The organism is Ornithinimicrobium sediminis (genome assembly GCF_021272345.1).
Taxonomy (GTDB): Bacteria; Actinomycetota; Actinomycetes; order Actinomycetales; family Dermatophilaceae; genus Ornithinicoccus; species Ornithinicoccus sediminis_B.
Genome location: NZ_JAJSDQ010000001.1, coordinates 741,978 through 855,684, shown reverse-complemented (window position 1 = coordinate 855,684; position 113,707 = coordinate 741,978). Strand labels below are relative to the sequence as shown.

Genomic DNA, 113,707 nt, shown 5'->3' with positions numbered 1-113,707 from the left:
GAGGGAGCCGCGTGGGACTTCCACCTGCTGCTCGTCCCGGTGCTGGCGGTGTTGGCTGCGGCGTGGGTGGTGGTGGCGCCTGTCCTGAACGTGAGCAGTGACGAGATCGTCCTCTTCGCGGTCATCTCCGTCCTCACTGCCCTGCGTCTCTTCCTCGCCGCTCCTTTCCGGTACGAACAACGATTCGGGACCGTGCTGGTGGCGCATCTCTGCTACGCAGCGGGCAGCGCGAGCGCGCTGCTCCTGGTGGCGCGCTTCGACTGGGTGCTGGCGCCGTTCCTGGTGGGGGAGGCGTGCGCTGTCCTCGTGCTGTCTGTCGCCCTGCTTGCCGGCGGTCGGCGGTTGCACTTCGGTGTCGAGGACCGGCGTCGCCTCTACAGGACGTCCACCAAGTACCTGTCACTCGCCTCCGTGGGTCTGCTGGCCAACGCGGTCGGATATCTGGACAGACTGATCATCTACCCTCTGCTGGGTGCAGGCGCGCTGGCCGTGTACTACGCCGCCAGCGTGCTCCCCAAGAGCCTGGCCCTTGTGGTCAACCCTGTCACAGGCCTCCTGCTGGCCAAGTTCGGCGCGATGGGCGACGAGCGTGGTGGTGAGATCCTTGAGCGACTGTACCGGGTGCTCCCCTGGGTGATCATCGTCCTCACCCTCGCGAGCTTGGCCATCGGACTGCTGGGACTTCAGGTTCTCTACCCGCAGTTCGCTGAGGAAGGGCGACCCATCGTGCTTCCGGTGAGCATCTCGGTGGGCCTGGCGTCCGCTGCCTACCTGATGCAGCCATATGTGCTGAGGTTCCGGCCCAGCGGCATAGCGCTGATGGCAAACATCCTTTATGCCGGCGTCTTCGTGGGCGCCGCAGTGGGGCTGAGCCTTCGCGTCGGACTGCACGGCTTCGCGTGGGCGACCGTGGCGGCGCACCTCGTCCTGCTCGGTTTCTACCTCGTCTTCGCGCGGCCACGCACGGAGCGGGCCTCGTCGTAGACGTCCAGCGTGCGACGGACCATCGCGGTGCTGGAGAAGTGGCTGATGGCATGGTCCGCGGCGGACGCGCCCATCGACTGCCGTTCCGCGGGCGAGAGCCCCAAGAACTTCTCGAGCGCGGCTGCCAGGGCGTGGGAGCTGCCGACGGGCACGATGTAGCCGTTCAGGCCGTCCAGCACCTGGACCTGCGCTCCTCCTGTCCGGGACCGGATCACCGGTGTGCCCATCATCATGGCCTCGAGCGGCACGAGAGGGAATCCCTCGAACCGACTCGGATGAACCAGCAGATCCAGTGCCGCGTAGAGCGGTCGCGGGTCCTGCTGGAACGGCATCTCGATCACCCATCGACGCATAGCGTGTGGCACGCTGACGGCTCCCTTGCCGGTGGCCGGCTGCCCCGCGACCAGTAGCCGGACGTGCGGTCCCAGGTAGGGCCGCACCGCGTCCAGCAGGACATCCATCCCTTTGGCAGATGTCAGCCGCCCCATGAACCCCAGCAGGACGACATCCTCATCGACCCCGAGCTGGGCCCGCTGGGAGGTCCTCTCCTGCTGGGTGGGCGGGCCGAACACCGCCTCGTCGACACCGTTGAGGACAGTGCGCACACGGCTGGGGTCGTACCCGTGCCGGGTCGTCAGCTCGATACGCAGATCTTCGCTGATGGCGATGGCCATGTCCCCACGTCGGCTCAGCGGATGACGGGGGATGCCCGTGGCATGGTGGGTCACCACGACGGGGGTCGGGGAGCGGATCTGGTGGATGCGGCCGACGAACGACGTGACCGGGTAGTGGACATGCACGATGTCGGGGTCGATCTGCGACAGCTCACCGAGTGCGACGGGAAGGGCGTGGGCGTACGAGGCCAGCTGCGCTGCTTTCCCTGTCGCCGAGAATTTCGGGTACAAGGGAAAAGGAACGGTGTGATGTATGAGTCCACTCTGGAGAGCCCGGGCCAACAGCGCCTCTGCCGCCTTGTCGTGGGGCGTGCCTGCCGAGACAAGATGGACCTCATGCCCGGCCCTCGTCAAGCCTGAGGCGAGGGTGTACATGTGGATGGTCGAGCCCTCGGCCGGTAGATATCTCGCCGAGAATGCTATGCGCATGCCAACTCCGGAAACGTGTCTGCTCTCTTGCGTGCGGAATGGCTGCGTCCCCGGACAGCTATGCCTTCGCACGCATGCACGGAGTTGCCACCGGCACGTTACCATTGCGTGAGCTGAGCCGGTGCTGACGATGAGGGCACGCGGCGGAGGAGCGACGCCACGACCCCTGGAGCCAGATGACCAGCATGAGCCCGCGCCGAGCGGAGACGCGGGCCGGCATGCCTGTGGTGCTGCTCTCCGCCCTCGTGGTCATGCTGGTGCCGCTGCTGAGCGCTCACCTGCTGGACGAGCCGGCGATCCTGGCGTGGGGCATACCCCTCGCGTCGGCGTGTGTGGCCGTCATCCTGGCGCTGTACCACGCCCGAAGATGGCATGCGCTGGGCCAGGTGGCCGTGCTCGTGGTCCTGACGATCGCGTGCGCGCAGCTCGTGCCGGTGTGGCTGAACGTGGTGCGCGGCGACGTGCTTCACGTGGGCGACCTTGTCAATGTTGTGGCCAAGCCTGTCAACTTCCTCGTGCTCGTGGCTCTGTTCCAGTACACGCGACCTTCGCCCCGGCAGATACGCACGCTGACCAGCGGGTTCGTGGTCATTGTGACCATTGTCGCTGTGTACGGACTTCTCACGGGGTTGGATAGCTTCTTTGGGCTGGGTATCGGAACATCGAGCTATGCCGTGAGCTACAGCTCTTTCCTGGCCAACCGCAACCAGTTCGGAATGTTGCTCTTCCTGGGATTCGGGGCGCTGTTGGTGACCCGAGCAGTGCGGGGTCACCGCAAGGGTGACCTCGTGGTGGGGGCCGTCCTCGTGGTCTCGGTCGCGCTGACGATGTCTCGCGGGTCGATTCTGGCCATGTTGATCGTGGCGGGTGTCATCCTGGCTTTCAAGAGGTTAGCGGTCCTGGTGGTCTTCCTGGTGCCTACAGCATTGCTCGGAGTCGTTCTTGTGTGGCTCCAACCCAGCGTGCGTGCCTACGTCCTGCACTTCTTCGTGCGGCCCGACGTCGGACTCACCGGGCGTGACGAGATCTGGGCGATCGGCCTTGGACTCTTCGCCGATCGACCTCTCTTCGGTTACGGTTTCTTCAACGCCGTCGCGAGGGCAGAAGAGAGCGGGATGTCCCAGGGACAGTTCCACAGCTTCTGGCTCGACCAGGTCCTGGACTGGGGGATCGTCGGGACTGTGCTCGTCGTGGTGATCGTGGCTAGGATCTGGGCCAGGGCGTATACATCGTCCCCGCGGGCCGTGGGCCAAGCGTTGGTCGCCGTGGGAGCGGGGGCGATGGCCCTGGGAACCGTGGAGAGCATCAGCCTCCTCTCCATCGGGTATGTGGACTTCATCTGGACCCTGTGTCTGATGACGTTCCCTGTCCTCGTCAGTCGGACGGACTGGAGCGGAGGCCCGCAGGATGACGACCGACTCGCGGTGGACGAGGACCTCGTGGTTCATGGGGGCCAGAGGAGACTGCCGGCGGCACCTCTTGAAAACGTGCATGTCTCATGAAGGGAAACGACGTGACATTCGCCGATCTGTGGCGCAGCTGGGTCCGCCAGTGGCGCCTGATCGTATCCATCTTCCTGCTGTTCGTGACGGTGAGCGCAGTCGTGACACTGCTGACCCCCAGAGAGTATTCCAGCCAGACCCAGTTCTTCGTGTCCACCGCGAACAGCGGGACGATCTCCGAGGTGGCGCAAGGAAGCTCTTTCACGCAGCAGCAGGTGGCTACGTACGCCGACCTCGTCACGGCGCCGATCGTTCTCAGTCCCGTGATCGACGACCTGGGACTTGACGAAAGTCCGCAGGAGCTGGGCGAGCGGATCAGCGTCAGTATCCCACCGAACACGGTCCTGATCGACGTCGTGGTGACGGACAACGATCCTGCGGCAGCCGCGCAGCTGGCGGACAGCGTGGGGACGGAGTTCGCAGAGTCTGTGCAGGAGCTGGAGCGTCTGGCTGACGGGGGGCCGAGCCCTGTGAAGGTGACGGTCGTGGAGCCGGCGACCACGGCGGCCCCCTCGTCGCCGAACCCGCCTCTGAATATTGCCTTGGGCGCGGTCCTCGGGGCACTGGTAGGTCTCGCGGTGGCAGTCGTGCGAGACCTCCTCAACACCCGCATCCGGGCTGAGGCAGACGTGGGCCGGGTGACCCAGCTTCCCACGGTGGGCGCCATCCCCTTCGACGCCGATGCGGAGAGGCACCCGCTCGTGGCGCACGACTCCCACGGGCCTCGGGCGGAAGCCTTCCGGACCGTTCGTACCAACGTGCAGTTCCTCAACGCCGACAAGAAGCCGCGCAGCCTCGTGCTCACATCGACGTTACCGGGAGAGGGGAAGAGCACGACGACCGCCAACCTAGCCCTCATCCTGGCCGAAGCGGGAGCGACGGTGTGCCTCATCGAAGGCGATCTTCGTCGGCCTCGTCTCCTGGACTACCTCGGTCTGGAGAACGCGGCCGGTCTGACGGACGTGCTCGTGGATCGGGCGGACCTGCTGGATGTGCTGCAGCCCTACAGGAACGGCTTGTCGGTCCTGGGCTGCGGCCCGATCCCCCCGAACCCGAGCGAGATGCTGGGTTCGGACGCCATGCGGGGCCTTCTGGAGCGGCTGGAGAAGGAGTACGACTTCGTCATCGTCGATGCTCCTCCCCTGTTGCCGGTCACGGACGCTGCGGTGTTGTCGACCCTGGTCGACGGCACCCTCCTTGTCGTCGGCGCGGGTCTGGTGAAGCGCGACCAGCTGCAGCGAGCACTTGCCAGTCTCGAGAAGGTGGGTGGCAACATCTTGGGGCTCGTCCTCAACCGGCTTCCTGTGAGCGGACCGGACTCCTACAGCTACTCGTACGAGACGTACCGACCGGAGACGGAGGAGGCACCGAACCGCCGCGCGAGGCACGACCGCGCGCGACAGGCCAGCCGAAGCACACGTCGCCTACCTGTCGCCGAACAGTGAGGTGCGTCTGCGGTCTGGGGCGGAGAACTGCGGCCTGAGCTCTCGGGCAGGCTGGTGTAGGCGCGGCTAAAACGCGCCCGCATCACCCAGGCGTTCGCCGCGCAGGGTCGCACGACGAGGTCGACCTCGCCAGGCAATTCGCCCAGCATCTGCGCTCGGCCTACAGGCAGACTGACAAGGGGGAAGGCCGCAAGATCGCCGAGCGCATCGTCGCCACCTTCCCCACCTGCCCGATCCCCGAGATCGCCCGCCTTGGCCGGACCGGACACCACGTACGTGGAAGGAGGCGTTCCTGGCCTACCTCACCACCGGCGCAACGAACGGCGGCACCAAGGCGATCAGCGGCCTGATCGAGCTGCACCGGCGCCTGGCCCGCGCGAGGCTTCGGGAATCGAGGCTACTACCGGCTGCGCATGCTCCTCGTCGGCGGAGGACTCGACCTGTGGACCCCACCGCAGCTGGGAAGAGCCCCAAATGCATCCTCGACGCCCTCGACATCACCGCTCGGCGACGTAACCCCGGTGGCACGTGTCGGGCCAGACAGCCCGACACCATCGAAACCTACCTGACCATCATGTTCACCGCCCTGGCCCTCTCCCGCGAGGCCCAGGCCGGCACCGGACTGTCCATCCGCCATCTCCGCCCGCTGCGCTCAGCGACCATCGCGATCAACGGCACCAGACCTTCGCCGGAATCCGGACGCCCACCAGGAGATCCTGGAGGCTCTACGCCGGAAACTCACGCACAAAGGAAAATGGACAAACTGAGGAGGAACCTCCACCTCCGGAAGACCTCGACATCTGCCCCGCGACCGACGCGCCAGCCCTGACTACACCTCATCTTTGAAGAGCCAGTTTAGTCTCAGCTATGCTGACACAATATGTACGCGCACCTGGCCCACCCGAGTGCGGCGTGGCGAGTCGTGGTGTCACCGTGTAACCACACCAGTAACGCGAGTGGTCACTCCAGCTCACGTCGTTAGGCGCAGCATTTCATCGTGGTGCAGGAGGACGGCGCGTAGGAACAGTAGGGCACCGATCATTTCTAACGCTTCTTCTACCGTTGTCACGAGATTGTACAAGAACGAGTCGGTGGATGAACTTCCTGTCGCCCACTGAAGCATGTCCAGGCCTATGGCGCCGGAGACAAACACGGCACCCGCAATGACGAAACGCCAAAGAGTGGCTCGCGGAAGGTTTCTGAGGAACGGTACGAGAGTGGCTAGCAGAACGATCATCGAGAGAGCGACGGGAATGGGCCATAGCGGCAAGCCGGAGAACCGTTCCACCGCACCATCGCCCATAACGACTCCACCCTCGATGTCTAGCAGGGAACGAGTCGGCCTGTCCAACCGCTCGTGCACAGAAGCGATCTCATCGATTGACAAGCCTACGAAGACCACGCCGAGCAGGATCCAACCATATGTTCGCTCAACGCCAGCGAGTTCCCGCTTCCATGTCAGCAGCAACCCACCGATCGCCGCAAGTTGCATGGAAGCGAACCATGTCGGAATGCTGTCCTCAACGTCCACGTCAAGGAGCGACAGGGAACTACTGAGTCCTTCATAGGGCTCACCGTCGTACACCGCGTAACGAACGATTTCTTGAAAGACACTTAGAGCCACTATAGCAAGAATCACAAACGCGAGTCTCTCGATAAGCACTGGAGTCTCGGGCAGTCGCACCCAATGAGCCCCTCGCCCTGTCTCTCGGCCTGCATTACCCATGGGCGAAGGCTACTTGGCCAGGCCCGCTATGTCCATCTGCTCTGAGACCCGAAATGAGGTTGACCCCATCGGGTGGACATCGGTGATACGGTTTCTGGGCCCGCGGTGATGGTCCGGAGCGCGAACCCTACTGGAGGGATCTGGGCGCAGGGCGCTGTGGCGCCGACGGCGGTTGTGGACGTTCTCGACCCAGAAGGTGATCGCGTGGGTCGCCCGGGTACGGGTGGCGAAGTGATGACGGTCGTAGGACTCGGTCTTCAGGGTCGAGCGAAAAGCTCTCGATCTGGGCGCTGTCCGAGCACGCGCGGGTGCGCCCGAGCGATCAGGAGCACGCCGACCTCGTCCAGGATACCCGCATCGTCCTTCTCACTTGACGTGCCCGGACAGCAATCGTGGCCCGTCCCGAGGTAGCCTAGTCGGGTCCCGCCCCTGGTGGTACCGTCTGGCCTGGTCGACTGACTGGATATCACATGAAGATCGTCTACCTTGCCCGCTTCCTGCCTGCCGAGGGGTCGACGGTTCACCTGTACGCCCTCGCGGAGGGGATGGTCCGAAGAGGGCATGAAGTGGTGGTTCTCTCTGCAGGCCCTGGCTTGGATGAAGCGGCCATCCAATTATTTCGAGATTCTGCGAAGTCCGGGGTGCAACACCGCCGGGTCAGATTCCCATTGGAGCCGTCATTTACGCGATGGGGAAAGGTCCGGCAACTTGGGGGATACCTACTCGCTCTGCCGCCCGCGCTTATTGCATTGCATCTGAGTCGGCCAGACGTCATTCATGTCCACTATCCGGTAACGTCCTTCATCGCGAAACTATACGGATGGCTTGCCAAAACACCCACCGTAGCGACCCATCACGTCACTGGTATTCCGCGCCACCCGCTCAATCGACGCGCACACATGGCGATCGCCATAAGTGAGGAGCTGCGCGACGAACTCGTTACTACATACGGTTATCGTCCGAACGCCGTCCGCTTGATCTTCAACGGCGTGGACGAAGCGCTATTCGCTCCCGCAACCAAGCGAGAGCGACAGGAAGCACGTGCAGCCCTGGGTGTAGATGATTCGGTTGTAGCAATAGCGCAGGTGGGTCGGTTAACGTATGTCAAGGGCCTGGACTTATTGCTCGACGCGGTGGAGCCACTGCTCTCCGACACGGTTCGTCTACTGATGGTCGGGGGATCGTCGGCGGAGGCGGAAGACGTATTGCAGCGGCTATCTCCCAATGCACGTCGTTTCGTCCTGCACAGCCCGTTCACGTCCGATGTCAGGCGTATTTATGCGGCGCTGGATGCTCTGGTTCTTGCCAGTCGTCGGGAGGGTTTTCCACTCGTGACTATCGAGGCGATGATGATGGGAATTCCTGTGATCAGGACCCGAACTGAGGGTGCCTCCGTTCAGGTGGAAGAGGAGCGTACAGGGATTCTTGTCCCAGTTGATGATGTACCGGCTCTGCGCGAGGCGCTAGGCCGATTTATCTCAATGGCCCCCGAGGAGCGACGAATGATGGGTCTTGCCGCAGCTGAACGTGCGTCTACGTTATTCTCCAGCGACCGGATGATCGAGCAGACCCTTGAAGTTTACCTGGAATTGATCGATCGAGGCCCTTGAGCGAATGCTAAGGATACGCCGAAAAAGGATAGGATGGGTGGCTGTCCTCGCCCAGGCGAAGCCGCTGATGCCGGAGGCGACGCTAAAGGCGAGTTCAGGGACAAGAAACGGGACGGCCTAGGCACCGTTCGCTAGTACGATATGCGAGGCTGGCCGGAAGCGGATGACAAAGGGCGGCAGGAGATATGTCGCCGACGCGGGGCCGTCCTGAGTTTGTTGGCTCTTCACAGATGAGGGTGTAGAGGTCGTCAGCGCGTCGGTCGCTGGGTAGGTGTCGAGGTCTTCCGATGATGGGAGTTCTCACACCGCCCACCTGGAAGACCTCGACGTGGCTGACGCTACCTTCACGCGCCCTGACCTGACGACCTTCACCGGTCTGGACGACCTCGGACTGGAGGTCACGGGCCAACGGCTCGAGCCCGACCGTGCCGTGCTGGCCTGCCGGGTTGTGGAGCCGGATGACTGGTGCCGGCGGTGCGGCTGCCAGGGCATCCCGCGGGACACGGGACCAGGTCGTTGGCGCACGAGCCGTTCGGGTGGCGACCCACGACGCTGCTGGTCACCGTGCGCCGCTACCGGTGTGTCGAGTGCTCGCACGTGTGGCGCCAGGACACCACCGCCGCGGCGCAGCCGCGGGCCAAGATCTCCCGCGCCGGCCTGCGGTGGGGCCTGGTCGGGATCGTCTGCCAGCACCTGTCCATGGCCCGCGTCGCCGAAGCCTTGGGCGTGGCGTGGAACACCGCTAACGACGCGGTCCTGGCCGAGGGACGACGGGTCCTGATCGCCGACCCGACCCGGCTGGACGGCGTGGCCGTGGTCGGGGTGGACGAGCACGTGTGGCGGCACACGCGGCGCGGTGACAAGTACGTCACCGTGATCATCGACCTCACCCCCGTCAGGGATGGCACCGGCCCGGCCCGCCTGTTGGACATGGTCGAAGGCCGCTCCAAGAAGGCGTTCAAGGCCTGGTTGGCGCAGCGCGACCAGGCCTGGCGCGAGGGGGTGCAGGTGGTGGCGATGGACGGGTTCTCCGGGTTCAAGACCGCGGCCACCGAGGAACTGCCCGAGGCGGTCACTGTGCTCGACCCGTTCCATGTGGTCCGCCTGGCCGGGGACGCCCTGGATGAGTGCCGGCGCCGTGTCCAGCAGGCCACCCGCGGGCATCGTGGTCACAAGGGCGATCCGCTGTACTCGGCCCGCAGGACATTGCACACCGGGTCCGACCTGCTCACCGACAAACAGCAGCACCGGTTGGACCGGCTGTTCGCGGTCGATGTCCACGTCGAGGTCGAGGTGACCTGGGGCGTGTACCAATCCATGGTGACCGCCTACCGGGAGCCCGACAGGTCCCGGGGCCGGCAGCTGATGCAGACCCTCATCGACTCGGTCGCCCACGACGTGCCGGACACGTTGACCGAGCTCATCACGTTGGGGCGGACCCTGACCCGACGAGCTGCCGACGTGCTGGCCTACTTCGACCGGTCCGGCACCAGCAACGGACCCACCGAAGCCATCAACGGCCGCCTCGAGCACCTACGCGGCTCAGCCCTCGGCTTCACCAACCTCACCAACTACATCGCCAGATCGCTCCTGGAGACCGGAGGGTTCAGGCCGCAACTACACCCTGCATTGTGAAGAGCCAGTTTGTTCAGTCTTCCGCCGACCGCCACGGACGTAGACCGCTGACCTGTGGGGACTCCTCAAACTCGGTACGATTTCTCGACTAACTAACCTCGATCTTTGATCGGGCTTGTGCGGCGGGTTGTGATGGTGGCCGTCGGGGGGTGGTGGTCTTGCCGTCCCGTACGGACCGTCTGCGGGAGTAGGCCCACACCGGCCGCCAGGACCGGTCGTGCACCGTGGGGTCCCATGCCGGTTCTGTCCGGACGTTGGTGTCGTTGCTGCTCCTGGCGCAGTCGGTGGCCACCCGTGGGGTGAGGGTGTCGATGACCTGCCCGTCGGTGAACGCCTCTCCGTGCCACCGGAAGTGCGAGGCCACGTGGGCCGCGCCTTGGTGACCCTTGAGCCGACGATGAACCGAAGACTGGCCTCGTGCAGCTCCTTGAGGTTGGACGCAGAGAGCATCCCGGCGTCGGCGACCACGACCATGTCGGCCAGGTTGTGCCGGGCCTGGAACGCCTTGATCGAAATGAGCGTGGCCGTCTCGGACTTGTTGCCCTCCCAGCAACCGATCTCAAGCGGGAACCCGGCTCGGTTCACCAGCAGTCCCACGACGATCTGCGATTCGACGCGGCGTTCCTTGGAGTAGCCGACCTTGCGCAACTCGTCCTCGTTCCCGGCCTCGAAGTACAGCGTGGTCACGTCGTACAGGCACAGCGAGACGTCTCCGCCGCTGCCGGCATGCGTGAAGCATGCGGTCGCGATCTGGTCGCGGTAGTCACCGGTCGCTGCGCGCTGCAGTGACCGGAACATGGTGCGCAACGAGGCATGTGCGACGCCGATCTCGGTCAGCACGCGGACCGAGTCGGCCTTGCTCGTCGGCGTGATGATCGGGGGCCAGTACCAGCAGCTCGAACGCCGCATCTTCCAGGGCCTCGACCCCAGCCGGGCGTATACGGTGCTCAGCACGTGCCACACCACTTGCGGACCGTTTCCCGGTGATCACCCCTAAGCGCGCCTGCTCCGGCACCCGTTGACCTCCAACCCCAGCGACTCCTGCCCCGGCCGCAACCGCCGACGGGCCTCGGGCCACCGCGTGCTCAGCCTCGGACCGCGCAGTCCCTACGTGCTCCAGGATGTGGCTACGTCCGCCGCGCCGCTCAGCGATCCGGACCTTCGTGGCGCCCCAACGGCCAGCCGACCTGCGGATGAACACCACGACCCGACCCTACCGCCGACCGGGGTACGTCAATCCGCTCACATCCACCACCCTGATCACCTCAGACTCCAACCGAAGCGACAATTAATCCTCGAGTGGCACGAGTGAGGTCAAGCCAGCCGTTGCTTCTGTCTGCATCCAGTCGACGAGGTCGCCCGGGTGTCTCCACACGGGCCCTGAGACCGCGTCCTCCGGCAGGGCGGGGACTTGCACCCGGGTGAGCAGCTCGTGCCCCGTGGCCTCGTGCACCTCGCTGTCGGTGAAGAGGTCCTCGGTGAGCTTCTCGCCCGGCCTCAAACCCGTGTAGACGATGTCCACGTCGGTTCTCCCTGACAGGTCGATCAGGGTCTGTGCCACGTCGGCGATCCTCACCGGCTGGCCCATGTCGAGCACCATGACGTCACCGTCGCTGCCCATGGCTGACGCCTGCAGCACGAGCTGGCAGGCTTCCGAGATGAGCATGAAGTAGCGCTCGACGTCCGGGTGGGTCACCGTCACCGGGCCACCGCGTCGGATCTGCTCCATGAAGCTCGGCACGACAGATCCGCGCGAGCCGAGCACGTTGCCGAAGCGCACCGACACATAGCGTCCGGGTTCGGTGTACGCGAATTGGGCGGTGAGACGCTCCGCGATGCGCTTGGAGTAGCCGAGGACCGACGTGGGGTTGGCCGCCTTGTCGGTCGAGATGTTGACGAATGCCCCCACCCCGCTCTCCGCTGCGGCGGTCAGGACGTTCAGCGTCCCGAGGATGTTGGTCTGCCAGGCTTCGAGTGGGTGCCTCTCCAGCAGCGAGAGGTGTTTGAGCGCGGCGGCGTGGAAGACGACGTCGGGTCGCGTGTCCCGGAAAAGGCGCCTCAGCGTCTCGCGATCGCGGATGTCGGCAAGCAGCAGGTCCTCGCCCTCGAGCAGACCTCGCCCGGTGAGCGAGAGCTGAGTGCTGTGCAGCGCGGACTCGTCGCGCTCCAGGAGCAGAAGACGAGCCGGCTGGAACCGCGCGATCTGACGGCAGAGCTCGGCGCCGATCGACCCACCGGCACCGGTCACGAGCACGACCTTGCCGGTGACCTGGTCGGCGATGGCGCCCTGGTCGAGCTCGACGGCGCGCCGGCCGAGCAGGTCCTCGAGGTTGATGTCGCGCAGGTCCTGCACCTGGGGGTTGCCGCTGAAGAGGTTGTTAAGCGTCGGCAGCACCTTGAGCTGCAGGCCGGCGACCTCGGAGATTTCCCGCATCTCGCGCATCATCCCGGCGTCGGCGTTGGGCAGCGCGACAATGAGGTGGGTGGCGGCGGTCCGGGCGGCGACGCGGGGAATGTCCTCGCGCGTGCCTGCCACCCGCACTCCTTCGACGCGCAGCTTGCGCTTGCTGCGGTCGTCGTCGACGAGAGCGACCGGTCGGAACGCCGACTCGTCGTCGTGGATCATGTTGTACACCAGGCGGCGGCCGGCCACACCTGCCCCGAAGACGATGACCTTCGCGTTCGTGGGCCGACTGGCGGCTCGCTGGATGCGCCAGGTCCGCACGACGAAGCGGCTGGCCAGCATGCCGATCAGGGCGACGGCTCCCGCCACGACCGGCAGCGAGCGCGGGACCTGCATGGAGGGATGGGCCAGGGCGACCCACGCGGTCAGGCCCAGCGCCATGATCAAGGCGGCCCGGGTGACGGCGACAACCTCTTCGAACGAGCCTCGGATATGGTTGACCAAGTAGGGGCCAAGTGCGCACCCCACGAAGACCTGACCGATAAGGGCTGTGGCGGCAATCACGATGACGTCGGGGTTAAGCGACTCGCTCAGGTCGTAGGAGTAGCGCACCCACGCGTAGACGAGGACTGCTCCAGCCCACCACAGGCCGTCAGAGAGAGCCCAGCCCGTGCGTACGGCCGCCTCGCGCATCGACGCGTGGCCACCTGCAGCATGCATAGCTCCTCGTTCCGACTTGCCCCTTCCCCCGATGACACATCAAGTGTGGAGTCATCGTAGGTGAGTCGCAAGTTGGGGAGGACAACATGCTCTTGACCAGATCTTTACTCTTTCTTCGCCAGGTCCTTCGGCATGTGGCCGGTCGACTTCTGGTAGACCCTCGCAGCCTGACGGTTGGCCAGCATCCGGGTGAGCCCGACGATGGCACCGGAGAGGAGGGCGAAGGCGACTGCTTCCTTCCACTCGATGTCCGGGTCCTCGGGGTTGGTGGGCGAGTCGCCCCCGGAGACGAACTTCCACGTGCCGTCGGTCAGCTTGCGGGCCACGATGCTCGCCCCGACCGCTGCGCCGGTCGCCATGACTTTCCAGACCAGGTTGCTCATGGACCCCAGCGTGTCACACCCGTCGGTGTGGTGGCGGCCGAGACGACACCCTAGGTGACCACCCCTGGCTGTTCGTCCTGCAGGGTGGGCGGTTCCGTCCTACGTTCGAGAGGAACCGTGTTTCCTGCACGAGATGAAGGAGTGAGCCATGAGCAAGATCATGCTGGCGGCGGCGGCCGCCGCGGGATATGTCTTCGGCACCAGGGCGGGTCGTGAGCGCTACGACCAGCTCAGCGAGAAGGCCCAGGGACTGTGGCAGAAGCCGTCGGTGCAGCGCGCCGCCGAGAAGGCCGGCCTTGCCTCACACGACACCGCTCAGTCGGACGAGACTCATCACGACACGACGGAGCAGCAGGACTTCGGCACCGACCCGCTGAGCGGCTCGGAGAGCGAGTTCACCCATGATCGGCCGGCCGAGGGGGAGTGGCGTGGCTGAGCGGGTCGACAACACCCGCACGGCCCCGCACCCCGACTCGGACACCAAACCCGACTCGCCCGGCGACGTCAGCGGGCCGTCGTGGAAGTACACCGCGCGCAAGACCTTCCGTGAGTTCCTCGACGACGAGTGCACCGACCTCGCGGCGGCGCTCACCTACTACGCGGTGCTCGCGGTCTTCCCGGCGATCATCGCCGTGCTCTCGCTGCTGGGGCTGGTCGGGCAGAGCGAGCAGGTCGTCGACGAGACGCTGGGCATCCTCGAGTCGGTCGTGGGCCCGTCGGTGGCGGACACCCTCGGGCCGGTGGTCGAGAGCCTCGCCGGGAGCACCGGCGCCGGGCTCGCGCTGGCCAGTGGTCTGCTCGTGGCGCTGTGGTCGGCCTCCGGCTACGTCACGGCGTTCGGGCGGGCGATGAACCGGGTCTACGAGATCCGCGAGGGCCGCCCGGTGTGGAAGCTGCGCCCGGTCATGGTGCTCATCACCCTGGTCGTGGTCGTGATGGCGGTCATCGCCGCGCTGATCCTCGTGCTCTCCGGGCCGGTCGCAGAGGCGATCGGCGAGAGCATCGGCCTGGGCTCCACCGCCCTGACCGTATGGAGCATCGCCAAGTGGCCCGTGCTGCTGGTCGTGGTCATCGCGATGGTGGCGATCCTCTACTACTTCACTCCCAACGTGAAGCAGTCGAAGTTCCGCTGGATCAGCATCGGGGCGACCTTCGCGATCGTGGTGTGGATCCTGGCGTCGGTGGCCTTCGGCTTCTACGTCGCCAACTTCTCCAACTACAACGCGACCTACGGCGCCCTCGCCGGTGTCGTGATCTTCCTGCTGTGGGTGTGGATCACCAACCTCGCGCTGCTCTTCGGTGCCGAGCTCGACGCCGAGCTCGAGCGTTCTCGGCAGCTGCAGGGTGGCATCGAGGCGGAGCGGGACATCCAGCTGCCTCCGCGCGACACCACCAAGATCGAGAAGACGGAGGCCAAGGAGGCCGAGGACGTCGAGCGCGGCAGGGAGTTGCGGATGAGCGGAGGACGACCCGAGGGCGACTGAGTCGCCGGTGTGTCTACGATGGGACCTCACGACAGGGGAGCGCTCACGCGCTGAGAGTGCGGCACACCAGGTGCCGCAGACCCTCGAACCTGACCCGGCTCGCACCGGCGGAGGAAGTCGGAGGACTCGACCATGCACCACATCCACAGCACGCGTCTCACCCGCAGCACACGTCTCGCCCTCACCGGGCTGCTGACCCTCGGCCTGGCCGGGTGCACGCTCACCGGCGGTGACGACGGTGACGACGCGGCCGTCACCACCGGACCGGCCGAGGTCGTGCTCGTCACGCACGACTCGTTCACCCTCCCCGAGGAGGTGCTGGCCTCCTTCACCGACGAGACCGGCTACGCCCTCGACGTCCGGCCCTCCGGCGACGCGGGGACGATGACCAACACCCTGGTGCTCACCGAGGGCAGCCCCGTGGGCGACGCGGTCTTCGGCATCGACACCACCTTCGCCTCCCGGGCGCTCGACGCCGAGGTGCTGGCACCGCACGGCGCCGAGCTGCCGGGGGGCGCCGAAGAGCACGCGCTGGAGGGGGAGGGTGCCGAGCGCCTAGCCCCGGTCAGCTACGGCGACGTCTGCGTCAACGTCGACGACACCTGGTTCGAGGCCGAGGGTCTCGCCCCGCCGCAGACGCTGGAGGACCTGACCGACCCGGCATACGAGGGCCTGTTCGTCACCCCCGGCGCGAGCACCTCCAGCCCGGGGCTGGCCTTCCTGCTGGCCACCGTCGGCCACTTCGGCGAGGACGGCTGGCAGGACTACTGGGCCGACCTCGTGGCCAACGACGTGCTGGTCACCAGCGGCTGGTCCGACGCCTACGGTGTCGACTTCACCGCCGGCGGCGGCGACGGTGACCGCCCGGTCGTGCTGTCCTACGCCTCCTCACCGCCCTTCACCATCCCCGAGGGCGAGGACGAGCCGACCACCAGCGCCCTGCTCGACACCTGCTTCCGCCAGGTCGAGTACGCCGGGGTGCTCGAGGGCGCAGCCAACCCCGAGGGGGCCGCGGCGCTGGTCGAGTTCCTGCTCAGCGAGGAGGTGCAGGCCGCGGTGCCCGACGCGATGTACGTCTACCCGGTGCGCAGCGACGTCGAGCTGCCGGAGGTGTGGGCGCAGTGGGCCGACGTGGCCGACGAGCCGGTCGAGATGGACCCGGCCGACATCGAGGAGCACCGTGAGGAGTGGGTGCGCGAGTGGGCGGACATCGCCACCGGGTGAGCCTGCTCGGACGGCGGGCCGCCCCCGGATGGGCGCTGGCGGCCCTGGCCGTCCTCCCGCTCGCGTTCCTCGCCGTCTTCTTCCTGCTGCCGCTGGGCGGGATGCTGGCGCGTGGCTTCCTGCCCGACGGCACCCTCGACCTGTCTGCGGTCGGGGAGGTGCTGGGACGCGCACGGACCGGCCGCGTGCTGGCCTTCACGGTCGGCATGGCCGCCGCCGGCACGGTGCTCACGCTGCTGCTCGGTATGCCGCTCGCCTACGTGCTCTACCGCCTCACCTTCCCGGGGCGGGCGCTCGTGCGGGCCGTCGTGGTCATGCCCTTCGTGCTGCCGACGGTCGTCGTCGGGGTGATGTTCCGCTCGCTGCTGGCCCCGACCGGGGCTCTCGGAGTGCTGGGCTGGGACGGCTCCTGGGTGGCGATCCTGCTCGCCTACGTCTTCTTCAACCTGGCGGTCGTCGTCCGCACCGTCGGCGGCACCTGGGAGGGGCTGGACTCGCGCGCCGAGGACTCGGCGCGGGCGCTGGGCGCCACGCCGTGGCAGGTCTTCCGCACGGTGACGCTGCCGGCGCTGACGCCGGCGATGGTCTCCGCGGCCACCCTGGTCTTCCTCTTCTGCTCCACGGCCTTCGGCGTCGTGCTCACCCTCGGTGGCCTGCGCTACGGCACGATCGAGACCGAGATCTACCTGCTCACCACGCAGTTCCTCGACCTGCAGGCCGCCGCGGTGCTCTCCGTGCTGCAGCTGGTCGCCGTGGTCGCGATGCTGGCGGTGGCTGCACGCACCCGGACCCGTCGCGAGCAGGCGCTGCGGCGCGGAGGTGCCCGGTCGGCGGCGCGCAGGCCGCGCTCGCACGACATACCCCTGCTGTCCCTGGCGGCGCTCGCCGTCGGCTTCGTGCTGCTGCCGGTGGGCTCGCTGGTGTGGCGCAGCCTGCACGACGGCGACGGGTGGACGCTGCGCTACTACCGGCTGCTCGGCGACCCGGGCGCCACCCCTGCCCTGCGGGTCAGCGTGACCGACGCGCTGGGCAACTCGCTGCGCACGGCCATCGACGCGACGGTGGTCGCCGTCGTGCTGGGGCTCATCGTGGCGGTGCTGGTGTCCCGGCGGCCGTCGACGCGCCGCGGACGGCGACTGGTGTCGGCGGTCGACGGGGCCTTCATGCTGCCGCTGGGCATCTCGGCGGTGACGATCGGCTTCGGCTTCCTCATCACGCTCGACCGCCCTCCGCTGGACCTGCGGTCCTCCGCGGTGCTGGTGCCGATCGCCCAGGCGATGGTGGCACTTCCCCTCGTGGTGCGGCTGGTCACCCCCGTGCTGCGGGGGGTCGACCCGCGGCTGCGGCAGGCGGCGTCGGCGCTGGGGGCCGGGCCGTTCCGTGCAGCATGGACCGTCGAGTCGCCGGTGCTCGTGCGGCCGCTGCTGGCCGCCACGGGCTTCGCCTTCGCCGTGTCGCTGGGCGAGTTCGGCGCCACGAGCTTCCTGGCCCGGCCCGACCGGCCGACCGTGCCGGTGCTGATCTTCGACCTCATCGGCCGGCCCGGTGCTGACAACCTGGGCATGGCCCTGGCAGCCTCGGTCGTGCTGAGCGTGGTGACGGTGGGCGTCATGGGAGTCGTCGAGCGGCTGCGGGTCGCCGGGGTAGGAGCGTTCTGAGGTGCTGACGGTCGAGGGTGTCTCGGTGCGCTTCGGCGACACGGTCGCGGTCGACGACGTGTCCTTCGAGCTGGCCCGCGGCGAGGTGCTCGCGGTGCTCGGGCCGTCGGGGTGCGGCAAGTCCACGCTGCTGCGGGCCGTCGCGGGCCTGGAGGAGCTCGCCTCCGGGTCGGTCCTCCTGGAGGGGCGCGACCTGGCCGACGTGCCGACGCACCGGCGCGGCTTCGCGCTGATGTTCCAGGACGGGCAGCTCTTCGCCCAGCAGAGCGTCGCCGAGAACGTGGGCTACGCGCTCCGGCTGCGCCGGATGCCGGCGGCGAAGGTGCGCGCCCGGGTGGCCGAGCTGCTCGAGCTTGTCGGGCTGCCGGCATACGGTGACCGCCGTCCGGGCACCCTCTCCGGTGGGGAGCAGCAGCGGGTGGCCCTGGCCCGGGCCCTCGCGGCCGAGCCACGGGTGCTGCTGCTCGACGAGCCGCTGTCGGCTCTCGACCGGTCGCTGCGCGAGCGCCTCGCGGGAGACCTGCGCGACATCCTCGTGCGCACCGGCACCACGGCGCTGCTGGTCACGCACGACCACGACGAGGCGTTCACCGTCGCCGACCGGATGGGGGTGATGTTCGACGGTCGCCTGGTCCAGCAGGGGCCGACCCTGCAGGTATGGCGTGAGCCGGCCGACGAGCGCACCGCACGGTTCCTGGGGTTCCACCATGTCGTCACGGGGGAGCCGGCGCGGCGTCTGCTGGAGGCCGGGGGCCGCGAGGCCGACGGCGTGGAGGGGTGTGCTGTCGCGGTGCGGCGCTCGGCCGTCTGGGTGACCGACGACGGGCCCCTGGCCGGCACGGTGCGCGACGCTGTGGCCGTGACGGACGCGGTGCGGCTGGAGCTGGACGTCGAGGGGGTCGGACCCCTGGAGGCCCTGGCGGCGCAGTCGGCGAGGCTGGAGCCGGGGGCGCGGGTGCGGTTGAAGGTCTACGGCACCGGGCTGGCGGTGGTGCCGAGGTGAGGTGTGACGGGGGGCTTGTGGGGTTCGAACATATGTACTAACATGGGGTCACGGCGAAGGCCGCCGGGGAGATGCCGAGGGGAGGCGCCATGTCGACGACCATGACGACCGACGGCGTGACCAAGGCGACCACCGGGAGCACTGCAGAGACGACGACAGAGACGATGAGGACGAACACCCGTACGGCCACGACGGGCACTCGGTGCACCGACAGGTCAGTGGCCTCTCCGGCGGACGCCGGTGAGTGGACGGGCCGTGACGTGGAAGACCGACGGGCCGGCGGTGACGTGGAGGAGGTCTGGGCTTCCGACTACTGGGCGGGGGACTGGGACCATCCGCACCTGACGGCCGACGACCTGATCGCCATCTCGCTGGAGGCCGCCGACCGGCAGGCGCTGGCGAAGGTCGAGCACGGACTGGCTCAGCTGCCCTTGCCCGACGGGGTCGCGCCGCAGATCATGGCCGTCCTGCGGTGTGCCGCCGCCCACGGGTCGTCCCCCGACGGGCTGGTCGCCGAGGACGAGGCGATCAGCAGCGACCAGCTGCTCGATGCGGCGCAGGCTGCTGCCGGTGTGCGGGGCTTCGTCGACGGAGTGCTCGTGGGTGCGACCCGCAGCCTGGCCGACCGCACGGGGCGCGAGCTGCTGGGCGCCAAGCAGGTCGCCTCGCCGGCTGAGCTCTCCGGCACCGAGCGGCAGCAGTGGGTCAAGAGGACCAAGTCGGCCGTGGCCCAGCAGCTGGCCGTCGTGACCGGTGACGGGGTGATGTCGTCGCACACGCGGGTCGGCTTCGCCCTGGCGCCTCGGGCCGCGGTCGCCGTGGCGGATGCGGCGCTGGCCACCGGTGCCACGGACTGGCGGGGCGTCGCCGACTTCTGGCAGAGCTGCCGGCGCATGCCCTACGAGCAGGCCGGTGACGTCGGTGACGCGGTGTTCCGACCGCTGCTGGACCGTGCAGGTCCCGAGGACGCCGCGGAGGGCGACTGCTCGGGGCGTCGCGAGACACGCACAGAGTTCCGCCGCAGGCTCGACCGGGAGGTCCGTCGCGTCGAGGGGGAGGATGCCAAGGCCGCCCGGGAGCGACGCCGGGAGGCGCTGCGGACGCGCAACGTGCAGGCCGAGATCTGCGACGACGGGTTGAGCCAGATCTCGGTCACCGGACCGACGGCGAGCGTGGTCGCGGCGATGGAACGGATCGAGTCGATCTCCCGCAAGGCCCGCAAGGCCGGTGACGAACGACCCCTTGGCCACATCCGCTCCGACACCACCCTTGCGCTGTTGGTCAACGGCGTCCTGCCCCTCCCGAGCGTGCCGCTGCATCAGCACGGTGAGCCTGCAGCAGCCGGCCACCCGGACTCGCATGACCGCCGCGAGCCGTCCCCCTTCTCGGGTGTGCGGTCCGCCGCAGGTCGGCCATCTGCCTCAGAGCATCCGTCGGCCTCGGGTCGGCCATCTGCATCAGAGTATCCGTCCGCCTCGGGTCGGCCATCCGCGTCGGGGCAGCCGACCCCGGTCGACCCCACCGAGCCGCTCATCGACACCTCGGAGGAGGTGTGGCGGATCATCACGGGCCAGCCCAAGGCCACCGTCGAGGTCATCGTGCCTCTCAGCGCACTGACCGGCTCGTCGCCCGGAGGAGGCTGCGGCTCGTGCGGCTGTCCTCCATCCGGCGCCTCTGGGGACACTCCTGGCACGCCGAGGGGCAGCACCTCCCCACCCGAAGTCTCACGCGAAGAAGCTGCCGTAGCGCATCAGGGTGCGGCCATCACCCCGTCCGGTCGACGGCGTGGGGCCGTGGCGGAGATCCCAGGGCACGGGTTCATCACGTCCGAGCATGCCCGCGAGATCGTGCTTTCGCCGGGCAGCACACTGCACCGCCTGGTGATGGACCCGGCCGACGGTCGGCTCGTCGAGCGTTCGGTCACCTCATACCGACCCGACGCCGAGATGGTGCGCCAGGTGCGGGCGGTCGACCGGTTCTGCCGAGCTCCCGGGTGCCTCACTCCGGCGCACCGGTGCGAGCTCGACCACGAAGAGCCCTACGGCAGTGGAGGTGTCACGTCGGAGACGAACCTCAACCTCAAGCATCCGCGCCATCATCAGCTCAAGACCGAGCGCCTGTGGTCGTCGTTCATGGGCGACACCCGGGACGTGACCTGGGCCACCCTCTTCGGTCGCGTCTACAGGACACGAAGCCACGACTACCGGCAGTACGGTCCCAGCCCACAGCACGGATCGAGCACAGAGACTGCCGGGCTCCTCGCAGGTTCCAACGAGCGCACCGCGAACGAACCGGCCGTGAACGCCCTGGGGGCGGCCGGCCGCACGGGCACAGCGGATCACCCAGGGACGGCGGACCACCCGGGGACAGCAGTCGACCCAGCCGTGGTGACTGATCCCGACCTGCGAGACCGTCTCGTCTACGCCGCGTTGTGCACCCGGGACGGACAGAACCGGTGGCTCGAGGGGCTTGACGACTACGACGACGGCGCCTGGGTCAAAGGGTACGACCCGCCGCTGGCGGTCTTCCATCGCAGCGGTGGCCGGCGACGTCAGGGGCCGCCTACGGGCCAGCCCACGCCTGACCAGCTGCTGCGGCCGGAGCAGCCCGCGCCAGCCGCGCAGGAGCAGCCCCCGTCAGCCGTGCAGCCCACCCCATCGGTGCGCGAGGCGGCAGCCGGCTCGCAGGACACCCACACCGCTCAGCGTGGCGGATGGGCGGACCCTCCCGCGGAGGCCGGCCTGTCGACGTGGCCCGACGAGCCGCCCTTCTGACGGTGACGCCCGGGTGCCGGACGCGGCCGACCCATGGCCGCGACAGGAGGGGCCCTGGGTGTGCCGATGTGTCGTCACGACGGCAGTCCCAGCCCGAAGCCGCACGCGAAGAGCGGGTCGTCGAAACCTGGCTGGTCCTCCGGATGGTCGCGCACGTCCTGCATCGACCGCGGGAGGTCGAAGGGCAGGACGCCCACCGGTGCGATGCGACCGGTGAGCGCGTCCACCAGTGCCGGAGCGCTCGTGCCGTAGCTGCCGACGACCACGGAGGCGAACTCCAGCAGCGGCGTCAGCACGGCAGGCCTGTCGAGGCTGACGTCGACCACCAGCGGGCAGTGGTCTGCGATCCTGCGCAGCCGGTGCACCAGCCCCGGCGGGAAGTCCAGGGAGCCCTGGTGGAACCACGCCTCGAGGAACAGGTCGGAGCGCGGCTCGAAGGGCGCACCCAGACGCACCAGGGCGACCTGCGCGTCCTCAGGGGAGTCGACGACCTCTCCCAGCTCCGCGAGCGCCTCAGCCGGCACCCCCTCGGCGTAGACACGTGCCCCCGGACGGAGCGGCAGCATGCCGTCCTCGCGGTGCAGGACGGTGACCGAGGCGGCCTGGGCCCGGTGCCCCTCGGCCACGAAGTCGGGGCGGCCGATGGTGGCCTCGGCGACGTCCTCGTCGACGTAGGGGTCGTCGAACAGGCCGAGCCGGAACTTCACCTCCAGCAGACGCCGCACCGACTCGTCGACCCGCGCCTCGCTGACCCGGCCGTGGGTGACCAGGTCGACGAGGACGTCGACGCACTCCTCACCGCCGAACTGGTCGGCACCCGCGGCCAGGATGAGCTCCATCCGCGCGTGCGCGTCGAGGTGCTCCACCCCCCACGCGCGGGCGGGCAGCACCTGGTCGCCGACATGGTTGTCCATGATCAGCTCCCAGTCGGTCAGGACGACGCCGTCGAACCCGAGGGTGCCGCGGAGCAGCCCCGTGACCACCTGCTTGTTGTAGCCGAAGCCGACCTCCTCGACCGGCTCCCCGTCGACGACCAGCCCGACGGGCATCGAGTAGTAGGGCATGACGGCCGACGTGCCCGCCTCGACCACGGCAGGGAAAGGCGCCAGGTGGTCCTCGAAACGCCCTGCCGGGTAGACCTGCTCCCGGCCGTAGGGGAAGTGCGCGTCCTCCCCGTCCTTCTGCGAGCCGCCACCCGGGAAGTGCTTGCTGGTGCAGGCGACGCTGTCGGGCCCGAGCTGCGCACCCTGGAACCCCAGGAGGTAGGCCACGCCGAGCTCGGTGACGAGCTTCGGGTCGTGCCCGAACGTGCCCGCCTGCCGTGCCCACCGCGGCTCGGTGGCCAGGTCGAGCGTGGGGTGCAGGGCCGCGCGGATACCGACCGCGACGTACTCCTGACGCGCGATGTCGGCGAACCTCCGCACCAGCTCGGGGTCGCGCAGGGCTGCGAGGCCCAGCGGCTCCGGCCACTGCGAGAAGGAGCCTGCCGAGAACGACACCCCGGCGTTCTCGACGAACCCGTGGCGTGGGTCGGTCGAGATCGTGACAGGTATGCCGTGCGGCGTGCGGGTGGCGAGCCACTGCAGGTCGTTGTACCAGCGCGCCGCCATCCGCGCCGAGCCGAGCTCGTGCACGTTGAAGTGGGACAGGTGCTTGCCGAGCACCACGTCGGAGGTGGGTGACTTGCTGATCTTGCCCGGACGCTCGAGCACCTTGCCGTCCGTGCCCGCCTCGATGACCGTGTGGAACATCAGGCCGGCCTTCTCGGGCAGGGACAGCCGGCCGAGCAGGTCCTCGACCCGCTCGGCCACCGAGCGCCGCGGGTCCTCGTAGGGGTCCAGGACCCCGTTGCCGTTGAGGTCGCGGAAGGTCATCCCGTCGGGGCCGGTCAGCCGGTCCGAGTCGAGCGCGGTCACGTGCCGGTCCCGGCGCCGAACTCCTCCATGCCGATGACCGGACGCAGCGCGGCCTCGACCTGTGGTGTGCTGAACGCCCGTTGCAGCACGTCGTCGGCCAGGACGTTGCCGAGGCTGCCCATGATCATCGCCTGGTCCAGGGACAGGTAGCGCTGGGCCTGGGTGTTGGAGATGACCGCGACCGCGTCGTAGAAGCCGCCGGGGCCGTAGGCACCCAGGTCGTCCTCGATGCGGGTGAGGTTGTCGTAGGCCGCGGCAGGGTCGTACATCATCGCCAGGAAGGCAGCGTGCGGCGTCACCACGCCGTCGCCGAACTCCGGGTCCGGGTTCGTCGCCTCGCGGCACTCGCCGAAGCCGACGTCGGGGTTGGTCCCCTCCCGGTCCGAGTGGTAGCCGTCGGGGTTCATCCCCAGCAGGTCCACGCCGTACTCCCGGTAGGCGTCGAACGGGTCGCTGGCCGGGGAGAAGCCCCAGTAGCCGTACTCCGCGTCGTCGAGCCCGTGCTCGATCTGGGCGCGCACGTGCAGCGGGTGGTTCTCCCCCCACGAGTTCGGACCCCATACCTCCTCCGGCACGAAGACGTTGGGCATGAGCTCCTCGAACATCGACCCGCCCCAGCCCGGGACGATCCGCATGCCGCGGTAGGTGTAGGCGCCCTCGTAGACCTCGATGCCGAGGTAGGTGCGGGTCTCGCCGACCGGCTGCATCTCGTGCCAGCTCCAGTCGCAGGTGGCCGGGAACGTGCGCCAGGCGGCGAAGTAGTGCTCAGGAGGCACCTGGCCGGTCATGATGCCCAGGTATGACGCGATGCGGCTCTCGGAGACGATCGTGTCGTAGTGGTGGGTGGTCAGCCAGACGTCGGGGGCGTCGATGTGCGAGCCGAGGTAGACGCCGCCCGGACGGTCGTGGTCGTCGAGGAAGAAGCCGCCGTGCATCAGCCCGCCGGGCCGGACGGAGGGATGGTCCGGGGCGTCGCCCGGGTTGTAGAACGCGTCCCACCGCATCCGGTCGAACAGCGCTCCTGCCCTCTTCGACGCGCTGGGCACAGAGTTCCTGACCACCCACAGGGCAGCACCGAGCCAGCCGTTGTCCACGCTGGAGATGAAGGGAGCGATCGGCTCGCCGGAGCCGGGGAACTCGCGCAGCAGCTCACCCGTGGCCTCGTCGTACCAGTTGGCGTACATCCCGCTCGGCTCGTGGTGCTCCATCGTCTCGAGCGTCTGCAGCGTCCGGGTGATCCGGCGCTGCGCCTCCCCGGGGGTGATCAGGCGCAGCTCGCGGGCCACGATGGCCGACCAGAGGTAGCCGCCGATGTTGGTCGGGGAGGTGTAGCCGCTGAGGGTGCCCAGGTCACCGGTGATGTTGTCGGCCGGCAGCCCGGTGTCCTCGGGCGTCATGGCCACCAGCGACTGCCAGGTGTCCTCGGCCCAGCGCAGGAGGGTGTCGCGGTCCACGCCCGCAGGGAGCGTGCCTGGCCTGCGCGGGCCGACGCCGCGGCCGTTGTCTTGGCCGAGGGCCGGGCCCGCGATGGCGACGCCGAGCGCGCCGGCCAGACCGCCGGTGAGCACCGAGCGGCGGGAGAGAGGTGTGCGTCGTGGGGTCATGAGATGTCCTTGTCGTGTGATGTCACTTCAGGCGGATGTCACTTCATGCCGGTCGTTGCGATGCCCTGGATGAAGCGGCGCTGGAAGACCATGAAGACGAGCAGCACCGGCAGCACCACGGTTGTGGCGCCCGCCAGGAGCAGGCCGTACTGGGTGGCGTTCTGCCCGGTGGAGTAGAGCGCGAGCGCCACCGGCAGGGTGTAGGTGTCCTCGGTCTGGGCCACCACCAGGGGCCACAGGAAGTTGTTCCAGCTGCCGAGGAAGGTGAGGATGCCGAGGGTGGCCAGGGCGGGCCCGCACAGCGGCAGGAACACCCGGAAGAAGATGCGGAGCTCGCCGGCGCCGTCCACCCGCGCGGCGTCGAGCAGGTCCTTCGGCAGGCCGATCATGAACTGCCGCATCAGGAAGACCCCGAACGGGGCGACCAGGAACGGCAGCATGAGCCCGGGCAGCGTGTTGACCAGCCCGGCGTTGGCGACGAGCACGAACAACGGCACGAAGGTGACCACGCCGGGGATCATGAGCGTGCCCATGATCAGCGCGAAGAGCACGTTCTTGCCGCGGAAGTCCAGCATCGCGAGGGCGTAGCCGACCATGGAGCAGAAGATGAGGTTGCCGGCCGTCACCACCACGGCCACGGCGGTGGAGTTGAAGAAGAACTGTCCGAAGTTGAGCCGGCTGAAGAGCTCGATGTAGTTGTTGAACGACGCCTCCTCCGGCCACCAGGTGGGCGGTGCCTGGCGCAGCTCGGCGTTGCTCTTGAAGCTGCCCAGCACCATCCAGATGAACGGCGCCATGACGGCAGCCAGGGCCGCGGTGAGCAGCCCGTACAGCCACCAGCGGCTGCGGACGGTGGGCTCCTGCTGGGTGAAGCTCATCAGTCCCTCTCCCTCAGCACGCGGAACTGGATCGCGGTCACGATGACGATCACGACGAAGATCAGGTAGCTCAGCGCGGCGGCATACCCGTAGTTGCCGAAGCTGAACTGCTGGAACGTGTACATCGACGCCGAGATCGTGCTGTTGAGCGGGCCGCCGTCGGTCATCACGAAGGGCTCCTCGAAGAACTGCAGGTAGCCGATGGCGGTGGTGACCGACACGAAGAGGATGGTGGGCTTGAGCAGCGGCAGCGTGATGTGCCGGAAGCGCTGCACCGCGTTGGCGCCGTCGATGGCGGCCGCCTCGTGCAGCGACCAGGGCACGGACTGCAGCCCGGCCAGGAAGATGATCATGGCGGTGCCGAAGTTGCGCCAGGAGGCCATCGCGATCAGCGAGGGCATCGCCCAGGTGGTCGACCCGAGCCAGTTGGGGCCGTCGACGCCCACCCAGCCGATGACGGTGTTCACCAGGCCCGCGTCGGGGTGCAGCAGGAAGCGCCAGACGACGGCGACCGCGACGATCGAGGTGACGACCGGGGTGTAGAAGCCGAGGCGGAAGAAGGAGCGGAACTTGCCGATCCCCTTGTCGAGCGCGAGGGCCGCGGCCAGCGCCATCGTCAGGGTGAGCGGCACCCCGACCAGGACGAAGTATGCGGTGTTGAAGGCGGCCTGCCTGAAGATCGGGTCGGCCAGTGCCTGGGAGAAGTTGTCCAGCCCGACGAAGTCGACCGCGAAGGGGGTGCGCAGGTCGCGCGCCTGCGTGTCGGTCAGGCTCATGAAGGTGGACTGGATGACCGGCCAGGCCGTGAAGGTCAGGAAGAGCACCAGGAAGGGCAGCGCCAGGATCCAGGCGGCACGCTCCTCCCGACGGCGGCCGACGGTGTGGCTCTTCCCACCCCGGCGCAGCCCGCGTCCCTTCTGCTCCGGGTCGCCCGTCTCCCCCCGGCGGCGGTCGGTGGACCGACGCCGGGGGGTGGTGGTGGCGGAGGCCATGGTTACTGTCCGGTCCCGATGGACTCGGCCTGCGCCTGCACGGCGTCGAGGGCCTCCTGCGGGTCCGCCTCGGCCTTGGCCACCTTCTCCATCTCGGTGTCGAAGGAGGTCACGACCTCCTCCCAGGTCGGGAAGGACGGCGGGGCCTGAGCGGTCTCGAGCTGGGTGCCGAAGGCCGTGAGCTTCTCGTCGGAGGCGAGGGCGTCGTCCTCCCACGCGGACTGCACGGACGGGAGGTTGGCGGTCTCCTCGAACCAGGTGACCTGGGTCTCGGGCTCGGTCAGCCACTCGACGAACGCCCAGGCGGTGTCACGGTTGTCGGTCTGCTGGAAGACCGCGAGGTTGGAGCCGCCGACGAAGGAGGACGACGTGCCGCCCTCCGGCACCGGGATCGGCGCGACGTCGTACTGCTCCGCGAAACCCTCGCCGCCCATGTCCTCGACGATGCCGCGCATCCACGGCCCGGAGATGAACATGGGGACGTCACCGCTGGTGAAGTCTGCCTCGGTCTGTCCCTCCGGCGGGGAGGGGTTGGCGATGCCGTCGGTGAAGAAGCTCTGGTAGTACTCCACCGCCTCGGCGACCTCGGGCGTGTCGAACTGGTAGGCGTCCTCGCCGGCGATCTCGGCGCCGTTGGTCCAGGCCAGGGGGAGCACCGTCTGCCAGGAGCCGACCCCGCCGGGCTGGAGGCTGATGCCCCACTCGGCGCCTCCCTTCTCCTGCATGTCGGCCGCCATCTGCCTGAAGCCCTCCCAGTCGGTCGGGACCTCGGTGTAGCCGGCCTCCTCGGCGATGTCCGTGCGGTAGTAGACCAGGCGCGTCTCGACATACCAGGGCACGCCGTATGCCGTGCCGTCGACCACCGCGGTCTCCTGGGCTCCCTCGAAGAACGCCGAGGAGTCGATCGACCCGGGTGCCGGGTCGAGGGCGTCGAGCCCGGCGAACTCACCCATCCAGGTGGTGCCCACCATCGCGACGTCGGGAGTGGTGCCGGCGGTGATGGAGGTCGTGAACTTGTCGTGCGCGGAGTCCCACGGGATGGCGGTCACGTTGACCGTGACCCCGTCGTGGGCATCCTCGAACTGCTCCGCGAGGTCGGGGAGCTTCTCGCCCTCCGCGCCCATGGCCCAGACGTCGATCTCGCCGGCGACGTCCTCCGTCGAGATCTCCTCGCCCGTCTCGGGGGCCGCGTCGGTGCCGGACCCTCCGTCGTCCCGGCCGCAACCGGTGAGGACCAGTGCGGTCCCCGCGGTCAGGGCCAACATCATGCGTGTGCTTCTCATGCCTTACTCCTTCGTGTCAGCTGCGGTGTGCTGCGCTTCCGTGCCCGCTGGGGGACACCCGCAGGACTGGCGGATCACCACGGTGGTGGGCAGGGTGTGCTGGTCGGGGTCGCCGGTGCTGCCGACGATGAGGTCGTGCATCCGGGCCGCTGCGCGGGCGCCCAGGTCGCGCACGGGCTGGGCGACGGTGGTCAGCCCGGGACGCACGTAGCGTGCTGTCATCACGTCGTCCCAGCCGACCACGGCGATGTCGCTGGGCACGTCGAGGCCGCGGTCGACGAGGCGGTCCATGACCGCCAGGGCGAGCTCGTCGTTGGCGCACATGAGCGCATCGGCCTCGACCTCGCCGGAGAGCACGAGGTCGGCGACCCGGCCGCCCTCGGTCTCCCGGAGGTCGGCCGGCAGCGGAGGCGCGACCGGGCGACCGTCGTGCGCCGCGACGAAGCCCTCGTAGCGTTCGCGGACGTCGATCGCGAGGTCGGGGCTGCCGACGAAGACCAGGCGACGGCGGCCGTGGTCGAGCAGGTGGCGGGTGAGCTCCTCGGCGCTGGACCGGTTCTCCGTCGCGAAGGACTCGAGGTCTGCGCGGTCGTTGCGGGTCAGCCCGAGGACGGGCACCCTCGCGCGCAGCGCCGTGAGAGTGCGTTCGGGCACGTCGGCGGCCCCCATGATGACGATGCCGTCCACCTTGCCGGCGAGCCGGCGCAGCGCGGCACCGACGTCGTCCTTGCCCTCGCTGAGGAGCAGCACGACGCTGTAGCCGGCAGCGGCGGCCACCGACTCGTAGCCCATGAGGAGCTCGGAGTAGTAGGGCCCGCTGAGCTCGGGCAGCACGAGCCCGTGGGCCTCGTGGCGGTGGTAGGCGAGGGAGCGGGCTGCCCCGTGCGGCACGTAGTCCAGCTCGTCGATCGCGACCAGCACCCGGGCGCGGGTGGCCTCCTTGACGCGGTGCGGCTCCTGCAGCACCCGGGAGACCGTGGCGACCGAGACGCCGGCCCGCTCGGCCACGGTGTAGACCGTCGCCCGCGGGCTGCGGGTGCCTGGCTCCGGCGCCATCGCTTCACGTCCGATCGTCGTCGACCAAAATGTATGCGCATACATTTGTGTGTTGAGTCACAACGTAGACCGTGGTCGGCCCATCGGCAAACCGAACGGGGTGTCGGACGGTCGCGGTGCAGGTGGCCGCGGTGTGTGCGGTCGAGGTTGTGGCGGGCCGGTGCTCTGGGCCTGCGCCGGCCCGGTGCTGTCAGGGCGTGTGCTGGTCCGGTGCCTCGGACGGCTCGGGTCAGCGGGTGCCGCTGTCCCCCGGGAGCGGGGGCTGCGGGCTGGCGCAGTAGGCGAAGTCCTTGCCCTCGGCGGCGTGGTAGCTCGCGAGGGTGTCGCCGACCTGGAGCACCAGCTGGTGGCCCGGGACGAGAGCCTGCGTGTACATCATGCCGGGTTGCGGGCAGCCGATGGCGCCGTCGGGCCAGGTCACGTCGGCGTAGCCCGCCACGGTGACCTCGTCGACCGTGACGTCCGCGCGTTCGGCCATGTCGGCGATGGCTGCCTGGACGGCAGGACGGGCCACCACCTGCTCGGGCACGGGGCCGAGGGGCAGACTGCCGGCCTCGGGTCCGACCGGCAGGGTCGTCGGCGACTCGTCGCCCGGGGTGGTCACCGTGGTCTCCTCGCTGTCGCTGCTGTCGCTGCTGTCGCTGCTGTCGCTGGTGCCGGCCGGTGTCGTCGTCTCGTCGACGGCGGAGCCGGGGGTCTGCTCGGCCGACCCGCACCCGCCCAGCATCAGGCCGGCCGCGAGGGCCAGTGCGGTGATCAGTCGTGCAGCGGGCATGGCACACCTTCCGTCGGGTGAGTCTAGGACGGCCCGAGCCGGGCGGCCGTTCCACAGGGCCGCTGCGCACTGGTGTCACACTGTTGGTATGGACACGCAGACCCAGCTGGGGAGCGAAGCGCCGACCCTGGCCGTGACCGATCTGACCATGGCCATGGTCGAGGTCGCCGAGGCGCTGTCGGAGGCGGCCGACCTCATGGCGTCGGCCCGGGTGGTCGCCGACGCCGCGGTGGCCCTCATCCCCGGCGTCGAGGAGGCGAGTGTCTCCCTCGCCAGGCGCGGGGTCGGCATCGACACCCTGGCCAGTGCCGGCTCGCTGCCGGACCTCGCCGACGCCGCTCAGGTGCAGTGCGGAGAGGGCCCGTGCATCCAGGCCGCCTGGCAGGACAAGATCGCCCGCCTGGACGACACCGAGACCGACCGGACGTGGCCGGAGTTCTCCCGCCGGGCCCGCGCCCTCGGCATCGGCAGCATGCTGTCGCTGCAGCTCAGCCTGCCGCGGCTGGACGAGGAGGACGACCGCATCGGCGCCATCAACACCTACGCCATGCGACCGCACGCGTTCGGGGCCGACTCCGCACGGGTCGGGCTCATCCTGGCCGTCCACGCCTCCGTCGGCGTCGGCAGCGCCGAGCGCGAGAGCCAGCTGCGCACCGCGCTCGACAGCCGCGACGTCATCGGCCAGGCCAAGGGCCTGATCATGGCTCAGCAGCAGGTGTCGGCCGACGAGGCCTTCTCGCTGCTGGTCCGTCAGGCCCGCGACACCAACACCCGCCTGCGCGACCTCGCCGCGACCCTGGTCGCGGGCCATCGACCCGGCTGAGGACGAGCGGCCGGAAACGAGGTAGCCCCCCGGTTGTTGACCTGCGGCGTCTGCCGCAGGCTCACCGTCCGGGCTGGGGGCGGACGGTCAGGACCTGGTGGGCATAGCCCACCGGCCCCTCGCTGTCGTGCAGCACGGTGGAGGTGACACCGAGCCCGGTCGCGCCCCAGGAGACCCGGCCGTCCATCCCCACCCACGGCAGGCGGGGAGCGCGGTGCAGGTGGATGGTCAGGTCGGTGTTCGGGAACATCCACTCCGTCGGCGGCCGGCGGACCCCGATGCCGTTGGCCGTGTCGACGAGGCCCACGTAGCGCGCCAGGTCGGTGCTCTCCTCGCCGTCGACGAGGCCGTAGGGGCTGCGCAGCCAGGCCCGCCCCCGGCCCGCGCGGGCGTCGTCGGCAGCCCGGAACTCCACCGAGGCGATGTAGCCGCCGGCCCAGATCCGCATGCCCTCCCACGGCGTCGTCTCCTCGGGCGACGGCAGCGGGGGGTCCTCGGTCGCCGCCACCGCGGAGGTGTCCTGCCGGCTGAGCCGCCAGGCGCTCGCCCGCACCACGTCGCGGTCACCGACGCTGAGCGTCGCCTCGATGAGCTCGATCGTGCGCCCGGGGCGCAGCGTGCGCGTGCGCACCGTGGACTCCTCCGCCGGGATCATCCCGAGGATGTCGAAGGTGATCCTGCCCAGCTGCAGGTCGTCGCGGGGCTCGTGCCGCTCGATCGCGTGGGTGAGCAGCCCGGAGACGGGCGCCATGTGCTGCTCGCGGTCCGACCACGCGCCCTGCACGTGGATCGTGGGCCGGTAGCGGTGCTCGCCGAGCGCGAGGTAGTAGTGGTCGGAGTCGGTCGGCAGGGTCACGCGGCCAGTGTAGGAAGGGGGCATGAGCCCCTCACCCCTGGTCCGCCGGCACGCCGCCGACTGGGCCGCGATCGCGCGCGAGGTCGTCCGCACGCCCTACCCCTACTCCTCCGGGCACCTGGCGACGGGGCCGGCGGACACCGACATCACGCCCCAGCGTCTCCACCCTGCCTTCCACGGGTCGCTCGACTGGCACTCCTGTGTGCACATGACCTGGAGCCTGCTCACGCTCATGGAGTCGTATGCCGGGGAGCTGGCGCAGGCGGGCGGGCTCGAGCCGTCGCGGGTGCTCGTGCAGGAGCGGCTGACGCCGGGTCACCTCGCCACGGAGGCGGCCTACCTGCGGGCCAGGCCGGCCTTCGAGCGGCCCTACGGCTGGGCGTGGGCGGCACAGCTCGGGGCCCTGCTGCGGCACAGCACCCTCGAGGGTGCCGACGTCTGGTGGGCGGCGGTGGAGCCGCTGTGCGACGTGGTCGCCGACCACGTGCTCGGCTGGCTGCCCCGCCAGGCCTACCCGGTGCGGCACGGCAAGCACCAGAACGACGCCTTCGCGTTCTCGCTGCTGCTCACGGCATACCGTCGCCTGGACCGCCCCGACGTCGTGCGGGCGCTGGAGCGGCGGGCCACGGAGTGGTTCGGCGACGACGAGGACTACCCGACCCGGTGGGAGCCCAGCGGCACGGACTTCCTGTCACCGGCGCTGAGCGAGGCCGAGCTGATGTCACGGGTGCTTGACTTCGACGAGCTCGGCGTCTGGCTCGAGCGGTTCCTCCCCGGCCTCGGCCAGGGCCGGCACCGGACGCTTCTCGATGTGCCGACCGTCCACGACGGCACCGACGGGCAGCTCGTGCACCTGCACGGCCTGGCGCTCTCCCGTGCCTGGCAGCTGCGCGCGGTCGGCCGGGCGCTGCCCCCCAAGCGCGCGGCGGTGCTCGAGGAGGCCGCGCGGCGCCAGGTCGCGTCCGTGCTGCCGCAGATCACCCGCGGTGGCTTCATGGCCACGCACTGGCTGGTCTCGTTCGCCCTGCTCGCCGAGTCGGCGCCCTGAGCGCACGACCCCCGCGTCTGTCAGTCGACCCAGTCCTGGTAGCCGAGGTTCAGCCGGGTCTCGACCCCCAGGCCCACCGCGGTCAGGCCGCCGAGGACGGCGACGTCGCCGGGTGAGAGCCGGTCCAGCTCGGCCAGCACCGCCGCAGGCAGGGCGTGCGGCCGGGTGAGCGTCATCGGGCCTCCCCGGTGGCCGGCGAGGGCGGACCCCGAGAGGGCGTCCGGCCAGTCGGCCCCGGAGGCGACGTAGGTCGCCGGCGCGTCGGCCGGGAACTGCTCGGAGACCGCGACGGCGGTCAGGTAGCGGTTGTCGCCGGATAGGCGCTCGTCGGCGCCGAGCGCGGTGAAGACGTCCTCGCTGACCGCGGACTCGCCGCCGATGACGACCACCTCGTCGGCATCCAGGTAGGTCAGCGCCGCCTGGGTCGAGCCCAGGACCCGGTCCGGCCGGGTGAGCAGCACCGGGGCGTCGAGGTGTCCGGCGAGCGCCCCGCCGGCGAGGGCGTCGGCGAAGGAGGCGTCGGCACCGCTGGCTACATACACCCGGTCGACGCCGGCGGGGTAGAGCAGGGCCATCAGCGCCGAGGTGCCGTAGCGGTTGCTGCCCCCGACCCGCACCACCTCGCCCCAGGACTCCAGGGCCGTCTCGACGCCCTCGCCGACGGCCAGCTCACCGCCCAGCAGCACGATGCGGCTCGGCTCGAGGGCGTCCAGTGCCGCGACGGTCGCAGCCGGCAGGGAGGCCGGCCGGGTCAGCAGCACCGGCGCGGGCGACCCGTCGGCGGCCGGCAGCGTGCTCGGCACCCGGCCGGCTGCGGCGGGTGCCGCGGCCGACAGCGCGTCGGCGAAGCTCGTGCCGCTGGCCACGTAGACCGTGTCGACGCCCTCGGGGTACTCCGCGGCGATGAGGGCTGCGGTCTCGTACCGGTCGCTGCCGCCCAGGCGGTCCACGGTCGGGGCGGTGGTGTCGACCGACACCAGCGTGCGGCCGAGGTCCTGCGTGCCCGCAGAGTAGTTGACCGCGCCGAGGTAGCGGCGCTCGGAGGCCAGCCCGGACCACTGGGCGGTGAGCTCGGTGGGCGCTCCGACGGTGACGTCGGCCTTGCCCGGGGTCACGTTCAGGTTGCCGGCGTCGGTGTCGGCCAGGCGGAAGCCGTGGACCGGCACGGCCACGTCCGACTCACCGGAGAAGAGGTCGATCCCGACCCGCCACGTCCCGGGAGCAGGGTCGTGGACGGTGAGCTCCTCGTCGGAGCCCTCATCGGCGCTGAGGTCGACGTTGGCCAGGTCGGGGTCGAAGAGGTAGAGGTCGACGTCCTGAGCCTCGACCTCGGTGGCGAAGGTCGCGAAGCGCAGCGTCGTGGTGCCCGGTGGCACCGACAGGGCGACGACGGCGTCGAGGCGGACCTCGCCGTCGTCCGGTAGCGGGGACACGGTGGGTGACTGGACCGTCGAGGCCACCAGGCCGTCGACGTCGGTCTCCAGGGTGCCGGTGAACCCGGGGACGACCTCGTAGGGCAGCACCCCGTCGACACCGACGACCCGCAGCTCGTCCTCGGCGGACACGCCCGTCGGCCGGACGGCGACGGGGCTGCGCACGGAGGTGTCACCGGCGGTCCAGGTCAGCGCACCGAAGGTGTAGGCGTCCAGGGGGGCGTCCACGACGTCGAGGTGCACGGTGAACGTCTCGCTGGCTCCCGGCGCGAGGGTGAGCTCGTCCGGGACCACCCTGACCTCCACGCCCGGCGGGTCCTCCACGGTGGCGGTGTAGGTCTGCTCGGTGTCAGCGACGTTGGTCACGGTGCGGGTGACGCTCTGCGAGCCGGTCAGGGCGCCGACGGAGATGCTCGGGTAGTTGAGGTCGCTGGGGTCCGTGGCGGTGTCCGGGCAGGGCCCGCCGACCAGCTGGTACTGACCCAGGGCGCAGGCGTAGGCCTCCCAGTCCGCCAGTGACGAGTCGTAGACCAGCCCCGGCTCGTAGGCCTGCCCGGGCGCGACCTCGCCGGATCCGTAGTCGAGCGGCGTCGCCTCGGCGCCCGCGCGGCGGATGGGCTCGTCGGCGCTGTTGTCGGTGCTGGCCGTCGTCATCATGGCCGACTTGACCGCCATGGGGCCCCAGCCCGGGTTGTCCTGCAGCATCAGCGCGGCCAGGCCGGCGACGTGCGGGGTCGACATGGACGTGCCGGAGAGGCTGTTGAACAGCTCCCCGCCGTCGGCGGGGGACACCGCGGCGACGACGTCCACCCCCGGTGCGGTGAGGTCGGGCTTGAGGAGGTCACCGTCCCCGGCCAGGGCGGGTCCGTAGGAGGAGAAGCCGGCCATCTCGGGCGCGATGACGGCGCCGCCCAGCGGCCCGGAGATCTCCGCCGTGGGGCTGTCGGCCGAGGCGACGTAGTCGCGGACGACGTCGCCGACCGCGCTGGAGACGTGGATGGTCGGCACGGAGTGGAAGTCGGCGGTGAGCGACTCCACCGGCAGCACGTTGGCGTGCACCATGCCCACGCCCCCGGCCAGCGCCACGGCCGCGCTCTTGTCGGTCCGGGCGGTCGACCCCCGGTCGCACACCACGACCTTGCCCTCGGCCTCGCCGGCGTCGATCGCGAGCTGGTCACCCGGGGCGCTGGGGTTGATGTCCAGGTGGCACTCCCGGGCCTGCCGGGCGCTGGCCCCCGGGGCGGGGATGTCCCCGGCGTAGACCAGGTCGGCGGGGCCCACCCCTGGGCCGACCCCGACCCCGTCGAGGACGGTGTCGTCCCCGAGCGTCAAGGTCTTGTTGACGTTGCGGTCGTGCGTGCTGGCGGCGACGGTGGTCGTCCACGGCGAGTTGTGGGCCACGCTGCCGGCGCCGACGGTGTCGCCCGTGTTGCCGGCCGAGGTCGCCACGAAGACCCCGGCCGTCGCGGCGTCGAGGAAGGCGATCTGGTCGGGCGAGACGACGAACGCGGTGCTGCCGGAGACCGAGTAGTTGATGACGTCGACCCCGTCGGCGACGGCGTCGTCGACGGCCGCGACCAGGGCCGACGTGAAGCCCGTCGCCGAGCCCTCGCCGTTGGCCCACATCGCCTTGTAGGCCGCGACGTGCGCCGCCGGAGCCATGCCGCTGCCCACCCCCAGGTCGATGTCGTTGACCGACATCTCGACCCCGGCGTTGCCGGCCGCGGTGCCGGCCGTGTGGCTGCCGTGCCCGTCGTAGTCACGCGGCGAGAGGAACTCGAAGGACAGGACGTCGGGGTGCGGGTAGTAGCGCGCGCCGATGAGCTTGTTGTTGCAGGTCACCGGCTCCTCGGTGCCCGCCTGGCAGACGCCCTGCCAGGTCTCCGGCACGCTCGCGCCGTCCATCTCCGCGAAGCTCGGCGACTCCGGCCAGATGCCCGAGTCGACGACCCCGACGACCATGCCGGCCCCGGCGTCGTCCTGGCCCCCGAAGCGGGTCTGCCAGACGCCGTCGGCCCCGGTCATGCCGAGGTAGTCGGGCGTGCTCACGGTATCGGTGGTGCGGACCTCGTCCTCCCAGACGTTCAGCACTCCCGGCGCCTTGCGCAGCGCGGCGGCCTGGGCGCCGTCCAGCTCGACGGCGAACCCGTTGAAGACCGTGGAGTAGCGCAGCGAGACGTCGTCCTCGGACAGCCCCACCGACTCCAGGACCGCGTCCTGCTCGGCGACCAGGTAGGACTCGTAGCGCTCGGCGGGCGCGGCGGTGGTGTCGAGCTTCTCACCCGCGTCGGGGCGCGTGCCGGGGATGCCGCGCACCCCACCGTCGTAGGTCGCCAGCGAGGGCTCCTCCAGCTGCACGATGTAGCCCCGCGTCTCGCCCGCGAGCGTGGGGTCCTCGCTCTCCCCGTCCTGGGCGGCCGCGGTGGGCAGCATCGCAAGCGGCACGACCAGCGCGGCCGTCGACGCAAGGGCCGAGAGGCGCACGGTGCGCCGACGGGGGTGGTGTCTCACGGTGGGTCCCTTCGGATGTCGGGACGGCACGTGCCCGACCCTGCCAGTGTCGACCGGCGGCGCCTCGCTGTCCAGGCTTCGCGGCCGTTCGTCGCGCCAATGGTTACGGTCGTGGTCATGGAGCTGCTACCCGGGGTGCTGATACTCGTGATGTCCGTGGCCTACCTGACGTCCGAGGTGGTGCTCCGCCGGCGCAGCAGCTGGGAGCGCGGCCCGCTGAACTGGGCCACGCGGCCGATCGCGCTGGTGCCGCTGGCGATCTACGCGCTGGCCGTGGCCGGGTTCGCCCAGGCGGACCTCGCGCTGTTCAACCTCACGAGCATCCTCATCGTCCTGCTGCTGCCCATCACGCTCGGCGCCTCCTACCGCGCCTTCCGGCCCGACGGCCCGGAGTGGGTGCCACCGACCCTCGCGGCTGCGCTCAGCCTGTTCGCGCTCTTCGCGATCTGGCTGGGTGCCCAGGGCTGAGGGCGCACGGCATACGTTGTGGTGGTGCTCGACCGACGCGGCCTGGTCACCGAGACGCTGCTCGTCCTCGGGGTGAGCCTCGGCGCGTCCGCGGTGTGGGCGATGCTCTCGATCACCCGCAAGGTCACCGCACCCGAGCCGCTGTCGGCGCAGACGACGGCGATGAACACCTCGGTGACGCCCGACCGGCCGTGGCTCGACCTGGCCTACCAGCTCGCCGACATCGGGCTCGCCCTGGTGCCGGTGCTGCTCGCCCTGCACCTGCTCGGACGGGAGGTGGGCGGGGGCCGGGCCGCCGCCCGGGGCATGGGACTGGACCTGACGCGCCCCGGCCCCGACCTGCTGCGCGGGGCGCTGCTCGCCGCAGCGATCGGCATCCCGGGGCTGGGGCTCTACCTCGTGGCGCGGGCGCTCGACCTCAACACGTCCGTGGCGGCGGCCAACCTGGCCGACGTCTGGTGGGCGGTGCCCGTGCTCGTGCTGGCTGCCGTGCAGAACGCCGTGCTCGAGGAGGTGCTCATGGTGGGCTACCTCTTCCGCCGCTGGGCCCAGGCGGGGTGGTCGACCTGGTCGGTCGTGGTCGTCTCCGCGCTGGTCCGGGGCACGTACCACCTCTACCAGGGCTTCGGTGGCTTCGTCGGCAACGTCGTGATGGGGCTGTTCCTCGGCTGGGTCTACACCCGGACCCGGCGGGTCATGCCGCTCGTGGTGGCGCACGCGCTGCTCGACGTCGTGGCCTTCGTCGGGTATGCCGTGCTCGCCCCCCGGGTGGGGTGGCTCTGAGCGCCCGCCCCGGATGCGAGGGCTCTCATCGGCCTCTCACGCGGGTGTCATGAGGGGTAACGTCGTCGCCGGAGACCGGGAGGACCAGTGCGCGGGCCTGTGAGCGCCGGCTGCCTCAGGTGCTGCGGTGGTCCGAGACCGACGTGGTCGCCGAGGACGGGACGGTGGTGGCACGGGTGCGCAAGCAGGTCTACGTCCGCAGACGGCGGCCGGTCTCTGACAGGGTGGGGTCATGACTGACGTGACAGTGGTCCACGACGCAGCGGCGTCCCGGTTCGAGGCGCAGGTCCACGGGGAGGTGGTCGGCCACGTCGACTACAGCACCCGGGGCAACACGGTCGAGCTCGTGCACACCGAGGTCGACGAGAAGCGCCGCGAGGAGGGTGTGGCGAGTGAGCTCGTGCAGGGCGTGCTCGACCAGATCCGCATCGAGAAGATGACCGTCATCCCGACGTGTCCGTTCGTCCGCTCCTTCCTGGACGACCACGAGGAGTACCAGGACCTGCTCGCCCCGCGCTGAGAGCGGCCCCTGCCGACGCTCAGCGGACAGGCTCCTCGCGGTGCACGGTGAGCGACTCGCCCTGGTAGGTCACGACCATGCCGGGGCGGATCTGCGTCCCGCGGCGCATGACGACCTTCCCGTCGACCGTCACCTCGCCGTTCTCGACGACCATGCGCGCCATGGCCCCGTCGGGCACCACGCCTGCCAGCTTGAGCAGCTGGCCGAGACGGATGGCCTCGTCACGGATGGGGACCTGCTGGATGTCGCTCACCCCTCCAGGGTAGGGCCCCTCTGACCGGTCCGGTCAGGAGCCGGCGGGGGCGAGCCGGTCGGCCGCCGAGGCCACCCCCAGCCAGCTGTACGGGTTGCCGTCCCAGCACCACCCCAGCTTGGGCGCCCGGCCGCTGATCCACAGTGCCGGCACCCGCCGGTCGCGGCGGCGCGAGCCGGACAGCATGAAGCAGTGGTTCTTCTCCAGGAGGTGCGGTGCCTGGGTCACCAGGGCGATCCCCTCGTCGATCGTGAGGGGCGAGCGACCGCGAGCGGTGACCACCGGCAGCGCCTCCTCCGGTGGGACGCCGCGGAGCTCCTCCCCGCGGTCGGGGTCCACCAGCAGGTATGCCGGGGAGCGGGGGACGGCCAGCATCTCCAGCGGGTGGTAGGTCGCGAGGTCGCCCGGCGCATGGTGGCGGTCGACCACGCCGGGCGGGTCGCTGCCGGGCAGGCGCAGCAGCGGGACGCTCTCGTAGGGGTCGACGAGGGCGCGGGTCACGACGAGGACGAAGGGAAGGGCCCCGTGCGTCTGCGCCGCGAGGGTGTCGGCCACCGGCGCCAGCGGGGCCAGCAGCGCGCGGAGCTGCTGCTCCGAGCGGCGGGCCAGCCGTGGGTAGCCGAGCTCGACGAGCCTGTCGACCTGCGTGGGGAAGTCCGGCACGGACGCCTCCTGGGGTGAGGGGCGAGGAACGCCGTGCTCCGCGGGCCTATTCCCCCGGGTAGCCTGGCGCCGACCGTGATGGGGCCGACGTCCGAGAGGGGCCGAGGTGCAGGTGCACACCGCCGGCGAGCTGACACCGGCAGAGGTCGAGCGGCTTACCCGCCGTGGTCTCCGGCTGGCCCAGCTCACCGTCGCGTACAACGTCGTCGAGGGCGGGGTGGCCGTCACCGTCGGGCTGATGGCCGGTCTGGTGTCGGTGGTGGGCTTCGGCATCGACTCCGGCATCGAGTCGGTCGCCGCCGTGCTGGTGGCCCTGCGCCTGGCCGCCCGGCTGCGCCACGGGGACACCGACGAGCGCCGGGAGCGGCTCGCGCTGCGGCTCGTGGCCGGCACCTTCTTCCTCCTGGCGGTCTACGTCACCGTGGAGGCCGGGCGCAGCCTCACCTCCGGCGAGGCCCCTGAAGGATCTGCCGTGGCTGTGGGCCTGCTGGTGGCCTCCGTGGTGGTGATGCCCGTGCTGGCCGCCCTGAAGCGGCGGGTGGGCCTGCGCCTGGGCGACAACCTGGTCCTGGCCGACGCCGCGCAGACCCGGATCTGCGTGCTGCTGAGCATCTCCACCCTCGCCGGTCTGCTGCTCTTCACACTGACCGGAGCGGCGTGGGTGGACCCGGTCGCCGCGCTCGTCATCGCGGCCTTCGCGGTCCGCGAAGGTCTGGAGGCGTGGGAGGGCGAGCTCGTCGAGGACGACGCGTAGGTGAGCAGCCGCGAGGTGAGGGGTTACGACGGTGGCGAGGTGAGCTGGCCGATGAGCGCCTCGACACGGCCGCGGATGTCGTCGCGGATGGGTCGGACCGCATCCAGGCCCTGACCGGCCGGGTCGTCGAGCTGCCAGTCCTCGTAGCGCTTGCCGGGGTAGACCGGGCAGACGTCGCCGCAGCCCATCGTGACGACGACGTCGGACTCGCGCACCGCCGCGTCGCTCAGCAGCGTCGGCTGCTCGCCGTGGATGTCGATGCCCTCCTCGGCCATGGCGGCCACCGCGGCGGGGTTCACCTGGTCGGCGGGGGCGGACCCCGCCGACAGCACCCGCACGCGGTCGCCGGCGAGGTGCTGCAGGTAGGCGGCCGCCATCTGCGAGCGACCGGCGTTGTGCACGCACACGAACAGGACGGTGGGCCGGCTGCCGGCACCGGTGTCGGACTGGCTCATGGCACCAGTATCCCGACCGGCACGGGGCTGCTCGGCACGGTGGGTCCGCCGCAGCACCCGCCTGCGTCGGCCCCCGCGTCGTCGAAGAGGCCGGCGCCACCGCACACCCCGGTGTCCGGCAGCGTGAGCTCGACCGCTGCCGCGGACGCGAGGTCGCCGGCCAGCGCCGCGGCGATGGAGCGCACCTGCTCGTAGCCGGTCTGGGCCAGGAAGGTCGGGGCCCGGCCGTAGGACTTGAGGCCGGCGAGGTAGAGGCCCCCCTCCGGCATCTCCAGCACGTCGTGGCCGTGGGGTGCGACCGAGCCGCACGAGTGCAGGTTGGGGTCGATGCTGCCGGCCAGGCCGCGTGGTGACTGCAGCCGCTCGTCGAGGTCGAGGCGCACCTCGGACAGGAAGGACAGGTCGGGGCGGAAGCCGGTGGTGGCCACCACCTCGTCGATCCCCTCGACCGTCCGGCCGTCCGTGGCGACCAGACGCAGGCCGTCCGGCTGCTGCTCGACGGCGGCGGTCCGGAAGCCGGTGACGACCTCGACCAGACCGGCGTCGACGGCGGCCCGGACGTGCTGTCCGAGGGCGCCCCGGGCGGCGAGCTCGTCGGCAGCGCCGCCGCCGAGCGCCTTCGCGACCCCCGGCCGGCGCAGCACCCACACCACACGGGAGGTCCCGGTGTGCACGGGCTCGCGGGTCAGCGCGAGCAGCGCGGTCAGGGCGGAGGCGCCGGACCCGACGACGGCGGTGGCCCGTCCGGCATACCGTGCCCGGTCCGTGCCCCGGTCGGGCATCGCGTAGCGGATGTGCTCGGCGAGCTCGCGCTCCCCGGGCACGGGGTAGCCCTCGGAGCCGAGCGGGTTGGGTCGGTCCAGCGTGCCGGAGGCGTCCACCACGGCCCGGGCGAGGATGCGCTCGAGGCCACGGGGGCCCTCGACGTGCACGGCGAAGGGCTGGTCCGGCCGGCCGGAGTCGACCAGGAGGTCACGGTCCTGCCGGGCGACCCCGACGACCCGGTGGCCCGTGCGGACCCGACGGCCCAGCACGGCAGCCAGCGGCGCGAGGTAGTCGTGCGCCCACTGGGCGCCGGTGGGGTAGGTGCCCGAGGGTGGCTGCTGCCAGCCGGTGGGGGCCAGCAGGGCCGCGGCCGCCGGGGAGACGAGCTGCTCCCACGGGGAGAAGAGGCGGACGTGGCCCCAGCGCTGCACGGCGTCGGCGGGGGTGGGCCCTGCCTCGAGCACGAGCACGTCCTGGTCGCGTCGGACCAGCTCGGCGGCTGCGGCCAGGCCGACCGGGCCGGCACCGATGACGACCACGGGGAGGGTGGGGGACATGGAAGGCTCCTTGCTTCGATGAACGTCGATGTAATGATGTTGCATAAGACATCGATATTTGTCAATATATTCCTGTGTCCACGATCCCAGCTCCTGCCGGCGTCGAGACCTGCACCCCGGCCGCCGGGCTGTCGTCCGAGGAGGCGGAGCGGGTCGCCTCCCTGCTGAAGGCGCTCGCCGACCCGGTGCGGCTGCGGCTCTACTCCCGCATCGCCGCCAGCGGCCGGGAGTCGTGCGTGTGCGAGATCGAGGACCTGGGCGTCTCCCAGCCCACCGTGTCCCACCACCTGCGCAAGCTGCGCGAGGCCGGCCTGGTCGAGTCCGAGCGCCGCGGCACCTGGGTCTACTACCGCGCCCTTCCGGAGGCGCTGGCGCCGGTGCGTGCACTCGGCATACCGCTGGGCTGACCCTGGCTCAGAAGCGCTGCGGCACGAACGTCTGCTCGTGCATCGGCGGCCGCACGTAGGGCACCTTCTGCATGACCGGCAGGGTGACCGGCTCGGGGGCCACGTCGACGTAGTCGAACTGGCTCAGCAGGTGGCTGATGCAGTTGATACGCGCGACGCGCTTGTCGTCCGAGGGCACGACGTACCACGGGGCCTGCTTGATGTCGGTGTACTGGAACGTCGTGTCCTTGGCCATGGAGTACTTCACGTAGAGCTCGTGCTCGGCCAGGTCCATGTCCGAGAGCTTCCAGCGCTTCAGGGGCTCGGCGTTGCGCGCCTCGAAGCGACGCCGCTGCTCCTCGTAGGACACGGAGAACCAGTACTTCAGCACGACGATCCCGGAGCGCACCAGGGTCCGCTCGACCTCGGGGCAGCTGCGCAGGAACTCCTGGTGCTCCTCCGGGGTGCAGTAGCCCATGACCCACTCGACGTTGCTGCGGTTGTACCAGCTGCGGTCGAACAGCACCATCTCGCCGGCGGCCGGCAGGTGCTCGACGTAGCGCTGGAAGTACCACTGGGTCTTCTGCCGCTCCGTGGGCTTGGGCAGCGCCACCACCCGCACGGTCCGGGGGCTGGTGCGCTCCGTGATGCGCTTGATCACCCCGCCCTTGCCGGCCGAGCCCCGGCCCTCGAAGATCACGAGGACCTTCAGCCCCTGGGTCTGGATCCAGTACTGCAGGAGCACCAGCTGCTCCTGTAGACGCTCCATCTCCTCCTCGTACACGGACGACCGCAGGCGGCCCTTCTTCGTGTAGAGCTCGGGGTTGCGACGGTCGGGGTCGAGCATGACGTCGTCGGCGCCCTCGGGCACGGTGCTCAGGTTCATGGCAGCCCTCTCTGTGGCCTGTCGGCCCTGGTCATGCTGCCTCGCCGACCGGCCCGAGGCAAGAGGTGCTGCGAGGATGGGTGGCATGGGTCCGGTGGTGGTGGTCGGTGGTGGCATCTCCGGGGTGGCGTGCGCACGCACCCTGGCGGACGCGGGCGTCGACGTCGAGCTGCTCGACCGGGGCCACCGGCTCGGGGGGCGGATGGCGGCGCGCTCGGTGCAGGGCCGGGTCGTCGACACCGGGGCGTCCTACTTCACCGTCGGTGACCACGCCTTCGCCGCGGTGGTGGAGGACTGGGCCACGAGAGGGCTGGCCCGCCCGTGGACCGACACCTTCGAGGTCGTCGAGGACGGCCGCTGGGCCGGGCCCAAGCAGGGGGCGGACCGGTGGTCCGCACCCGGGGGGCTGCGGTCGCTGGTCGAGGACCTCGCCCGTGGCCTGCAGGTGCGACGGCATACGGTCGGCTCGGTCGTCCCGGCAGGCCCGGGACTCGCGGGGGCCCGGCTGCTCGTCGACGACCGGCCGGTCGCGGCCGTCGTCCTGGCGATGCCGGACCCGCAGGCCCGTCGGCTGCTGGACCCGGCCCTGGAGGCCGCCCGGGAGGCGCTGGACGACCCGTTCGCCCCGGTGCTGGCGCTGAGCGCGGGCTGGGAGCGACGGCACTGGGCGCCGGACCTGCACGGGGCCTTCGTCAACGGCGACGACGTCCTGACCTGGGTCGCCGACGACGGGAGCCGGCGCGGTGACGGCTCCGCGGTGCTGGTGGCGCACTCCGGCGCAGCGTTCGCCGGCCGTCACCTGCAGGCGCCGGAGGCTGCCGAGGAGCCGATGACGCAGGCGCTCATGCGCGTCATGGGGATCGCGCACCCGCCGGCCTGGACCCACCTGCACCGGTGGACCTTCGCCCACCCCGCCGGCACCCGGGAGCGCACCCACCACCTCGACGACGACGGCGTCGGCCTGTGCGGCGACGGGTGGTCGGCCAGGCCGCGCGTCGAGGGGGCGTACCTCTCCGGTGTCGCCCTGGGGTCAGCCCTGGTCAGCCGCCTCGCCGGCTGACAGGACGCCGACGAACACCGTGCGCCCCGGCCGGTCCTCGTCGGTCTGCCCCACCAGGGCGCTCGCCTCGAAGCCGGCCCCGGTGAGCCAGCCGAGCCACTGCTGCTGCCCGAACAGCCCGCACCGGTGGGTCTCCGCGCTCGAGGCGACCCTCCCGTCGGCCGTGCGCACGAGGTAGGCGAACTGCGTCACCACCGAGTCGTCGTCGGGGTCGGGGTCGTAGGTCCACGCGAGGTAGCGGATGCCGGAGCCGTCCGCGGCGTCGGTGCCACCGTGCTCGGTGTCCTCCTCGAAGGTCTCGCGCACGTGGTCGGGCACGAGCACGAGCACACCACCGGGGCGCAGGTGCGCCACCGCGGTGGCCAGCAACGCGGCGACGTCCTCCGCGGTGAGCAGGTAGTCCAGCGCGTCGTGCACGAGGACGGCGTCGAAGGTCAGGCCCAGCCGCACCGTGCGCATGTCGCCCTCGACGTGCTCGGCACCGGGGTTCAGCCGCCGGGAGACCTCGAGCATGCCGGGGGAGAGGTCGACCAGCGTCATCTCGTAGGCGGTGCGCAGGTGCACCGCGTTGTGCCCGCCACCGCTGCCGAGCTCGAGCAGGGTCCGGGCTCCCGGCGCGGCCGCCCGGACCAGGCCCGCCACCATGGCCGCCTCCTCCGCGTAGTCCTCCGGAGGCGAGAGCAGGGGCCACCAGGGGGCCAGGTCGCCGTACATGCGCGGGGTGTCCAGGGAGTCCATGGGGCCATTGTCCCGAGGTGTCAGGGCCGCGTGCCACCATGCTGCGGTGCAGCGACCACGGCCCGCGATCCCCGGTGAGATCAAGGTCCTGGTCGCCGCGGCCTTCGTCATCGCGGTCGGCTTCGGCCTGGTCGCCCCGGTGCTGCCGGCCTACGCCCGCAGCTTCGACGTCGGGGTGGCCGCGGCCTCGGCCGTGGTCTCGGCGTTCGCGTTCTTCCGGCTGCTCTTCGCGCCGGTGGGCGGTGCGCTGGTCACCCGGTTGGGTGAGCGCCCCGTCTACCTCACCGGCCTGCTGGTCGTCGCCGCCTCCTCGCTGGCCACGGCCTTCGCCCAGTCCTACGGGCAGCTGCTGGTGCTGCGCGGGCTCGGCGGCATCGGGTCGACCATGTTCACGGTCTCGGCGATGGCGCTGCTGGTGCGGCTGGCGCCGCCGGCCATCCGGGGCCGGGTGTCCTCGGCCTACGCCAGCGCCTTCCTCATCGGAGGCATGCTCGGGCCGGTGTTCGGCGGCCTGCTGGCGCAGTTCGGCCTGCGCCTGCCTTTCGTCGTGTATGCCGTGGCGCTCGTGGTCGCCGCGCTGGTGGTGGCCCTGCGCCTGTCCGGCGCGGCGCTGCGCCCGGACCCTTCCGCGCCCACGGCGCCGCCCCTGGCGCTGCGCGTGGCACTGGGTGACTCGGCCTACCGTGCGGCGCTGGCCTCCGGCTTCGCCAACGGCTGGGCCAACTTCGGGGTGCGGGTGGCAGTGCTGCCGCAGTTCGCCATCGCGGTGCACCAGGGCCCCTGGGTGGCCGGGGTGGCGCTGGCCGTGGCGGCGGTCGGCACAGCCGGGGCGCTGCAGGTCTCCGGACGGCTCGCCGACCAGGTCGGCCGGCGTCCGCTGGTGCTCGTCGGGCTGGTCGTCACCGCAGGCGGCCTCGGTGTCATCGGCCTGAGCACCAGCCTGCTCGTGCTGCTCGTGCTCTCCCTGGTCTCCGGTGTCGGGGCCGGTCTGGTCAACCCCGCCCAGCAGGCCACCGTGGCCGACGTCGTCGGCACCGAGCGCAGTGGCGGCAGCGTGCTGGCGGCCTTCCAGATGGCGCAGGACCTCGGTGCCATCGTCGGCCCGATCCTCATCGGGGTCGTGGCCGACGTCTGGGGCTACGGCCCGGCCTTCGTGGCCACCGGTGCGGTGAGCCTGGTCGCCGTCGTCCCCTGGCTGCTGGCGCGCGAGACGCTGCGCCGGGAGCCCGACCCCGCCGATGACACACTCGGGACATGACAGGCCTGGCAGCGGTGACCGGAGCCGTCGTGGCCTCCGGCGCCACGGCATACCTGCTCAGCACCCGGCTGCGCCGCTGGGGCACCCGCGGCGACGAGGCCACCCGCCCGCTGCCCGGCGAGGAGCTCGTGCCCGGCCCGGCGGCCTCGCTCACGCAGGCGGTGGACATCGCGGCGCCCCCGGAGCAGGTCTGGCCGTGGGTCGCCCAGCTCGGCCAGGACAAGGGCGGCTTCTACAGCTACGCCTGGCTGGAGAACCTCGGCGGAGCCCGGGTCACCAACGCCGACCACCTCGACCCTGCCTGGCAGCAGACCCAGGAAGGCGACCGGCTGCGGCTGCACCCCCGCGCCGCCCTGGAGGTGCAGCGGGTCGTGCCCGGTCGCCTGCTGGTCGCCGGGCACCACGAGCTCCTCGCAGGGCTGGGCTTCCAGTGGGTCTTCCTGCTGACCCCCGACGGTCCCGGTCGCACCAGGCTGCTCGTGCGCGAGAGGTACGTCGTGCCGCTGTTGCTGCCGAGGGCGCTGGCCCACCTGGCCACCGTCGGCAGCGCCGTGATGTCGCACCGGATGCTCCGGGGCATCCGCGAGCGCGCCGAGCGTCAGCTCACCGCTGGTCCAGGCGTGCCAGCAGCCCCGCGGTGAAGCGGTCGAGCGCGGCGAGCTCGTCGTCGGTGAGCTCGCCGAAGAAGAGGTCCCGCACCGTGCGTGCGTGACCGGGGGCGACCTGCTCGATCAGCACACGCCCCTCGTCCGTCAGCACGGCATACGCGCCGCGCCCGTCCTCGGTGCACCCCTGCCGCTCCACCAGCCCGCGCTTCTCCATGCGGGTGAGGTGGTGGGACAGCCGGCTGCGCTCCCACTGCAGGGTGTCGGCCAGCTGCACGATGCGCACACGGCCCTCCGGGGATTCGCTGAGGTGCACGAGCACCTCGAAGTCCGCCAGCGACGTGCCGCTGTCCTGGCTGAGCTGGCGCGCGAGGGCGGCGGTGAGCCGGGCGTTGGACTGCAGCCACTGTCGCCAGACGCGCTGCTGCCGGTCGTCGAGCCAGGGGGAGGTGTCGCTGCGCATGGCACCAGTGTACCCAGTTAGTTGACACATCACCTAAACGTCCCCTAACGTTGGTGACACGTCAACAACTTGGCCTCCGGCCGAGCCCCGCCCCCCGCAAGGAGACCTCCATGAGCACCCAGACCCAGAGCACCGCCCTCACCGACCTGGCCGGCACCTACACCATCGACCCGACCCATAGCCGCATGGGCTTCACCGCCCGGCACGCGATGGTCTCGAAGGTCCGCGGCTCCTTCAAGGAGTTCGAGGGCAGTGTCACCGCCGGCGAGCAGCTCGCGGACACCGACATCGCGGTGACCATCCAGGTCGCCAGCATCGACACCAACAACACCGACCGTGACGGCCACCTGCGCACCAACGACTTCTTCGAGGCCGAGACCTACCCGACCATCACCTTCGCCTCCACCGAGGTCGTGCCGGTCGACGCCGAGACCCTGCGCGTCACGGGCGACCTGACGATCAAGGGCACCACCAAGCCCGTCACCATCGACTTCGAGTACGCCGGAGGTGCCACCGACCCGTTCGGCCTGCAGCGCGTCGGCTTCGAGGGCAGCACCACCGTCCTGCGCTCCGACTTCGGCATCACCTGGAACGCCGCGCTCGAGACCGGCGGCGTGCTGGTCTCCGACAAGATCACCCTCGAGATCGAGATCTCCGCGATCCGCAACGTCTGAGCCCTCTCCCTGGTCTGCCGTCCGCTCACCCCGAGCGGGCGGCAGACCTGTGTCTGCCTTCGGGGCTGCGCGCTACAGGCCGACCGAAACGGAGGAACGCCGGCAGGCCTCGCCACCTGCCACGGGGTGGGCGCCGCGGACGAGGTCATCCGGTGCCAGGACCAGCCGCTGGTTGAGGGCGAGCTCTCCCGGCGTCCGGCTGCTGAGTCCTGCAGGCCCTTCGCGGGTCAGTGCTCGGCGATGCTCAGGGTGACCTCGACCAGGTCACCGGCGGCCAGGCCCTCGGCGGCGCGGACCGCCTTCTTGACCGGCAGCACGTAGGCCCCTGCCTTCGTGTCCGGGAAGAGCGAGGTCTGCCAGGTCGTGCCGCCCACGGTGACCCGGACGCGGACCGAGCCGAAGCCGCGTGACACCCCGGCCGTGAGGTCCGCGATCTCGTCGCTCGTGTCGTCCGGGAGGGTGACGAAGTGCCAGGCTCCCTGGCCCGCGTGCTCCCACAGCCGTGTGGCGAACGTGAAGGCGCTCACCGCGAGCCCGGCTCGCCCAGGTGCTCCTGGATGCGCTCGACGGTCCACTTCGCCGTGCGGCCCACACCGATCAGGGTGGCCGACGCGGGGCCGGTCCAGTCGCCGTAGCCGACCAGGAACAGCCCGGGTGAGCCGGGCACGAGCGGGCCGCGCGTGGCGATGCGCCCGTCCGGCCCGCGCAGGCCCAGGGGTCGCAGGTGGCGCAGCGCCGGCCGGAAGCCGGTGCACCAGATGACGTCGTCGACCTGGAGCTCGGTGCCGTCGGGCCAGAGCACACCGTGCGGGGTGAACCGCGCGAACATGGGACGGGGGGACAGCAGCCCGGCCTCCCGGGCCTCCCGCACCGGGGGCACGGCCACGATGTCGCCCAGCGAGGCCACCCCGCCGGTCCCCTCGCCGCCCGAGGCCAGGGCCTTGACGTGCGCGGTGGCCGCGGCGAAGAGCGCGCGGCCGTCGACGTCGTCGGGCAGGTAGCGCGGCGGGCCGTGCAGGCACCAGGTGACCTCGGCCGTCCCGCTGAGGTCCGCGGCGACCTGGGCCCCGCTGTTGGCGCCGCCCACGACCACCACCCGGCGCCCGGCATACGGCTGCGGTCCGGCGTAGCGGGCGCTGTGGGTCTGCCGGCCGAGGAACTCCCGCTGGCCCGGCACGGTGGGCCAGTGCGGCTGCGACCAGCTGCCCGTGGCGCTCACGACCACCGGGGCCTGCCAGGTGCCGTGGTCGGTCTCCACCCGGTAGCCGCCGTCCGTCCGGCACACCGCCTCGACGTGCACCGGCCGGTGCACCGGCAGGTGGTAGCGCTGCTCGTAGCGGGCCAGGTAGCCGACCACATGCGCGGCGTCGGGGTTGTCGGGGCCCGTATGCGGCATCTGCCACCCGGGCAGCGAGGAGTAGGCAGCAGGGGAGAACAGCCGCAGCGAGGGCCAGGTGTGCCGCCACGCGCCCCCTGGCTCCGGCTGGTCGTCGAGCACCACGAAGTCGAGGCCGGCCCGGCGCAGGTAGAAGGCGGTCGCCAGCCCGGCCTGCCCGCCACCGACGACCACGACGTCGACCCCACCGGCACTCACCCCTCGACTGTAGGGGCCTACGCTGACCGACGTGACGGTGACCGTGCGCCCCGCCCGCCCCGAGGAGCTGCCCGCGGCCGGTGAGCTGGTGGTCACCGCCTACCTGGCCGACGGGGTGGTGCAGCCGGGCGACCCCTACCTGGAGGACCTGCGCGACGCCCCCGGCCGCGCGGCCGACTCCGTGGTGCTCGTCGCGGTGGACGGCGACACGCTGGTGGGCACGGTGACCTGGTGCCCGGCCGGGTCGTCGCACCGTGAGGTCGCCGGCGTCGACGAGGGGGAGTTCCGCAGCCTGGGCGTGGACCCGCAGGCGCGCGGGCGTGGGGTCGGGGAGCTGCTGGTGCGCGCCTGCCTGCAGCGTGCGGGGGAGGAGGGGTATGCCGCGGTGGCGCTGTCCAGCGCCGAGTGGATGGCGGCCGCCCACCGGCTCTACGTGCGGCTGGGCTTCGTGCGCACCCCGGAGCGGGACTGGCGGCCCCTGCCTCACGTGTCACTGCTCGCCTACCGGGTCGTGCTGACGGACGCCGGCGGCTGACCGTCGGTGCCACGGCCTACGCTCGGAGCATGAGCACGCTGTTGGTCGGAGCCCATGTCCGCGACGAGGACCCGCTGGAGGCGGCGCTGGAGGTGGGCGCCGAGACCGTGCAGCTCTTCCTGGCAGACCCCCAGGGGTGGAAGGAGCCGAAGCCCCGTGAGGACGTCGACCGCCTGAGGTCCGCCTGGGACGACCACGGCATCGCGGTCTACGTGCACGCCCCCTACGTGCTCAACGTGGCGACGAGCAACAACCGCATCCGCATCCCCTCGCGCAAGCTGCTCGCCCAGCACGCCCAGGCAGCGGCAGCCATCGGTGCCCGGGGGCTGGTCGTGCACGGCGGGCACGTGACCAAGGGCGAGGACGAGCAGGTCGGCTACGACAACTGGCGCAAGGTCTTCGAGCGCACCGAGGCCGAAGGCGGCTTCCCGCTGCCGGTCCTCATCGAGAACACCGCCGGCGGGGACGCGTCCATGGCCCGCCGCCTCGACTCGATCGCCCGGCTGTGGGAGGCCGTGGGTGACTTCGGTGCGGGCTTCTGCCTGGACACCTGCCACGCCCACGCGGGCGGCATCGAGCTGTCGAGCGCGGTCGAGCGGCTCCGGGGGGTCACCGGCCGGGTCGACCTCGTGCACTGCAACGACTCCCGGGACGAGTTCGACTCGGGGCGCGACCGGCACACGACGCTGGGCGAGGGACGGATCGGCCTCGACGAGATCGTCGACGTCGTCCGGCAGGCCGGGGCTCCCGTCGTCTGCGAGACGCCCTGGGAGCACATGGCCGACGACATCGCGCTGCTGCGGGAGCGGCTCGGCGGCTGAGCGCAGGTCGCACGCTCAGCCGCCGGCCCCCCGCTCCGCCCGCGGCCCGGTCGAGGGGCTCAGCCGTGGCAGAGCGCCCCGCCGTCGACGAGCACGGGGCTGCCCGTCATGAAGGACGCGCCGTCCGAGCACAGGAACACCACGACGTCGGCGACCTCGCGGGGCTGGCCCACGCGCCCGATCGGGTGCATCGACTCCATCGCGTCGGCCAGCGCGGGGTTCTCCGCCATGGCACGCGCGATCATCTGCGTCTCGATGGCGGCCGGGTGCACCGACAGGACACGGACGCCCTGGGTGGCGTACTCCAGCGCCGCGGCCTTGGTGAGGCCGGCGACGGCGTGCTTCGAGGCGACGTAGGGCCCCAGGTTGGCGTAGCCGCGCAGGCCCGCGGTGGAGGAGATGTTGACGATCGTCCCGCCACCGCGCTCGAGCAGGGCGGGCACCTCGTGCTTGATGCCGTGGAAGACGCCCATCAGGTTGACCTCGACGACCCGTCGGAACTCCTCGGCGCTCATCTCGTGGGTCGGCGCCTGGTGGCCCTCGATGCCGGCGTTGTTGCAGGCGTAGTCCAGCCCGCCGTAGGTCGACACCGCCGTCTCGACGGCGGCCTTCACCTGGGCCTCGTCGGTGACGTCACAGGTGACGAAGGTCGCCGAGCCACCGGCCTGCTCGATCCGGGCAGCCGTCTCCGGCCCGCCCGGGCCGTCCAGGTCGGCCAGCACCACGGCCGCGCCCTTGTCGGCGAAGGCCAGCGCCATCGCTGCGCCCAGGCCCGCGCCGGCGCCCGTCACCAGGGCCACCTTGCCCGTCATCTGACTCATATCTGCTCCGTCCGTAGGGGATGTGGTGGCCCCATCCTTCGCCGGTGTCAACACCATTGACCAGGGTCGAAGGTCCCACGGCATACCGTGAGGACATGCCTGAGTCCCCTGCCCCGCTCCAGCCCGTGCTGCCGCGGGCCGAGGTGCAGCTCGGCCTCGACACCTTCGGTGACGTCACGGTCGACGACTCCGGCGCCCCCCGCACCTACGGGCAGGTGCTGCGCGAGGTCGTCGAGCAGGGCGTGCTCGCCGACGAGGTCGGCGTCGACGCGTTCGGCATCGGCGAGCACCACCGTGACGACTACGCCGTCTCCTCACCCGAGCTCGTGCTCGCGGCCATCGCCTCCCGCACCCGGCGGATGCTGCTCGGCACCGCGGTGACGGTGCTGAGCTCGGACGACCCGGTGCGCGTCTACGAGAAGGCCGCGACCCTCGACGGGCTGTCCGGCGGACGGGCCGAGGTGACGCTGGGGCGCGGTTCGTTCACCGAGTCCTTCCCGCTCTTCGGGTTCCGGCTCGCCGACTACGAGCGGCTGTTCTCCGAGAAGCTCGGCCTCTTCGCGGCCCTGCGCTCCGAGGGGGCCGTCACCTGGCAGGGCAGCGTCCGCGGCCCGCTGCAGGGAGCCCACGTCTACCCCAAGACCGAGGCAGGCACGGTGCGCACGTGGGTCGGCGTCGGCGGCTCGCCGGAGTCCGTCGTGCGTGCGGCGCAGCACGGCATCCCGATGATGCTGGCGGTCATCGGTGGGGCAGCGGCCCGGTTCGCCCCCTACGCCGACCTGTACCGCCGGGCGCTCGCCGAGCTCGGGCTGCCCGAGCTGCCGGTCGGTGTGCACGCACCCGGCTTCGTCGCGGACACCGACGCCCAGGCGCGGGAGCTGATGTTCCCGCACTTCAAGGCCAACCGGGACCGTATCGGCGCTGAGCGCGGCTGGGGCCCCACCTCCCGGGCGCAGTTCGACGCCGAGGCCGACGAGGGGGCCGTGTTCGCAGGCTCCCCGGAGACCGTGGCGCGCAAGGTCGCCGACACCGTGCGGACGCTCGGGCTGAGCCGGTTCGACCTGAAGTACAGCAACGGGCCCATGCCGCACGGCCAGCTCATGCGCGCGGTCGAGCTCTACGGCACCCAGGTCGTCCCGCGGGTGCGTGAGCTCCTGGCCTAGGAGGTCCCCGGCCCGGACGGGGGGCCGGTGGCGACCACCCGCCCGCCCGCGTCGCCGGCTCCCGGGCCCAGCTCGACGACCCAGTCCGCGGTGGCCAGCGCCGCCGCGTCGTGCTCGGCGAGCACCACCGTGTGGCCGGCGTCGACCAGCGCGTGCAGCTGGCGGAGCAGCCGGTGCACGTCGGCGGGGTGCAGGCCCGAGGTGGGCTCGTCGAGCAGGTAGAGGGTGGGGGAGCGGCGCTCGGTCTGCAGCTCCGAGGCCAGCTTGATGCGCTGCGCCTCGCCGCCGGACAGCTCGGTGGCCGGCTGCCCGAGGGTCAGGTAGCCCAGGCCGAGCGCCGCCAGCGCGTCGAGGGCCCGGTGCACCGCCGGCTGCCCGGCGAAGACGTCGAGGGCCTGAGCGACGGTGAGGGCCAGGACGTCGGCGATGCTCAGCCCCTGCCAGGTGACCTCCAGGGTCTCCGGGTTGTAGCGCGCGCCGTGGCAGGTGGGGCAGGTCGACCACGTGCCCGGCAGGAAGAGCAGCTCGACGGACACCTGCCCCTCGCCCTGGCAGGTCTCGCAGCGGCCGGCGGCGACGTTGAAGCTGAACCGCCCGGCCTTGTAGTGCCGCTCGCGCGCCAGGTCCGTGCGCGCGTAGAGCGTGCGGACGTGGTCGAACAGCCCCGTGTAGGTCGCGAGGTTGGACCGCGGCGTCCGGCCGATGGGCTGCTGGGTGATGCGCACCAGCCGGGTGGGCACGACCTCACCGGTCGCCGAGGCCTCGCCGGGACGGGGCACCGACGTCTCGGCCGGGCCGGGCGGGGCGGCGCCGTCCCCGTCCTCCGCGGCGGCGTCGGGCTGGTCCTCGACCCGGGCCAGGCGGGCCCCCACCGTGTCGTGGACGGCGTCCAGCAGCGAGGTCTTGCCGGACCCCGAGATGCCGGTGACCACCGTCAGCACCCCGAGCGGCAGCGTCACGGCGACGTCGTGCAGGGTGTGCCGCTCGATGCCGGTGACCCGCAGCTCGCCCCGGCGCGGTCGCGGTGCGACGTATGCCGTCACGCCGGCCGGAGCGCCGGCCGAGGGCTCGGCGGGGCGGATCTCGGTGGCGTGCACCGGGTCGTGGAGGTAGCGCGCGGTCACGGACCCGGGCACGTCCTGGAAGCCGTCGAGCGGGCCGGACCACAGCACCCGGCCACCCTGGGAGCCGGCCCCCGGCCCGACGTCCACCACCCAGTCGCAGGCGGTGACGACGGCCATGTCATGCTCGACGACCAGCACCGAGTTGCCGGCGTCGACCAGCCCCCGCAGCGCCCGGAGCAACGCCTCGGTGTCCCGCGGGTGCAGCCCGGCCGACGGCTCGTCGAGCACGTAGACGACACCGAAGAGCCCCGAGCGCACCGCGGTGGCGACCCTCAGGCGCTGCAGCTCGCCGGCCGACACGGAGGTGCTCGGCCGCGCGAGGTCGAGGTGGCCGATGCCGAGGTCGACGAGCACCTGGAGCCGGCCGGTCAGATCCTGCAGCAGGAGCCGCTCGGCCTCGGCACGGGCGCTGGGCTCCTGCCCGGCCCCCTTCCCGGACCCCTCCCCGGAGCGTGAGCGCGGATGCTCCGCGTCGAGGACCGCCAGCCTCCCGGTGAGCACGGGCAGCAGGTCGGCGACCGGGAGCCGGCTCGCCTCGTCCACGGCCAGGCCCTGACAGGTGACGCGCAGCGCCTCCGGCCGCAGCCGCCGGCCCCCGCACGTCCGGCAGGGCGAGCTCACGACATACCGCAGCGCCCGTGCCCGCTGGGTGGCGCTGCGCGTCTCGCTCAGGGTGCGCATGAGGTAGCGCCGGGCACTGGCGAACCGGCCCTGGTACGGCCGCTGGATGCGGCCGGCCTCCCGCTCGGGCACGACGGTGACGACGGGCTCCTCCTCGGTGTGCAGGATCCAGTCTCGGGAGGCCTGCGGCAGCGCGCGCCACGGCACGTCGACGTCATGACCGAGGGTGGCGACGATGTCGCGGTAGTTCTTGCCCTGCCACGCTCCCGGCCAGGCGGCGACGGCGCCCTCGGCGATGCTGAGGCCCGGGTCGGGCACCATCGACGACTCGGTCGGCTCGTGGACGACCCCGAGCCCCGAGCACACCGGGCACGCGCCCACCGCGGTGTTGGGCGAGAAGTGGTCGGAGTCCATCGGTGCCACGTCGGCGGGGTAGTCGCCGCACCGGGAGAACAGCATGCGCAGGGTGTTGCCGGTCGTGGTCACCGTGCCCACCGTGGAGCGGCCGCTGCCCCCGGCCCGCCGCTGCTCCAGCGCGACCGCGGGCGGCAGCCCGGTGACGTCGCGCACCTGCGGGTCGAGCGCGGTGTGGATGAGCCGCCGCGCGAAGGGCGCCACCGAGTCGAAGTAGCGCCGCTGGGCCTCACCGTGGATGGTGCCGAAGGCCAGCGACGACTTGCCGGAGCCGGAGACCCCGGTGAGGGCCACCAGCCGGTTGCGCGGGATGCTCACGTCGACGTCACGGAGGTTGTGCAGCCGTGCGCCCAGGACGTGGATGCACTCCTGCGGACCGGGGCTTTCGCTCATCCGCCCACCCTACGAGCGCCGCCTTCTCGTGGATGGGCGCCGGCGCACAGCAGGACGCCCCCCGACCGTGTGGTCGGGGGGCGTCCTGGTGAGTCGAGGGTCGACAGCTCAGATCAGAGCGGGCGGACCTTCTCGGCCTGCGGGCCCTTGGGGCCCTGGGTCACGTCGAACTCGACCTTCTGGCCGTCGTTGAGCTCGCGGTAGCCGCTGCTGTCGATCGCCGAGTAGTGGACGAAGACGTCTGCGCCGCCACCGTCCTGCTCGATGAAACCGAAGCCCTTCTCGGCGTTGAACCACTTCACGGTGCCTGTAGCCACTGGTGCTGCCTCATTCTTGTCTAGCTGGAGGACGCCCCACCTTGTGGGGGGACGTGCTGGTTGCCGGAAAGCCCACGACGAACAGGGATTCTGCCTCGTAGAGAGGGGCTCGGTCGTGCCGAGCCACGATGCGAGGACTGGTACAGCAACCACCGGAGACGCTAGCACGGTTTGGCGCGAACGTTGTCCTCGAGGGCTGCGCGAGCAGTCAGCGCGTGTCGGGAACAGATCTCCAACCACCGTAGTTGAGCCTGATGAACTCAACTTCGATGAGTCCCGGTTTGACAAGGTCCGGGGAGCTGTCGCAGGTTGAGTCCTGACGCACCAACCCGGACCGGGTCGCCCACGGGCACCCATCCCACGACATACAGGAGTGAACACCACATGGGACGTGCAGTAGGCATCGACCTGGGCACCACCAACTCCGCCGTTGCCGTCCTCGACGGTGGCGAGCCGGAGATCATCGCCAACGCCGAGGGTGGACGCACCACCCCCTCCGTCGTCAGCTTCGCCAAGAACGGTGAGGTCCTGGTCGGCGAGATCGCCAAGCGTCAGGCGGTGACCAACGTCGACCGCACCATCCGCTCGGTCAAGCGCCACATGGGCACCGACTGGAGCTCGGAGATCGACGGCAAGAGCTTCACCGCGCAGGAGATCAGCGCGCGCATCCTGATGAAGCTCAAGCGCGACGCCGAGTCCTACCTCGGCGAGCCGGTGACCGACGCGGTCGTCACGGTCCCGGCCTACTTCGACGACGCCGAGCGCCAGGCCACCAAGGAGGCCGGCGAGATCGCGGGCCTGAAGGTCCTGCGCATCGTCAACGAGCCCACCGCCGCGGCGCTCGCCTACGGGCTGGACAAGGGCAAGGAGGACGAGCAGATCCTCGTCTTCGACCTCGGCGGCGGCACCTTCGACGTCTCCCTGCTGGAGGTCGGCAAGGACTCCGAGGACGGCTTCGCCACCATCCAGGTCCGGGCCACCCACGGTGACAACAAGCTGGGCGGTGACGACTGGGACGAGCGCATCGTCAAGCACCTGCTGACCACGGTGAAGAACACGACCGGCACCGACCTGTCCAACGACAAGATCGCGATGCAGCGGCTGCGCGACGCGGCCGAGCAGGCCAAGAAGGAGCTGTCCAGCTCCACCAGCACCGGCATCAACCTGCAGTACCTCTCGATGGGCGAGAACGGCCCGATCCACCTGGACGAGACGCTCTCCCGCGCCCAGTTCGAGCAGATGACGCAGGACCTGCTGGAGCGCACCAAGGCCCCCTTCGACCAGGTCATCAAGGACGCCGGCATCAACCTGGCCGACATCGACCACGTGGTGCTCGTCGGCGGCTCGACCCGTATGCCGGCCGTCGCCGAGCTGGTCAAGAAGATGACCGGCAAGGAGCCCAACAAGGGCGTCAACCCGGACGAGGTCGTCGCCGTCGGCGCCGCCCTGCAGGCCGGTGTGCTCAAGGGCGACCGCAAGGACGTGCTGCTCATCGACGTCACCCCGCTGAGCCTGGGCATCGAGACCCAGGGCGGGATCATGACCAAGCTCATCGAGCGCAACACGGCCATCCCGACCAAGCGCTCCGAGGTCTTCACCACGGCCAGCGACAACCAGCCCTCGGTCGGCATCCAGGTCTACCAGGGTGAGCGCGAGATCGCGCAGCACAACAAGCTGCTCGGCAACTTCGAGCTCACCGGCATCGCCCCGGCCCCCCGTGGCGTGCCGCAGATCGAGGTGACCTTCGACATCGACGCCAACGGCATCGTGCACGTCTCCGCCAAGGACCGCGGCACCGGCAAGGAGCAGTCGATGACGATCTCCGGTGGCTCCGCGCTGCCGAAGGAGGAGATCGAGCGCATGGTCAAGGACGCCGAGGCGCACGCCGAGGAGGACAAGAAGCGGCGCGAGGAGACCGAGACCCGCAACACCGCGGAGCAGCTGGTCTACTCCACCGAGAAGTTCCTGGCCGACTCCGGCGACAAGGTGCCGGACGAGGCCCGCGGCCCGGTCGACACCGCCCTGGCCGACCTCAAGTCGGCCCTGGCTCCCGAGTCGGGCGCGTCCAATGACGACATCAAGGCGAAGATGGAGACCCTCTCCACCGAGAGCCAGAAGATGGGCTCCGCCATGTATGCCGCGCAGGCCGAGTCCGAGCAGGCCCAGGCGGGCGCTGCCGGCGGTGCCGGTGCCACCGGCGCCGAGGGCGCGCAGCCGGGTGGCAGCGACGAGCAGGACGGCGATGTCGTCGACGCGGAGGTCGTCGACGACGAGGACACCAAGTGACCCAGCAGGGCCAGGGAGCCGGTGGGGCCGACCCTCAGCACGAGGACGGCCCCACCGGGCCCGTCGTCCGTGACAAGCGCAAGGTCGACCCGCAGACCGGCCAGGTCCGCGAGACGGTCGCCGAGGCCCAGGCCTCGCAGCAGAGCGACGCGCAGGCCGAGGCCTCGCCGGAGGCGGAGCACCCCGAGGTGTCGCACCCGGAGGGGTCGCAGCCCGACGGGCAGCAGCCCGAGGCCGGCGAGCCGGGGCAGGCGGCGCCCGCGGGCGAGGTCGGCGACACGGCATACCCCGAGCAGGGCGAGGAGCACCCCGACACGCTGGTGGCGGCGGAGCGCCTGGAGGACCTGCGCCGGCTGCAGGCGGAGTACGTCAACTACCGGCGTCGCGTGGACCGGGACCGGGCCCGCGACAAGGAGGTGGCGGTCGGCGGTGTCGTCGAGGCGCTGCTGCCGGTGCTGGACGACATCCACTCCGCGCGTGAGCACGGTGACCTCACCGACGGGCCGTTCGCGGCGATCGCCGACAAGCTCGCGGCGACGCTCGGGCGCTTCGGCGTGGAACAGTTCGGCGCACCGGGGGAGACGTTCGACCCCGCGCTGCACGAGGCGCTCATGCACCTGCCCGGGGCCGACCTGCCCGAGGGCGCGACCGAGACGACCGTCGTCCAGGTCATGCAGCCCGGCTTCAAGGTGGGTGACCGGGTGGTGCGGCCGGCCCGGGTGTCCGTCGCCGACCCGGCCTAGATCACTGTGCTCGGGGTTTCGCGCCCGCGAAACCCCGAGCACAGTGCCACATTGGGGTGCAGAACCCCGAGCAACGCGAACGAGGAGGAGGTGACCCGCAGATGGCGAGTCAGGACTGGTTCGACAAGGACTTCTACGCGATCCTGGGGGTCGCCCAGGACGCCGACGCGGCCGAGATCAAGAAGACCTACCGCAAGCTCGCGCGCCAGTGGCATCCCGACTCCAAGCCGGGGGACACCGTGGCGGAGCAGAAGTTCAAGGACATCGGCGAGGCGTATGCCGTGCTGTCCGACCCCGAGCAGCGCAAGCAGTACGACGCCGTCCGCGCCATGTCGCGCGGGGGTGCCCGGTTCACCGCCGGCGCCGGCGGCCCCGGCGCGGCCGGCGGCGCCGGCGGCTTCGAGGACGTCTTCGCGCAGATGTTCGGCGGGGGCGGCGGCGGAGGCCGTCAGAACGTGCACTTCAGCACCGCGGGCGGCGAGAGCATCAACCTGGAGGACCTGCTCGGCGGCTTCGCCGGTGCCGGGGCCCCCGGTGGGCGGGGCGGCCAGGGCCCGATGGGCTTCGGCGCACCGCGCGGGCCACGCCCCGGCCGCGACGTCGAGGCCCGCACGACCCTGACCTTCCGCCAGGCCGCGACCGGTGACACCGTCACCCTCGGCACCCCCGAGGGCGGACGCATCACCACCCGCATCCCGGCCGGGGTGAAGGACGGCCAGAAGATCCGGCTGCGCGGCAAGGGCCGCCCCGGGGACGCCGGCGGACCGGCGGGCGACCTGCTGCTGACCGTCCGGGTCGAGCCGCACCCGGTCTTCGGACGGGACGGCAACAACCTGACCGTCGACCTGCCCGTCACCTTCGCCGAGGCGGCCCTCGGCGCGACCGTGAGCGTGCCGACCCTGGACGGCCGGCCGGTCAAGGTCAAGGTCGCCGCAGGCACGCCCTCGGGCCGGGTCCTGCGCGTCAAGGGCCGCGGCATCGAGACCAAGCACGGCACGGGCGACCTGCTGGCCAAGGTGCAGATCGTCGTGCCGCAGCGGCTGTCCGACGCCGCCAAGGAGGCCGTCGAGGCGCTGCGGGCGGACGAGGCCGGGTTCGACCCACGGGCCGAGGTGTTCGCCCGGGCCGGCGCCGACTGAGCGGCACCCGAAGACGGCACGGCGAGCGCGTGAGGAGGTGAGGACATGGCACGGACCCGAGGCGACGTCGACGAGGACGCACCGGTCTTCGTCATCTCCATCGCGGCCGAGCTCGCCGGCATGCACGCCCAGACGCTGCGGCAGTACGACCGGCTCGGCCTGGTCACGCCACGGCGCACCCGAGGTGGCGGGCGCCGCTACTCCTCGCGCGACATCTACCGTCTCCGGGAGGTCCAGCGGCTCTCCCAGGAGGGCGTCAGCCTGGCCGGCATCCAGCGCATCATGGAGCTGGAGCACCAGGTCGAGGCCCTGCAGGCCAAGGTCACCGCGCTGACCGAGCGCAACGAGCTGCTCACCGACGCCCTCGGCGCGGGCGGCCGCATCTTCGCGGCCGGGCTCAGCGGCGAGGTCGTCGCGCTGCGTCCGGGCACCCGGCCGCGGCGGCGCAGCACGTCCACCGCCCTGGCCCTGTGGCGACCGCCGGGGGGCTGAGCGCCACCACGCCGGCCGCGACGGGGCGGGTCGCTCAGTCGATCCCGGGCGCGGCCTGGATGCTGCCCTCGGCGAGCTCGCCCACCAGCGGCACCACGTCGGCGATCGAGTCGCACACGCGGGTGGGCCGGTAGGGGTAGCGGTCGACCTGGTCGGCCCGGGTGGAGCCGCTGAGCACGAGCACCGTGCGCAGGCCCGCCTCCAGCCCCGAGACGATGTCGGTGTCCATCCGGTCGCCGACCATCACGGTGTGCTCCGAGTGCGCCTCGATCCGGTTGAGCGCGCTGCGCATCATCAGCGGGTTGGGCTTGCCCACGAAGTAGGGCTCGACCCCCACCGCCTTGGTGATCAGCGCCGCCACCGCGCCGGTCGCGGGCAGCGGGCCCTCCGAGGAGGGCCCGGTCGGGTCGGGGTTGGTCGCGATGAGCCGTGCGCCCGCCTCGACCAGCCGGATCGCCTTGGTGATGGCCTCGAAGGAGTAGGTGCGGGTCTCCCCGAGCACGACGTAGTCGGGGTCCCGGTCGGTGAGCACGTAGCCGACGTCGTGCAGCGCCGTGGTCAGCCCGGCCTCGCCGATGACGTAGGCCGAGCCGCCGTCCCGCTGGGAGCGCAGGAAGTCGGCGGTGGCCAGGGCCGAGGTCCAGATGGCGCTCTCGGGCACGTCGATGCCCCCGGCGGCCAGCCGCACCCGCAGGTCCCGCGGGGTGTAGATGGAGTTGTTGGTCAGCACCTGGAAGCGCATGGAGTGCTCGCGCAGGGCGGCGATGAAGTCGGCGGCGCCCGGCAGGGCCTGTTCCTCGTGCACGAGGACGCCGTCCATGTCGGTGAGCCAGCAGTCCACCGGGATGTGATGGGTCATGGCGCCCATCGTCGCCTACAGTCGGGAGCTGTGGACACCTCCGCCCAGCGCCCGGTCACCCCCACGCGCATCTGGACCCCCGACGAGCTCGGCGGGCTCGACCACGGCCTGTCCGAGGAGGACCTGGCGATGCGGGCCAGCGTGCGCGAGTTCCTGGCCGAGCACGCCCGCCCGCACATCGGGCAGTGGTATGTCGCGGGGGAGCTGCCGGTGCGCGAGCTGGCCCGTGAGCTCGGCCGGCTGGGCGTCCTGGGCATGCACCTGGAGGGTCACGGCTGCGCCGGCGCGAGCGCGACGGCATACGGCCTGGTGTGCACCGAGGTCGAGGCGGTCGACTCCGGCCTGCGCTCGCTGGTGAGCGTCCAGGGATCGCTGGCGATGCACGCGATCCACGCCTACGGCAGCACGGAGCAGCAGGAGCAGTGGCTGCCGGGGATGGCGCGGGGCGAGCTCGTCGGCTGCTTCGGGCTCACCGAGCCCGACCACGGCTCCGACCCGGGCAGCATGCGCACCCGGGCGCGGCGCGACGGGGGCGACTGGGTGCTCGACGGCACCAAGATGTGGATCACCAACGGCTCGGTGGCCGACGTCGCCGTGGTCTGGGCGCAGACCGACGAGGGAGTCCGGGGCTTCGTCGTGCCCACCGACACCGCCGGCTTCTCGGCGCCGCTGATGACCGGCAAGCTGTCCCTGCGTGCGTCGGTCACCAGCGAGCTCGTGCTCGACGGGGTGCGTCTGCCCGCCGCGGCGGTGCTGCCCGGCGCCGAGGGTCTGCGGGGGCCCCTGGGCTGCCTGACCGAGGCGCGCTTCGGCATCGTGTTCGGGGCGATGGGCGCGGCGCGGGACGCACTGGAGACGGCGATCTCGTATGCCGGCACGCGCCACCAGTTCGGGCGCCCCATCGCGGGCTTCCAGCTGACCCAGGCCAAGCTCGCCGACCTGACCGCCGACTACGTCACCGGCATGCTGCTGGCCCGCCAGCTGGGCCGGCTCAAGGACGCGGGCCTGCTGCGCCCGCAGCAGGTGAGCCTGGGCAAGCTCACCAACGCCCGGCGTGCCCTGGCGGTCGCCCGCGAGTGCCGCAGCGTGCTGGGGGCCAACGGCATCAGCGCCGACTACTCCCCGCTGCGGCACGCCGCCAACCTCGAGTCCGTGGTCACCTACGAGGGCACCACCGAGATGCACACCCTGGTCGTGGGCCAGGCGCTCACGGGGCAGCAGGCGTTCCGCTGACGGCATCCCAGGTCCTCCGGCTGAGGACGGCGCGCCGCGCGAGCGCATACACTCTGGCGCATGCCCGCTGCACCCTGCCCTGAGGAGCCTGACAGTCCGAGCTCGACCCGTGACGGTGACCCGTTGTGACCGAGTGGCTTCTCCTGGGCGCCGTGGTGCTCCTCATCACGTTCAACGCGCTCTTCGTGGCGGCCGAGTTCTCGCTGGTCACCGTCGACCGCACCACCGTCGAGCGGCACGCCGAGGAGGGTGACCGGCGCTCCCGCAGCGTCCTGGCGGCCCTGCGGTCCCTGTCCACCCAGCTCTCCGGAGCCCAGCTCGGCATCACCGTCACCTCCCTGGTGGTCGGCTTCATCGCCGAACCCTCGATCGCGACCATCCTGCGCGGTCCGGTGGGGCTGGCCGGGCTCTCCGACGGGGCCACGACCGCGGTGTCCTTCGCGATTGCCTTCGCCCTCGCGACGGGCACGCAGATGATCTTCGGCGAGCTCGTGCCCAAGAACTGGGCCATCGCTGAGCCGCTGCGTGTCGGTCGCGCGGTCGTGGGCTTCCAGCGGGGCTTCACCACGGTGACCCGCCCGCTGATCCGGGTGCTCAACGGCATGGCCAACAGGATCCTCAACGCCGTCGGCATCGAGCCGTCGGAGGAGCTGGCCTCGGCCCGGACGCCCGACGAGCTGGCCTCGCTGGCCTCGCGCTCGGCGGAGCACGGCACCCTGCAGGAGGGCACCGCCACCCTGCTGGCACGCTCGATCGAGTTCGGCGAGCGTCGGGCCGTCGACGTGATGACACCCCGCCCGCGGGTCACCTTCGTCGACGCCACCGACACCGCCGACACCGTCCTGGCGCTGGCCGTGGCGACCGGTCACGGACGCTTCCCGGTGCTGGGCGACGACGTGGACGACGTGCTCGGGATGGTGCACTTCAAGCACGCCGTCGCGGTGCCGCTCGCCGACCGGCACACGGTCACCGTGGGCCAGATCGTGCACGAGCTGCCGGCCGTCCCCTCCACGATGGAGCTCGACCCGCTGCTGGGTGTGCTGCGCCGCAGCGGCCCGCAGATGGCGCTGGTCGTCGACGAGTACGGCGGGACCGACGGCATCGTGACCCTGGAGGACCTCGTCGAGGAGATCGTCGGCGACATCCAGGACGAGCAGGACCGTCCGGTCGGCCGTGCCCGGATGTATGCCGGGGGGCGCTGGCTGCTCTCCGGGCTGCTGCGACCCGACGAGATCGAGGACCTCACCGAGCTCCAGCTGCCCGAGCCACAGGAGTCCGACACCGTCGGCGGCTACATCACCGAGCTGCTGGGCCGGCTGCCGGAGCGTGGTGACGAGGTGCAGGTCGAGGTCCGTGACCTGGCCGACCTCGACGAGGACGGGGTCGCCGTCACGACGACCGTCAGCCTCACCGTCTTCCGCACCGAGGGTCACCGGGTGGACCGGGTGGTCCTGCGCCGGGTGCCCGCAGACGAGGAGGGGAGCCAGGCATGAGCGACGGCATGGCGATCCTCATCGCGGTCCTGCTGCTGGCGGGCAACGCCTTCTTCGTGGGTGCCGAGTTCGCGCTCATCTCGGCGCGGCGCACCCAGATCGAGCCGCTCGCCCAGGGCGGCTCGCGCCTGGCCCGGATCACGCTGCGCGCCATGGAGCGTGTGTCGCTGATGATGGCCGGCGCCCAGCTCGGCATCACCATGTGCTCGCTGGGTCTGGGCGCCATCGGCGAGCCGGCGGTGGCCCATCTCATGGAGCCGGCCTTCGAGGCCCTCGGCGTCCCCGACGCGCTCGTGCACCCCATCGCGTTCGCCATCGCGCTGTCCATCGTGGTGACCCTGCACATGGTGGTCGGCGAGATGGTGCCCAAGAACTTCGCGCTGGCCACTCCCGAGCGCGCCGCGCTGGCGCTGGGCCCCCCGCTGTATGCCGTGGTGTGGATCCTGCGCCCGGTGATCTGGCTGCTCAACGGCATCGCCAACGTCGTGCTCCGGCTGCTCAAGGTGGACCCCAAGGACGAGGTGGCCTCGGCCTTCACGGCCCAGGAGGTCGCGGGCTTCATCGCGCACTCCCGGCGCGAGGGCCTGCTCGACGAGGCCGAGACCGAGCTGCTCACCGGTGCGCTCAGCTTCACCGAGGGCACCGTCGAGAAGGTGCTCCTGCCGCTCGACACCCTGGTCACGGTGCCGCCGCACACCACGGTCGAGGCGCTGGAGGAGCTGTGCGCGCAGACCGGGTTCTCGCGTTTCCCGGTGCTGGGCACCGAGGGTGAGATGCGCGGCTACGTGCACCTCAAGGACGTCATCGGCACACCGGTGGGCGAGCGGGGTGCGGAGCTGCCGCGCAAGTTCGTGCGCAGCCTGGCCACGATCCCGACGGGCTCGACCCTGGAGGACGCGCTGGCCCTCATGCAGGCCCGCAACGCCCACCTCGGCCGGGTCGTCCAGGCCGACACCGGCACCGTGGTCGGCGTCGCGGCGCTCGAGGACGTCATCGAGGAGCTCGTCGGCGAGGTCGTGGACGCCCAGCACCACGCCTGAGGGGTCCTCCTCCCCGGGCATACGGGTCTGCAGACGTGGCCACGGGTGACCATCCCTGCAGACCTGGGCGGGGGCCGGCGGGCAGGTCGGCCCAGCGGGTCAGCGGCTGAGCGCGGCGGCGAACACCGTGTGCAGCGAGGCGCTGAAGAGCACGAAGCGGATGTGCTCCACCGGGCCGGCCGGTGTCTCGCGCAGGGTCTGCACGGCGGTCTCGGCGACGACCTCGGGCTCCCAGCCGTAGATGCCCGCACTGACCGCCGGGAAGGCCACGGAGCGGGCGCCGACCTCGCCGACGACCTCGAGGCTGCGCCGGAAGGCCGAGGCGAGCAGGGCCGGGTCGGTCTGGCCGCGGTGCCGGTTCGGCCCGACGGTGTGGACCACCCAGCGGGCCGGCAGGTCCCCGGCGCCGGTGGCGACGGCCTCGCCGACCGGGAGGCCGTCGTGCCAGCGCGCGGCCCGGACCCGGCGGCACTCCTGCAGCAGGGCAGGCCCCGCCGCTGCGTGGATCGCCCCGTCCACCCCGCCGCCGCCCATCAGCTGGGGGTTGGCGGCGTTGACGACCGCGTCGACCTCCTGCGTCGTGATGTCCCCGAGCACCGCTTCCCACCGCATGCGACCAGTATGTCGCCGGTCCGCCGAGGTCGCCGCCCGACCGAGAGTTGAGCGGAATAGACTCAACTCTGAGCAGGTTGCACAGACAGCGACCACGCGACTGCCGACGCGACACGAGAGGGGACGGCACGACATGGATCTGAGCTTCACGACCAAGGCCCAGGAGGCCGTCTCGACTGCGATGCGCGAGGCGGCCGCCGCCGGGCACGCCCAGATCGAGCCCGCGCACCTGCTGGCCGCCCTGGCCGAGCAGCACGACACGACCACCGGGCCGCTGCTGGACTCCGTGGGCTCCTCGGCCGCCAGCGCGCTGCAGGCCTCCCGGGCCGCCCTGGCAGACCTGCCGTCGGCGAGCGGGCCGAGCGTCGGCACCCCGCAGCCCTCGCGCCAGCTGCTGTCCGTGCTGACCCAGGCGCAGCAGTCGATGCGCGAGATGGGCGACAGCTTCATCTCCACCGACCACCTGCTGCTCGCCGTGGCGCGCACCGGCCGGTTCGGGCTCGACGCCGACGCGCTGGCCGAGCGCATCCCGGCCCTGCGCGGGGGCGCCAAGGTCGAGAGCGCCGACCCCGAGGCGACCTACGACGCCCTGGGAAAGTACGGCACCGACCTCACCGAGGCCGCCCGGGAGGGCCGGCTCGACCCGGTCATCGGCCGGGACAGCGAGATCCGGCGGGTGGTGCAGGTGCTCTCGCGCCGCACCAAGAACAACCCCGTCCTCATCGGCGAGCCGGGTGTGGGCAAGACCGCCGTGGTGGAGGGCCTGGCCCAGCGCATCGTGGCCGGCGACGTGCCGGAGTCGCTGCGCGACAAGCGGTTGATCGCGCTCGACCTCGGTGCCATGGTCGCCGGGGCGAAGTACCGCGGCGAGTTCGAGGAGCGGCTCAAGGCCGTGCTCGCCGAGATCAAGGGCAGCGACGGGCGCATCGTCACCTTCATCGACGAGCTGCACACCGTGGTGGGGGCCGGCGCCGCCGAAGGCTCGATGGACGCCGGCAACATGCTCAAGCCGCTGCTGGCACGCGGCGAGCTGCGGCTGGTCGGCGCGACGACGCTCGACGAGTACCGCGAGCACATCGAGAAGGACGCCGCCCTGGAGCGCCGCTTCCAGCAGGTGTATGTCGGTGAGCCGAGCGTCGAGGACACGGTCGCCATCCTGCGCGGGCTCAAGGAGCGCTACGAGGCGCACCACAAGGTGGCCATCGCCGACTCGGCCCTGGTCGCCGCGGCCTCGCTGTCCGACCGCTACATCACCGGACGCCAGCTGCCCGACAAGGCGATCGACCTGGTCGACGAGGCTGCCTCGCGGCTGCGCATGGAGATCGACTCCTCGCCGGTCGAGGTCGACGAGCTCCGCCGCGCGGTCGACCGGCTCACGATGGAGGAGCTGCACCTGCAGTCGGAGGAGGACGAGGCCTCCCGCGACCGGCTGGAGCGGCTGCGTGCCGACCTGGCCGACCGCCGGGAGCAGCTGGCCGCGCTCACCGCACGCTGGGAGCAGGAGAAGTCGGGCCTCAACCGGGTCGGTGAGCTGAAGCAGCGGCTCGACGAGCTGCGCACCCAGGCCGAGCGGCTGGAGCGCGACGGCGACTACGCCGGGGCCTCGCGGCTGCTCTACGGCGAGATCCCGGCCGCCGAGCGCGAGCTCACCGCGGCGCAGGAGGCGGAGTCCTCGACGGAGGCCGCCGACACGGGGGTGGCCCCGATGGTCAAGGAGGACGTCGGCGCCGACGACATCGCCGACGTGATCTCCAGCTGGACCGGCATCCCCGCCGGCCGGCTGCTGGAGGGCGAGACGGAGAAGCTCCTGCGCATGGAGGACGTGCTGGGCCGGCGGCTCATCGGCCAGCACGCCGCGGTGCGTGCGGTGAGCGACGCGGTGCGCCGCTCGCGGGCCGGCATCGCCGACCCCGACCGGCCGACCGGCTCCTTCCTCTTCCTCGGCCCGACCGGTGTCGGCAAGACCGAGCTGGCCAAGGCGCTCGCGGACTTCCTCTTCGACGACGAGCGGGCCATCGTGCGCATCGACATGAGCGAGTACTCCGAGCGTCACTCGGTGGCCCGCCTGGTCGGTGCCCCTCCCGGCTACGTCGGCTACGAGGAGGGCGGCCAGCTCACCGAGGCCGTGCGGCGCCGGCCCTACTCCGTCGTGCTCCTGGACGAGGTCGAGAAGGCCCACCCCGAGACCTTCGACATCCTGCTGCAGGTGCTCGACGACGGCCGGCTGACCGACGGCCAGGGCCGCACCGTCGACTTCCGCAACGTGATCCTGGTGATGACCTCCAACCTGGGCAGCCAGTTCCTGGTCGACCCGAGCACCGACGTCGCCACCAAGCGCGAGCAGGTGATGGCAACGGTGCGCGCGGCGTTCAAGCCCGAGTTCCTCAACCGGCTGGACGAGGTCGTGGTCTTCGACGCGCTGAGCCGTGAGGAGCTGGCGACGATCGTGGGCCTGCAGGTGGAGCTGCTCGGCCGGCGCCTGGCCGACCGGCGCATCGGCCTCGACGTCACCGACGACGCGCGGGCCTGGCTGGCGCAGCGCGGCTACGACCCGGCCTACGGTGCGCGTCCGCTGCGGCGGCTGGTGCAGACCCAGATCGGCGACCGGCTGGCCAGGGCGCTGCTCGCCGGCGAGGTCCGGGACGGGCAGACGGTCGTGGTGGACGTCGCCGACGGTGGCGAGGAGCTCACCCTGCGCTGACCGGGCTCCCCGGGTGGCGGGCGGGCCTGCGACCTGGGCGGACGGCATACTGTCCAGGGACAGCAGGCCGGCCACCCACGGGGAGAGGTATGCGGAGCAACCAGAGAAGGGGACGGGCGCGGCTGGCCGCGCTCGTCGCCGTGACCGGCCTGGCGCTCACCGGGTGCACCGGCGACGGGGCCGACGAGGCCGAGCAGACCACGGCCGCCCCGACGGCCCAGGACCGGCTCGACCAGGCCCACGACGTGCTCGCCGGCGCCGGGTCGGTCAGCCTGGTGATGGAGGGTGCCGACCTGCCGGAGGACCAGCCGGCCTACGTCATCGGCGCGATCGGGTCGGGCACCATCGAGCCCCCGGCCTTCGAGGGCGAGATCACCGCGCGCCTCTCCGGCATCCAGGCCGACGTGCCCACGGTGGCGGTCGACGGCCGTCTCTACGTGCAGCTGCCGTTCACCCCCGGGTTCACCGAGACCGACCCCGCCGACCTGGGCGTGCCCGACCCCGCCCGGCTGTTCAGCGCCGACGAGGGCCTGCCGGCACTGCTCCCGCAGACCGACGGCGCGGAGTTCGGCGAGCAGGTGCGTGCCGGGCAGGACGTCCTCCAGGAGGTCACCGGCACCCTGCCGGGCGAGCTGGTCGCCGACCTGCTCAACACCGGTGACCGGGAGGCCGACTACGACGTCACCTACGGGCTCGTCGAGGAGAGCTGGGAGGTCCGCACGGTGAGCATCACCGGGCCCCTCTACCCGCCGGCCGAGTCGACCTACACGCTGACCCTGGACGACTACGGCGTGCCCGTCGAGATCACCGCCCCCTGACGTCCGGGTGAGCACCCGCACCAGCACTCCGGCGAGTGCCCGCGCCCTGCTGGGGGTCGCGGCGCTGGCGGTGATGCTCGCCGCCGCCGACACGTATGTCGTGGTGCTGGCGCTGCCGGACATGATGGCCGGTGCCGGGCTGGGCATCGACGCCCTGCAGCAGGGCACGCCGATCATCTCGGGGTTCCTGCTGGGCTACATCGCCGTGCTGCCGCTCATCGGGCGGCTGGCCGACCTGGTCACCCGGCGCCGCATCCTCATCGCCTGCCTGCTCGTCTTCGTGGTCGGCTCGGCCGTCACCGCCGTGGCCGTGGAGCTGTCCGTCATGGTGGGCGGGCGCTTCCTGCAGGGTCTGGGTGGCGGGGGCCTGGTGCCGGCGACCCTGGCGCTGGTCGCCGACCTGTGGCCGCCAGGTCGGCGCGGCCTGCCGCTCGGCGTCGTCGGCGGCGTGCAGGAGCTCGGTGCGGTGCTCGGGCCGCTGCTCGGGGCGGCCGTGCTGCTGGTCACCGACTGGCGGGGCATCTTCTGGCTGAACGTCGTGCTCGGCGTGCTGTTCTGCGTGGGGGTGTGGGCCATCGGCCGTCCCCGCGGGCCCGGCTCCCGACCGGTGCCGAGCGTCCGGGGGGTGGTGACCGCCGTCGTGGCGCTGGTGGCCGCCGCGCTCAGCGTGCTCACCCTCTGGGCGCCGCCGGCACTGGTGACGTCGGTGGCCTACGGCGCGCCGTTCGTCCCCTTCGGGGACGCCTCCTCGCGGGTGCTCACCCCGGTCGGCGTGGCCGCGGCGCTGGCGCTGCTCACCCTCGCCGTGGTCACCGCGCCGCGCTGGCTGCCGCTGCTGCTCGAGGCCGACCTGCCGGGCGCCGTGCTCGTCGCCGTGGCCCTCGGGTCGCTGGTCCTCACGTTCTCCACGGCCGACCCGGAGGTGGAGGTGCTCGGCCCCTGGGGGCTGTGGCTGCTGCCGCTGGGGGCCCTGGCGGTCGCCGGCTTCGTCGTGCGGCAGCGCACCGCGCAGCGCCCGCTCATCGCCCCGGACGTGGTGCGCGCCCGGGTGTGGCCTGCCCTGGTCGTCAGCGTGCTCGTGGGTGCCGCCATCGTCGCCGTCGTCGTCGACGTGCCCCTGCTGGCGCGGCTGGACGGCGAGTCCACCCAGACCCAGGCCGCCTTCGTGCTCGTGCGCTTCCTGGTGGCCGTCCCCGCCGGCGCCGTGCTCGGCGGGCTGCTGCTGCGCAGGGTCGGTCCCGGGCTCGTCGCCGCCCCCGGCCTGGCCATGACGGCGGTCGCCCTGGCCGTCATGGCCACCTGGGGCCGCGGGTCGCTCGGCGACGTCCTGGCCACCACGGTGGTGCTCGGGGCCGCCGGCCTCGGCGTCGGCCTGGCCATCGCGCCGGTCAACGACGCCGCGCTGGCGGACGCGCGCGAGGACGCCCACGGCACGGTGAGCTCACTGGTCGTCGTCGCCCGCATGGTCGGCATGGTCGTGGGCCTGGCCCTGCTCACTGCGATCGGGCTGCGGCGCTTCTACGCCGCCGTCGCCGTGCTGCCGGACCCGACCGACTCCGACGCCCTCCTGCAGGCAGGGGTGGTGCAGGTGCAGACCGTCTTCGCCGGGGCGGCCCTCGCCGCGGGCCTGGCGGCCCTGGTGGCCCTGCGCCTGGGGACCGCCGCTGCGGACCGGCACCGGGGTTGATGCCAGGGTCTGAGCCGCACCCCGTGCCAGACTGGGCGGCATGACCACGAGCCTGCACCTGGTCGGCGAGCCCGAGGCCGACCGCCTGCTGACCGACAACCCGTTCGCCCTCCTCGTCGGCATGCTGCTCGACCAGCAGATCCCCATGGAGGTCGCCTTCGCCGGGCCGCGCAAGCTCGCCGAGCGGCTGGGCGAGGTCAGCCCGCAGCGCATCGCGGGCATGGACGCCGAGGAGTTCGTCGCGGTCTGCGCGCAGCCCCCGGCGGTGCACCGCTTCCCGGCGTCGATGGGCCGGCGGGTGCACGACCTCGCCGCGACGGTCGTGGAGCGCCACGACGGCGACACGGCTGCCCTGTGGACCTCCGGTGAGCCCGACGGCCGCGAGGTGCTGAAGCGCCTCAAGGCGCTGCCCGGCTTCGGCGACCAGAAGGCCCGCATCTTCCTGGCCCTGCTCGGCAAGCAGTGCGGCCTGCAGGCCCCGGGCTGGCGCGAGGCCGCCGGTGACTACGGCCGCGAGGACGCCCGCATGTCCATCGCCGACGTCGTCGACGACGAGACGATGGCCGCGGTGCGGGTCTGGAAGAAGGAGCAGAAGGCGGCCGCCAAGGCCGCCAAGGGCTGAGCCCTCCCCGCACCACCCACGCAGGCCACGCCACAGGCAACGACCGGCGGGCACACGACATCGGGCCCACGACCGACAGGAGGACGGCCATCTTCGCGGTCTGGCGGCTCCGGGGCATGCCCGCCCTGATCGGGATGACCATCACCGGCTTCGCCGGGTATGCCGCGCTGCTGCCGGTCGCCCCGCTGTGGGCCGTCGAGGGCGGTGCCGGCGAGGCCGGTGCCGGCCTGGTCAACGGCGTGCTGCTGCTCTTCACGGTGCTCACCCAGCTGTTCGTGCCCGGGGCGCTGCGCAGGTTCGGGTGGGGCCCGGTGATGAGCCTGGGGCTGCTGCTCATGGGTCTGCCGGCGGTGGCGCACATCGCCAGCGACGAGCTGGTGCCGATCCTGGCCCTGTCGGCGGTGCGCGGGGTGGGCTTCGGCATCCTCACGGTCACCGGCAGTGCCGCTGTCGCCGAGCTGGTCGACCCGGCCCGACGCGGCACCGCGATCGGGGCCTACGGCCTGGCCGTGGCGCTGCCCAACCTGGTGCTCCTGCCGCTCGGCCCCTTCGTCGCGCGGGAGGCCGGCTTCTGGGTGGTCTTCCTCGTGGCCGGGCTGCCGCTGGTGGGCATCGTGCCGGCCCTGGCCCTGGGCAGGATCCTGCACGACCCGCCGGCGCACTCACCCGCGGAGCAGGCGCTCGCCGGTGCCCGCGACATCCGTCGGCGCACGGCATACCGCCGCCTGCTCGTGCCCACCGGGCTGCTGCTGGGGGTGACCCTGGCCGGAGGTGCGCTGCTCACCTTCGCCCCGCAGATGGTCGACAGCACCGTCGCCTCCACCCTGGCGCTGTTCGGCATGGGGGCGACGGCCGCCCTGTCCCGGTGGGGGATGGGCATCCTCGCCGACCGCTACGGCGCGCACGCGTTCCTGTGGCCGCTCGTGGTGCTGACGGTGGCCGGCATGTCGCTGGTCGCGTGGACCGTCGGGGTGCCGGACGCCACCACCGGTGTCCTGGTCGCCTTCGTGCTCTCGGCGTGCCTGGTCGGCGTGAGCTACGGGGGCCTGCAGAACCTCACCCTCGTCGTGGCCTTCCAGCAGGTGCCGCGCCGGCACTACGGCTTGGCCAGCGCGGTGTGGAACGTCGGCTTCGACCTGGGCACCGGCGCCGGCTCCGTGCTGGTGGGCCTGGTCGCGGCCGGTTTCGGCTTCCGCGACGCGCTGCTGGTCACCGCCGCGATCAGCGCCATGACGCTGCCCCTGGCCCTGCGCCGGCAGCGCACCACGCCGGAGACCACCGTCCACGGGTGAGCAGAAGTGGCTCCCCGCAGCACCTTCTGCACACCCGTGCGAGGTGGCTGCTGCGACCTCAGGCCAGGTCCAGGATCACCGGCGCGTGGTCCGAGGCCCCCTTGCCCTTGCGCTCCTCGCGGTCGATGACGGCGTGCTCCACCCGGGCCGCCAGCGCCGGCGAGGCCAGCGCGAAGTCGATGCGCATGCCGCGCTTCTTGGGGAAGGCGAGCTGGGTGTAGTCCCAGTACGTGTAGGTGCCCGGGCCGGGGGTGTGCGGCCGCACCACGTCGCTGAACCCGGCCTCGACGACGGCGGCGAAGGCGGACCGCTCCGCCGGGCTGACGTGCGACTTGTCCTCGTAGTAGGTCATCGACCAGACGTCCTCGTCGTGCGGCGCGATGTTCCAGTCGCCCATGAGCGCGATCTGCGCCTGCGCGTCGTCGGCCAGCCACTGCGCCCCGGCGTCGCGCAGCCGGGCCAGCCAGTCGAGCTTGTAGGCCATGTGCGGGTCGTCCAGCGACCGGCCGTTGGGGACGTAGAGCGACCACACCCGCACGCCGTTGCACAGCGCCGAGACCGCCCGTGCCTCCGCCGCGACTGGGTCGCCCCAGCCGGGCATGCCGGGGAAGCCCACCTGCACGTCCTCCAGGCCGACCCGGGAGACGACGGCGACACCGTTCCACTGGTTGGTCCCGGCGTGCGCCACCTCGTACCCCGAGCCCTCGAAGGCGAGGTAGGGGAACTGGGCGTCGCGGCACTTGGTCTCCTGCACGGCGAGCACGTCGACGTCGTGCCGCTCCAGGAAGGCGGTCACCCGGTCCAGCCGGGCACGGATGCTGTTGACGTTCCAGGTCGCGATGCGCACGGCGCCCACTGTAGGCGTCGGCGGCGACAGCCGGGGCCGCACGTACCCTGGGGCACCATGGGTACTGCACTGGTCACCGGGGCCTCCGCCGGCCTCGGCCGCGCGTTCGCCGTCGAGCTCGCCGAGCGGGGCCACGACCTGGTCCTCGTGGCCCGGGACGCGCAGCGGCTGGCCGCCCTGGCCGAGGAGGTCGAGAGCAGGTATGGCGTGCACGCGGAGGCGCTCCCGGCCGACCTGGCCGACCGCGGCCAGCTGCAGCGGGTGGCCGAGCGGGTGGCCGACCCGGACCGCCCGGTCGACCTCGTGGTCAACAACGCCGGCTTCGGCCTGCGGCAGCGCTTCAGCACCGGGGAGGTCGCCGCGGAGGAGCAGGCGCTCGACGTCATGGCCCGCGCGGTGCTCGTCCTCACCCACGCGGCCGTCGGCCCGATGCGCGAGCGCGGGCACGGCGCGGTGCTCAACGTGTCCTCCGTCGCCGGCTTCGCCGTGATGGGCACCTACTCGGCCCTCAAGGCCTGGGTGACGGTCTTCTCCGAGGCGGTCGCCGCCGAGCTGGCCGGCACCGGGGTGCAGGTCACCGCGCTGTGCCCGGGCTTCGTGCGCACGGAGTTCCACGAGCGCGCGTCGATGAACATGTCGAAGGTCCCCGCGGCGCTGTGGCTCGAGGCCGACCGGGTGGTGCGGGACGCGCTCGACGACGTGGCCGCGGGCACGGTGGTCTCGGTGCCGTCGGTGCACTACGCGGCGCTGTCCGCGGCGCTGCGGGTGCTGCCGCGCTCGCAGGTGCGCCGGGTCTCCGGGGCCCTGGCCCGCCGCCGCCGTCGTCGCGGCTGACCGGGCGCGACGTGCGAGGGAGCCGTCGCACGCTGCTCGCCGGGACCCTCGTGGTGCTCGCGAGCGTGGGGGCACTGGTCTGGGACGGGCGGCACGCCGTCATCGCCCTGCACCAGGAGACCGCGGTGCGCGACGTCGACGGTGCGCTCGTGCCCCTGGGCACCGGGCGGTACGCCGCGCAGTCGGGCGTGCTGCTCGGCCCCGGGCGGGTGCTGCCCACCGGGGGTGGAGGGGGCGCCGGCGGAGGCGACGTCACCCTGGGCACCGCGACCGGCATGGCGGCCCGGGACGTCGGGTGGCTGGCCTCCGCAGAGGTGCCCGGCGACGGCACGGCATACGCCGACATGGCGCGGCGGGCCCTGCTGGACCTGCGCGTGCTGACCGCTCCCGCCGGGACGTCCCCCGGGGCGGTCCTGGCGGCGCCGTCGACCAACTGGCGCTACGTGTGGCCGCGCGACGCGGCCTTCGTGGCCGTCGCCTACGCCCGCACCGGCCGGCACGCCGAGGCCGTGGAGGTGCTCGGCTTCCTCCAGGCGCAGCAGGAGGACGACGGGTCGCTGCAGGCGCGCTACCTGCCCACGGGTGAGGCGGCCGTGCCGGACGACCGGGGCCTGCAGGAGGACGGCCCCGGCTGGGCGCTGTGGGCGGTCGCGGAGGTGCTGCGTGCCCAGACCGACCCGGTGGCGGCCGAGGCGACCGGCCAGGCGCTCACCCCCCTGGCCACCCGCTCGGCTGCCCGGCTGATAGCTCAGGTGGACGCGGTGACCGGGCTGCCGCAGCCGTCACCGGACTACTGGGAGGTCTCCGAGGACCGGCTGACCCTGGGCATCGCCGCGACCTCGATGGTCGGCCTGGAGTGGGCCGCCTGGCTGCGCCGCGAGGGCGTGGTCGCCGACGAGGCCTGGCGGTCCGCCGGGGTCGACCCCGACGGCCTGGAGCGGCAGGCGCGGGGGCTGCGGGAGGCACTGGTCGGCGCGTTCGGGCCCGACTTCCCCCGGCACGTCGGCGGCCGGCCGGACGCCGCGGTCACCTTCCTCCTGCCGCCCTTCACCGCGTGTGCCGTCCCGCGGGCCGAGGAGGCCCGCAGGGCCGCGGTGCCGCAGATGCGACGCCCCGCCGGTGGCGTGGCACCGGGCGCCGGCTGGCGCAGCGACGGCATCTCGTGGACCCCGCAGACCGGGCTGATGGCGCTCGCGGCGACGAGCGGGGGCCACGAGGCCGAGGCCGCGCAGTGGCTGGGCTGGCTCGACGCGCACCGCACGCGAGCAGGGTCGCTGCCGGAGAAGGTGCTGCACGACGGCCGGCCGGCCGCCGTCGCTCCGCTGGCGTGGACCTCCGCGCTCGTCGTGCTGGCGCTCACGCCGACCCCACCGTCCGGGGGGGCCTGCTGACCTGCGCCTAGGCTGGACGCATGGACGAGATCAGGTGGGGCTTCGTCGGGCCGGGGCGCATCGCCCGGCTCGTCGCGGCAGACATGCAGCACGTGCCGCACGCCAGGCTCAGCGCCGTGGCGTCCCGCTCGCCGCAGCGGGCGCAGGAGTTCGCCCGCGAGTTCGGCGCCGAGCGGGCCCACGGCAGCTACCGCGCGATCGTCGAGGACCCCGACGTCGACGCGCTCTACATCGCCACACCGCACCCCCAGCACCATGCCATCGCGCTCGCGGCGATCGAGGCGGGCAAGGCGCTGCTGGTCGAGAAGGCGTTCACCGCGACCGTCGCCGGGGCAGAGGAGGTCGTCGCCGCGGCCCGCGCGCGGGGCGTCTTCGTCATGGAGGCCATGTGGACCCGCTTCCAGCCCGCCGTCGTGCGGGCCCGTGAGCTCGTCGAGCAGGGGGCGCTGGGGCAGGTGCGCCTGGTGCAGGCCGACCTCGGGGTCGACAAGGCCTTCGACCCGGCCGACCGGCTGTTCGCCGCGGAGCTCGGCGGGGGAGCCATGCTCGACCTGGGGGTCTACGTCGTCTCCTTCGCCCAGCACTTCCTGGGGGTGCCCGACCGGCTGGAGGTCGTCGGCTCCCTCGCGCCGACCGGGGTGGACCTGGAGGCCGCGCTGCTCCTCGGCTACGACGACGGCCGCGCCGCGACCCTGCTCACCTCGCTGCGGCAGCCCTCGCCGGGGTCGGCGCGGGTCATCGGCACCGAGGGGGTCATCGAGGTGCCGCCGCGCTTCCACCACCCTCACGCGGTCACCCTGGTCCGCCGGGGAGGGGAGCCCGAGCTCATCGAGGCCCCGCCGCTGGGCGGTGGCTACAGCCACGAGCTCATCGAGGTCACCGAGTGCCTGCGGGCCGGGCGCCCCGAGTCGTCGGTCATGCCGCTGGAGGACACCCTGGCCGTGCAGCGACTCCTCAACGAGGCCTGCGAGAAGCTCGGGGTGCACCACCGCGAGGACGCCACCGTCGAGGTGTGAGCCCGTGCGGGGCGTCGGTGGACCTGCCTAGGGTGACGCCATGGACTCCGCCACCCTCGTCGCCGCCCTGCTCTCCGCCCGCACCTGGACGGCCTTCGACGTCGACGAGACGGGCCGGGTGCTGGCCGGGCACGACGACGCCGGGTCGCTGCAGCTCGTCGAGATCGCGCCGGAGGGCACGGTGCGATCGCTGACAGCGCTGCCGGGCCGGTGCTCCGGTCGCTACGTGCCCGGGCAGCGCCGCGTCGTCGTGCAGCACGACCAGGGAGGCGACGAGCGGATGCAGCTGTCCCTGCTGGACCTGGACGAGGGCCCGGGCCTGCCGGCGGGTCTGGACGACCTCACCCCGCTCGTGCACGACCCCGCGCACATGCACGACCTGCGCGACGTGACCTCGGGCAGCGTCGTCTACTCCACCAACCGGCGCAACGGCGTCGACATGGACGTCGTCAGCCACGACCTGGCGACCGGGCGGGAGCGGGTGGTCTACGACGGCGGGGGCTACGTCGCCGGTGCCGTGGCCGACCACGCCGGCCGCTCGGTCGCCGTGCTGCGCCTCAGCCTGCAGCCCGGCTCCACCGTCGTCGACGTGGCGGGCCCCGACGGCGTCGGGCCGGTGACCGACCCGAGCGAGCACGCCCTGCACGAGCTGCCGGCCTGGACGGCCGACGACGACGGGATGCTGCTGGCCAGCAACCACGACCGTGACCTGCTGGCCGTGCAGCGCCTCGGGCTCGACGGCGCGTGGCAGGTGCTCGTGGCCGACGACGAGCACGACCTGCACTGCTGGGTGGCGCCCGACGGCTCGGCGATGCTCGTCGGCACCCTGGTGGACGGGGCCTTCACGCTGGCCGTGCACGAGCAGGACGGCACCCGGCGCTGTGTCGTGGACGTGCCGGCCATGGCCGGTCTCGAGGCCCGCTGGTCGCCCGGCGCCGACCGCGTCGTGGTCTCGGGCACCAGCCCGCTCGAGCCGGGGGCCATCCACCTGGTGGACGCCGCGACCGGCCACGCCAGGCTCCTCGCCTCGGCGGCCTCGGACCTGTCCGAGGAGGTGCGCGACGCACTGACCGAGCCGAGCGTGCACCGCATACCCGCCCGGGACGGGGAGCAGGTCCCGTGCTTCCGGTATGCGGGGGCACCGGGTCGCGCGCCGGCCTCCGGGGCCAGCGTGGTGCACATCCACGGGGGGCCCGAGGGCTCGGCCGACCGGGTCTGGCACCCGGTCGTCCAGGCCCTGGCCGCCTCCGGGCTGACCGTGCTCGTGCCGAACGTGCGGGGGTCCACCGGCTACGGCAAGCGGTGGTACTCCCTGGACGACGTGGAGCTGCGGCTGGAGTCGGTGGCCGACCTCGCCGACCTGCACGCGTGGCTGCCGACGCAGGGCCTGGACCCTCAGCGCGCGGCCCTGTGGGGAGGCTCCTACGGCGGCTACATGGTGCTGGCCGGGCTGTCGATGCAGCCCGGGCTCTGGGCGGCAGGCGTCGACATCGTCGGCATGAGCTCGCTGGTCACCTTCCTGGAGAACACCTCGGCCTACCGCCGGGCGTTCCGCGAGCGGGAGTACGGCTCCCTCGAGCACCACCGCGAGCTGCTGGTGCGCGCCTCGCCGATCACCTACCTGGACGCCGTTCGGGCCCCGCTGTTCGTCATCCACGGCGCCAACGACCCGCGGGTGCCGCTCAGCGAGGCCGAGCAGATCGCCGCAGCGCTGACGGAGCGTGGGGTGCCCTGCGAGCTGCGGGTCTACCACGACGAGGGCCACGGCCTGGCCCAGCGGGCCAACAAGCTCGACGCCTACCCGGCCGCGATCGCCTTCCTGCACCGTCATCTCGGGCAGGGCGCCGACACCGGTGGCTAGGCTGTGACCCCGTGACGACTCCCCGCGACCAGCTCCTGCAGATCATCCGTGACCAGGCCGTCGTGCGCGGCCGGGTGACGCTCAGCTCGGGCCGGGAGGCCGACTACTACGTCGACCTGCGCAGGGTCACCCTCGACGGGGTAGGAGCCCCGCTCGTCGGGGAGGTCATGCTCGACCTCGTCGCCGACCTCGACGTGGACGCCGTGGGCGGCCTGACCATGGGTGCGGACCCGGTCGCGACGGCCATGCTGCACGCCGCGGCGGCCCGCGGGAGGCGGCTCGACGCCTTCGTCGTGCGCAAGGCGGAGAAGGCGCACGGGCTGCAGCGGCGCATCGAGGGGCCCTCCGTCGCCGGGCGCCGGGTGCTGGTCGTGGAGGACACGTCGACGACCGGGGGGTCACCCCTGACCGCCGTGGACGCGTGCCGTGAGGCAGGGGCGCAGGTCGTGGCGGTCGCCGTCATCGCCGACCGTGCCAGCGGCGCCGCGGAGCGGCTGCGTGAGCAGGGCCTGGAGTACCGCGCGGCCTACGGTCTGGACGACCTCGGCCTGGCCTGACCGTGTGGGTGCAGGCCAGGCCGCGCCTGGTAAGGGTGCCCGCTGGCCGCCGCGTCAGTGCGCCCGGCCGTAGCCGGTGACGCCGGAGAACATCTTGCGCTTCTGCACCGGCAGGCCCGCGCGGCCCGAGTCGTAGATGTAGCCGTCCCCGGCGTAGATCGCGACGTGCCAGGCCGGTGCACCCCAGAAGACCAGGTCGCCCGGCTGCGGGGTGCTGACCGGGGTGGCGAACTGCTGCTGCTGTGCCGCGGTGCGCGGCAGGTTGATGCCCAGCCGGCCGAAGACGTACTGGGTGTAGCCGGAGCAGTCGAAGCCCGAAGGGTCCTCGCCGCCCCAGACGTACATGATGCCGAAGTACTTCTCGCCCTCGGCCAGGATCGCGGCACCGGAGACGCTGCCGGCGCTCGCGCCGCCGCCGGGGATCCCGCCTGTGCTCGAGGAGGGGTCGGTGCTGCTGAGGATGGTCGAGGAGATGTAGCGGCCGCCCCCGAGGTTGAGCCAGCCGCTCGTCGTCAGGACGCCGTTGACCTGGGTGCCGCGCGGCAGGGTGCCGACGACGCGGTAGGAGGTGCCGGGGCCGGAGCGGACGTTGCCGGCAGTGGCGGTGACGTAGCGGGTGACCTCAGTGCCGGTGGACGGAGCCGTGGGGGACGTCGTCGTCCCCGGGGCGGTGCTGGTGAGGATGACCCCGGAGATGTAGCGGCCGCCCCCGAGGTTGAGCCAGCCGTTGGAGGTCAGCGTGCCGGTCACCTCGGTGCTGCGGGGCAGGGTGCCGACGACGCCGTAGGAGGTGCCGGGGCCGGAGCGGACGTTGCCGTTCGTCGCGGTGACGTAGCGGGTGACCTCGTTGCCGGTGCTGGGGCTGGTCGTGCTGGTGCCGGTGCCGCCGGGGGCGGTGGTGGTCAGGATGGAGGTGCCGATGTAGCGGCCGTCGGCCATCTTCAGCCAGCCGTTGCTGATGGTGCCCTTGACCTCGGTGCCGCGCGACAGGGTGCCCACGACGCGACGCGGTAGCCCATGCCGGGGCCGGAGCGGACGTTGCCGTTCGTCGCGGTGACGTAGCGGGTGACCTCGTTGCCGGTGCTGGGGCTGGTCGTGCTGGTGCTCGTGCCGCCGGGGGCGCTGGTGGTGAGGATGGAGGTGCCGATGTAGCGGCCGTCGGCCATCTTCAGCCAGCCGTTGCTGATGGTGCCCTTGACCTCGGTGCCGCGGGACAGGGTGCCCACGACGCGGTAGCCCATGCCGGGGCCGGAGCGGACGTTGCCGTTCGTCGCGGTGACGTAGCGGGTGACCTCGTTGCCGGTGCTGGGGCTGGTCGTGCTGGTGCCGGTGCCGCCGGGGGCGGTGGTGGTCAGGATCGACAGACCCATGTAGCGGCCGTCGGCCATCTTCAGCCAGCCGTTGGAGGTGAGCGTGCCGGTCACCCGCGTGCCCTTGGTGAGGCTGGCGACGACGGCATAGCTCATGCCGGGGCCGGAGCGGACGTTGCCCAGGGGGACGTCGACGTAGCGGGTCACGGTGGTCGGCGCGGTCGGGAGCGTGACCGGCGCCGTCGGGAGCGAGCTGAGCCCGCGGGCCGTCGGCAGCAGCGTGCGCTGGGTGTCCAGGGGGGCGGTCTGCACGGGAGCGGCCTGGGCCGGCATGGCCGACCCCAGCGGCAGGGCAGCCACGGCCAGGACCATCGCGGCTCGCTTGGCGTCGCAGCGTGACGGGGCAGCGCGGTGGCGCTCAGGGCTGATGGCAGGACGATGCTCGACTGTCATGATCCGATCCAGGAAGAGAGGGGCGCGGCAGGCACAGGGCTGAGTGAACCTGACAACATGCGTCCGTGCAACCCCTTGTTTCACGCCAGTCACAGGTTCACGCCAGCGGACACGCCGCCTCTTTGTGTGAGTTGTGTCACAACATCGTTGTAGTTCTGCAGGTCACGCGAGCGGGTCGCGCTCTGTGAGCTCTGGGGCCACTGTGATCGTGTGAACGGCCGATCTGAGGGTGCACGAGGGCCCCACCGGCAGTGCCGACGGGGCCCTCGTGGACGGGGACGCCTGGGTCGCTCAGCGCCGCTTGCGGTCCCAGTGGGCGAACCCGGCTGCCCGGGCTGCGTCCTCGGACTCGAACCACACCTCGGCGCGGGTGCTGTCGTAGCCGGGGGAGTCCGGGGTGTGGAAGAGCATGGAGCCGGAGTTGCCCTTGACCTGCCAGCCGTGCGGGCCGGCGCCGTCCTCGTCGGGCATGGCCGACCCGGGGCCGTACGGACCCTCCACGATCTCGCTGCCCGTCGCAGCTCCGACGACCGGCGCCGCTGTTGTGCCGGTCGTGTCCGAAGCGGTGGTGTGGGTGGTCGTGTCGGTGGTCGTGTCGGTGAACCCGGCGGACGACGCGTCCTCCGGGACGTCGTCGTGGTGGTCGTCGTCCCAGGCCGTCTGCGCCGCGGCCGCACCGGAGCCGGCGACTCCGGCCGACTCCCTGGGGAACGCCGGCTGGCTCCCCGCCCCGGGGTGGCCCTGGTCGGTTTCGCCGGCGGTGGGGGCAGCGGCCGGGTGGTCGTCCACAACCGGCTCCGGCCCCGGTGAGTCCTGTCCGACCTCTCCGGGTGCGTAGGTGGCCTCGACCCCGACCTGGCTGGACGGGCCCGGGTGTCCGCTGTCGGTGTGCTCCGTAGCACCTTCCGCCGGGGCGGTGTCCGACCCGGCTGCGAACGACTGGGAGGGGCTGTGACCGCCCGGGTCGTTGTCGCCCTCGTGCGGGCCGGTGTGGTGGACGGGCGGCTCGTGTGCCTCCGCGACGGTGGCCCCTCCGGCTGGTGCCGTGTCGTCGGCGAACGTCGTGTCCGCGTGGTGCGTGTCGTCCACGTGCGTGTCCTGGACGTGCGTGTCATCCACGTGCGAGCTGTCCTCGACGTCGATCACGGGACGGTGGCCCAGGTCGTCGCCGACATCGCCTTGGCCTGCCGTGTCGGTCGTCTCCGCGGCCGGGCCGTGGTCCACGTCGTCGTGCACGGGCACGTCCTCCCCCGTGGCGGTGTCCGTGTAGGAGGCCTCCGCGTCCGTCGCCGCCGGTGCCGGCTCGTGCCCGACCGGGGCCGCCCCTGGGGCTGCCTCCTGGTCGAACACCTCGGCCCGCGGCGGGACCTCACGCTGACCGGGCCCCGCTGCCGCAGCTCCGCCGGCGACCTGCTCGCCGGAGCCGGGGCGGCCCACCTGGTCGTCCCGCACCGGTGCGCCTGTCGTGTCGGAGGCCTGCGATCCGGACGGCTTGCGCGTCAGCAGGAAGATGCCCGCACCGATCAGCAACACCAGCAGGATGATCAGGAACCACTGCATTCCACTCATGTCGTCATCCGTTCTCGTCGATTCACGCGACGTCGACCGTCGCGTGGGCGGCGCCGCACCACAGGCTCCGGCGCCTCTACCTGCCACCGTAGTGCCACGGGCGGACAGGAGCCACGCATGCACGGCGGAGTGGCACACTGTCCCGGGCGCCGCTCGGGTGTCAGCGACCGAGGGAGGCCTCCGTGCAGGACAGCGAGGACCCCACAGGCCCACGGCCCCAGGTGGGCGTCGACCCGCACCCGCACCCGTGGCCGAGCGACGCTGCCGGACAGCTGCCGGCCCACCTCGACCCTGAGCTCCTCGAGCACGGTGACCGCCGCAACGTCGTCGACCGCTACCGCTACTGGCGGCACGAGGCGATCGTGGCCGACCTGGACACGTCGCGGCACGAGATGCACGTCGCCGTCGAGAACTGGGGCCACGACTTCAACATCGGCTCGGTCATCCGCACGGCCAACGCCTTCAACGTGGCGGCCTTCCACATCGTGGGACGTCGGCGGTGGAACCGCCGGGGTGCGATGGTGACCGACCGCTACCAGCACGAGCACCACCATGCCGACGTCGCCGCCCTGGTGTCCTGGGCGGCGACGGACGGCACACCCATCATCGCGCTGGAGAACACTGCGGCCGCCGTGCCGCTGGAGACCACCGACCTGCCGCGCCGCTGTGTGCTGCTGTTCGGGCAGGAGGGGCCGGGGCTGACCGCCGAGGCGCTCGAGGCCGCCGACCAGGTGCTGTCCATCACCCAGTTCGGGTCCACGCGCTCCGTCAACGCGGGAGCGGCAGCCGCCGTCGCGATGCATGCCTGGGTGCGGCGGCACGTCTACGGACAGGTCCCCTGAGCGACCTTCCTTATTGCAAATAGTTTGCAGTAACGTGGGGCGCATGCACGTCCCCGACGGATTCCTGGACCTCGCCACCTCAGCCGCGACCGGTGCTGTCGCGGCAGGCGGCATCGCCCTCGCGCTGCGCGGGGCACGCCGCGAGCTGGACGACCGGACGGCACCCCTGGCCGGTCTGACGGCCGTCTTCGTCTTCGCCGGCCAGATGGTCAACTTCCCGGTCGGTGCCGGCACCTCCGGCCACCTCATGGGCGGTGCCCTCGCGGCCCTGCTGGTCGGCCCGTGGACCGCGACGCTGGTGGTCTCGGTGGTGCTCATCGTGCAGGCCCTGCTGTTCGGTGACGGCGGGCTCACCGCGCTCGGCACCAACATCACGCTCATCGCGCTGGTCGGCGTCTGGGCGGGATGGTGGACCTTCCGGGTGCTCTCGCGCGTGCTGCCCCGGCGCATCGGGCTGGTCCCACCGCTGGCGTTCGTCGCGGGCCTGGTGTCGGTGCCGGCCGCGGCCCTCGCCTTCGTCGGGCTGTATGCCGTGGGCGGCCAGGCTCCCGTCGAGCTCAGCACGCTGGTCACGGCCATGGTCGGGTGGCACACCGTGATCGGTGTCGGGGAGGGGGTCATCACGGCCCTCGTGGTGTCCTCCGTGCTGGCCGTGCGTCCCGACCTCGTGCTCGCCGCCGCGCCCTACCGCCAGGCCACCGAGCTGGAGATCCGTGAAGGAGCCACCGCATGAGCCCCTCGACCGCCACCGACCCCCACCCCACGACCTCGCCTCGCGGCCGGGTCTCCACCCGCGCCCTGGTGGTCGTCGGCCTGGTGGTGAGCCTGCTGGTCGCGGCGGTGGTGAGCTTCTACGCCTCCGCGCAGCCGGACGGCCTGGAGTACGTCGCCGAGCAGGTCGGCTTCATCGACCGGGCGGAGGACTCGGCCGTCGCCGGCTCCCCGCTGGCCGACTACGGCACCGCGGGGGTCGAGGACGAGCGGCTCTCCGTCGGCCTGGCCGGGCTGGTGGGAGTGGCCGTCACCGGCGCCGTCACCTTCGCCCTGGTGTGGCTGCTGCGCCGCCGCGGGGCGGACCGCGACTGAGGTGGGCGCCCCGCACGGGCACCTGCTGCACTACCACGGCCACTCCGTGGTCCACCGCACGCCGGCGCACCTGAAGATCGCGGCGCTGCTGGCCTTCGTGGTCGTCGTCGTGGCGACGCCGGGCACCGAGCTCTGGGCGTTCGGCGCCTACCTCGCCCTGCTGCTGGGTGTCGTCGCGCTCTCACACGTCCCTCCGGCCTACATCCTGCCCCGCATGGTCGTCGAGGTGCCGTTCCTGGTCTTCGCGCTGCTGCTGCCCTTCATCGCGACGGGGGAGCGGGTGGACGTCGGCCCGTTCAGCCTGTCCGAGCCGGGGCTGCTCGCCGCCTGGACCCTCGTGGCCAAGGGCACGCTGGGCGTGCTGGCGGCCCTGGTGCTCGCGACGACCACGGAGGGGCGTGACCTGGTGGCCGGTCTGCAGCGGCTGCGGATGCCGGCCCTCATGGTGCAGATCCTGTCGTTCATGCTGCGCTACCTCGAGGTCGTCGGGGCGGAGATGCATCGGATGCGCATCGCCCGTGAGTCCCGGGGATTCCACGGCCGCGGCCTGCGGGCCTGGCCGGTGCTGGCGAGCAGCGCGGGGTCCTTGTTCATCAGGTCCTACGAGCGCGGGGAGCGGGTGCACCTCGCGATGCTGTCGCGGGGGTATGCCGGGCGGCTGCCCCTGACGCAGTCCCAGCCGGCTGACGCGTCCCAGCTCGCCCGGGCGGCTGCCCTGCCGGGGGCCGCCCTGCTGGTCCTGCTCACGGCATACGTGTGGTGAGGTGACCCCATGAGCGAGCCGAGCCCCGCGCACCCTGCCACGGGGGAGCCGGTCCTGGAGGTGCGCGGCCTGGCCTACGCCTACCCGGACGGCCGCCAGGCGCTCTACGGGGTCGACCTGGCCCTGCGACCCGGCGAGCGGGTGGCCCTGCTGGGCCCCAACGGCGCCGGCAAGACCACCCTGGTGCTGCACCTGAACGGCATCCTCCTGGCCGGGGCCGGCTCGGTGCGGGTCGCCGGCCTGCCCGTCACGCAGGAGCACCTCGCGGAGGTCCGTCGCCGCGTCGGCATCGTCTTCCAGGACCCCGACGACCAGCTCTTCATGCCCACGGTGCACGACGACGTGGCCTTCGGCCCGGCCAACCTCGGGCTGGGCGGAGCGGCGCTGGAGGAGCGGGTGCACGAGGCGCTGGCTGCTGTCGGGATGCTCGACGTCGTGGACCGGCCACCGCACCACCTGTCCTTCGGGCAGCGCCGCCGGGTGGCCGTGGCCACGGTCCTGGCCATGCGGCCGGACATCCTGGTGCTGGACGAGCCGAGCTCGAACCTCGACCCCGCCTCACGCCGGGAGCTGGCCGAGATCCTGCGCTCCCTCGACATCACGGTGCTCATGGTCACCCACGACCTGCCGTATGCCGCAGAGCTGTGCGGGCGGTCGGTGGTCCTGTCCGGCGGGGTGGTCGTCGCCGACGGGCCGACCACGCAGGTCCTGGCCGACGAGGAGCTCCTGCGCGCGCACCGGCTGGAGCTGCCGCAGGGGTTCTCGCTGGCGCCACGTCAGGTGTGGAAGCATGGCGACTGAGCCGCACGCCGCACCCGGCTGCTAGCGCCGGGGCACCATCGAGGAGGACCCATGCCCATCGCCACCCCCGAGGTCTACGCCGACATGCTGGACCGGGCCAAGGCCGGTTCGTTCGCCTACCCGGCCATCAACGTCAGCTCCAGCCAGACCCTCAACGCCGCGATCCGCGGTTTCGCCGACGCCGGCAGCGACGGCATCATCCAGGTCTCCACCGGTGGGGCGGAGTACCTCTCGGGCCCGGCGGTCAAGAACATGGTGACCGGCTCGCTGGCCTTCGCGGCCTTTGCGCACGAGGTCGCCACGAAGTACGACGTCAACATCGCCCTGCACACCGACCACTGCCCCAAGGACAAGCTGGACGGCTTCGTGCGGCCGCTCCTCGCCGCGTCCACCGAGCGGGTGGCGTCCGGTGGGCTGCCCTACTTCCAGTCGCACATGTGGGACGGCTCGGCCGTGCCGCTGGAGGAGAACCTGCAGATCGCCGAGGAGCTGCTCGAGCTGAGCGCTGCGGCGCACATCATCCTCGAGGTCGAGATCGGCGTGGTCGGGGGCGAGGAGGACGGTGTCGCCAACGAGATCAACGAGCAGCTCTACACCACGCCCGAGGACGCCGTGGCGACCATCCGGGCCCTTGGGGCCGGTGAGAAGGGCCGCTACCTGACGGCGCTGACCTTCGGCAACGTGCACGGCGTCTACAAGCCGGGCAACGTCAAGCTGCGCCCGGAGATCCTGCGCGAGGCCCAGTCGGCCGCGGCCCGCGAGCTCGGCCTGGCCGAGGACAAGCGGCCCTTCGACCTCGTCTTCCACGGCGGGTCCGGCTCGACCGCCGAGGAGATCTCGGCCGCCGTCGACTACGGCGTCCTGAAGATGAACGTCGACACCGACACGCAGTACGCCTTCACCCGGCCGGTGGCGGGCTACATGCTGCGCAACTTCGACGGCGTGCTCAAGATCGACGGCGAGGTCGGCAACAAGAAGATGTACGACCCGCGCGCCTGGGGCAAGGAGGCCGAGGCCGGGATGTCCGCTCGCGTCGTCGAGGCCTGCGAGAACCTCCGCTCCGCCGGCACCCACCAGTGACCGGCGACCTGCTCGGCATCCCGAGCACCGAGCTGCCGGTGGACCCGGCCTCGGCCCGGCTCGAGGAGGGGGTGGACCCGCGCGACGTCGCCGTGGCCTACCCGGGCTCCAGCCTGGCCTGGGCGGTGCTGGCCGAGGGCGCCCTGGAGGACGGGCTGGACCTGGAGGGCTACGCCTTCGCCCGCACCGGCTACCACCGGGGGCTGGACGCCCTGCGTCGCGCCGGCTGGCGGGGTCAGGGCCCGGTCCCGTGGGCCCACGAGCCGAACCGCGGCTTCCTGCGTGCGCTGGCCGCCCTGGCCCGGGCGGCCCAGCGCATCGGCGAGGAGGAGGAGTGGCGTCGCTGCGCCGACTTCCTGCACGCGTCGTCGGCGGACGCGGCCCGCGAGCTGGGGGTCTGAGGGCCCCGGCTCCCGCACTCCGACCCCCGCACGTGCGGGAGCGGCGCCGGACCCTTGGGTCCAGCGCCGCTCCCACCCCCTGACATGCCAGGCCTCGCGTCCCCTGCGTACTACCCGGCGGGACCTATGCAAGCACACAACGACGCCTGATGGTGACCCGTGCATGCCAGTGGCAGTAAGTTGCCGTAGGTGAATGCTCAACCGTTCGGTGACCTACCGGAGGAGGCCCGCGCGCTCTACCGCAGGGTCCTGCGGTCGCTGCCCGCGCCCGTCGAGGAGCACGCCGAGGACCTCGGCTGGCCCGTTGACCACGCGCGCGCCACCCTCACCGTGCTGCGTGACCTGGGCCTGGTCCACGTCGACCCCGAGGGTCGGCCCCGTGCCGAGGACCCTCGCGCCGGGGTCGGCCGGCTGCTCTCCCGCGCCGAGGCCGACCTGGACGCCTGGCGGGAGCAGCTGCTGAGCCTGCGGGAGTCGCTCTCCGGCTTCGAGGCGGACTACCGCAAGGGTCTGGAGCTGAGCGGGCCCAGGGTGCCGATGTTCGAGGAGGTCACCTCGGCCCGGGTGCCGGAGGTGCTACAGGTGCTGGCCCGGACCTCGACCGGCACCATCGCCCAGGTGAACGCCGAGGTCGGCGCCGGGCCGGGTCTGGACCCCCTGGTGCGCAGTGAGCGCGAGGCGTCGCTGGCGGCCGGACGGGAGCACCGGTCGATCTTCGGGCTCGGCGTGCTCACCGACCCTGCGGGCGTGTCCTACCTCGAGGAGCGCGCCGCCTCGGGGGAGCGGCAGCGCTACCTGGAGCACGTCCCCGTGGAGTTCGCCGCCTTCGGTGACGCCGCGGTGGTCGTGAGCCACGGCGTGGTCCCGCTAGAGGACTTCCTGCTCGTGCGCTCGCCGGTGGTCGTGCAGGTCTTCCTGGCGCTCTTCGACGAGCTCTGGCGGCGTGCCGAGCCGGTCCACCACGCGGACACCACGGCGCAGACCAGGCGGATGCTGGAGCTGCTGGCGCTGGGGTTCAAGGACGAGGCCATCGCCCGCCAGCTGGGCCTGGGGCTGCGCACGGTCCGGCGCCGCGTGGCCGACCTGATGGACGACTACGGCGTGGACACCCGCTTCCAGCTCGGCCTCGCGCTGGGGCGGCTCGGGACGCTCGAGTAGGCCGGGTCCGGCGGGGGCGGGGAGGACGGCCCGGCACCGATAGTGTGGCCCCGACCGTTTCCGAGACAAGGGGTGTCGATCCATGCCGGCAATCGTGCTCGTCGGCGCCCAGTGGGGCGACGAAGGCAAGGGCAAGGCCACCGACCTGCTGGGCAGCAGCGTCGACTACGTGGTGAAGTTCAACGGCGGCAACAACGCCGGCCACACCGTCGTGATCGGTGACCAGAAGTACGCGCTGCACCTGCTCCCCAGCGGCATCCTGACGGCCGGGTGCACCCCGGTGATCGCCAACGGCGTGGTCGTCGACCTCGCCGTGCTCATCGAGGAGCTGGACGGACTGGAGGCCCGCGGGGTCGACACCTCCAAGCTGCTGATCAGCGCCAACGCGCACGTCATACCGCCCTACAACCGCGTGTTGGACAAGGTGACCGAGCGCTTCCTGGGCCAGCGCAGGCTGGGCACCACCGGCCGGGGGATCGGGCCGACCTACGCCGACAAGATGAACCGGGTCGGCATCCGGGTGCAGGACCTCTACGACGAGTCCATCCTGCGGCAGAAGGTCGAGGCGGCCCTGGAGGTCAAGAACCAGGTGCTGCTCAAGATCTACAACCGTCGTGCGGTGGCCGTCGAGGAGGTCATGGAGGAGCTGATGCGGCACGCCGAGCGCATCCGGCCGATGGTGACCGACACGGCGCTGGTGCTCAACACCGCGGTCGACCGCGGTGAGACGGTGCTCTTCGAGGCGGGCCAGGCCACCCTGCTCGACGTCGACCACGGCACCTACCCGTTCGTCACCTCCTCCAACGCCACCTCCGGTGGTGCGTGCACCGGGTCCGGTGTCGCGCCCACCCGCATCGACCGGGTCATCGCGATCCTCAAGGCCTACTCCACCCGGGTCGGCGAGGGGCCGTTCCCGACCGAGCTGCACGACGCCGACGGCGACTTCCTGCGGGAGACCGGCGCCGAGTTCGGCACCACCACCGGGCGGCCCCGCCGCTGCGGCTGGCTCGACGTGGTGGTCGGCCGCTACGCCACGCGCATCAACGGCGTCACCGACTTCGTGATCACCAAGCTCGACGTGCTGACCGGGCTGGAGACCATCCCCGTGTGCGTGGCCTACGACGTGCAGGGCACCCGGCACGACGAGATGCCGGTCAACCAGTCGGACTTCCACCACGCGCAGCCGGTCTACGAGGAGCTGCCCGGCTGGACCGAGGACATCTCCGGCTGCCGCACGTTCGATGACCTGCCGCCCAACGCCCAGCGCTACGTGCTGCGCGTCGAGGAGCTCGTCGGCGCCCGTGTGTCCGCGATCGGCGTGGGCCCCGGGCGCACCCAGACGATCCAGCGCCACAGCCTGCTCGGCGCCGACTGAGGCACGTCCGCGGGCGAGGTCACCCGCCTGGGGGGTCAGGCGCCCGCGTGAGCTGGTATGCCGGGGGCGCGGGTCGGCGCGGGAGGTCAGGTGTCCGCGTCAGCGGGTGTGCCAGGGCGGGTGCGGGCCGGTGGTGCCCCCAGCACTCCACGGGGCGGGGCGAAGCCGGAGTGCTGCTCGTGGCCCTTCAGGAAGTAGTCGACACCGGGGTCCCAGGTGTGTCCCTGCGCGCCGCGGAAGACGACGAAGCCGACGCCGTGGGTGCGGTAGACACTGCCGCCGGCGCTCACCACGGACCGGGCCAGGGCGGTGTCGAGCCCGTGCGCGACCGGCCGCCAGCCGCCGACCGAGCGGAGGGTCTCGGCGGCCAGCATCAGCGCGGCGCCGGGCACCTGCCCCACGAAGCGGTAGCCCTGCGCCCGCTGGCGGCGCACGGTCACGTCGACCTCCTCGAGGTAGACGAACTCGGCGCCGCAGCCGACGAGGTCGGCCCCTGAGTGCTCGGCGGCGTGCACGAGGTCGGTGAGGTGGTGGACGCCGTAGAAGTCGTCGTCGTCCATCTTGGCGATGTAGTGCCCCGTCGCCCTGGCGCTGAGCTCGTCGAGCACCTCGCCGAACATCCGCTCCGCGCCGACCGGGACCACGGCCAGGTCGCCCGTGAACGCCTGCTCGAAGCGCACGACCTCCGGATGGTCACGGTCGAAGCCGTGCAGGCCCAGCACGACCTCCACGTCGGGCCAGTCCTGGCCCGCCAGCTGCCGGCGGATCGCGGGCAGCTGGTGCGGGCGCTTGGTCGCCACGACCACCGAGACCCGAGGAGGCGCCAGCAGGCCGTGCCGGGTCGTCAGCCCGCTCCAGCGGGCCCGTGGCCCGTGCTGCTGCAGGGCGGTGCGGGTCAGCGCGGTGCAGTAGAGCTCACGCTCCAGCGGGTCCTCGAGGTCTCCGGCTGCCGTCGTGGACCGCAGCACGGCCGCGAGCTGCGGCCCGACGAGGGCCCGGGTCGAGAGGTCGGGCGGCTCCGCCGTGACGACGGGCAGACCGGCCGCGGCAGCGTCCACCAGGAAGGCCGCGTGCTCGACCGGGCCCCGGTGGGCTGCGGGGGCGTCGGTGACCAGGCGCAGGCCACGGACGGCCGCGACCACCCGCTCGTCCAGCCCCACGCGCTCGTCGACCCGCACCGGGCCGCGGTCACCCCGGGTGACGACCGTGCGCCCGGGGCCGGTCCGGACGACCTCGCCGACCCCGCCGTCCGCGTCCACCCGGAAGCCGGTGGGGTTCAGCACCCGGATGTCCACGGGGGGCAGGAGAGACGCCCCGTCCAGGTCGGCGAGCCACGCCTCCAGCTGTGACCGGCCCAGACCCAGCAGGTCGTCCCACGACGGGCGCGCAGCGCGCCCCTGCACCCGGACGGCGGCCGGCATCCGCAGGGGGAGAGGACCGTCCGTGACGACGACGTCGACGTCGGGCGACGGCACGGCAGCCTCGTCGTCGGGTGCCGCTCCGAGGTGGGTGGCGCCGGGGTCACCGCACGCCCAGGGCAGCAGGCCGTCGTCGGTGCCGGCCACGCCGACCCGCAGACCGCCCAGGGGCGGCCCCCCGGGGGCGATCCCACCCCCGAGCACGACGGCGACCAGGTCCCTGACCTTGACCGGGCTCGTCAGGAGCACCGTGACCTCCCGGCGCAGGGACGCGTCCTTGCCGAGCGTCCGGGTCTCGGCCCGCACGACCGCGGCACCGCGCACGTGGTGGCGGGGCAGCTGCAGCAGCTCGGGCGCGGCCCGCCCGGCCACCGCGACGACATAGCTGCGGGCCGCGCCCTGCACCAGGGCCAGCAGCGGGGAGGCGGCGCGCAGTGCCTTGGCCGACTCCGCCAGCACGGTCACGGTGCCGCTGCGGTCGGCCTCGACGGGCGCCTCCCGGCCCGGCAGGGTGAGCAGGTCGACGACCGTCCCCGACGCCGCCGCCGACCACCGGCGCAGCCGCTCGCCGTCGCCCACCGTCAGGACGAGGTGGGCAGCGCTGGTCGACGCAGGGTCGGGCCTGGAGGGTGCCACGAGGTCAGTGGTCGTCGCGCGCCGTGTGGACGAGCACCACGGGCCGCTCGTCGTCCCGGGTGTGCTGCGACAGGGTGGGGTGCTCGGCCGGCCAGGGGCGCCCGACGTCGTGCACGTCGGTGCGGGACGCCTCGACGACGAGGGTCGCCCCGTCCGCACACCGCTGGAGCAGCAGCGGCACCGCCGGGCCGTGGTCCGGCCCGCCGTCCTCGTCCCCGTGGCCGTCCTGGGGTGACAGGTCGAGGTGGAGCAGGCCGATGTCGTGCAGGTCGTCGAGGACGGCGGGGTCGTACCACCGGTGCGACGCGTCGCCGGTGCTCACCGCCCGCAGCGGGGAGACCCGCACCTCGGTCACGTCGGCGAGCCCCTCCTGCTGCAGCCGGGCGCGCACCCGGGCGGCCCGGGTCGGGTCGTGCTCCAGGGTGACCACGCGACCGGCGCGGGTGGCCTGCACCGCCAGTGCCAGGGCCACCGTGGACTCACTGCTGCCGCACTGGACCACAAGACGTGGCCGGGTGGTGCTGACCGCGTGCACCAGGGCGACCTGGGTGCGCAGCCTGTCGGCCGCACCGCTGTCACCCGGCATCCCGGGGCCCGCGGCCAGGGACCGGAGCCGAGCCTTTGTCTCGAGGTGCCGGTCCGCGGCTGCCACCCGCTCGTGCGCGGCACTGCTGACCAGCCGCTCCGCCGTCGCGTCGAGCCGCCTCTCCAGCGATGTGCGCACCGCCTCCACCTGCTCGGTGACGGGACCGGTCACACCGTCCAGCCGGCGGTCGGTCTCACGGTGCTCCTGGGCCAGTGACCTCAGCGCCGTGGCCGTGCTCCGCTGCCAGCGGCGCGCCAGGAGCTGCAGCAGCAGGGCGCCGAGGACGAGCGGGGTCAGCGCTGCCAGTGCCGCGCCGGGCAGGTCCAGCAGACCGAGCACGACGACCGCCGCGCCGAGTGCGAGCGCAGCGACGGCGACGGCCTGCTCACGACCCGGACGCACGGCGTCCTTCGCCCGTCGCCCGGCCGGTCGCCGCGTGCCGGGGCGTGACGTCGCGCGCCAGGGCGGCCTCGATGACCCCGGTGTGCGCCTCGCGCAGCGTGGAGGCGCCCAGCTCGAACGTGTCCTCCACGTGCATCGAGGTGCCGTCTGTCGTCCCCAGGCGCAGCACCGGCTGGCTGTGCTCCTCGCACAGCGCCTCGAAGGCCGCGACGTCCGGGTCCGGCACCGCGACGAGGGCGCGCGCACCCGACTCGCTGAAGAGGGCGGTGAAGGAGTCCACGCCGTCGCGGGAGCGCAGACCGGCCAGCGAGACCGTCGCCCCCACGTCGTGCCGCAGGACGCCCTCGGCCAGCGCGACCGCCAGGCCCCCCTCGGACAGGTCGTGTGCCGCGGCGACCAGGCCGCGGGCCGTGGCCTCGACCATGACGGTGGCGAGCCGCTGCTCGGCCGCCAGGTCGACCCGCGGGGGCCGGCCGCCGAGGTGGCCGTGGGCGACCTGCGCCCAGACGGAGCCGTCGAGCTCGTCGGCCGTCGTGCCGAGCAGCAGGAGCGTCAGCCCCTCGTCCTGCCAGCCCGACCGGTTGCGCCGGGAGACGTCGTCCATCGCGCCGAGCACGGCGACCACCGGGGTGGGGTGGATCGGGGTGTCACCGGTCTGGTTGTAGAACGAGACGTTGCCACCGGTGACCGGCACCCCGAGCTGTGCGCAGCCGTCGGCCAGGCCGGTGACGGCCTCGGCGAACTGCCACATCACGCCCGGGTCCTCCGGCGAGCCGAAGTTGAGGCAGTCGGAGACGGCCAGCGGCCGGGCACCGCTGACGGCGACGTTGCGGTAGGCCTCCGCCAGCGCGAGCTGCGCCCCGGCATACGGGTCGAGCTGGGCGAAGCGTCCGTTGCAGTCGGTCGCGACCGCGACCCCCTGCCCGGTCTCCTCGTCGACCCGCACGACGCCGGCGTCGTCCGGCATCGCCTGGGCAGTGTTGCCGCGCACGTAGCGGTCGTACTGCCGGGTGACCCACGCGGGGTCGCAGACGTTGGGCGAGGCGAGCACGTCGAGCAGCGTCCGGCCGAGGCCCTCGGTGGCCGGCCGGGGAAGCCCGGCCGTGGTGTCGGCCTGCAGGGCGTCGAGGTATGCCGGCCGCCCCAGCGGGCGGTGGTAGACCGGGCCGTCGTGGGCCACGGAGCGCGGGGGCACGTCGACGATGAGCTCCTCGCCCCAGAAGATCTCCAGGTGGCTGCCGTCGGTGACCTCGCCGAGCACGGTCGCCTCGACGTCCCAGCGCCGGGCGACGGCCATGAACTCCTCGAGCCGTGCGGGCTCGACGATCGCCATCATCCGCTCCTGCGACTCCGACATGAGGATCTCCTCCGGCGACAGGGAGGAGTCGCGCAGCGGCACCCGGTCCAGGTGCACCCGCATGCCCCCGTCGCCGTTGGAGGCGAGCTCGCTGGTCGCGCAGCTGAGCCCCGCGCCGCCCAGGTCCTGGATGCCGGCGACGACCCCGGCGGCATACAGGTCCAGGCAGCACTCGATGAGCACCTTCTCGGCGAACGGGTCGCCGACCTGCACTGCGGGCCGCTTGGTGGGGCCGGTGGAGTCGAAGGTCTCCGAGGCGAGCACGGAGACGCCGCCGATGCCGTCGCCGCCGGTCTTCGCCCCGAAGAGGACGACCAGGTTGCCGGTGCCGGAGGCGCTGGCCAGGTGGATGTCCTCCACCCGCATGGCGCCCACGCAGAGGGCGTTGACCAGCGGGTTGCCCTGGTAGCACGGGTCGAAGGCGATCTCGCCGCCGATGTTGGGCAGGCCCAGGCAGTTGCCGTAGCCGCCGACGCCGGCCACGACCCCGGGCAGCACGCGCGCGGTGTCGGGGTGGTCGAGGGCGCCGAAGCGCAGCGGGTCCATCACCGCCAGCGGCCGGGCACCCATGCTCATGATGTCGCGCACGATGCCGCCGACCCCGGTCGCGGCGCCCTGGTAGGGCTCGATGTAGCTGGGGTGGTTGTGGCTCTCGATCTTGAAGGTGACCGCCCAGCCGTGGCCGATGTCGACGACGCCGGCGTTCTCGCCGATGCCGACGAGGAGGTGCTCGCGCATCGCGGCGGTCGTCTTCTCGCCGAACTGGCGCAGGTGCACCTTGGAGGACTTGTAGGAGCAGTGCTCGGACCACATCACGGAGTACATCGCCAGCTCGGCGCTGGTGGGCCGGCGGCCGAGGATCTCGCGGATGCGGGCGTACTCGTCCTCCTTGAGGCCCAGCTCGGCCCAGGGCTGCGTGGTGTCCGGGGTCTGCGCGGCGCGCTCGACGTGGTCGACCTGGTATGCCGTGGGCCCGCTCATGCGTCGACCACCGCCCGCAGCACGGAGGTGAAGAAGGGCAGGCCGTCCAGCCCGGGGCCGTAGCCCTCCTCGACGCAGTGCTCGGGGTGCGGCATGAGGCCCACGATGTTGCCCCGCTCGTTGCTGATGCCGGCGATGGCCCGGCGCGACCCGTTGGGGTTGGGGCCGAGGTAGCGGGCGACGACCCGGCCCTCGCCCTCCAGCGCGTCGAGGGTGTGCTCGTCGGCCATGAAGGCACCCTCACCGTTCTTCAGCACGATGGTGACCTCTTCGTCCTGGGCGAAGTCCCCGGTCCAGGCGGTGTCGACGCGCTCGATGCGCAGCCGCTGGTCGACGCAGGCGAACTGCTGGTGGTCGTTGCGCACCAGGGCCCCGGGCAGCAGGTGCGACTCGCACAGCACCTGGAAGCCGTTGCAGATGCCGAGCACGGGCAGCCCGCCGCGGGCCGCCGGCACCAGCACGTCCATCACCGGTGCGAAGCGGGCGATGGCACCGCAGCGCAGGTAGTCGCCGTAGGAGAACCCGCCGGGCAGGACGACGGCGTCGACGCCGCCGAGGTCGGTGTCGCCGTGCCACAGCGGCACGGCCTCACCCCCCGCCAGCTCGACGGCCCGCTGCGCGTCGTGGTCGTCCAGCGACCCGGGGAAGGTGACGACGCCCACCCTCACGAGGAGGCCACCTCGCCCTCGACGAGCTCGCGGACCGACACGACGTCCTCGATCACGGGGTTGCTCAGCAGTGTCTCGGCGGCCTCGCGGGCCGCCGCGAGCACCTCCTCGGTCACCTCGCCCTCCACCTGCAGCGTGAAGCGCTTGCCCTGGCGCACGTCGGAGAAGCGGCTCTGGCCCAGGCGCCGCAGCGCCCCGACCACGGCCTGGCCCTGGGGGTCCAGGATCTCCTGCTTGGGCATGACATCGACGACGACAGTTCCCATACGGGCCGCCACTCCTAGGTCGGGGGGAGAAGTCGTGCTCGAGTCTATCGACCCGTGCGGGTGCTCAAGGACGCTCGAAGCGCTCCCCGGTGAGGGTCTCGTAGGCCTCGACGTAGCGGGCGCGGGTCAGCTCGACGACATCGTCCGGCAGAGGAGGGGGCGGGCCGCCGGCGTGCCGGTCCCAGCCGCTGTCGGGGCCGGTGAGCCAGTCGCGCAGCACCTGCTTGTCGTAGGAGGTCTGGGGCCGGCCGGGCTCCCACTCCGCGGCCCGCCAGAAGCGGGAGGAGTCGGGGGTGAGCACCTCGTCGGCGAGCACCAGCTGCACCGCGTCGGGGTCGAGGGCCGGCCAGACGATGTCCTCCTCGCGCTCCAGCCCCAGGGCCACCGGGTCGACCCCGAACTCGACCTTGGTGTCGGCGATGAGGATGCCGCGCTCCTCGGCGACCGCGTTGCCGCGGCCCAGGATGGCGACGGTGAGGTCGCGCACCCGCGCGGCGAGCTCGGGGCCCAGCACGTCGACGACCTCCTCGAAGGTCATCGGCCGGTCGTGCTCGCCCTGCGGGGCCTTGGTCGACGGCGTGAAGACCGGCTCGGGCAGCCGCGACCCGTCGACCAGGCCCTCGGGCAGCCGGACGCCGCTGACGGCTCCGGTGGCGGTGTACTCCGCCAGGCCCCCGCCGGTCAGGTAGGCCCGCGCGACCGCCTCGACCGGCAGCATCCGCAGCCGTCGGACGTAGAGGCCGCGACCGGCTGCGGCCTGCGGCACGTCGGCGTCGATGACGTGGTGGGGCACCAGGTCCTCCAGGCGCTCGAACCACCACCGCGACAGCCGGGTCAGCACGACGCCCTTGTCGGGGACGGGGGTCTCGAGCACGTGGTCGTAGGCCGAGATGCGGTCGCTGGCCACCATGAGCAGCCGGTCGTCCTGCACCAGCCCGGTCTGCGGGTCCAGGGGGGCGTAGAGGTCGCGCACCTTGCCCGAGTGCACCGGCAGGTGGCCGGGTATGCCGTAGCTCTCGCCGAGGAAGGGCGCGTCCTGCCCGGAGGCCGGGCCCCGGGCGTGGTCCTCGCCCGCGGAGGGCACCTGTACCCGGCCCTCGGCGGCCCGGGCGGCGATGTCGGTGCGGTGCTGGGAGCCCTTCATCGCGACGAGGTCGACCCCGGCATACGCGCGCTCGCGGGCCTGGTGCAGGTCGTGCCCGAGGGCGACCACGGACAGCACCCGGCCGCCGGCGGCCCGCAGCACGCCCTCGTCGTCGACCCGGGTGCCGGCGTGCAGCACATGGGTGTCGGGCACCTGGTCCTCCACCAGCTCGGTGCCGTCCACCGCCGCCCCGAGCACGGGTGCCTCGGGGTAGCCCTGTGCCGCCAGCACGACGGTCACCGCGCTCTCCGGGCGCCACCGCAGCGGCGGCAGCTCGCCCAGGGTGCCGGTCGCGGCGGCCTGGAGCAGGCCGCCCAGCGGGGTCTGCAGCCGGGCGAGCACCGACTGGGTCTCGGGGTCGCCGAAGCGGGCGTTGAACTCCACCACCCGGGGGCCGGCCGAGGTGAGGGCCAGGCCGATGTAGAGCACCCCGGCGAACGGGGTGCCGCGGCGGCGCATCTCGGCCACCGTCGGCTGCGCGACCCGCGAGACGATGGTGCCGACCAGGTCGGGCACCTGCTCCTGCACCCAGGGCAGCGGGCTGTAGGCGCCCATGCCGCCGGTGTTGAGGCCGGCGTCGCCGTCGCCGATGCGCTTGAAGTCCTGCGCCGGCTCCAGGGGCACGACCGTCGTGCCGTCGCTGATGCAGAACAGCGAGACCTCCGGGCCGTCGAGGTAGTCCTCGACGACTACGCGTCCGTGCGGCTTGGCCAGGCAGGAGCGTCCGTGCTCCAGCGCTGCCGCGAGGTCGTCGGTGACGACGACGCCCTTGCCCGCGGCCAGCCCGTCCTCCTTGACGACATACGGGGCGCCGGTCGCGTCGAGCGCCTCCTGCACCTCCCCGACGGTGGTGCACACGTGCGCCCGGGCGGTGGGCACGTCCGCAGCGGCCATGACCTCCTTGGCGAAGGACTTGCTGCCCTCGAGCCGCGCGGCCTGCGCCGAGGGGCCGAAGCAGGCGAAGCCCGCGTCGCGGACCGCGTCGGCGACCCCGGCGACCAGGGGGGCCTCCGGGCCGATGACGACGAGGTCGACGGCCTGCTCCCGGGCGGCCGCCACCACCGCGCTCGCGTCGGTGGGGTCGCTCACCCCCGGCAGGCACGTGGCCACGGCGGCGATGCCGGGGTTGCCGGGGGCGGCGACCACCGCCTCCACCTCGGCGTCGAGCAGGAGGGCACGCACCAGGGCGTGCTCGCGGGCACCGGAACCTACCACCAGGATCTTCACACCGACGACCCTAGCGCCGGACATGAGTGTGGCCCTCCTGGGAGGCAGGGGGGGCTTTCCCCCAGGAGGGCCACAACGATGAGGCAGGGTCAGCCTGTCGGGAGGGGGGTCTCAACGGCGACTCGCACGATCCTCATCTCCGGCGCGAACGCCGGTATGAGCACTGTGGCACGACGAGCACCTCTGCGCCAAGATGTCAGGTGTCGGATCATCGTCAATGACGGCGATCCGTCATGATGGCGGCCTGAAGTGGCATGACGAGAGGGTGGGGCCAGCGATGGCAGCGGGCGCGGGGCAGCACGACACGGGGTCGCCGGACGACCTCGCCCGCCACGTCTACGTGTCCATGATCCGGCTCGGCCACCCCACGCTGGAGATGCTCGTGCAGATGGGCATCCCCGAGCGCAAGGTCCGCCTGGCGGCCGACCTGCTCGTCGCCCGCGGGCTGGTCTCGTCCGCGGGGCCGGACGCGTGGGAGGTGAACGCCCCCGAGCCCGCCCTGCAGCGCTGGGCCGACCGGATGGAGCAGGACGCACGCGAGATGCGTGCCAGCGCAGCCAACCTCTCGGCGATGTGGCAGCAGGCCACCCAGGAGGCCGGTCCTGCGGCCGACGAGGGCCTGGAGCTGCTGGGCTCCGCGGAGGCGGTGGCCCTGGCCACCCGGACGATGGTCGAGCGCTCCGAGCGTCGGCTGTGGTGGGTCGTGGGTGCCTCGGAGCCGGCGCGCCGGCTGCTGCAGCCGCCGGCGGAAGCGGGGGAGGTCGTGCTCCGGCCGGGGGTGCAGGTCGGGATCCTGGTCGACCGGCCGGTGCTGGAGGTGCCGGGGGTGCTGCCGGAGCTGGAGCGGCACCTCTCCCTCGGCAGGCAGGTGCGGGTCATCAACCGGCTCGCCTTCAGCGGCGTCCTCAGCGACGAGGAGGTCGTCGTGCTCGACCTGTGCGGCAGCGACCCGGACGGGGACGGCTCCTTCCAGGCCCGCCGGCCCAACATCGTGGCCGCCGTGCACGGCTGGGTCGGCATCGTGTGGGGCGAGGCCGTGCCGCTCACCTCGATCATGGACCGCAGCGGCCACCTGCACGCGCACTCGGTGGACGCCCGCGACCGTCGCATCCTGGCGCTGCTGGCCACCGGCCTGTCCGACCAGGTCATCGCCCGGGACTGCGGCATCTCGACCCGCACCGTGGAGCGTCGGGTGCGCGACCTGATGAACCGGCTGACGGCCACGACCCGCTTCCAGGCCGGGGTGCAGGCGGTGCGCCGGGGCTGGATCTGAGCCGGACGCACGGGGCCCTGCCACCAGCGGTCGGTGGCGCCTTCGGCGCTCGGTAGCATAGGGGGTTCTGTGTGCGCCGGCCCGTGACCGGCGGCCCACCGTCGGAGAGGATGGATGCTGGTGAGTGCCGAGGTGCGGGCTGCGGTGGCGGCCGAGATCGCCCACGAGCAGGCTCACGTCGACCGGGTCTACACCGAGCTGGCCAAGGCGGCCGCCCGGGTCGACCTGGTGCACGCGGAGGGGATGGCGCGTGGCCAGACGGAGCGCAAGGGCACCGGCGACCCGCGCGAGGAGGAGATGGCCGGCCTGTTCGAGCGCGACGCCCTGGTCTACAACGCGACCCGCCGCCGTGCCTCCCTGCAGGGCCAGCACGAGGGTCTCGTCTTCGGCCGTCTCGACCTCGACCACCCCGGGCCGGAGGCGGAGCGCGAGCTGCGCTACGTCGGGCGGCTGGGGGTCCGCGACGACGACTACGAGCCGCTGGTCGTCGACTGGCGCGCCCCCGCCGCGGCGCCGTTCTACCGCGCCACCCCGGTCGACCCCCAGGGCGTCGTCCGCCGGCGCGTCCTGCGCTGCCTCGGGGAGACCGTCGTCGGGGTCGAGGACGACCTGATGGTGGCCGAGGCCCCCGACGACATCGTGGTCGTCGGCGACGGCGCCCTCATGGCGGCCCTGACCCGCAGCCGCGGCCAGCGCATGCGCGACATCGTCGCGACGATCCAGCAGCACCAGGACGAGGCCATCCGCGCCCCTGCCCGCGGGGTCACCGAGATCACCGGCGGCCCGGGCACCGGCAAGACGGTGGTGGCCCTGCACCGGGCGGCCTACCTCCTCTACTCCGACCGGCGGCGCTTCGAGTCCGGAGGGGTCCTGGTGGTCGGCCCCTCGGCGGCCTACACCGCCTACATCGAGCGGGTGCTGCCCTCCCTGGGGGAGGAGAGCGTCACCCTGCGCTCGGTGGGTGACGTCGTCGGCGGCATCACCGCGACCCGCAACGACGCCCCGGCTGCGGCAGCCGTCAAGGGCTCGCTGCGGATGCGGCCGGTGCTGTCCCGCCTCGTGCGCGAGCCCGCCCCCGACGCACCCACCGTGCTGCGCTGCTTCGTGGCCGGCCACGCCGTGCGTCTGGAGGCCGACGAGCTCGAGCGCGTGCGCCGGCAGGTGCTGCGCCACCACCAGCGCAACAGCTCCCACGACGCGGCGGTGCGCGCCCTCGCCGAGCGCACCTGGCTGCAGGTGCGCCAGGGCGAGCGCGACGAGTTCATCGACCAGTTCACCGACTCCTCCGAGGTGGAGGCCTTCACCCGCGCGTGGTGGCGGCCCGTCGACCCCCGGGAGGTGCTGCTGTGGCTGGCCGACGAGACGACGGCGCGCCGGGTCGGGGCCCGTGACCTCACGCCCGAGGAGGCCGGGCTGGTGGCCGGGTCCCTGCAGGTCGCGCTGCGCACCGGGGAGTGGTCGGTGGCCGACATCGCGCTGGTGGACGAGCTCGCAGCCCGCCTCGGCCCGGTCGTCGACCTGCCGCAGGAGGAGCGGGGCTTCTACGAGATCGAGGAGCTCGACGACGTGGGACAGCACGGCGTCCCGGCGCTGCGCACCGGACGCATCGTGCCCGACGAGGGCGACTTCGCGCTGGACGCGGACGGGCAGCGCACGGCATACCAGCGGGTGTCGCACGACCCGCGCGAGCGGCTGCTGGCCTCGCGCGTCACGCCGGCCGACGAGTTCGCCCACGTGCTCGTCGACGAGGCGCAGGACCTGTCCCCCATGCAGTGGCGGATGCTGGCCCGGCGCGGGCGCTGGGCCTCCTGGACCGTCGTCGGCGACGCGGCGCAGGCCTCCTGGCCGGACCTGCCCGAGGCGAGCCGGGCCCGGGAGGAGGCCTTCGGCTCCGCACCCCGGCGCGCGTTCCACATGAGCACCAACTACCGCAACGCCCGCGAGATCTTCGACCTGGCGCAGGCGATGATCCGCGAGCACGTGCCGGACGCGGACATCCCCGACGCGGTCCGCGAGACCGGTCACCTGCCGGTCGAGCGGACGGTGACGGCGCAGGACCTCGTCCCTCAGGCCTCGCAGGCCGTCGCCGGGCTGCTGGAGGAGGTCGACGGCTCCATCGCGGTCATCAGCCCCCAGCGCTGGTGGAGCGTGGCGGCTCCCGTGGTGACGGCTCACGACGGGCGGGTCGTGCTGGTGGACCCGCTGTCGTCCAAGGGTCTGGAGTACGACGCGACGGTCGTGCTGGACCCCGACGAGATCGTGCGGGAGTCACCGGGCGGGGCGCGCGTGCTCTACGTCGTGCTGACCCGCGCGGCGCACCGGATGACGGTGCTGCGGGTGGGCTGAAGCCCTGACCTGGCGGCCTGTGGGTGACGGACGCCGGGGTCGGTGGCGGCGGTTAGGGTCGGTGTCGTGAGCACCGCGTTGTACCGCCGCTACCGGCCCGAGAGCTTCGCCGACGTCATCGGGCAGGAGCACGTCACCGAGCCGCTGATGCAGGCGCTGCGCACCGGCCGGGTCAACCACGCCTACCTGTTCAGCGGGCCGCGCGGCTGCGGCAAGACCACCAGCGCGCGCATCCTGGCGCGCTGTCTCAACTGCGCCCAGGGCCCCACGCCCGAGCCGTGCGGGGAGTGCGAGTCGTGCGTGGCGCTCGCCCGAGGGGGCGCGGGGTCGGTGGACGTCATCGAGATCGACGCTGCCAGCCACGGGGGTGTGGACGACGCCCGCGAGCTGCGCGAGCGCGCTGCCTTCGGGCCCGCCCAGGCGCGCTACAAGGTCTACATCATCGACGAGGCGCACATGGTGACCTCGCACGGCTTCAACGCCCTGCTCAAGGTCGTCGAGGAGCCACCGCCCCACGTGAAGTTCATCTTCGCCACGACCGAGCCCGAGAAGGTGCTGTCCACGATCCGGTCGCGCACCCACCACTACCCTTTCCACCTCGTGCCGCCGCAGCGGCTCACGACCTACCTCGAGCAGGTCTGCGCCACCGAGGGGGTGCAGCTGGAGCCGGGCGTGCTCTCCTTCGTGACCCGGGCCGGCGGTGGGTCGGTGCGTGACTCGCTCTCCGTGCTCGACCAGCTCATCTCCGGCGCCGGTGACGAGGGCCTGACCTACGAGCGCACGGCCGCGCTGCTGGGCTTCACCGACCTGGAGCTGCTCGACGCCGTCGTCGACGCCGTGGCCGCGCAGGACGCCGCCGGCGTGTTCCGGCAGGTGGACAAGGTCATGGAGTCGGGCCACGACCCGCGCCGGTTCGTGGAGGACCTGCTGGACCGCTACCGCGACCTCATCGTGGTCTCTGCGGTCGGTGAGCGCATCGGGGGCCTGCTGCCGGGCGTCCCGGAGGACCAGGTGGAGCGGATGCGGCACCAGGCCACGGCCTACGGCACGGCCTCGCTGACGCGGTGTGCCGACATCGTGAGCCGGGGGCTGGCCGAGATGACGGGGGCGGTGTCCTACCGGCTGCTCCTGGAGCTGGTGTGCGCCCGCCTGCTGCTGCCCGCGGCAGCGGGGGAGCAGGGGTATGCCGCACGCCTGGACCGCATCGAGCGCCGGCTGGCCGCCGGGGGTCCCGGCGGCTCCTCGCCGACGGCCGGTGCACCTGCGTCGCGCGCGGAGCCACGGGCGGGCGGAGGCCGGGACCGACCCGAGCAGGAGCATCCTCAGCAGGGCCGTCCCGTGCAGGCGCATCCTCACCAGGGGCGCCCCGAGCCGGCGCGCCCCGAGCAGATGCGACCCGAGCCGGAGCGTCCTCAGGAGCAGCCTGCCGCCGAGCCACCGCGCCCCGTGTCCCAGTCGGAGCAGGTCTCCCCCGAGGTCGTGCAGCCCCCGGCCGAGCCGGTGGCCACCCCGGAGGCCGCCCCCGGCCCGGGGCACCTCGACACCGACGCCGTGCGACGGCACTGGCCCGAGGTGCTCGACGCCGTCAAGGGCATCCGCCGGGTGACCTGGAGCTTCGTGTCCGTCAACACCCAGGTGGTCGACTACGACGGCGAGCGGCTGCTCCTGGAGATCGCGACACCCGGCCAGGCCGAGACCTTCCGGCGGGGCAACCACGCCGAGGTCGTGCGTCAGGCCCTCATCGAGGCCATCGGGCTGGACACGCGGGTCGACAGCAGGGTGAGCCCGGGCGCCGAGGCAGCACCCGACGCGCGGCGCGGTGGCCGCGGGACGGGGCCGCCTGTGTCCGGCGACGCCCGGACCGCGCCCGGACAGGGACAGCAGGCACCCCGGGGAGGCCGGACCCAGCCGTCGCAGGGAGGTCGGCCGTCCCAGCCGGCCCGGGGCGCCGAGGCGCCGGCCGGCGGCCAGGCACAGCAGGGCGGCAGCCGGGGCACCACGGGCCGTGGCGTCCCGCACGACGGGCCGCCACCGATGGAGGAGCCACCGCCGGCCGATCCGCCGGAGGAGGACTGGGAGCGGCGCGCCTCCGGCGACGCGCCTGCGTGGGCCGTCAGCGGGGCCGAGCCCGTGGCCGTCAGCGCCGCAGGCCCCGCCGCCCCGCGCCCTGCTGCGGCACCTGACACGCCGGAGGCCGACGACGAGGACCTGCAGACCTCGAGCGCGGTCGGTCAGCCGGTGATCGAGAGTGTCCTCGGCGGTACGGTGATCGCGGTCGACGACGACAGCGCACGCTGAGGAAGGACGAGATGCTCTACCGACTGCTGCACTTCACCGTGCGCCCGGCCGCCCTCGCCCTGTGGCGGCCCGAGGTCATCGGCGCCGAGAACGTGCCGCTCAGCGGCCCGGTGATCCTGGCGAGCAACCACCTCTCCTTCGCCGACAGCGTGGCCATCCCGCTGACCGCGCCCCGCCAGGTCGCCTTCCTGGCCAAGGCGGAGTACTTCACCGGCACCGGTCTCAACGGCTGGGTCAGCCGCACCTGGTTCACGGCCATCGGCTCCATCCCGGTCGAGCGGGACAGTGCCCGGGCGGCGCAGGAGTCCCTCGACCTCGCCCTGGCCCACCTGCGCGCCGGCGGGGCGTTCGGGATCTACCCGGAGGGCACCCGCTCGCGCGACGGGCGCCTCTACCGGTTCCGCACCGGGGTGGCGTGGCTGGCGCTGGAGACCGGGTGCCCCGTGGTGCCGGTGGCGCTCACGGGCACCGACACCCTCCAGCCGGTCGGCGCCCGGCTGCCGCGGGTCCGCAGGTTCCGGGTGGAGTTCGGCGCGCCGCTGACCTTCACGGAGCGGTACGCAGGGGTGCCGGCCGGTCAGGCCCGCCGCGCGGTCACCGACGAGATCCAGGCCGCGGTGCACGCCATGAGCGGCCAGGAGCTGGCCCCCGACTACAACCAGCGCCCGACCGAGACGCCGCTGTGAGAGACCGGCCCGGCCCCGGCGGGGTGGCGTTCGCCGAACGGCGACCCCGCCGCATACAGTCGTGGGTGTGTACGAAGGTGTGGTCCAGGACCTGATCGACGAGCTGGGGCGGTTGCCCGGGGTCGGTCCCAAGAGCGCCCAGCGCATCGCCTTCCACCTGCTGTCCGCCGACCCGGAGGACGTCACCCGGCTCGCCGAGGCCCTGCAGCAGATCAAGGAGCGGGTGCAGTTCTGCCAGACCTGCGGCAACGTCGCCGAGGCGACGCAGTGCCGCATCTGCCTGGACCCCCGTCGCGACCCGGCGCTCATCTGCGTCGTCGAGCAGTCGCAGGACGTCGTCGCGATCGAGCGCACCCGGGAGTTCCGTGGGCGCTACCACGTGCTCGGCGGGGCCATCAACCCGATCGGCGGGGTGGGCCCCGAGGACCTGCGGGTGAAGGAGCTCGTCACCAGGCTGGCCGACGGCGACGTCACCGAGGTCATCATCGCGACCGACCCCAACCTCGAGGGCGAGGCCACCGCGACCTATCTCGCGCGCCTGCTGCGCACCATGGGCGTGCGGATCAGCCGCCTGGCCTCGGGGCTGCCGGTGGGCGGCGATCTTGAATACGCTGACGAGGTGACGCTGGGCCGCGCCTTCGAAGGGCGCCGGCTGATCGAGGCCTGAACCAGGGCCGGGAAGGCACGGGCACATCATGGATGACACCGACGAGAGCGCGGAGAAGGCGCTGCGCCACGAGCTGTCCGGGCTCGCCGACGAGACGGCCGAGCAGGCACGCACCTACCTGCTGGCGGTGCGTGAGGTGTCCACCGGCCAGGCCCCCCAGGCGGTGCTGCCGCTGCTGCTGCTGGCGCTGTCCCAGGTGCAGCTGGCCGGGGCGCGCCTCGGCGCCATGGTCGACGTGGTGCCGGCCGAGCGCTTCGAGCCGGACCACGGCCCGGACCCCGACCTCGACCTGCTGCACGACGGGCTGGCGACCCTGCTGGCCGGTCTCGACGAGTATGCCGAGGTGCCCGACCCGGTGCTGCTCGGCCACGTCGTGAGCGGCAGCCTGTCCAACGACGTCGTGACGATCGCCTCCGACCTCTCGCACGGTCTGCGGCACTTCGAGTCCGGAGCGAGCACCGAGGCCCTGTGGTGGTGGCAGTTCAGCTATCTCTCCTCGTGGGGGGAGCGTGCCACCTCGGCGCTGCGGGTGCTGGTCGCGCTGCTGGCCCACGTGCGCCTCGACGCCGACGAGGAGGTCGTCATGGAGGCCGAGATGGCGGCCCTGCACGCCGAGCCCTGACCGGGGCCACATCATCGCGCCCTACCCGGCCCGGGAACCTGCCCTCGGTCAGGTCCCTCCGGCGCTCACGACCTGGGCGGGTCGGCGAGCTCGTTGGGGGAGGTGTCCGGGTCGATCCGGGCTCCGGACCGGTAGGCCGAGCGGCCCAGCGTGTTGCTGGCGACCGAGGAGACGATGATGAATCCGGTGATGGCGATCAGCACCTTGACCAGGTCGTAGAGGTCGAAGCCGGTGAGCTGGACGTCCTTGACGAACACGCCCGTCACGATCATCGGCAGGCCGAGCCCGGTCGCCGGGCTGAGCACGTTGACCCGGCTCAGGGCGTCGTCCACCCGCAGCATCGCCACGGCGCTCAGGAGCACGAGCCCCGCGCCGCCGATGGTCAGCACCCCGACCACGACCGTGATGAGCAGGTCCATCAGCGTCGCCCCCTGGTGAGGATGCGGGCCAGGGCGATGGTGGCCAGGATGCCCAGCAGCGACGCGATCGCCGCCACGTCGAAGATGACCGACAGCCCGAAGACCCACGCGACCAGCAGGAAGATGCCCACGGCGCAGAAGTAGACCAGGTCGGCGACCGCGGCCATGCTGGCCTCGTCCGGGGCCGTGACGAGCCGGACGAGGCCCACGACGGCCGCGAGGGAGAGGATGCCGACGCCGACCCAGGCGATGGCGATCATGAGGCATCCCCCCCGCGGGTGGCGCGCAGCAGGCGCCTCTCCATGTCGCGCAGCCCGGTCAGGACGTCCTCGCGGGTGCGGTTGTACATCGAGTGCACGAAGAGGGTGGCCGGGGAGCTGCCGTTGGCCGGGGTGATGCCCAGGGTGAGGGTGCCGGGGGTGATCGTGATGGAGGAGGCCATGAGCGTGATCTCCGCGTCGGTGGTGCACGCCATCGGGAACTCCACGATCATCGGGGTCGCGCCCTTGCGGGGGGTCAGGATGTCCCGTGCGACGTCGAAGGAGCCGGTGAGCACCTCCTTGGTGATGAAGAGGCCGTAGCGCAGCCCGTGCCAGGGGTGGATCATCCGAGCACCGCCTCGGCGTAGGGCGTCAGCTCGGTCAGGTTGGCCGAGGCGCGCAGGGCGAGCGGGATGAGCCACCCGGCGAGGAGGAACATCGCCAGCTGGGCCACCACGAGCACCGCACCGGGTGCGGCGATCACCCAGCCGATCCTGACGTCCTTGGGCAGGGGCACCCGCCGGCCGCGGCCCGTGCGCGGGCTGTCGGGTCGGTAGTTCTCCATCTGGGGCCCCCAGAAGACGCCGGACCAGAGCTTCTGCAGGGCGATGAGGCTGCCCAGGGCGGCCACGCTGATGATCGTGATGAAGGTCCACGCCTGCCAGGCACCGGCGGAGGCGGAGGCCTGCATCAGCCCGACCTTGCCGAAGAAGCCCGAGGAGGGCGGCAGGCCGACGATCGACAGCAGGGCCAGTGCGTAGGCCGCGGCCACCCACGGGTCGCGCCGGGCGAGCCCGGCCAGCCGTTCGTAGCGGCCGCTGCCGTAGGTCTGCTCGATGGCGCCCGAGGTGAGGATGAGGGCTCCCATCGTGATGATGTGGTGGATCATGTAGAAGATGCCGGCCGCCAGCCCGAGCTCGGTGAACAGGGCCAGCCCGAGCAGGATGTGCCCGACGCCGCTGACCATCTGCCAGGCCAGCGCCCGTCGCATGATGTGCTCGCCGAAGGTGCTGTAGGCACCGACCATGATGGTGACGCCCACGACGACCGCCAGCACCGGGGCCCAGGCGGCCTCGCCGTCGTGCGTCGTGGAGTAGATGCGGTAGATCGCGTAGAGCGCGACCTTGCTGTGGACCGCGGAGAACAGCGCCATCACGGCGGAGGAGGTGGCGGGGTAGGACCGGGTGAGCCACCCGTGCACCGGCACCACACCGGCCTTGACGCCGAGGGCCAGGAGCACCACGGAGATGGCCAGGGACACCCGCGGGTCCTCGCCGGCCACGCCCACCAGCTCGGCCAGGTTGACCGTGCCGGCCGTCGCGTAGACCAGGCCGACCCCCAGCAGCAGGATGGTGCTGGTCGTCAGGTTGACGACCACGAAGAGGCGGCCGATGCCCAGCCGCCGCCAGGTGCCGGTGACCGCGATGAGCGCGTAGGACGGCAGCAGCATGACCTCGATGAACACGAAGAGGTTGAAGAGGTCGCCGGTCAGGAAGGCGCCGTTGACGCCCCCGCTCATCATCAGGGCGAGTGCGGGCACGAACCGGAGACGGTCCTCCCCGGTCAGGGTGAGGTAGACGGCCGTGACCATCGTCGTGAACGAGGTCACCGTGATCATCAGGGCGGAGAAGGTGTCCGAGACGAACGGGATCGAGACACCGGCCGGGAAGGCACCCACGTTGTGCGCGATCACGGGGGTGCTCTGGTGCTCGACCAGCAGCAGCACGCCGGCCACCGTCACCAGCGCGGGGGTGCCGATGAGCAGGACCCGCTGCACGACGACGCCGCGCACCAGCACCGCGACGGCGGCGACGGTCAGCGGCAGGACCGCCAGGAGCGGGAGGAGGGGAGCGGTCATCGGTCGTGGAACTCCCCGGTCTCGGGCATGCGCTTGGTGTCGTCGTTGTGGCCGATGACGGCGAGCGCCAGCATGAAGACGGTGATCGCGAAGGCGATGACGATGGCGGTGAGCACGAACGCCTGGGGGAGCGGGTCCGCGGCCGTCTCGAGGTCGAGGCGGTCACCCAGAGGCTCGCCGCGCCAGGCGCTCACCCCGGCGCTGAGCAGGATGAGGTTCGCGGCGTGCGCCAGCAGCGCCAGGCCGAAGATGATGCGCACCATGCCGCGCTGCAGCATGAGGTAGACGGCGCCGGCGACGAGCACGCCGATGGTGATCGGGATGACCCAGGTCATCGGCGTCCGCCTCCTCTGAGGGGTGGGGTGTCGGAGGCCAGGAATGTGGTCCTGCGCCCCGGGCGCTCGCCGCGCACGGTGTCCATCGGCCCGGGCAGCTCGCCCTCCACCTGCTGGTCCGCGCGCTCCCGGGTGTGCTCCTTGCTGTCCTGTGCGGCGCCGAGCAGGTTGAACGCACAGATGACCAGCCCCAGCACGGCGAGGTAGACCCCGACGTCGAAGATGAGCGCGGTGCCCACGCCGTAGCCGAGGATGTAGCCGCTCTGCGGCTCCAGGAAGGAGCCCAGGAACGCCAGGCCGTAGAGCCCGGCCCCGATCGCCGTGAGCACGCCCCCGGCGATGAGGTAGACGGGCAGGCGCGGGGGCCCGACGGCGTGGTCCTTGGCCGCGGACAGGTAGACCAGGGCCACGATGGCCGAGCCGACGAGCGCGGCGATGAAGCCACCGCCGGGGGCGTTGTGCCCGCGCAGGAAGAGGATCGCGGAGATGAGGGCCAGCAGCGGGGTGACGGTGCGCACGAGCAGCTGCAGCGGCACGGCGTTGCTCCACGACTCGGTGATCGCGCGGTATGCGGTGGAGCCGGGCTCGCGCAGCGGCACCTCGGGCGCGGGCACGTAGCTGCGGTCGTCCTCCGGGGGCGGGTCGACGTCGGCGTCCCGGATGGTGGAGAGCACGGCGATGATGGCAACGCCGGCCATGCCGAGCACGGCGAGCTCGCCGAGGGTGTCCAGGGCGCGGAACTCCACCAGGATCGTGTTGACGATGTTGTCGCCACCGGTCTCGGCCGGGCCCTCGTTGAGGTAGTACTGCGCGACCGGGGTGCGCTCGCGCCGGCCGGTGAGCCCCCAGGTCAGCAGGCCGGCTGCCACACCGGTGACGATCGCGAGCCCCGCGGCGGCGGACTGGCCGTAGCGCGGGGCCCGCCCGAAGCGCAGCGGCAGCTTCTGCAGCACGAGCATGATCATCAGGATGGTGAGCGCCTCGACCAGCAGCTGGGTCAGGCCGACGTCGGGTGCCCCGAGGGAGAAGATCTGCACGGTGACGGCGACGCCGACGGCCGAGAGGCTGACGGTCGCGGCCAGCCGGGAGTCGGCCGTGACCATGCCGACCACGCCGCCCACGATGACCACCAGCATCATGAGGTCGATCGGCCGGCCCAGGTCGGGGGTGAGCGGAGCCAGGCCGACGGTGGCCATCACGGCGGGCAGGCCCGCCAGGGCGACCAGGCTGAGCATGACGAACTGGGGGGCGACGTGCCGGGTCGGGTGGTCGGCCCGGACCGTGCGCACCAGCACCCGGCCCAGGGTGCTGAAGGCCCGCACCATCCGCGTCATCACCCAGGCGCCGTCGACGTTGAGGGTGTCGTGCTCGGCCCAGGGCCGCAGCCTGGCGCGGTTCATGATGAGGACCACGCCGATCGCGATGATCGCCAGCGACAGCCACAGCTCGAGCACCAGCCCGTGCCAGAGCACGAAGTGCGGCTCGTGGTCGCTGTCCGGCAGGGCGGCCTGCACGGCATACCCCACAGGGTTGTCGAAGACCCCGGCGACCAAAGCGAGGGGGACACCGACGAGGATCGGCAGCGCCGCGGGCAGGAGCAGTGACGGCTGCGCCTCGTGGACCACCAGGTCGTCGCGGTCCCCGTCGACGAACGCGCCGAAGACGATCTTGGCGCAGTAGGAGAACGTCAGCACCGAGGCGCCCACGGCGCCGAAGAGCGCGACCCAGCCGACCCACTCCGGGCCGGGGGCCTCGCGCATCGCCGTGAAGACGGACTCCTTGGAGACGAACCCGAGCAGGGGTGGGATGCCCGCCATCGAGGCACAGCCGATGACGACGGTGGCGAAGGACCACGGCATCTGCTTGCGCAGGGCGGGCAGGCGCCGCATGTCACGCGTGTGGGCGGCGTGGTCGATGACACCGACCATCATGAACAGGCCCGACTTGAAGAGCGCGTGCGCGATGACGTGCAGTGTGGCCGCAGCGAGCGCGTATCCGGTGCCGACGCCGATGGTGGCCACGATGAGGCCGAGCTGGCTGACCGTGGAGTAGGCCATGAGCTTCTTGAGGTCGGTCTTCTGCAGCGCGAACCAGCCGGCCATGGCGCACGTGAACAGGCCGGTGAAGATGAGCGTGTAGTTCCAGACCGGCGTCTCGTGGAAGGCCGGCGTGAAGCGCATGAGCAGGAAGATGCCGGCCTTCACCACGGCGGCGGCGTGCAGGTAGGCGCTCACCGGCGTGGCCGCGGCCATGGCGTCGGGCAGCCACACGTGGAAGGGGAACTGCGCCGACTTGGTGAACGCGGCCAGCAGCACCAGCACCGCCATGACGGTCGTGAAGGTGGGGTCCTCGTCCCAGACGGGGTGGGCCAGGACCTCGGTGACCGAGGTCGTGCCGGTGCGGGCGATCATCGCCACGGCGGCTGCCAGCATCGTGAGGCCACCGACGAAGGTGATGATCATCGTGCGCAGCGAGGCCAGCTCGCCGCCGTAGCCGGAGCGGGCGATGAGCAGGAACGAGGCGAGCGACGTCAGCTCCCACGCCATGAAGAGCAGGATCAGGTCGTCCGCGAGCACCAGGCCGACCATGGACAGCGTGAAGGCCGCCATGACCAGGTAGAAGCTGAGGTGACGCCCGTCGTGCAGGTAGCGCGCCGAGTAGAAGAAGACGACCGCGCCGATGACCAGGGCGATCATGGTGAAGACGACCCCGATGCCGTCGGCCTGCAGGGCGAAGTTCACCCCCAGGTCGGGCACCCACGCGGCGGAGTAGGTGACCGGCTCCCCACGGAGGACGGCAGCGGCGGCGGGCAGGAACACCGCGGTGGCCACGAGGTAGATCACGCCCAGCGGATAGCCCGCGTCCCGGCCCAGGTAGCGCGTGCACGCGGGCGCCACCGCCACGGCGACCGCGACGACGAGCAGCGTCCACAGCAGCGCCATACGTCAGGTCTTCCGGGCTCGCGCGGCGCGCTGAGTCGTCGACGTGGGCCCGAACATGCGCCGTACTGTAGCAATCAGCACGTCAACGGTAGGAACTGTGAGAGGGCGCTCACTCCTCGTGCAGGCGGCCGCTGCTCAGATGCCAGCGCCGGGTGCTGCGCACGCCCTGCAGCATCCGGCGGTCGTGGGTCACCAGCAGCACCGTGCCGCCGAAGCAGTCCAGTGCCTGCTCCAGCTGCTCGATGGCCGGCAGGTCGAGGTGGTTGGTCGGCTCGTCGAGCACCAGCAGGTTGGTCTCGCGGGCCTGCAGCAGGGCCAGCGCGGCGCGGGTGCGCTCCCCGGGCGACAGCGACGCGGCGGGACGCGTGGCCCGGTCACCGCCGAGACCGAACTTCGCGAGCAGCGTGCGCACGTCGGCGTCGGCGAGGTCGGGCACCGCGTCGCCGAAGGCCCGCACCAGGGGCAGCGGGCCGAGGAAGAGACCCCTGGCCTGGTCGACCTCACCGACACGCACCCCCGCACCCAGGCCGGCCCGCCCCTCGTGGAGCGGCACCGTGCCCAGCAGGCTGCCGATGAGGGTGGTCTTGCCGGAGCCGTTGGCGCCCGTGACGACGACCCGGTCGGCCCAGTCGACCTGCGCGTCCACCGGGCCGAGCGTGAAGTCGCCGCGCTGCACGACGGCACCGCTCAGCGTCGCCACGACCGATCCGGAGCGGGGGGCGCTCGCGATGCTCATGCGCAGCTCCCACTCCTTGCGCGGCTCATCCACGACGTCGAGGCGCTCGATCATCCGCTCGGTCTGCCGTGCCTTGGCGGCCTGCTTCTCGCTGGAGTCGACCCGGAAGTTGCGGGTGACCTTGTCGTTGTCGGTGGCCTTGCGGCGGGCGTTGCGCACGCCGACCGTCATCCAGGCCCGCTGGGTGCGGGCCCGCTGTTCCAGCGACGAGCGGGTCTCGGCATACGTGTCGTAGGCCTCGCGGGCGTGCCGCCGCGCCACCTCGCGCTCGTCGAGGTAGCGGTCGTAGCCGCCGGAG

Annotated in this window: 101 protein-coding genes and 3 pseudogenes (2 of these 104 only partly in view); 58 read left to right on the top strand and 46 right to left on the bottom strand. The window is 72.1% G+C overall.

All coding sequences use genetic code 11. From position 1 onward, the window contains the following. A protein-coding gene (locus tag LVO85_RS03920; protein ID WP_232746075.1) for a lipopolysaccharide biosynthesis protein crosses the window boundary here: on the top strand, positions 1–984 show its 3' portion. It extends 234 nt beyond the left edge of the window; only the last 984 of its 1,218 coding nucleotides appear in the window; its start codon lies off the left edge, out of view; the stop codon is at positions 982–984. Here the strand turns inward: LVO85_RS03920 and LVO85_RS03915 are convergent. Continuing rightward, the gene (locus tag LVO85_RS03915; protein ID WP_269813006.1) at positions 939–2,087 is read right to left on the bottom strand and encodes a glycosyltransferase family 4 protein; all 1,149 of its coding nucleotides are present in this window, start codon (positions 2,085–2,087) and stop codon (positions 939–941) included. The genes LVO85_RS03920 and LVO85_RS03915 overlap by 46 nt on opposite strands. Before the next feature lie 218 nt (positions 2,088–2,305). Here LVO85_RS03915 and LVO85_RS03910 point away from each other — a divergent pair, with 218 nt between their 5' ends. The 3 genes and pseudogenes from LVO85_RS03910 to LVO85_RS17255 form a co-directional block, all read left to right on the top strand. Continuing rightward, positions 2,306–3,589 (top strand): O-antigen ligase family protein, encoded by a 1,284-nt coding sequence (locus LVO85_RS03910; protein ID WP_232746073.1) that lies wholly within the window; start codon positions 2,306–2,308, stop codon positions 3,587–3,589. Continuing rightward, positions 3,586–5,034, top strand: a complete 1,449-nt coding sequence (locus LVO85_RS03905; RefSeq protein ID WP_232746072.1) for a polysaccharide biosynthesis tyrosine autokinase — start codon at positions 3,586–3,588, stop codon at positions 5,032–5,034. Before LVO85_RS03910 ends, LVO85_RS03905 begins: the two co-directional genes overlap by 4 nt. A 547-nt stretch (positions 5,035–5,581) precedes the next feature. Continuing rightward, positions 5,582–5,801, top strand: a pseudogene (locus tag LVO85_RS17255) (IS1634 family transposase); the annotation flags it as partial. Positions 5,802–6,004: 203 nt separating this feature from the next. Here the strand turns inward: LVO85_RS17255 and LVO85_RS03900 are convergent. Further along, positions 6,005–6,760 carry a hypothetical protein gene (locus LVO85_RS03900; RefSeq protein WP_232746071.1) on the bottom strand — a complete coding sequence of 252 codons (756 nt, stop codon included), beginning with the start codon at positions 6,758–6,760 and terminating at the stop codon, positions 6,005–6,007. Between the two features lie 470 nt (positions 6,761–7,230). On the opposite strand from LVO85_RS03900, the gene LVO85_RS03895 reads away from it, so the two are divergent. Continuing rightward, complete coding sequence (locus LVO85_RS03895; RefSeq protein ID WP_232746070.1) at positions 7,231–8,370, top strand: glycosyltransferase family 4 protein; 1,140 nt, start codon at positions 7,231–7,233, stop codon at positions 8,368–8,370. 328 nt (positions 8,371–8,698) lie between these two features. Next, positions 8,699–10,005, top strand: a pseudogene (locus tag LVO85_RS03890) (ISL3 family transposase). Between the two features lie 148 nt (positions 10,006–10,153). Here LVO85_RS03890 and LVO85_RS03885 read toward each other — a convergent pair. The 3 genes and pseudogenes from LVO85_RS03885 to LVO85_RS03875 all read right to left on the bottom strand — a co-directional run. Further along, positions 10,154–11,209: pseudogene (locus LVO85_RS03885) on the bottom strand (IS1634 family transposase); the annotation flags it as partial. 84 nt (positions 11,210–11,293) lie between these two features. Beyond that, on the bottom strand, positions 11,294–13,129 hold the full coding sequence (locus tag LVO85_RS03880; RefSeq protein ID WP_232746069.1) for a polysaccharide biosynthesis protein: 1,836 nt from the start codon (positions 13,127–13,129) through the stop codon (positions 11,294–11,296). Between the two features lie 104 nt (positions 13,130–13,233). Then, entirely contained in the window at positions 13,234–13,512 is a 279-nt protein-coding gene (locus tag LVO85_RS03875) for a DUF4235 domain-containing protein (protein ID WP_232746068.1), read from the bottom strand. Between the two features lie 148 nt (positions 13,513–13,660). On the opposite strand from LVO85_RS03875, the gene LVO85_RS03870 reads away from it, so the two are divergent. The 5 genes from LVO85_RS03870 (at position 13,661) to LVO85_RS03850 (ending at position 18,881) form a co-directional block, all read left to right on the top strand. Continuing rightward, positions 13,661–13,948 carry a hypothetical protein gene (locus tag LVO85_RS03870; protein WP_232746067.1) on the top strand — a complete coding sequence of 96 codons (288 nt, stop codon included), beginning with the start codon at positions 13,661–13,663 and terminating at the stop codon, positions 13,946–13,948. Next, the gene (locus tag LVO85_RS03865) at positions 13,914–14,996 is read left to right on the top strand and encodes a YihY/virulence factor BrkB family protein (protein ID WP_408637667.1); all 1,083 of its coding nucleotides are present in this window, start codon (positions 13,914–13,916) and stop codon (positions 14,994–14,996) included. The genes LVO85_RS03870 and LVO85_RS03865 overlap by 35 nt, the downstream gene beginning before the upstream one ends. A 132-nt stretch (positions 14,997–15,128) precedes the next feature. Next, positions 15,129–16,220 carry a thiamine ABC transporter substrate-binding protein gene (locus tag LVO85_RS03860; protein ID WP_232746065.1) on the top strand — a complete coding sequence of 364 codons (1,092 nt, stop codon included), beginning with the start codon at positions 15,129–15,131 and terminating at the stop codon, positions 16,218–16,220. Further along, complete coding sequence (locus LVO85_RS03855) at positions 16,217–17,878, top strand: ABC transporter permease (RefSeq protein ID WP_232746064.1); 1,662 nt, start codon at positions 16,217–16,219, stop codon at positions 17,876–17,878. The genes LVO85_RS03860 and LVO85_RS03855 overlap by 4 nt, the downstream gene beginning before the upstream one ends. Position 17,879: 1 nt before the next feature. Next, entirely contained in the window at positions 17,880–18,881 is a 1,002-nt protein-coding gene (locus LVO85_RS03850) for an ABC transporter ATP-binding protein (protein WP_232746063.1), read from the top strand. Positions 18,882–18,918: 37 nt separating this feature from the next. Here the strand turns inward: LVO85_RS03850 and LVO85_RS03845 are convergent, their stop codons facing one another. Continuing rightward, positions 18,919–19,071: a hypothetical protein gene (locus LVO85_RS03845; RefSeq protein ID WP_232746062.1), complete on the bottom strand. Its 153-nt coding sequence runs from the start codon at positions 19,069–19,071 to the stop codon at positions 18,919–18,921. A gap of 70 nt (positions 19,072–19,141) precedes the next feature. On the opposite strand from LVO85_RS03845, the gene LVO85_RS03840 reads away from it, so the two are divergent. Then, complete coding sequence (locus LVO85_RS03840) at positions 19,142–21,655, top strand: HNH endonuclease signature motif containing protein (RefSeq protein ID WP_232746061.1); 2,514 nt, start codon at positions 19,142–19,144, stop codon at positions 21,653–21,655. 74 nt (positions 21,656–21,729) lie between these two features. Here the strand turns inward: LVO85_RS03840 and LVO85_RS03835 are convergent, their stop codons facing one another. The 7 genes from LVO85_RS03835 to LVO85_RS03805 form a co-directional block, all read right to left on the bottom strand. Beyond that, complete coding sequence (locus LVO85_RS03835) at positions 21,730–23,529, bottom strand: glycoside hydrolase family 3 protein (protein ID WP_232746192.1); 1,800 nt, start codon at positions 23,527–23,529, stop codon at positions 21,730–21,732. A 38-nt stretch (positions 23,530–23,567) separates the two neighbouring features. Next, a complete protein-coding gene (locus LVO85_RS03830) occupies positions 23,568–25,175 on the bottom strand; it encodes a glucoamylase family protein (protein WP_232746060.1) in 1,608 nt (535 codons plus the stop codon). 38 nt (positions 25,176–25,213) lie between these two features. Next, on the bottom strand, positions 25,214–26,053 hold the full coding sequence (locus LVO85_RS03825) for a carbohydrate ABC transporter permease (RefSeq protein WP_232746059.1): 840 nt from the start codon (positions 26,051–26,053) through the stop codon (positions 25,214–25,216). Continuing rightward, positions 26,053–27,045: a carbohydrate ABC transporter permease gene (locus LVO85_RS03820; RefSeq protein ID WP_232746058.1), complete on the bottom strand. Its 993-nt coding sequence runs from the start codon at positions 27,043–27,045 to the stop codon at positions 26,053–26,055. The genes LVO85_RS03825 and LVO85_RS03820 overlap by 1 nt, the downstream gene beginning before the upstream one ends. Positions 27,046–27,047: 2 nt before the next feature. Beyond that, positions 27,048–28,328 carry a sugar ABC transporter substrate-binding protein gene (locus LVO85_RS03815; RefSeq protein WP_232746057.1) on the bottom strand — a complete coding sequence of 427 codons (1,281 nt, stop codon included), beginning with the start codon at positions 28,326–28,328 and terminating at the stop codon, positions 27,048–27,050. 3 nt (positions 28,329–28,331) lie between these two features. Further along, positions 28,332–29,384 carry a LacI family DNA-binding transcriptional regulator gene (locus LVO85_RS03810; protein WP_232746056.1) on the bottom strand — a complete coding sequence of 351 codons (1,053 nt, stop codon included), beginning with the start codon at positions 29,382–29,384 and terminating at the stop codon, positions 28,332–28,334. Positions 29,385–29,613: 229 nt separating this feature from the next. Continuing rightward, positions 29,614–30,159 (bottom strand): hypothetical protein, encoded by a 546-nt coding sequence (locus LVO85_RS03805; protein ID WP_232746055.1) that lies wholly within the window; start codon positions 30,157–30,159, stop codon positions 29,614–29,616. Between the two features lie 88 nt (positions 30,160–30,247). Here LVO85_RS03805 and LVO85_RS03800 point away from each other — a divergent pair, with 88 nt between their 5' ends. After that, positions 30,248–30,982 (top strand): GAF and ANTAR domain-containing protein, encoded by a 735-nt coding sequence (locus LVO85_RS03800; RefSeq protein ID WP_232746054.1) that lies wholly within the window; start codon positions 30,248–30,250, stop codon positions 30,980–30,982. A gap of 61 nt (positions 30,983–31,043) precedes the next feature. On the opposite strand, the gene LVO85_RS03795 is transcribed toward LVO85_RS03800, so the two are convergent. Continuing rightward, positions 31,044–31,862 carry a thioesterase family protein gene (locus tag LVO85_RS03795; RefSeq protein WP_408637666.1) on the bottom strand — a complete coding sequence of 273 codons (819 nt, stop codon included), beginning with the start codon at positions 31,860–31,862 and terminating at the stop codon, positions 31,044–31,046. On the opposite strand from LVO85_RS03795, the gene LVO85_RS03790 reads away from it, so the two are divergent. Further along, positions 31,861–32,886 (top strand): DUF2891 family protein, encoded by a 1,026-nt coding sequence (locus LVO85_RS03790; protein ID WP_232746052.1) that lies wholly within the window; start codon positions 31,861–31,863, stop codon positions 32,884–32,886. The two genes, LVO85_RS03795 and LVO85_RS03790, sit on opposite strands and share 2 nt — an antisense overlap. Before the next feature lie 20 nt (positions 32,887–32,906). Here LVO85_RS03790 and LVO85_RS03785 read toward each other — a convergent pair whose 3' ends face one another. Continuing rightward, positions 32,907–36,830, bottom strand: a complete 3,924-nt coding sequence (locus LVO85_RS03785; RefSeq protein WP_232746051.1) for a cell wall-binding repeat-containing protein — start codon at positions 36,828–36,830, stop codon at positions 32,907–32,909. 117 nt (positions 36,831–36,947) lie between these two features. On the opposite strand from LVO85_RS03785, the gene LVO85_RS03780 reads away from it, so the two are divergent. The 3 genes from LVO85_RS03780 to LVO85_RS03770 all read left to right on the top strand — a co-directional run bounded on the left by LVO85_RS03780 (position 36,948) and on the right by LVO85_RS03770 (position 38,601). Further along, the gene (locus tag LVO85_RS03780) at positions 36,948–37,298 is read left to right on the top strand and encodes a hypothetical protein (protein ID WP_232746050.1); all 351 of its coding nucleotides are present in this window, start codon (positions 36,948–36,950) and stop codon (positions 37,296–37,298) included. Positions 37,299–37,322: 24 nt separating this feature from the next. Further along, entirely contained in the window at positions 37,323–38,081 is a 759-nt protein-coding gene (locus LVO85_RS03775) for a CPBP family intramembrane glutamic endopeptidase (protein WP_232746049.1), read from the top strand. A 232-nt stretch (positions 38,082–38,313) separates the two neighbouring features. Next, positions 38,314–38,601, top strand: a complete 288-nt coding sequence (locus LVO85_RS03770; protein WP_232746048.1) for a GNAT family N-acetyltransferase — start codon at positions 38,314–38,316, stop codon at positions 38,599–38,601. 19 nt (positions 38,602–38,620) lie between these two features. On the opposite strand, the gene LVO85_RS03765 is transcribed toward LVO85_RS03770, so the two are convergent. Beyond that, the gene (locus LVO85_RS03765) at positions 38,621–38,854 is read right to left on the bottom strand and encodes an RNA-binding S4 domain-containing protein (RefSeq protein ID WP_232746047.1); all 234 of its coding nucleotides are present in this window, start codon (positions 38,852–38,854) and stop codon (positions 38,621–38,623) included. 33 nt (positions 38,855–38,887) lie between these two features. After that, entirely contained in the window at positions 38,888–39,517 is a 630-nt protein-coding gene (locus tag LVO85_RS03760) for a DUF5701 family protein (RefSeq protein WP_232746046.1), read from the bottom strand. Positions 39,518–39,623: 106 nt separating this feature from the next. On the opposite strand from LVO85_RS03760, the gene LVO85_RS03755 reads away from it, so the two are divergent. Beyond that, the gene (locus tag LVO85_RS03755) at positions 39,624–40,271 is read left to right on the top strand and encodes a cation diffusion facilitator family transporter (protein WP_232746045.1); all 648 of its coding nucleotides are present in this window, start codon (positions 39,624–39,626) and stop codon (positions 40,269–40,271) included. Between the two features lie 23 nt (positions 40,272–40,294). Here the strand turns inward: LVO85_RS03755 and LVO85_RS03750 are convergent, their stop codons facing one another. Further along, a complete protein-coding gene (locus LVO85_RS03750; protein ID WP_232746044.1) occupies positions 40,295–40,726 on the bottom strand; it encodes an arsenate reductase ArsC in 432 nt (143 codons plus the stop codon). After that, on the bottom strand, positions 40,723–42,048 hold the full coding sequence (locus tag LVO85_RS03745; protein WP_232746043.1) for an FAD-dependent oxidoreductase: 1,326 nt from the start codon (positions 42,046–42,048) through the stop codon (positions 40,723–40,725). Before LVO85_RS03745 ends, LVO85_RS03750 begins: the two co-directional genes overlap by 4 nt. 74 nt (positions 42,049–42,122) lie before the next feature. Between LVO85_RS03745 and LVO85_RS03740 the strand changes: the two genes are divergently transcribed. Continuing rightward, entirely contained in the window at positions 42,123–42,455 is a 333-nt protein-coding gene (locus LVO85_RS03740) for an ArsR/SmtB family transcription factor (RefSeq protein ID WP_332875405.1), read from the top strand. 7 nt (positions 42,456–42,462) lie between these two features. Here LVO85_RS03740 and ppk2 read toward each other — a convergent pair whose 3' ends face one another. Then, positions 42,463–43,320 (bottom strand): polyphosphate kinase 2, encoded by an 858-nt coding sequence (gene ppk2 / locus LVO85_RS03735; protein WP_232746042.1) that lies wholly within the window; start codon positions 43,318–43,320, stop codon positions 42,463–42,465. A gap of 76 nt (positions 43,321–43,396) precedes the next feature. Here ppk2 and LVO85_RS03730 point away from each other — a divergent pair, with 76 nt between their 5' ends. Continuing rightward, a complete protein-coding gene (locus LVO85_RS03730; protein ID WP_232746041.1) occupies positions 43,397–44,380 on the top strand; it encodes an NAD(P)/FAD-dependent oxidoreductase in 984 nt (327 codons plus the stop codon). Here the strand turns inward: LVO85_RS03730 and LVO85_RS03725 are convergent. Then, positions 44,351–45,118: a class I SAM-dependent methyltransferase gene (locus tag LVO85_RS03725; RefSeq protein ID WP_232746040.1), complete on the bottom strand. Its 768-nt coding sequence runs from the start codon at positions 45,116–45,118 to the stop codon at positions 44,351–44,353. The two genes, LVO85_RS03730 and LVO85_RS03725, sit on opposite strands and share 30 nt — an antisense overlap. Between LVO85_RS03725 and LVO85_RS03720 the strand changes: the two genes are divergently transcribed. Together LVO85_RS03720 and LVO85_RS03715 are read left to right on the top strand one after the other, a co-directional pair. Next, positions 45,117–46,376 carry an MFS transporter gene (locus LVO85_RS03720; RefSeq protein ID WP_232746190.1) on the top strand — a complete coding sequence of 420 codons (1,260 nt, stop codon included), beginning with the start codon at positions 45,117–45,119 and terminating at the stop codon, positions 46,374–46,376. The genes LVO85_RS03725 and LVO85_RS03720 overlap by 2 nt on opposite strands. Further along, positions 46,373–47,017: an SRPBCC family protein gene (locus LVO85_RS03715; RefSeq protein ID WP_232746039.1), complete on the top strand. Its 645-nt coding sequence runs from the start codon at positions 46,373–46,375 to the stop codon at positions 47,015–47,017. Before LVO85_RS03720 ends, LVO85_RS03715 begins: the two co-directional genes overlap by 4 nt. Here the strand turns inward: LVO85_RS03715 and LVO85_RS03710 are convergent. After that, positions 46,980–47,444 (bottom strand): MarR family winged helix-turn-helix transcriptional regulator, encoded by a 465-nt coding sequence (locus LVO85_RS03710; protein WP_232746038.1) that lies wholly within the window; start codon positions 47,442–47,444, stop codon positions 46,980–46,982. The two genes, LVO85_RS03715 and LVO85_RS03710, sit on opposite strands and share 38 nt — an antisense overlap. Positions 47,445–47,554: 110 nt before the next feature. Between LVO85_RS03710 and LVO85_RS03705 the strand changes: the two genes are divergently transcribed. Continuing rightward, a complete protein-coding gene (locus LVO85_RS03705; RefSeq protein WP_232746037.1) occupies positions 47,555–48,118 on the top strand; it encodes a YceI family protein in 564 nt (187 codons plus the stop codon). Positions 48,119–48,345: 227 nt separating this feature from the next. Here LVO85_RS03705 and LVO85_RS03700 read toward each other — a convergent pair whose 3' ends face one another. Together LVO85_RS03700 and LVO85_RS03695 are read right to left on the bottom strand one after the other, a co-directional pair. Beyond that, entirely contained in the window at positions 48,346–48,645 is a 300-nt protein-coding gene (locus LVO85_RS03700) for a DUF1905 domain-containing protein (protein WP_232746036.1), read from the bottom strand. Then, positions 48,642–49,712 carry an ArsO family NAD(P)H-dependent flavin-containing monooxygenase gene (locus LVO85_RS03695; protein ID WP_232746035.1) on the bottom strand — a complete coding sequence of 357 codons (1,071 nt, stop codon included), beginning with the start codon at positions 49,710–49,712 and terminating at the stop codon, positions 48,642–48,644. The genes LVO85_RS03700 and LVO85_RS03695 overlap by 4 nt, the downstream gene beginning before the upstream one ends. 31 nt (positions 49,713–49,743) lie before the next feature. Here LVO85_RS03695 and LVO85_RS03690 point away from each other — a divergent pair, with 31 nt between their 5' ends. Together LVO85_RS03690 and LVO85_RS03685 are read left to right on the top strand one after the other, a co-directional pair. Further along, positions 49,744–50,247: a GNAT family N-acetyltransferase gene (locus tag LVO85_RS03690; RefSeq protein WP_232746034.1), complete on the top strand. Its 504-nt coding sequence runs from the start codon at positions 49,744–49,746 to the stop codon at positions 50,245–50,247. A gap of 29 nt (positions 50,248–50,276) precedes the next feature. Continuing rightward, positions 50,277–51,068, top strand: a complete 792-nt coding sequence (locus LVO85_RS03685; RefSeq protein WP_232746033.1) for a deoxyribonuclease IV — start codon at positions 50,277–50,279, stop codon at positions 51,066–51,068. A 59-nt stretch (positions 51,069–51,127) separates the two neighbouring features. Here the strand turns inward: LVO85_RS03685 and LVO85_RS03680 are convergent, their stop codons facing one another. Beyond that, positions 51,128–51,889 (bottom strand): glucose 1-dehydrogenase, encoded by a 762-nt coding sequence (locus LVO85_RS03680; protein ID WP_232746032.1) that lies wholly within the window; start codon positions 51,887–51,889, stop codon positions 51,128–51,130. Positions 51,890–51,984: 95 nt separating this feature from the next. On the opposite strand from LVO85_RS03680, the gene LVO85_RS03675 reads away from it, so the two are divergent. After that, positions 51,985–53,052, top strand: a complete 1,068-nt coding sequence (locus tag LVO85_RS03675; protein WP_232746031.1) for an LLM class flavin-dependent oxidoreductase — start codon at positions 51,985–51,987, stop codon at positions 53,050–53,052. Here the strand turns inward: LVO85_RS03675 and LVO85_RS03670 are convergent. Both LVO85_RS03670 and LVO85_RS03665 read right to left on the bottom strand, forming a co-directional pair. Then, complete coding sequence (locus LVO85_RS03670; protein WP_232746030.1) at positions 53,049–55,604, bottom strand: excinuclease ABC subunit UvrA; 2,556 nt, start codon at positions 55,602–55,604, stop codon at positions 53,049–53,051. The two genes, LVO85_RS03675 and LVO85_RS03670, sit on opposite strands and share 4 nt — an antisense overlap. Positions 55,605–55,717: 113 nt before the next feature. Beyond that, on the bottom strand, positions 55,718–55,921 hold the full coding sequence (locus LVO85_RS03665; protein WP_232746029.1) for a cold-shock protein: 204 nt from the start codon (positions 55,919–55,921) through the stop codon (positions 55,718–55,720). Between the two features lie 384 nt (positions 55,922–56,305). Between LVO85_RS03665 and dnaK the strand changes: the two genes are divergently transcribed. The 4 genes from dnaK to LVO85_RS03645 all read left to right on the top strand — a co-directional run bounded on the left by dnaK (position 56,306) and on the right by LVO85_RS03645 (position 60,581). Then, on the top strand, positions 56,306–58,207 hold the full coding sequence (gene dnaK / locus LVO85_RS03660; protein ID WP_232746028.1) for a molecular chaperone DnaK: 1,902 nt from the start codon (positions 56,306–56,308) through the stop codon (positions 58,205–58,207). Further along, positions 58,204–58,950, top strand: a complete 747-nt coding sequence (gene grpE, locus LVO85_RS16940; RefSeq protein WP_232746027.1) for a nucleotide exchange factor GrpE — start codon at positions 58,204–58,206, stop codon at positions 58,948–58,950. The genes dnaK and grpE overlap by 4 nt, the downstream gene beginning before the upstream one ends. Before the next feature lie 101 nt (positions 58,951–59,051). Beyond that, positions 59,052–60,089 carry a DnaJ C-terminal domain-containing protein gene (locus LVO85_RS03650; RefSeq protein ID WP_232746026.1) on the top strand — a complete coding sequence of 346 codons (1,038 nt, stop codon included), beginning with the start codon at positions 59,052–59,054 and terminating at the stop codon, positions 60,087–60,089. Positions 60,090–60,134: 45 nt separating this feature from the next. Next, the gene (locus LVO85_RS03645; protein ID WP_232746025.1) at positions 60,135–60,581 is read left to right on the top strand and encodes a heat shock protein transcriptional repressor HspR; all 447 of its coding nucleotides are present in this window, start codon (positions 60,135–60,137) and stop codon (positions 60,579–60,581) included. 34 nt (positions 60,582–60,615) lie between these two features. Here the strand turns inward: LVO85_RS03645 and LVO85_RS03640 are convergent, their stop codons facing one another. Further along, positions 60,616–61,440 carry an HAD-IIA family hydrolase gene (locus LVO85_RS03640; protein WP_232746024.1) on the bottom strand — a complete coding sequence of 275 codons (825 nt, stop codon included), beginning with the start codon at positions 61,438–61,440 and terminating at the stop codon, positions 60,616–60,618. Between the two features lie 30 nt (positions 61,441–61,470). Between LVO85_RS03640 and LVO85_RS03635 the strand changes: the two genes are divergently transcribed. The 3 genes from LVO85_RS03635 to LVO85_RS03625 all read left to right on the top strand — a co-directional run bounded on the left by LVO85_RS03635 (position 61,471) and on the right by LVO85_RS03625 (position 65,206). After that, positions 61,471–62,673: an acyl-CoA dehydrogenase family protein gene (locus LVO85_RS03635; RefSeq protein WP_232746023.1), complete on the top strand. Its 1,203-nt coding sequence runs from the start codon at positions 61,471–61,473 to the stop codon at positions 62,671–62,673. Positions 62,674–62,798: 125 nt separating this feature from the next. Continuing rightward, positions 62,799–64,166, top strand: coding sequence for a hemolysin family protein (locus tag LVO85_RS03630; RefSeq protein ID WP_232746022.1), 1,368 nt, complete (start codon positions 62,799–62,801; stop codon positions 64,164–64,166). Continuing rightward, complete coding sequence (locus LVO85_RS03625) at positions 64,163–65,206, top strand: hemolysin family protein (protein WP_232746021.1); 1,044 nt, start codon at positions 64,163–64,165, stop codon at positions 65,204–65,206. Before LVO85_RS03630 ends, LVO85_RS03625 begins: the two co-directional genes overlap by 4 nt. A gap of 99 nt (positions 65,207–65,305) precedes the next feature. On the opposite strand, the gene LVO85_RS03620 is transcribed toward LVO85_RS03625, so the two are convergent. Next, entirely contained in the window at positions 65,306–65,818 is a 513-nt protein-coding gene (locus LVO85_RS03620) for an O-acetyl-ADP-ribose deacetylase (RefSeq protein ID WP_232746020.1), read from the bottom strand. 133 nt (positions 65,819–65,951) lie between these two features. On the opposite strand from LVO85_RS03620, the gene clpB reads away from it, so the two are divergent. The 5 genes from clpB (at position 65,952) to LVO85_RS03595 (ending at position 72,938) form a co-directional block, all read left to right on the top strand. Then, the gene (gene clpB, locus LVO85_RS03615) at positions 65,952–68,519 is read left to right on the top strand and encodes an ATP-dependent chaperone ClpB (protein WP_232746019.1); all 2,568 of its coding nucleotides are present in this window, start codon (positions 65,952–65,954) and stop codon (positions 68,517–68,519) included. Between the two features lie 89 nt (positions 68,520–68,608). After that, positions 68,609–69,337: an LppX_LprAFG lipoprotein gene (locus LVO85_RS03610; protein ID WP_232746018.1), complete on the top strand. Its 729-nt coding sequence runs from the start codon at positions 68,609–68,611 to the stop codon at positions 69,335–69,337. 7 nt (positions 69,338–69,344) lie between these two features. Further along, the gene (locus LVO85_RS03605) at positions 69,345–71,024 is read left to right on the top strand and encodes an MFS transporter (protein ID WP_332875403.1); all 1,680 of its coding nucleotides are present in this window, start codon (positions 69,345–69,347) and stop codon (positions 71,022–71,024) included. A 40-nt stretch (positions 71,025–71,064) separates the two neighbouring features. Further along, a complete protein-coding gene (locus LVO85_RS03600; RefSeq protein ID WP_232746017.1) occupies positions 71,065–71,646 on the top strand; it encodes an HhH-GPD-type base excision DNA repair protein in 582 nt (193 codons plus the stop codon). Between the two features lie 116 nt (positions 71,647–71,762). Further along, on the top strand, positions 71,763–72,938 hold the full coding sequence (locus LVO85_RS03595) for an MFS transporter (RefSeq protein ID WP_232746016.1): 1,176 nt from the start codon (positions 71,763–71,765) through the stop codon (positions 72,936–72,938). Positions 72,939–72,996: 58 nt separating this feature from the next. On the opposite strand, the gene LVO85_RS03590 is transcribed toward LVO85_RS03595, so the two are convergent. Then, the gene (locus LVO85_RS03590) at positions 72,997–73,785 is read right to left on the bottom strand and encodes an exodeoxyribonuclease III (protein WP_232746015.1); all 789 of its coding nucleotides are present in this window, start codon (positions 73,783–73,785) and stop codon (positions 72,997–72,999) included. Positions 73,786–73,842: 57 nt separating this feature from the next. Here LVO85_RS03590 and LVO85_RS03585 point away from each other — a divergent pair, with 57 nt between their 5' ends. The 5 genes from LVO85_RS03585 to pyrE are packed head-to-tail and all read left to right on the top strand — an operon-like array spanning position 73,843 to position 79,444. Then, positions 73,843–74,619, top strand: a complete 777-nt coding sequence (locus LVO85_RS03585; RefSeq protein WP_232746014.1) for an SDR family NAD(P)-dependent oxidoreductase — start codon at positions 73,843–73,845, stop codon at positions 74,617–74,619. Between the two features lie 11 nt (positions 74,620–74,630). After that, positions 74,631–76,010 (top strand): glycoside hydrolase family 15 protein, encoded by a 1,380-nt coding sequence (locus LVO85_RS03580; RefSeq protein WP_232746013.1) that lies wholly within the window; start codon positions 74,631–74,633, stop codon positions 76,008–76,010. A 20-nt stretch (positions 76,011–76,030) separates the two neighbouring features. Beyond that, entirely contained in the window at positions 76,031–77,026 is a 996-nt protein-coding gene (locus LVO85_RS03575) for a Gfo/Idh/MocA family protein (protein WP_232746012.1), read from the top strand. A gap of 40 nt (positions 77,027–77,066) precedes the next feature. Next, positions 77,067–78,887 carry a S9 family peptidase gene (locus LVO85_RS03570; RefSeq protein ID WP_232746011.1) on the top strand — a complete coding sequence of 607 codons (1,821 nt, stop codon included), beginning with the start codon at positions 77,067–77,069 and terminating at the stop codon, positions 78,885–78,887. Positions 78,888–78,898: 11 nt separating this feature from the next. Further along, entirely contained in the window at positions 78,899–79,444 is a 546-nt protein-coding gene (gene pyrE / locus LVO85_RS03565) for an orotate phosphoribosyltransferase (protein WP_232746010.1), read from the top strand. 54 nt (positions 79,445–79,498) lie between these two features. Here pyrE and LVO85_RS03560 read toward each other — a convergent pair whose 3' ends face one another. From LVO85_RS03560 to LVO85_RS03550, 3 genes are all read right to left on the bottom strand, one after another. Next, a complete protein-coding gene (locus LVO85_RS03560) occupies positions 79,499–80,443 on the bottom strand; it encodes a C40 family peptidase (RefSeq protein WP_232746009.1) in 945 nt (314 codons plus the stop codon). After that, entirely contained in the window at positions 80,386–81,207 is an 822-nt protein-coding gene (locus LVO85_RS03555; protein WP_232746008.1) for an SH3 domain-containing protein, read from the bottom strand. The genes LVO85_RS03560 and LVO85_RS03555 overlap by 58 nt, the downstream gene beginning before the upstream one ends. Positions 81,208–81,498: 291 nt before the next feature. After that, positions 81,499–82,776, bottom strand: a complete 1,278-nt coding sequence (locus tag LVO85_RS03550) for a sunset domain-containing protein (RefSeq protein WP_232746007.1) — start codon at positions 82,774–82,776, stop codon at positions 81,499–81,501. A gap of 182 nt (positions 82,777–82,958) precedes the next feature. Here LVO85_RS03550 and LVO85_RS03545 point away from each other — a divergent pair, with 182 nt between their 5' ends. From LVO85_RS03545 to LVO85_RS03505, 9 genes are all read left to right on the top strand, one after another. Then, positions 82,959–83,618 carry a TrmH family RNA methyltransferase gene (locus LVO85_RS03545; RefSeq protein WP_232746006.1) on the top strand — a complete coding sequence of 220 codons (660 nt, stop codon included), beginning with the start codon at positions 82,959–82,961 and terminating at the stop codon, positions 83,616–83,618. Between the two features lie 43 nt (positions 83,619–83,661). Continuing rightward, on the top strand, positions 83,662–84,351 hold the full coding sequence (locus LVO85_RS03540) for an energy-coupling factor ABC transporter permease (protein WP_232746005.1): 690 nt from the start codon (positions 83,662–83,664) through the stop codon (positions 84,349–84,351). Beyond that, on the top strand, positions 84,348–84,704 hold the full coding sequence (locus LVO85_RS03535) for a PDGLE domain-containing protein (RefSeq protein WP_232746004.1): 357 nt from the start codon (positions 84,348–84,350) through the stop codon (positions 84,702–84,704). The genes LVO85_RS03540 and LVO85_RS03535 overlap by 4 nt, the downstream gene beginning before the upstream one ends. A 1-nt stretch (position 84,705) precedes the next feature. Then, entirely contained in the window at positions 84,706–85,467 is a 762-nt protein-coding gene (gene cbiQ, locus LVO85_RS03530; RefSeq protein WP_232746003.1) for a cobalt ECF transporter T component CbiQ, read from the top strand. Positions 85,468–85,476: 9 nt separating this feature from the next. Beyond that, positions 85,477–86,268 (top strand): energy-coupling factor ABC transporter ATP-binding protein, encoded by a 792-nt coding sequence (locus LVO85_RS03525; RefSeq protein ID WP_232746002.1) that lies wholly within the window; start codon positions 85,477–85,479, stop codon positions 86,266–86,268. 51 nt (positions 86,269–86,319) lie between these two features. Continuing rightward, positions 86,320–87,348, top strand: coding sequence for a class II fructose-bisphosphate aldolase (fbaA, locus tag LVO85_RS03520; RefSeq protein WP_232746001.1), 1,029 nt, complete (start codon positions 86,320–86,322; stop codon positions 87,346–87,348). Continuing rightward, complete coding sequence (locus tag LVO85_RS03515; RefSeq protein WP_232746000.1) at positions 87,345–87,749, top strand: DUF3151 domain-containing protein; 405 nt, start codon at positions 87,345–87,347, stop codon at positions 87,747–87,749. Before fbaA ends, LVO85_RS03515 begins: the two co-directional genes overlap by 4 nt. A gap of 189 nt (positions 87,750–87,938) precedes the next feature. Beyond that, on the top strand, positions 87,939–88,907 hold the full coding sequence (locus LVO85_RS03510) for a hypothetical protein (protein WP_232745999.1): 969 nt from the start codon (positions 87,939–87,941) through the stop codon (positions 88,905–88,907). Positions 88,908–88,989: 82 nt separating this feature from the next. Further along, the gene (locus LVO85_RS03505; protein ID WP_232745998.1) at positions 88,990–90,282 is read left to right on the top strand and encodes an adenylosuccinate synthase; all 1,293 of its coding nucleotides are present in this window, start codon (positions 88,990–88,992) and stop codon (positions 90,280–90,282) included. 86 nt (positions 90,283–90,368) lie between these two features. Here the strand turns inward: LVO85_RS03505 and LVO85_RS03500 are convergent, their stop codons facing one another. The 6 genes from LVO85_RS03500 to purD form a co-directional block, all read right to left on the bottom strand. Further along, positions 90,369–92,336: a glycosyltransferase gene (locus LVO85_RS03500; RefSeq protein WP_232745997.1), complete on the bottom strand. Its 1,968-nt coding sequence runs from the start codon at positions 92,334–92,336 to the stop codon at positions 90,369–90,371. Between the two features lie 4 nt (positions 92,337–92,340). Next, the gene (locus LVO85_RS16935; RefSeq protein ID WP_232745996.1) at positions 92,341–93,324 is read right to left on the bottom strand and encodes an O-methyltransferase; all 984 of its coding nucleotides are present in this window, start codon (positions 93,322–93,324) and stop codon (positions 92,341–92,343) included. Continuing rightward, positions 93,308–95,662 (bottom strand): phosphoribosylformylglycinamidine synthase subunit PurL, encoded by a 2,355-nt coding sequence (purL, locus tag LVO85_RS03490; RefSeq protein ID WP_232745995.1) that lies wholly within the window; start codon positions 95,660–95,662, stop codon positions 93,308–93,310. Before purL ends, LVO85_RS16935 begins: the two co-directional genes overlap by 17 nt. Then, a complete protein-coding gene (gene purQ, locus LVO85_RS03485; protein WP_232745994.1) occupies positions 95,659–96,330 on the bottom strand; it encodes a phosphoribosylformylglycinamidine synthase subunit PurQ in 672 nt (223 codons plus the stop codon). Before purQ ends, purL begins: the two co-directional genes overlap by 4 nt. After that, positions 96,327–96,596, bottom strand: a complete 270-nt coding sequence (gene purS / locus LVO85_RS03480; protein WP_232745993.1) for a phosphoribosylformylglycinamidine synthase subunit PurS — start codon at positions 96,594–96,596, stop codon at positions 96,327–96,329. Before purS ends, purQ begins: the two co-directional genes overlap by 4 nt. Positions 96,597–96,660: 64 nt before the next feature. Then, positions 96,661–98,967, bottom strand: coding sequence for a phosphoribosylamine--glycine ligase (gene purD / locus LVO85_RS03475; protein ID WP_232745992.1), 2,307 nt, complete (start codon positions 98,965–98,967; stop codon positions 96,661–96,663). Between the two features lie 277 nt (positions 98,968–99,244). Between purD and LVO85_RS16640 the strand changes: the two genes are divergently transcribed. The 6 genes from LVO85_RS16640 (at position 99,245) to LVO85_RS03445 (ending at position 106,859) form a co-directional block, all read left to right on the top strand. Beyond that, positions 99,245–100,240, top strand: coding sequence for a helix-turn-helix transcriptional regulator (locus tag LVO85_RS16640; RefSeq protein WP_269812833.1), 996 nt, complete (start codon positions 99,245–99,247; stop codon positions 100,238–100,240). Positions 100,241–100,354: 114 nt separating this feature from the next. Beyond that, entirely contained in the window at positions 100,355–102,586 is a 2,232-nt protein-coding gene (locus LVO85_RS03465; RefSeq protein WP_408637665.1) for a HelD family protein, read from the top strand. Between the two features lie 66 nt (positions 102,587–102,652). Next, positions 102,653–104,884: a DNA polymerase III subunit gamma and tau gene (locus tag LVO85_RS03460; RefSeq protein WP_232745990.1), complete on the top strand. Its 2,232-nt coding sequence runs from the start codon at positions 102,653–102,655 to the stop codon at positions 104,882–104,884. A gap of 11 nt (positions 104,885–104,895) precedes the next feature. Continuing rightward, positions 104,896–105,570 carry a lysophospholipid acyltransferase family protein gene (locus LVO85_RS03455; protein ID WP_232745989.1) on the top strand — a complete coding sequence of 225 codons (675 nt, stop codon included), beginning with the start codon at positions 104,896–104,898 and terminating at the stop codon, positions 105,568–105,570. Positions 105,571–105,637: 67 nt separating this feature from the next. Continuing rightward, entirely contained in the window at positions 105,638–106,237 is a 600-nt protein-coding gene (gene recR / locus LVO85_RS03450; RefSeq protein ID WP_232745988.1) for a recombination mediator RecR, read from the top strand. Positions 106,238–106,265: 28 nt separating this feature from the next. Next, complete coding sequence (locus tag LVO85_RS03445) at positions 106,266–106,859, top strand: DUF5063 domain-containing protein (RefSeq protein WP_232745987.1); 594 nt, start codon at positions 106,266–106,268, stop codon at positions 106,857–106,859. Positions 106,860–106,924: 65 nt separating this feature from the next. Here LVO85_RS03445 and LVO85_RS03440 read toward each other — a convergent pair whose 3' ends face one another. The 7 genes from LVO85_RS03440 to LVO85_RS03410 form a co-directional block, all read right to left on the bottom strand. Then, complete coding sequence (locus tag LVO85_RS03440; RefSeq protein ID WP_232745986.1) at positions 106,925–107,278, bottom strand: cation:proton antiporter; 354 nt, start codon at positions 107,276–107,278, stop codon at positions 106,925–106,927. Beyond that, positions 107,278–107,538 carry a monovalent cation/H+ antiporter complex subunit F gene (locus LVO85_RS03435; protein WP_232745985.1) on the bottom strand — a complete coding sequence of 87 codons (261 nt, stop codon included), beginning with the start codon at positions 107,536–107,538 and terminating at the stop codon, positions 107,278–107,280. The genes LVO85_RS03440 and LVO85_RS03435 overlap by 1 nt, the downstream gene beginning before the upstream one ends. Next, positions 107,535–107,885, bottom strand: coding sequence for a Na+/H+ antiporter subunit E (locus tag LVO85_RS03430; RefSeq protein ID WP_232745984.1), 351 nt, complete (start codon positions 107,883–107,885; stop codon positions 107,535–107,537). The genes LVO85_RS03435 and LVO85_RS03430 overlap by 4 nt, the downstream gene beginning before the upstream one ends. Next, positions 107,882–109,396 carry a monovalent cation/H+ antiporter subunit D family protein gene (locus LVO85_RS03425; RefSeq protein WP_232745983.1) on the bottom strand — a complete coding sequence of 505 codons (1,515 nt, stop codon included), beginning with the start codon at positions 109,394–109,396 and terminating at the stop codon, positions 107,882–107,884. The genes LVO85_RS03430 and LVO85_RS03425 overlap by 4 nt, the downstream gene beginning before the upstream one ends. Next, positions 109,393–109,731: a sodium:proton antiporter gene (locus LVO85_RS03420; RefSeq protein ID WP_232745982.1), complete on the bottom strand. Its 339-nt coding sequence runs from the start codon at positions 109,729–109,731 to the stop codon at positions 109,393–109,395. Before LVO85_RS03420 ends, LVO85_RS03425 begins: the two co-directional genes overlap by 4 nt. Continuing rightward, positions 109,728–112,673 (bottom strand): DUF4040 family protein, encoded by a 2,946-nt coding sequence (locus LVO85_RS03415; protein WP_232745981.1) that lies wholly within the window; start codon positions 112,671–112,673, stop codon positions 109,728–109,730. Before LVO85_RS03415 ends, LVO85_RS03420 begins: the two co-directional genes overlap by 4 nt. A gap of 109 nt (positions 112,674–112,782) precedes the next feature. After that, positions 112,783–113,707, bottom strand: partial view of an ABC-F family ATP-binding cassette domain-containing protein gene (locus tag LVO85_RS03410; protein WP_232745980.1) — the 3' portion only. Its footprint extends 719 nt past the window's final position; 925 of the gene's 1,644 nt are visible here — the last part of the coding sequence; its start codon lies off the right edge, out of view; its stop codon occupies positions 112,783–112,785.

Bases quoted from the DNA above. Each gene is read 5' to 3' on its own strand.
- LVO85_RS03505 (WP_232745998.1), top strand. From the start codon at position 88,990: ATGCCGGCAATCGTGCTCGTCGGCGCCCAGTGGGGCGACGAAGGCAAG.
- LVO85_RS03720 (WP_232746190.1), top strand. From the start codon at position 45,117: ATGGGGCCATTGTCCCGAGGTGTCAGGGCCGCGTGCCACCATGCTGCG.
- LVO85_RS03815 (WP_232746057.1), bottom strand. From the start codon at position 28,328: ATGAGAAGCACACGCATGATGTTGGCCCTGACCGCGGGGACCGCACTG.
- LVO85_RS03795 (WP_408637666.1), bottom strand. From the start codon at position 31,862: ATGCCCCCTTCCTACACTGGCCGCGTGACCCTGCCGACCGACTCCGAC.
- LVO85_RS03790 (WP_232746052.1), top strand. From the start codon at position 31,861: ATGAGCCCCTCACCCCTGGTCCGCCGGCACGCCGCCGACTGGGCCGCG.
- LVO85_RS03625 (WP_232746021.1), top strand. From the start codon at position 64,163: ATGAGCGACGGCATGGCGATCCTCATCGCGGTCCTGCTGCTGGCGGGC.
- LVO85_RS03835 (WP_232746192.1), bottom strand. From the start codon at position 23,529: ATGACCTTCCGCGACCTCAACGGCAACGGGGTCCTGGACCCCTACGAG.
- LVO85_RS03685 (WP_232746033.1), top strand. From the start codon at position 50,277: ATGAGCACGCTGTTGGTCGGAGCCCATGTCCGCGACGAGGACCCGCTG.
- LVO85_RS03550 (WP_232746007.1), bottom strand. From the start codon at position 82,776: ATGAGTGGAATGCAGTGGTTCCTGATCATCCTGCTGGTGTTGCTGATC.
- LVO85_RS03730 (WP_232746041.1), top strand. From the start codon at position 43,397: ATGGGTGGCATGGGTCCGGTGGTGGTGGTCGGTGGTGGCATCTCCGGG.
- LVO85_RS03910 (WP_232746073.1), top strand. From the start codon at position 2,306: ATGCCTGTGGTGCTGCTCTCCGCCCTCGTGGTCATGCTGGTGCCGCTG.
- dnaK (WP_232746028.1), top strand. From the start codon at position 56,306: ATGGGACGTGCAGTAGGCATCGACCTGGGCACCACCAACTCCGCCGTT.
- LVO85_RS03830 (WP_232746060.1), bottom strand. From the start codon at position 25,175: ATGACCCCACGACGCACACCTCTCTCCCGCCGCTCGGTGCTCACCGGC.
- LVO85_RS03800 (WP_232746054.1), top strand. From the start codon at position 30,248: ATGGACACGCAGACCCAGCTGGGGAGCGAAGCGCCGACCCTGGCCGTG.
- LVO85_RS03445 (WP_232745987.1), top strand. From the start codon at position 106,266: ATGGATGACACCGACGAGAGCGCGGAGAAGGCGCTGCGCCACGAGCTG.
- LVO85_RS03725 (WP_232746040.1), bottom strand. From the start codon at position 45,118: ATGGACTCCCTGGACACCCCGCGCATGTACGGCGACCTGGCCCCCTGG.
- LVO85_RS03805 (WP_232746055.1), bottom strand. From the start codon at position 30,159: ATGCCCGCTGCACGACTGATCACCGCACTGGCCCTCGCGGCCGGCCTG.
- ppk2 (WP_232746042.1), bottom strand. From the start codon at position 43,320: ATGAACCTGAGCACCGTGCCCGAGGGCGCCGACGACGTCATGCTCGAC.
- LVO85_RS03870 (WP_232746067.1), top strand. From the start codon at position 13,661: ATGAGCAAGATCATGCTGGCGGCGGCGGCCGCCGCGGGATATGTCTTC.
- LVO85_RS03825 (WP_232746059.1), bottom strand. From the start codon at position 26,053: ATGAGCTTCACCCAGCAGGAGCCCACCGTCCGCAGCCGCTGGTGGCTG.
- LVO85_RS03535 (WP_232746004.1), top strand. From the start codon at position 84,348: ATGAGCCCCTCGACCGCCACCGACCCCCACCCCACGACCTCGCCTCGC.
- LVO85_RS03435 (WP_232745985.1), bottom strand. From the start codon at position 107,538: ATGATCGCCATCGCCTGGGTCGGCGTCGGCATCCTCTCCCTCGCGGCC.
- LVO85_RS03540 (WP_232746005.1), top strand. From the start codon at position 83,662: ATGCACGTCCCCGACGGATTCCTGGACCTCGCCACCTCAGCCGCGACC.
- LVO85_RS03750 (WP_232746044.1), bottom strand. From the start codon at position 40,726: ATGAGCCAGTCCGACACCGGTGCCGGCAGCCGGCCCACCGTCCTGTTC.
- LVO85_RS03675 (WP_232746031.1), top strand. From the start codon at position 51,985: ATGCCTGAGTCCCCTGCCCCGCTCCAGCCCGTGCTGCCGCGGGCCGAG.
- LVO85_RS03575 (WP_232746012.1), top strand. From the start codon at position 76,031: ATGGACGAGATCAGGTGGGGCTTCGTCGGGCCGGGGCGCATCGCCCGG.
- LVO85_RS03620 (WP_232746020.1), bottom strand. From the start codon at position 65,818: ATGCGGTGGGAAGCGGTGCTCGGGGACATCACGACGCAGGAGGTCGAC.
- LVO85_RS03905 (WP_232746072.1), top strand. From the start codon at position 3,586: ATGAAGGGAAACGACGTGACATTCGCCGATCTGTGGCGCAGCTGGGTC.
- LVO85_RS03555 (WP_232746008.1), bottom strand. From the start codon at position 81,207: ATGACAGTCGAGCATCGTCCTGCCATCAGCCCTGAGCGCCACCGCGCT.
- clpB (WP_232746019.1), top strand. From the start codon at position 65,952: ATGGATCTGAGCTTCACGACCAAGGCCCAGGAGGCCGTCTCGACTGCG.
- LVO85_RS03465 (WP_408637665.1), top strand. From the start codon at position 100,355: ATGCTGGTGAGTGCCGAGGTGCGGGCTGCGGTGGCGGCCGAGATCGCC.
- LVO85_RS03745 (WP_232746043.1), bottom strand. From the start codon at position 42,048: ATGTCCCCCACCCTCCCCGTGGTCGTCATCGGTGCCGGCCCGGTCGGC.
- LVO85_RS16640 (WP_269812833.1), top strand. From the start codon at position 99,245: ATGGCAGCGGGCGCGGGGCAGCACGACACGGGGTCGCCGGACGACCTC.
- LVO85_RS03705 (WP_232746037.1), top strand. From the start codon at position 47,555: ATGAGCACCCAGACCCAGAGCACCGCCCTCACCGACCTGGCCGGCACC.
- LVO85_RS03585 (WP_232746014.1), top strand. From the start codon at position 73,843: ATGGGTACTGCACTGGTCACCGGGGCCTCCGCCGGCCTCGGCCGCGCG.
- LVO85_RS03810 (WP_232746056.1), bottom strand. From the start codon at position 29,384: ATGGCGCCGGAGCCAGGCACCCGCAGCCCGCGGGCGACGGTCTACACC.
- LVO85_RS03710 (WP_232746038.1), bottom strand. From the start codon at position 47,444: ATGCGCAGCGACACCTCCCCCTGGCTCGACGACCGGCAGCAGCGCGTC.
- LVO85_RS03895 (WP_232746070.1), top strand. From the start codon at position 7,231: ATGAAGATCGTCTACCTTGCCCGCTTCCTGCCTGCCGAGGGGTCGACG.
- LVO85_RS03430 (WP_232745984.1), bottom strand. From the start codon at position 107,885: ATGATCCACCCCTGGCACGGGCTGCGCTACGGCCTCTTCATCACCAAG.
- LVO85_RS03865 (WP_408637667.1), top strand. From the start codon at position 13,914: ATGATCGGCCGGCCGAGGGGGAGTGGCGTGGCTGAGCGGGTCGACAAC.
- LVO85_RS03875 (WP_232746068.1), bottom strand. From the start codon at position 13,512: ATGAGCAACCTGGTCTGGAAAGTCATGGCGACCGGCGCAGCGGTCGGG.
- LVO85_RS03610 (WP_232746018.1), top strand. From the start codon at position 68,609: ATGCGGAGCAACCAGAGAAGGGGACGGGCGCGGCTGGCCGCGCTCGTC.
- LVO85_RS03455 (WP_232745989.1), top strand. From the start codon at position 104,896: ATGCTCTACCGACTGCTGCACTTCACCGTGCGCCCGGCCGCCCTCGCC.
- LVO85_RS03420 (WP_232745982.1), bottom strand. From the start codon at position 109,731: ATGACCTGGGTCATCCCGATCACCATCGGCGTGCTCGTCGCCGGCGCC.
- LVO85_RS03425 (WP_232745983.1), bottom strand. From the start codon at position 109,396: ATGACCGCTCCCCTCCTCCCGCTCCTGGCGGTCCTGCCGCTGACCGTC.
- LVO85_RS03820 (WP_232746058.1), bottom strand. From the start codon at position 27,045: ATGGCCTCCGCCACCACCACCCCCCGGCGTCGGTCCACCGACCGCCGC.
- LVO85_RS03595 (WP_232746016.1), top strand. From the start codon at position 71,763: ATGCCCGCCCTGATCGGGATGACCATCACCGGCTTCGCCGGGTATGCC.
- LVO85_RS03680 (WP_232746032.1), bottom strand. From the start codon at position 51,889: ATGAGTCAGATGACGGGCAAGGTGGCCCTGGTGACGGGCGCCGGCGCG.
- LVO85_RS03915 (WP_269813006.1), bottom strand. From the start codon at position 2,087: ATGCGCATAGCATTCTCGGCGAGATATCTACCGGCCGAGGGCTCGACC.
- LVO85_RS03670 (WP_232746030.1), bottom strand. From the start codon at position 55,604: ATGAGCGAAAGCCCCGGTCCGCAGGAGTGCATCCACGTCCTGGGCGCA.
- purS (WP_232745993.1), bottom strand. From the start codon at position 96,596: ATGGGAACTGTCGTCGTCGATGTCATGCCCAAGCAGGAGATCCTGGAC.
- LVO85_RS03780 (WP_232746050.1), top strand. From the start codon at position 36,948: ATGGAGCTGCTACCCGGGGTGCTGATACTCGTGATGTCCGTGGCCTAC.
- fbaA (WP_232746001.1), top strand. From the start codon at position 86,320: ATGCCCATCGCCACCCCCGAGGTCTACGCCGACATGCTGGACCGGGCC.
- LVO85_RS03880 (WP_232746069.1), bottom strand. From the start codon at position 13,129: ATGCATGCTGCAGGTGGCCACGCGTCGATGCGCGAGGCGGCCGTACGC.
- purL (WP_232745995.1), bottom strand. From the start codon at position 95,662: ATGAGCGGGCCCACGGCATACCAGGTCGACCACGTCGAGCGCGCCGCG.
- LVO85_RS03525 (WP_232746002.1), top strand. From the start codon at position 85,477: ATGAGCGAGCCGAGCCCCGCGCACCCTGCCACGGGGGAGCCGGTCCTG.
- LVO85_RS03645 (WP_232746025.1), top strand. From the start codon at position 60,135: ATGGCACGGACCCGAGGCGACGTCGACGAGGACGCACCGGTCTTCGTC.
- LVO85_RS03440 (WP_232745986.1), bottom strand. From the start codon at position 107,278: ATGGACCTGCTCATCACGGTCGTGGTCGGGGTGCTGACCATCGGCGGC.
- LVO85_RS03770 (WP_232746048.1), top strand. From the start codon at position 38,314: ATGACTGACGTGACAGTGGTCCACGACGCAGCGGCGTCCCGGTTCGAG.
- LVO85_RS03640 (WP_232746024.1), bottom strand. From the start codon at position 61,440: ATGACCCATCACATCCCGGTGGACTGCTGGCTCACCGACATGGACGGC.
- LVO85_RS03860 (WP_232746065.1), top strand. From the start codon at position 15,129: ATGCACCACATCCACAGCACGCGTCTCACCCGCAGCACACGTCTCGCC.
- LVO85_RS03570 (WP_232746011.1), top strand. From the start codon at position 77,067: ATGGACTCCGCCACCCTCGTCGCCGCCCTGCTCTCCGCCCGCACCTGG.
- LVO85_RS03900 (WP_232746071.1), bottom strand. From the start codon at position 6,760: ATGGGTAATGCAGGCCGAGAGACAGGGCGAGGGGCTCATTGGGTGCGA.
- LVO85_RS03715 (WP_232746039.1), top strand. From the start codon at position 46,373: ATGACAGGCCTGGCAGCGGTGACCGGAGCCGTCGTGGCCTCCGGCGCC.
- LVO85_RS03600 (WP_232746017.1), top strand. From the start codon at position 71,065: ATGACCACGAGCCTGCACCTGGTCGGCGAGCCCGAGGCCGACCGCCTG.
- LVO85_RS03650 (WP_232746026.1), top strand. From the start codon at position 59,052: ATGGCGAGTCAGGACTGGTTCGACAAGGACTTCTACGCGATCCTGGGG.
- LVO85_RS03415 (WP_232745981.1), bottom strand. From the start codon at position 112,673: ATGGCGCTGCTGTGGACGCTGCTCGTCGTCGCGGTCGCCGTGGCGGTG.